We start from the raw sequence: 115,343 nt of genomic DNA, 5'->3' as shown, positions 1-115,343 counted from the left end.
TTCATGCCCGTCTGCCTCGTCGCAACTGCCTCCATCATCTTGATTACCGAGGCGTGCGGTGAATTTCAAATGGTATTGATCACAAACGGGGTGGATGAAGCCGTTGCTTATAATCCATGTCGCTAAAGATTTAATTTAACAGTCGCACAAACGTTATTGTCTTGAACGGTTATGGAAATGATTATATCAGTCGTTATCCTAATCTTACTATTGAATTCAATTGTTTAAGAGGAAGGAGCATGATGTATATATGGAACATTCAGGTTATATGATGGGGATCGATATTGGCACGACGAGTACGAAGGTTGTTCTTTTTTCAAAAAGGGGGGAGGTTGTCCAATCTTGTTCAAGGGGATATCCTCTGCACAGTCCAACTCCTTCCGTGGCGGAACAGGATCCCGAAGAAATCTATAAAGCGGTCATCATTGCTATAGGCGAGGTTATGATTGCAAGCGGAATAGAAAAGCAAGAACTGGGCTTCATATCGTTCAGTTCGGCGATGCATAGCTTGATCGCCATGGGTAAAGACGGCAGCCCGCTGACAAATAGCATTACATGGGCGGATAATCGAAGTGTTGCCTATGCGAAGAAACTGAAGGCTTCGGAACAGGGGATGCAATTGTATCACAGGACCGGAACACCCATTCACCCGATGTCCCCAATCACGAAAGTAATGTGGTTAAAAAATGAGCATCCCGGGATTTTTAACGAAACGGACAAATTTATAGGAATTAAAGAATACATCATCTATAAATTTTTCAATGAGTATGTGATGGATTATTCACTCGCTTCTGCAACGGGCATGTTCAACATGAATGACCTGAAGTGGGATGAAGAGGCACTCACCATTGCTGGAATTGGGGCTGATAAGCTGCCGATGCTTGTCCCTACAACGCATATCCTCTCAGGATTAAGTGAGGAATTAGCTGCAAAAATGAACATTCAGGCTCGTACCCCGTTTGTGATTGGCGCGAGTGATGGTGTGCTTGCCAACTTAGGGCAAAACGCAATCAAGCCAGGCGTTCTGGCAGTGACAATCGGAACGAGCGGTGCGGTAAGAACCGTCAGTGACCGGCCGCTTACCGATCCGAAAGGCAGGACATTCTGCTATGCCCTTACTGAGAATCACTGGGTAATCGGCGGACCGGTCAACAATGGGGGAATCACCTTCCGATGGGCACGCGATCAGTTGGGCCGTGTGGAAATCGAAAAAGCGAAGGCTTCGGGACAGGACTCCTATGAGATCCTGACGGATATGGCTTCAAATATTGCACCTGGTTCTGATGGTTTGATATTCCACCCGTATATGGCAGGGGAACGGGCACCATTATGGAGTGCCGATGCAAGGGGCTCCTTCTTCGGACTGGCGCTTCATCACACTCGTGACCATATGGTCCGGGCAGTGCTGGAGGGCGTGATGTATAACTTGTACAGTGTCCTTCTTGCTGTTAAGGAATTGACGGGTGCTCCCGAGAAGATTCATGCAAGCGGCGGATTTGTCCGCTCAAAGCTCTGGCGCCAGATCATGGCTGATATATTCAATCAAAACGTGACAATTCCTGAAAGCTTCGAGAGTTCAAGCTTAGGTGCGGCCGTTCTTGGATTATACGCTTTAGGCGAAATCCAAAGCCTTGATGAGGTTGAAGGTATGGTTGGTGAAACGAATGAACTTATCCCGATCGAAGAGAACGTTAAAGTATATGAAGAATTAATGTCGATTTATTTATCCGTGAGCAGGCAATTGGAAGGCGACTACAAGAGAATTGCTGATTTCCAAAGACGTCATTTAGAATGATTTTCAGGGAAAGCACAGATGCATTTGGCACTGTGCTTTTCTTTTTGCCTGGTAATTAAAATGGTAAGATGGTAGAAAACGATAAGGGGAATTTTCTATGGGAGCCAGTAAAACGAATGCAATGCGAATTCTTGATAACAAACGTATAGAGTATGGCATGATGAGTTATGATGCCCGCGACGGAAAAATCGATGGGATCACTGTTGCGGACAAAATTGGAAAAGCGCCAGAAACCGTTTTTAAAACGCTTGTTACCCATAACGGACCGCAGCAGCTTTACGTATTTGTCATTCCTGTAGCCACCGAACTGGACTTGAAAAAAGCAGCGAAGGCCGCAGGTGCAAAAAAGATTGAAATGCTTGCGGTTAAAGATCTGCAAAAATACACAGGGTACATTCGGGGAGGCTGTTCCCCGATCGGGATGAAAAAGCAATACCCGACATTTATCGATGAAAGCGCAGCAAACCTGCCTGAAATCATCGTAAGCGGGGGGAAAATCGGGACACAAATCGTGTTAAAACCGTCAGAATTCCTGGAGGTCACACAAGCGGAATCCGCAGCCCTAATAAAATAGCCTGTTAACCACCTTTAGGCATTCACCTATTAGTTCTTTTCTGCATACGCTGTCTTGAAGATCACATCTGTATTGTGAGGGAGAGTGTGAAAGTGACAGGAAAAGTGATGCATTATTTCGCAGGAGGCAATACGGCTAAAGGTTTTTATAGTTTATATGATTCCAATTTGGCAGGTCTGGAAAGATTATTCATATTAAAAGGCGGACCTGGTTCCGGTAAATCGACCATTATGAAAAAAATCGGCCAGGAATGGCTGGATAAAGACTATGACATCGAGTATTTACATTGTTCGTCCGATAATGATTCCATCGATGGAGTGATCATTCCCGCTTTGAAAATCGGACTCGTGGATGGGACCGCGCCGCATGTGATTGAGCCGAAGGCACCTGGGGCCATTGAGGAATATGTCAATCTAGGGGCTGCCTGGAATTCCCAGCAGCTGGCTTCTGAAAGAGCGGCCATCATAAGATTGACGAATGCGAGAAGTAAGAGTTTCGAGAAGGCATATGCCCTATTCGCTGAAGCATTGAAGATACATGATGAATGGGAAGACATCTATAAAGCAAATATTGATTTCGCTAAATTGAATGGGTTGACCAATAAATTGATAGAAGGCTTTTATAGAGACATAACCCTTAATAAGAAGTCTGATGTTCGTCACCGTTTCTTAGGGGCAGCTACACCAAAAGGTGCAGTTGATTTCATCCCAAATATTACTGAAGGAATACAAAAACGGTACTTTTTAAAGGGGCGTCCAGGTTCCGGTAAATCAACGATGCTGAAGAAGATTGCAAAAGCTGCGGAGCAAAGAGGCTTTGATGTGGAAGTATATCATTGCGGATTCGATCCTTATAGCTTGGACATGGTAATCGTCCGGGAGGTAGGGATCGCCATATTTGACAGCACATCACCGCATGAATATTTCCCGAGTTGTGAAGGTGATGAAATCATAGATATATATAAAACGGCGATCCTGCCTGGAACAGATGAAATTTATGCCGATCAGATAAAGGATGTTTCCACCAGGTACCGGACAAAAATGAATGAAGCGACAGCAAGTCTGGCTAAGGCGAAAGAGCTGCATGACGAACTTGAAAAGATTTATGTAAAAGCAATGGACTTTACAGCCATCGATGACATTCAAAGAGACATCCAAGAACAGATCATTGAACGGGCACAAGATGTCGATAGCCAAACGATTTTGCATTAAGAAAATAAACTGCACCTATTTTAATTAGGTGCAGTTTATTTATGTACATAAGACGATTTTTTAATGACGGAAGTCACACAAGAATAGATACGGGTTTGTTAAACGTGTTTATCCACGTCCTTTCGGTTAAAATAGGGATTATATTGAAAAAAAGGAGCCGGTTGAATTGATAAAGACGATTGCGATTGATATGGACGGAACATTGTTAAACAAAATGCAAAAGGTCAGTGAGGAAAATAAACACGCTATCCAAAAGGCGCAAAGCGAGGGAGTGGAAGTGATCATTGCTACTGGAAGATCTTATGTGGAAGCAAGGTTCGCTTTAGATGAAGCAGGCATCGTTTGCCCTGTCATCTGTGTAAATGGTGCTGCCCTCTTCACGGAGGACGGAAATATTGCCGCTTCCAATCCAATGTCAGCTGCCACTGCTAAAATGGTTGCTGGATTCCTCGAAGAACAAGGGATTTATTTCGAAATATATACGAGTCAGGGAATTTATTCTAAAGACTATGAAAACGCAATATCTGTTTTGGTTGATGTATTCGTTACAGCCAATCCGGACATTGACCCTGAGAATATGCGGAAATTTGCGGAGCAGCGTTTACAGCTTGGACAGGTAACTTCCATTTCCGATTATTCCGAGTTATTCAGCCGTTCGAATGAGGAATATTTTAAAATTCTCAGCTTCTCAAAGGATTTAAATTTATTAAATGAAATTGCTTCGAAATTGAAAGGACAGGGAGTTACAGTCACTTCATCGGGACGTGAAAATGTGGAAATCATGAGTGAAACAGCTCAAAAAGGTACGGCACTTGAAACATATGTGATTGGAAAATCCGGCTCGATGCAGGAAACGATGGCTATTGGGGATAATTATAATGATGTATCCATGTTTGAACGGGTAGGTTTGTCTGTCGCTATGGGAAATGCCCCGCTCGAAATTAAAAGACTGTGTGATGAAGTAACAGGCAGAAATGATGAATCCGGTGTCGCGGAGGCCATTTTAAAGGTACTTAAACAGTCAGCCTATTAAACTCATGAATCGAAGGGGGAAAGACTTTTGAAAAAATTGCTCTTATTTTTCCTTATGACTGCATTGATTTTAACTGGCTGTAACATGAATGATGATGACAGTAAAACCGAGCCGAATCCTGACAAGGAAGTGACGGGCACTTTAGGCGAAGATCCGGATGTGCTGGTAACGAACCTGCATGCCCCATGGTCGATTCAGAAGAATGGGGACACCATGTATGTTTCGGAGCGGACGGGAACCATCGTCGAATGGGACAAGGATAAGATGACACGGCAAAAGGTCAATCTAAAAAAGACATTGTCATCTAAAGCGGAAGCGGGGTTGCTTGGATTTTTATTAGCTCCCGATTTTTCTAACAGTGGGCAAGCTTTCGCCTATTATACGTATGAAGAGGGGGGGAATTCCATCAATCGAATCGTCATTTTAGAGAAAAATGATGATGAGTGGCAGGAGATGGAGACCTTAATCGACGGAATACCAAGCGGGGACTTCCACCATGGCGGCAGGATCAAGATTGGTCCGGATGATAAGCTGTATGCAACGACAGGTGATGCAAGAAGGGCTGAGATCGCACAGGACACAGGTTCTTTAGGCGGGAAAATTCTGCGCATGAACCTGGATGGCACCATTCCGAACGATAATCCTTTCGCGAATTCATACATCTATTCATACGGTCACCGCAATCCACAAGGCCTTGCTTGGGATGAAGCAGGACAGTTGTATGAAAGTGAGCACGGAGATTCGGCTCACGATGAAATAAATAAAATGGATCCGGGTAAGAACTATGGATGGCCAGAGATACAGGGCGATGAGCAAAAAGCTGATATGGTAAAACCATTGATTCATTCCGGTGAAAATACATGGGCTCCTTCTGGCATGGCCTATTTTGACGGAAAGCTCTATTTTGCAGCCTTAAGGGGCGAAGCGCTTAAGAGTTATGATGTAAAAAGCGGAAAACTGACTAATATCATTACGGGCTCAGGAAGGATACGCGATGTATTAGTTGATGAAGAATTTCTTTATTTCATAAGCAACAATACGGACGGCCGAGGAAATCCTGATGAAAAGGATGATAAGCTTTATCGTTTGCCGCTATCTCGGTTAAATTTGCCTTGATGTTATCAATGAGAAGAAAAGAAGCATATAATCGGAAACCTCTCTAATAGCGGGGTTTCCTTTTTGGTTTATGCCCGTAAACTCACGAGTAAATGCCCCAAATTCACGAGTAAAAACGTGAAACTCACGAGTAAATATCCCAAATTCACGAGTAAAAGCGTGAAACTCACGAGTAACGCCCAAACTCACGAGTAAAAGCGTGAAAACTCACGAGTAAATGTCCCAAACTCACGAGTAAAAGCGTGAAACTCACGAGTAAATGTCCCAAATTCACGAGTAAAAGTTTGAAATTCACGAGTAAATGCCCCGAATTCACGAGTAAAAGTTTGAAATTCAGGAGTAAATGCCCCGAATTCACGAGTAAAAGCGCGAAACTCACGGAGTATTCGCTCCAATCCACAGTATTTCTTTCGACACCTCGAATAAAAAACATGAACCTCCTGAATTTTGTCCCGGAAGCGATGGAGAAGCTTAGGAAACAGTGTGTCTACGATTATTTTCGTTCATCCGAGGGCTAGACATTTTTATTGAATAGGTGTATAGTTACCTAGGTAACTAATTTTCAGGAGGAATACTTTTGTCCTTTCAAAATGGTTTTTTTCATCATAACTTACAATTTTCAAGGTCATTTACCAAAAAGTTAAATGAACAATTGGCCAAGGTTGATCTTTATCATTCCCAATGGTCGATTGTATATTATCTGAGTCAGTTTGGCTGTTCTACGCTTGTTGAAATAAGCACTTATTTAGATGTGGAGAAACCGACGGTAACCAGGACGGTAAACCGCTTGGAAGAACTTGAGTTGATTGAACAAGTCCCAGGAAAAGATAAACGGGAACGGAGAATACAGTTGACGGAGTCAGGTTTAAGGACTTATCAAGAGGCCAAAAAGGTAGTTGAAGAATTTGAACTTCAATTAATGAGCGGTTTGGCTGAAGAGGATCGGGAGGCAACGTTACGTACGTTGATTTTCCTGAAGGAGAAATTAAAACAATAGTAAGGAAGAAGGATTGAAATGAATCACAAACCGAAATTGTGGACGAAAGACTTTCTGATTGTCTCGTCTGCAAACTTTTTTCTATTTTTAACTTTTTATGTTTTGATGGTGACATTGACCATTTACACGATGGATAACTTTCATGCGTCGCAAGCACAAGCAGGGCTTGCTTCGAGTATTTTTGTACTCGGTGCTGTGCTTGTCAGACCGATTGCAGGGAAAAAAATTGACAAGATCGGCCGCAGAAAGATGTTGCTTGGATCGTTAGTGCTATTCCTGATTGCATCCATTGGCTATTTCCTGGTGAATGGTTTATCCCTTTTATTGATTGATCGGCTTATTCACGGTTTTGCTTTTGGCCTTGCCACTACGGCAACTGGAACGATTGCTGCAGATATCATTCCGAATGAAAGACGCGGGGAAGGCACAGGTTACTTTGCCATGAGTACAAACTTGGCAATGGCTTTCGGTCCGTTTATTGGATTGCTGATAACACAGCATTTCAGTTATTCCATCATTTTCTATGCAGCCTCCTTATTTGCCGCGTTTTCTTTAGTTGCATCGTTATTCATGAATGTGCCTGAAGGGGAAAAGGTTGGAGCTTCACCACAAAAAGGTTTTAAAATCAGTGATTACTTTGAAAAAAGGGCACTGCCCATTTCCATTTTTATCGGATTTGCCGGATTTACCTATTCGAGCATCTTGTCCTATTTAACGTCTTTTGCAAAGGAAATGGATTTAATGGATGCGGCGAGCTTTTTCTTTGTCGTATTTGCTGTATTCCTTTTGGCGTCCCGTCCGTTTACAGGCCGGATGTTTGATGTGAAGGGGGAAAATGCAGTTATTTACCCATCGCTCTTGCTATTTGCTGTCGGTATGGTCATCCTGAGCCAATCCCATCATGGGATCACGCTTCTGATTGCCGGCGCCTTTATCGGAGTGGGGTATGGTACGTTCCAATCAAGCAGTCAAGCGATTTCCATCAAGGAAGCCCCCTCAAATCGGATGGGTTTAGCCACATCCACGTTTTTTACCATGTATGACTTCGGTATTGGTGTGGGCCCATTCCTATTGGGATTCTTAATTCCATATACAGGGTTCAAAGGGTTATTCATAGGAATGTCGATCTTTGCGTTCATACTTATTGGCATTTATTACTTGGCGCATGGAAAAAAAGCCTCGGCAAGAGTGAAAATGCAGCATGATGAACGCTTGTCTGCCTGATTTTTTGAATATGATTGTATAAAATGAAGAATTTTGGGGATGCTTATATAATGATTGATTTTCCAAAGTATCCCCCTTTTCTCCGCCTGTATCCCACAGGCGTTTTTTTATGCCATAAACAAAGAAAACCGCCATATTGGCGGTTTATTAAAATTTATAGGTCCATAATCGTTCTTTGCGGATCCAGTCTAGAAAATCGGCATCCTGATTTTCGAATTTTTCTTTCCAATCGATCACCATTGCCTGAGTTTGCGAACGGTGGGCAGTGAATGTGGCTACCTTTTTTTCTTCGACGGCAGAGATATCATGAATGATGTCAGGTTGCCCTAATTCGTCAATGCAGTTATTCGAGAAGGCGACACAATGGAGTTTAGGCCTCTCTTTCGCTTCCATTCTTTCAACGGCCCGCACCACAGCCCGTGCTGTCGCTTCATGGTCTGGATGGACACTGTATCCTGGGTAAAACGTAATGATCAATGAAGGATTCAATTCATTGATGGCATCGGTAAATAATGAAGTCAGCTTTTCATCATCTTCGAATTCAATGGTCTTATCACGCAATCCAAGCATGCGTAAATCTTGGATGCCAATCGCATTTGCTGCATCGATTAATTCCTTTTTACGAATTTTAGGGAGCGATTCCCTTGTTGCAAATGGAGGGTTTCCTAAATTACGGCCCATTTCTCCTAATGTTAAGCATAAATAGGTGACAGGAGTGCCCGCTTCTCTATGAAGGGCAAGCGTTCCGGAAACCGAGAAGGCTTCATCATCGGGATGTGGGAATATAACTAATACATGGCGTTCTTTTTCCAAAGTATATTTCTCCTTCCGTTCTACTTACAGTGAGTATGGTTATCGGTAAATGGGAGTTTTCATCGGAATTATATGATATATATCATGCAAGTTGTCATCATTCAAAAGGAGTGGGACTGAGCTGCATGGAGACAGCAAGCTTTCCGGAAAAATCAAGGCCTGCCAATAGCAATCTTCCTTGTTCATCCATTTCGAAGTGGTTAACGCCTTCTGCATATACCCAGCCAATATTGAGCTTCAAGCCGATGCGGTAGGGTCCATCCCCAACTATCTTCCCATGTTCATACTGTATAAGAGCATTACGAATATAAGCACCTGCCGAAAAGAAAGCTTCATCTACATGAGTGGCATAGGCACCATTTGTCGTTTCAAGGTGAAGATATACATCTTGTCCTGCGAAAGAATCAATGGCATTTTGCACCTCTGTACGGTCTATAGGTTTCATTCTATAATTTCCTCCTTAACTGGGCGGCTAGATAAGCTTTTCCTTCTTTCTATTTTACTAAATAAAAACAAAAAAAGCGAAAAAGGCCGCTCGATGAATTTGAGCGGCCTTTAAACTTGATGTTTTATTTTTGTGTTTTTTCAGCGATTCCATATTTATGGTATGCACCATGATTGACAGGTCCAACATAGTCATTCATCTTCCAAGAATGGCGAACGGCCTCGGTGATGAAGTCTTTAGCAATGAGGATAGCCTCACGCGGGCTTTTCCCTTCAGCCAATTGAGCCGCAATGGCTGCTGAAGATGAACAGCCGGCACCATGTGTATTGGTCGTTTCGATTTTTTCTGATTCAAGGATTTCAAATTCAGTTCCATCATATAAAAGGTCAATGGCTTTATCATGATCCAGCTTATTACCGCCTTTGATCAAGACAAATTTTGCACCAAGTGCATGAATCTTTTCGGCTGCAGCCCTCATATCGTCAATCGTCTTGATAGGCGCAGTGCCCGCTAACTGAGCGGCCTCGAACAGGTTTGGCGTGACTACAGTTGCACGTGGAACAAGCAGTTCGCGCAGAGCTACAGCCGTTTCAGGGTGCAATACTTCATCTTCACCTTTACATACCATGACTGGATCGATTACGACCTTGTCCAGCTTCAACTCGTCTATTTTACGGGCAACAAGTTCAATGATTTCCACTGATCCAAGCATTCCCGTTTTCATTGCATCAATGCCGATTGATAGAATCGTTTCGATTTGGGCTTCCAAAACCTCGACCGGTGTAGGGAATACATTATGCGACCAGCCATTCTTTGGATCCATCGTCACGATTGTCGTTAATGCGGACATACCGTAAATGCCGAATTCTTGGAATGTCTTTAAATCCGCTTGAAGACCGGCACCGCCGCTCGAATCCGATCCGGCAACTGTCATAGCTCTTTTCATAGTCATTATGTGACCTCCTCAGGAGAATTAGATATCGATATTATCAGCATACCAGTTAATATCCTATTTTTAGAATATACCAAAATTTCTTTTATGTAAAACTTAGTTTTCACCTTAATATGAGTACCTTAAGAAAGGTAATCGAATGGCCACGCATGTGTCATTTTTCGGACCTGGAAATAAGAATATAAAATGGGTGGGTGGCCTGATTTTTAGCTTTTGATCCTACTTTCCATCTTTTGATATACAAAGCAAAGTTTGTGAAAGTGTCATTATTGTCAAAGTTGATTTAAAATATTTAAATATAGTGGATACATACATTTAGTACAGCTTTACCGTTCGATGCTGGATTAAACCCAAAAAAGGGAGGGTGATTTCTATGGAATGGACCATGTTGCTTTTAGCTGGCGGGAAATCAAGCCGTATGGGCGTGAATAAGGCCCTGTTGACCATAGGTGGCGTCGTGAACATTTCAAGAGTGGCATCCGAATTGAAAAAGGTGTCAGAAAACATTATGGTCATTACGAATACTTTTGAAGAATATCGTTTTCTGCAGCTGCCGCTCATTCCGGATTTACATAAAGATCAAGGACCTCTTGGCGGATTGCATGCAGGGTTGACCTCATCGGAAACGGAGCTTCAGTTCCTTGCAGCCTGTGATATGCCGTTTGTGAATGCTGATGCCATAAAGGATATCATTTCCCATTATGAACCTCAATTCGATGCTGTCATTCCAGAAATAAATGGCAGGCTCCAGCCGCTTTTTGCTGTTTACCATAAAAGGTGTCTTCCTGTACTGACGGACTGTTTATTAAAACATGAATTGAAAATGAGTCTATTTTTGGAAAAGATTTCGGTGAAAATCATGAAAGAAACCGACTTTACGTTATATCGCGAGAATCCTGAACATTTTCAATACCTTTTTTTCAATATGAATACGATGGAAGATTATCAAGAGGCAGGTTATATTGATCAAACTGAATTATATATAAAGGATGGTAGACATGAATTATAATATTTCAAAAGAGCCGATTGTCATCCAGGAAGTGATTGATAAAGTAGTCAGTCGAAATGCAGGTGCCGTCACGACCTTTATTGGTACGGTTAGGGAAATGACGAAAGGAAAAAAGACTCTCTTCTTAATATACGAAGCGTATGAACCGATGGCCATCAAGAAATTGGAGCAAATCGGATCGGAGATCAAGGAGCGTTGGCCTGATGCAGAAACGGCGATCACCCATCGTGTAGGAAAACTTGAAATCACGGATATCGCAGTCGTTATTGCCGTTAGTACGCCACACCGAAATGATGCATATGAGGCAAATAGGTATGCGATTGAAAGAATTAAAGAAATTGTCCCGATTTGGAAAAAAGAACACTGGGAAGATGGGGAGACATGGGTAGGAAACCAGTTGGAAACCGTTTCATATCCATCTGGGAAACCGGAAGAGGGGGATATTGATGATTAATGTACTTTTATTTGCCCAATTGAAAGATGAGCTAGGCAAAGAGACTCTTTCTATAGAAGGAAATGGAATGAGTGTGGCGGAGCTAAAAGGAAAAATGAAGGTGGATTTTCAATTGGAAGGTCTAGAAACCGTGATGACGGCGGTCAATGAAGAATTTGCCGATGATGACACGATTCTATCTGATGGGGATACCGTAGCTTTCATTCCGCCAGTAAGTGGAGGCTAAAGCATTGGGAAGGGAGGGTTCACGGTGAAAGAGCGATTTTCAAGGCAGACTTTATTCGCCCCCATTGGTGAAGGGGGCCAATTGAAAATTATGAAGAAGCATGTCTTGCTTCTTGGTGCAGGGGCTTTGGGATCTGCTAATGCCGAGGCCCTTACTCGGGCAGGAGTAGGAAAGCTTACCATTGTCGACAGGGATTATGTCGAGACCAGTAATTTACAGCGCCAACAATTGTATACGGAACGGGATGTCGAGGAGAAACTGCCAAAAGCAGAAGCGGCAAAGCGTCATTTATTTGATATCAATCATGAAGTTGAAGTGAATGCCATCATCATGGACGCAACTGCCCAGAACCTCGAACAGCTGCTTGGTGATGTTGATTTGATATTGGATGCAACCGATAACTTTGAGACACGGATGATCATTAATGATTTATCACAAAAGCTTCATATACCGTGGATTTATGGGGCATGTGTGGGGAGTGTTGGCATGACTTTGACGATCCTTCCCGGACAGACTCCATGTTTGCACTGTTTGCTTAAAGCAATCCCCATTCAAGGTATGACCTGTGACACAGGAGGAATCATATCACCGGCTGTAACGATGGTAGTGGCCCACCAAACTGCCGAAGCTTTGAAAATCCTTGTTGAAGATTGGGAATCGGTACGGCCTGCCCTTGTTTCTTTCGATCTGTGGAGAAATCAATACCAAACCGTTAAATTGACAAAGGCGAAAAAGAAAGATTGTCTCTCATGCGGAGAGCAGAGGACATACCCCTTTTTAACAATGGAAAATGCAACGAAAACGGCTGTTCTTTGCGGGAGGGATACTGTACAGGTAAGACCGCCAAAACCGTTGAAACTGCAACTTGAGAAACTAGCCAAGGATCTGGATGGCAGCGGCTATTTGGTGAAATTCAATCCATTTCTTCTCTCTTGTGAAAAAGCTGGGGAGCGTATCGTCATTTTCAAGGATGGACGGGCGTTGATTCACGGTACGAAGGACATGGTCCATGCAAAGGCCACGTACCAAAGAATTCTGGGATAAGATTATAAAAAAACGAGGCCACAGTTTTGGGGCCTCGTTTTTTTATGAATCCATATAGGGTAATGGTTATAGGGTATTAGTGTGTAACCCCGTCTTTATTATCTTGTTTGGAAGCAACGATGACTACCTTTCCTTCATCAAGCACTTCCTCGTAACGTTCTGCCTCCATATCACTAAGGCCAAGGTTGCTCATTCGGTTACGAAGTTCATCTCCGCGTGATTTAAAGAGATTTCCGACGGTATCAAGGAAACCTTGTTCCTTCATGCCTACACCTTCTGTATTGGTATTCTCGGTAAGGTGTTTTGAACGGGTTTTATCATGGGCAAACAAATATACATCATCTTTCGTATAACCTGATGTAACTAATTCATCGATTTTTTCCTTTGCTTGTAAACCGTTTTCTACTACATGTACTTGATACATATAAACTCCTCCTTGAATTTTAGTGAGATTCTCTTGAATATAGGTAAATGGAATCTTGCTTATTACAGATGCTGTTTGGCTATAGTAGTATATAACCTCATATGGGCACTGATAAACATTTATATGGAAGAAAATTTTAGTAAGTGGTGAAGCGGAACACCTTCTGAATGCGGTAGGTCAAGTATTTAAAGACAGGCAGTTTTTTCTGGTATTCACTGTAATCCACCGTGTATGTTCCATTTTGATTTGTCCAGAGTCTTTGAAAATAGCTATCGACGTCCTTGGAAACATCCGCATCATTTGGAGCATGGATTTCAACATTCGCTTCAAGATTATAGTCATCTAGATTGCGGGAGGTATAATTAGCCGATCCTCCAAGGATAACCGTTTCATTAGCCTTCTGGATCATCATCAACTTTGTATGGAACTGTTCTTTATCTGTTTTGTACCAACGAATCGAGATGTTTTCATCCCCCAGTTTTTCGAATTCGGCCGCAACCGGAAGATTGGGAAGCCCGATTTTCTCACTTCCGAAAGCGTTTTGATTCGGATCCAATATCATTTGAATCTTCACACCCCGTTCAGCTGCATCCGTTAATGCCTCGACAACCTCGCGATCGGCAATGTAGAACATGGCAAGATGGATCTTGTCACCCTTTTTTGCATCCTTAATTGCCTTAAGGACATGTTTATTGATTTTTCCTTCCGTTAGCAGTTGTACCGATATCGGTCCTTTAACTGCCGATGTCCCTTTGAACTGAGGAAATGTTTTTGGTCCTCCCGAGAATTTCGAAGCGGCTTCTTCGGATTTAAGAAGATCGCCGATGATATTCCCATCCATCTGGAACGCGATATTGGAATGGAATCCACTTGCGTCATGAGGATTGGCAGATGAGATGATGGCCGTTTTTTCAGTAGCGACCACTTTTCTGTGATTGGCTTTGATATTCATCAGTCTAAGATAAGAACGCAAGGTGACCTTTGGCGCGCTTTTGGCCATTGGATTCACAATCCAGCCTTTTCCGCTTTCACCGAACCATTGGAAAAAGGTCCGATACACACCTGAATAGAGAGGATTCGGATCCCGGAGGCGGTCTAAGTTGGTAACAATGACATCAATTCCATTTTTCTTCATCGTTTCCAATGCCTCTAATTGGTAGGCATTATAGGAAGTATTCACTTCATCTGTAATGAATATAACCTGGAGATGAGGTTTCCTTTTCTTCTGTTTCACCAGATTATCCTTCAGGGTCTCGGTTAACTTCGGGAAGTTTATCTTTTCATCGTAAAAAGCATTAAACAAAAACATATCGATTACGATATAAGAATCAGCCTCTTCTATCGCTTGATTTATAGTTTGGAAAATTCGCTGCTCATGTTGCAGATTCCCTTGTTCATCGTGGTAGGAGAGGTCATAGATGAAATCGATATCCTCGACATGATGAACTTTTCCTTCATAAGAAATACCATCGGGGAGAGGCTTGTAGCTGTTATAGACGATTACGATTGCAATGACGATCAAAATGCTGACAAGCAGATAAAATCGTTTTCTTTTGTACCATTTTTTCATAGGGAATCCTCCAACATGGTTAAATTGCTTGCTAACTTTCTATTTTCCCACTTTTGGGGTATATAGAAACATAAATCGTAATCTATGGAAAAGGCAAGGCGATTAAGTTTGATATAATATAGTTTCAAAAAGTGGAAAGGGGCTGTGGCAGATGGAAAAGCAGTTATTGACAAATGATTGGTGGCCTCAATTGAAAGAGGAATTCAAAAAAGAATATTACCAGGAGCTAAGGGGATTTATAAAGCAAGAGTACAGCCAGCAAGTCATTCATCCTGATCAGGACGATATTTTTAATGCGCTTCACTATACTCCTTATGAAGGGGTAAAGGTTGTCATCCTTGGACAGGACCCTTACCATGGCCCTGGTCAAGCGCATGGCCTTAGTTTTTCAGTTAAGCCGGAAGTTCGCATCCCACCCTCTTTAAGAAATATTTTTAAAGAGTTACACACCGATTTAGGCTATGAGGTTCCGAATAATGGTTACCTAGTCGAATGGGCAAAACAGGGAGTGCTTCTATTGAATACCGTCATGACTGTTCGTGAGGGAGAGGCCCACTCACACCGCGGAAAAGGATGGGAAATCTTTACGAATCAAGTGATTCGCCTATTGAATGACCGTCCGAAACCGGTTGTATTCATCCTGTGGGGAAAACCTGCTCAAACCAAAATCCCTTTGATTGATGAAACCCGCCATAAAATCATTAAGTCCGTACATCCAAGTCCGCTGTCGGCTTCCCGTGGTTTCTTTGGCACCAAACCTTTTTCCAAAACAAATCAATTGCTGGTGGAAATGGGGGAATCCCCAATTGATTGGAAAATCTCGAACCGATGAAATGGGTAAGAAACCGAAACGGGTGAATTGTATGGCGTGCCGCCATTTCTATATCACTTGGGATCCGAGTTTTCCAAAGGGCTGCCGTGCTTTTCAATTTAAAACATCAAACCAGCCTTCTCTTGATGTCTTTCATTCTTCAGGACAGCCATGCTTAAAATTTCAGGCGAAGCCAATTAAGAGGTAGGAAATATCCAAGGTGTTTTCTTCTCTGATTTTTGCTATGCTAGTTATGATAGTTCTGACCTGTATATAGACGAGGTGGTAAAGTTGGATATTTCATCAAGACAAATGTTGGATAAAATCGAAGAGCTTGTTTTAAAAGCGAAACAAGCAAATTCAGAGGATAAGGTGCAGGGGTATGTAATCGCCATCAAGTCCCTTTGTGAAATAATGGTGGATGAAAAAACAGCGAACATCAGCATACCGAAGCCAATCACATTGACCCAGCCCGTTATGTCGGCTACACCGAATGTAGAACCGGTTAAAATGGATGAGGCTAATGGGGAGTCCTTGTTCGATTTTTAAATGAGGGAAGGGGAGCGAAATAATTGAAACTGTTCATCATTTTAGGTGCATTGAATGGGTTTATTGCTGTGGCACTAGGTGCATTCGGTGCACACGGACTGGAAGGGAAAATTCCCGATAAATATTTAGAAACCTGGCAAACCGCTGTTCAATATCAAATGTTTCATGCGGTAGGTTTATTGGTACTCGGTTTATTGGCTGGGAAAATATCAAGTCCGCTGATCAACTGGTCCGGCTGGCTTATGTTAATAGGAATTATCCTGTTTTCCGGAAGTCTATTCGTTCTAAGCGTTACGCAAATCAAAGTCCTTGGGGCCATCACACCGCTTGGCGGAGTTTCTTTCTTGGTTGCTTGGGTCTTAATGATCGTAGCTGCATATAAATACTTGTAATGGAATTAGCTGAGACTGTAGACAAATTCGAAGTTCGAATATCGAGTTTGGCTACAGTTTTTTTGTGGCTTGTACAATTTTGACGTTGATTTCCGCTCCAGGCACTCGCTTTCCGCGGGCGGTCAGGGAGCCTCCTGGGGTCTCCCTTAGACACGCTTTTCTAAGCAGGAGTCTCGACACCCGCTCCAATCAACTTTGTTATAACATGGAGTTGAAGGTGTTGGGTTTGGGAACATCATTTGATAAAAGAATGTTTTCCGATCCTCTTTTTGGGAAAAAGTCATTCCAATATATAGAAGAGCCTCAGAATCAAATAGATTCTGAGGCTCTTCTATAGGATTTTTTCACCTTGGCGAATAGGTGGCAAGCCCAGCGCCTCCAAATGGATATTCATATTCGATTTCTTCATCAAACGTTATATAATCTAAGTATACCATCGGGATTAAGTATCGTTTTCCCGTTTGAGGGTCGCTTATGATTAAATGATCGCGTCCTGCAGCCTCAATGATTCCTTTGAAGATCTTTGCATTCCATTCCTTGTTGTTTTCAAACGTTGTATAAACAGTGGCTAGTTTCCCTTTATTCAAACGCAAGATGTTCTCGATGTATGATTGTTCGACCGGAAGCATGCCAGGTATCTGTGGTCCGGAAGGGGGTTGACCCATCGTCATCGGCATTTGTTGTGGCGTGCCTGCCATAGTGGGCTGTTGTTGCTGGTATGATGGCTGTTGATAACCTTGCTGCGGGTAGCCTTGTTGCTGGTTAGGATTTTGCTGCCTTAGTTCAGGCTCATTATTCTCATAGGGGTAATAGGGGCTTCCCCCGTACGGGTAGTTACCATAAGGATTATTTTGTGACATTGCATTCCCTCCTAAATTCAAGGTTTAATTGATGCTTTGGAATTTGGACAATCCGAGAGAGTGGACTGGAAGAAACAGTGCGATTTATAGCGACCGGTAGTATTGTAAATGGTTTCTGGACAATCCCCGGGTGGCTTAAAAAACCACAATGAATGTTAAGCGATACATAACGGCTGCCGTTCATGATATAAGCCATATCCTCTTGTCGGCTAATGAATAGAAGTAACTTTCCTTCACCTCGCTGGAGTCAGGAATTGCCTTGATCAATTTTCCTGAAGGCTGAATGGGACTGTGAAAAATAAATTCATCACTATTGAAAATGTATGGGATGTGGATTGGATTTATTCCACAGCCGGGGAAAATAAAAAGGAGGGTGCAAAAAAAGCTTCCGGAAACCGGAAGCCCATTGTCTTAAACGTATAGGAATGAAGGTACGTTTTCTTCCGGCAGGATATTGCCAACGAAGAAAGAACCAAATGCAGCGTAACGTGCACTCACTTCATCAAAACGCATTTCATAGATTAATTTTTTGAATTGAAGGACATCATCCGCGAATAGTGTTACGCCCCATTCATAATCATCAAAACCGACAGAACCCGAAATGATTTGTTTTACTTTACCGGCATAACTGCGGCCAATCAAGCCGTGGGAACGCATTAAGCCTTTGCGTTCTTCCATGGAAAGCATATACCAGTTATCATCGCCATCACGACGCTTGTCCATTGGATAGAAGCATACATGTTTCGCTTTTGGAAGTATCGGATAAAGTCTGGAACGGACATGAGGGTTCTGATATGGGTCCTCACCATCTCCACCAGCTAAGTAATTGCTTAATTCCACGACGGAAACGTATGAATAAGCAGGAATTGTATATTCGGCAAGCTTCGTTTTGTTGAATTCGTTTTCAATTGCATTCAATTCTTCCATTGTTGGGCGGGCAAACATAAGCATGAAGTCCGCTTTCTGACCAACGATGGAATAAAGGGCATGACTGCCTTCATTGTCGCTTTGTGTCATATTCCATTTATCCAGTAAACCTTGGAATTCAGAGATGGCCAATTGGCGTTCGTCACTTGATAACGTTTTCCAAGAAGACCAGTCTATTAGACGGAAATCATGTAAACAATACCAGCCGTCCAGTGTTTGTGCTGCTTCACTCATTACGATCACTCCTAAGTCTTATTATAACTTTAATATAACATAGTTTCAGTATAAGGAAATTTATATCAACCCGCAAACACGACCACTGTTTTTCGGCGTTCAAACAAATTTCAAATTTGCGGATTGGCAGGGGACCAAGTGGCTGGAATTTACCTGGCTGCTAGAGTATTCTTAAAAGAAGACGGCAATGGATTTTCATCGGATGTTAAATATAGAAAAAATGGGGGAAACGTATCTAAAAAGGAGGAAGAGCCAATGAGTGATTTATTTGAAATATTGGAATCGAAAATTATGGGACATAATTTAAAGATCGTTTTTCCGGAAGGGTTGGATGAACGGATTTTGGGAGCGGCAGGCAGGCTTGCCAAAGCTAAACTGGTGACACCGGTATTGATCGGGGATATCGGGTCGATTCAAGAGAAGGCAAAGGATTTAAAAATCTCCCTTGATGCAATCGAAATATATGATCCGAAGAATTATATCATGATGGATGAAATGGTTGAAGCGTTCGTGAAGGTCCGTGATGGAAAAGCGACCGACGTAGAAGCACGTGAAATCTTAATGGATGAGAACTATTTTGGAACCATGCTCGTCCAGATGAAACTGGCACATGGAATGGTGAGCGGCGCAACTCATTCGACTGCCGATACGGTTCGGCCTGCCTTAAGGATCATTAAAACAAAGCCAGGCGTCCAAAAAACATCGGGAGTATTCATCATGGTCCGGGATGAAGAAAAATATGTGTTCGCCGATTGTGCGATCAATATAAACCCCAATTCCCAGGACCTAGCTGAAATTGCAATAGAAAGTGCGAAGACTGCACGAATGTTCGATATCGAACCGCGTGTGGCGATGTTGAGCTTTTCGACGAAGGGATCGGCAACATCCCCCGAGACCTTAAAAGTGGTTGATGCCGTCGATTTGGCAAAAGAAATGGACCCTGAAATCATTCTTGATGGGGAATTTCAGTTTGACGCGGCCTTCGTTCCTTCGGTAGCAAGAAAAAAAGCACCGGATTCCCTTATTCAGGGGGATGCGAATGTTTTTATATTCCCAAGTCTCGAAGCAGGGAACATCAGCTATAAGATGGTACAGCGCTTGGGCGGCTTCGAAGCGGTCGGTCCGATCCTTCAAGGCCTGAATCGTCCGGTGAATGACCTTTCGAGGGGATGCAGTGAAGAGGATGTATATAAACTGGCTGTCATTACAGCGGCACAGGGGTTTGTGGCGCAGTATCAATAGGCAGCTGAAGGATTAAATGTTAGAGGGAGATTCATATGGGTGAAACAGATTCATTATTAATGCAGCAAGAGTGGAGGATTATTGATCAATCTTCCGTAGGACCTCAGTTTCCTGCTCTGGAGTCCTTTGCGATGGATGATACATTTTGCGCTTCCGTAGGGTCAGGTAAATCAGCGGCCGTAGCCAGGGCGTGGGTACACCATCGAACCATCGTCATGGGTATACAGGATACGAAGTTGCCTTTTCTTAAAAAGGGTTTAGATCATTTAGAAGAACATGGCTTTCAGGCCATCGTAAGGAATTCCGGAGGATTGGCAGTCGTGCTGGATGAGGGTGTCCTTAATTTGTCGCTCATTTTTCCTGAAAACGAGCGGAAAATTGAAATCAATCGTGGATATGATGCGATGTGGGAGCTTGTCCAATTGATGTTTTCCGATTTCCCAGTCACGATGGAAGCAAGGGAAATCGTCGGTTCCTATTGTCCTGGAAGTTATGATTTAAGTATAAATGGGCAGAAATTTGCAGGTATTTCCCAGCGCAGGATCCGCAATGGCGTAGCGGTGCAAATCTATTTGTGTGTCAATGGAAGCGGGGCTGAACGTGCCAGTCTCGTGAAGGGTTTTTATGATGCAGCTAAAGGAAATGCAGAAACCAAATTCGTTTATCCTGATATCGTCCCTTCGGTAATGGCGTCCCTAACTGAATTGTTGGGCGTGCAATTGAGCGTTCAGGACGTGATGCTCAGATTCCTGCATGTATTGAAGGAACATAGCGAAAGGATATTCTCTGACACTCTTTCCGTTCAGGAATGGCCGATGTATGAGGCATACTTGGCAAGAGTGGTGGAACGCAATGATAAAGTATTTGATGCATTAAAGGATTGAAAAGAAAGAAGCCGTTCCATTAAGTCAGGAACGGCTTCTTTCAATTAATACGACTTTAGCATTCACTGAAACTGTAAATGGACTGGATGATAGGCAACGGCGTCCGGGGAGATATTATTCCTTCTTTCTTGAAACGATGAAAAAAAAGAGCCTTATTGGCTCCCTTTTTCGGATAAACATGGGTAAAACGGCCTTTATCATGTGGTTGATCTATGTAACTTATCCCCACATTATCTTATTACTCGGCCATTTTTTCCAAATTGCCATTCCGGTCCATCTTGAATTTAGTTGCCGGACGTTCCTCTTCCTCTAACAAAACCAGCTTTCTTGCTCGATTCATGATATTCATCAAAGTTTCATAATCTTCCTGCATCAAGCCGCTGTTTTGTTCTAGGTGGCTGATTTTATTCTCCAATTCTTCGTTTCGCTTTTTCAGCCCTTTAATTTCAAGCTGCAATCTTTCATTTTCGGTTTTTAATACTTCGGCTTGAAGCATACGGCCGTTCATAGATTCCAAATAGGCGATGACGGTATCAAGGCTCATGGCCATTTCCAAAGGTACTGGTGTGTGCTGTGTCTTAGGAGCGAGGGCTTCTGCCACAACGAATTCCTCTGCTGCTTCATAATTGGTAGTATCGACTTCGGAATTCAACTCTAGTTCCTCTTCTTGTACATGGGGAACCAATATATCGGAAATCGTTGGGGACGGCGGTGTATAAAGAAGCCGTTTTTTTCCTCCTTGATCTTTTCCAAGGATCCTTTGCCGTTGCTTACGCTGTTTCTTGGCAAGGGAAAGCGCTTTATCATAATTATGGCGGACAACTGCATTCCAGCGGAATCCGCATGCTGCCGAGGTGCGATTCAACTTATCTCCTACCTCTTCAAAAGCATTGAGCTGAGTGCTGCCTTCCCGCACATGGCGCAATACCGTTTCTGCCAAAAGCAAATCATCTTCTTCTGTCCAGGCGTCTTGACGAACCTTCATTTCTACATACTCCCTTTCTGGTAATTTTTAAAATAAATAACTATATAAAATATCGTGTGGCAGTGATTTATGGAGTGTTCTACTAGCATTTTGGACAAAATATGGTTTTTTTATACAAAAAGGTTAAAAGGATACTAGTTTTTTGATTTTTTACATCCTTTTCATATCATCCAGCCCTCTTGATATTCATAAGTAGAAACGGTAAAATACCCTTTAGTCGTATAAATGGATGAAAAATAGTTTGTCATGGAAAGGATGGTGACCGGAGGATGTCCAATGAATTCAGAGTGTGCGATGACTGCTTGGCGGTAAACATTAAAACATTGATTCCGCGTCTTGAAAAGCTTGATCCCGACGCGAAAATTGAAGTGGGCTGTCAATCCTATTGCGGTCCTGGCAGAAAGAAGTCTTTTGCCTTTGTCAATAACCGTCCAGTTGCTGCACCGACAGAAGACGAGTTACTAGATAAAATCAATAAAAAACTAAAGTAGGATCCATGATATATAGGTAGAGTGGATTGTTTGCTTATGATAAATGAAACAAGTAATCATCACCCAGATTCGACACACTGCGGTGATTTTTTATTTCTTTATTTTCAAGACAAAATCGGACTGAAACTTCCGTTTTCTTACAAAATGACCCCTCTTACTAGCAAGGTGGAAGTTAGGGTTTTTTGTCAAAACACGCTATAATGAGTGCATCGAGATTACGAAAAAAGAGGGTAGTTCATGGAATATTCCGGCGAAAAATTACAAGAAGAAAAAGTATTCAAGGATCCGGTGCACCGATATATACATGTTCGCGACCGGGTTATATGGGATTTAATAGGGACGAAGGAATTTCAGCGTCTTCGAAGGATCAAACAGCTGGGAACGACTTATTTAACCTTTCATGGTGCGGAACATAGTCGGCTTAGCCATTCGCTTGGAGTATACGAGATTGTTCGGAGAATCGTGGATGATGTTTTCGAGGGCAGACCCGAATGGAAACCTGAGGAACGGTTACTATCCTTGTGCGCAGCACTTCTGCATGATTTGGGTCATGGTCCTTTCTCTCATTCTTTTGAAAAAGTGTTTGACCTGGATCATGAGCAATTCACGAGGCAGATAATCCTCGGCGATACGGAAGTGAATAAGATCCTCCTTAAGGTTGGACGTGATTTTCCTAAAAAAGTGGCAGAAGTCATAGCGAAAACCTATAAAGGCAAATTAGTAGTCAGCCTGATTTCAAGTCAGATCGATGCTGATAGAATGGACTATTTACAGCGTGATGCTTACTTCACTGGCGTGAGCTATGGACACTTCGATATGGAAAGGCTTTTGCGTGTAATGAGGCCAAGGGAAGAACACGCCGTCATAAAACAAAGCGGGATGCATGCGGTTGAGGATTATATCATGAGTCGCTACCAAATGTATTGGCAGGTTTATTTCCATCCAGTTACGAGAAGTGCGGAGGTCATACTTACCAAGATTCTACATAGAGCGAAACATTTATATGAATCCGGTTATGAGTTTGCCCAAGAACCACACCATTTTTATTCATTGTTCAGGGGAGAAGTGACTTTAACGGACTACTTGAAAATGGATGAATCGGTGATGCTCTATTATTTCGAAGCATGGGAAGACGAAAACGATGCGATTTTAAAAGATTTATGCACTCGCTTCGTTAACCGTAAACTATTTAAATATGTGGAATTCCATCCATCGAACAGTCAAATGAACAGGCTGATGGAGTTAAGGACGCTATTCAAGAAGGCAGGCATCGATCCGGATTATTATCTTGTCGTCGATTCTTCATCAGATCTGCCGTATGATTTTTACCGGCCAGGTGAGGAAGAGGAGAGGCTTCCGATTCACTTGCTGAAAAATAATGGTGAAATTCGTGAATTATCGCGTGAATCCGAAATTGTCGATGCAATTTCAGGGAAAAGAAGAACGGATCATAAGTTGTATTATCCAGCGGATTTATTGCGTGATGAATCTACGAAGAAAAATATAAAAAAACAGATTCGAAAGCTTTTGGAGCTATCGGATTAAAGTGGTACATTTTTGGTGAGGAGTGACGAGCCTTGTTTAAGGATCATGCAAACATTATCAATGCAATTTCTACTGCCGGTGAAATCTCGGGTCGGAAAAAATTACAGAAGATCGTTTATATCGCGAAGAAGCTGTCCTTCCCATTTCATGAAAAGTTTCAGTTTCACTTTTATGGACCGTATTCGGAGGAGCTGACCTTACGTATCGAAGAGCTCTGCGAAATGGGCTACTTGAATGAAGTAAGGGAAAAAAAAGCAGGCTATTATCAATATTGTTATTCGATAACGGATGCAGGCCGGGATTTCCTATCCATCCAGGAAGTGGAGATGCCGGCACTTGAGGCATGCTTACAGGATATGAACGAACAGAATGCCCGGTTTTTGGAGCTGGTTTCAACGGTATTATACTTCGACACGCTTGAAAAAGAGGAAGTCACCGAGAAAATTTTCACGTTGAAAAGCAAACAAAAATATACGCTTGAAGAAATTGATGAGGCATATGAATATATTGAGCAGCTAAAAACAAAAGCTAAGCCGAATTGATGGCTTAGCTTTTCCCCATTATGTAAATCTTATAAATCGCTTTTACGGACACCGGCTACCGCTAAATGACTTTTTGACATTTCTTCAATGAAAATCGTCACGGCTTCAGCTGGTGCTCCAGTTGTTTCCGTTACGGCTGCAGTCACCTTTTCGACTAAAGCCTTTTTTTGTTCGTCTGTACGGCCTTCAAGCATTTTGACTGTTACATATGGCATCTCTTTCCCCCCCCCCTTCCTCTCTTATCTTGTAGTGTTTCACAATGGAAAAAGAAATGCAAGACTAGGAAGTCAGAGTTTTTTCACTTCTTGATCTTTTGATGTATACTAACGGTAATAAACATAGGGGGAGAAGCTAGCGATGCAATTCTTTGAGCAAATAGGAGGGTTTTTGGCTTATCCTTTGGAACAGCTTCCATATGTCATTGTGTCCCTGTTGATCGCCTTTACGGTTCATGAATTTTCCCATGCTTATGTGGCCTATAAGTTCGGTGATCCGACAGCAAAGAATGAAGGAAGAGTCACATTGAATCCGATCTCCCATTTGGATCCGATCGGGACATTGCTGATATTAATAGCTGGATTTGGTTGGGCGAGACCTGTACCGGTTAATCGTTTTCATTTCAAGAATCCAAAATTGGCAGGAGTTCTCGTCTCTTTTGCCGGTCCGTTCAGTAATTTGATTGTTGCAATGCTAGGGTTTTTAATTTTTTACGGGTTGATTGCCGCAGGCGTTGGACCTGATTTACCGTTTTTCGTCGAGCCCTTCTTAAATATACTCATAAATTTAAATGTCCTTTTATTTGTATTCAATCTGTTGCCGCTGCCGCCGCTCGATGGCTATAGGATCATTCAGGATCTTGTTTCAGCAGACTTGCGGGCAAAAATGACCCAGTATGAACAATATGGTTCCCTTATTTTTTTGATTCTGATCATCACACCGCTGAGTCAATTTACAATAAGCCCGATTTTGAAAACTGGTCGAGACTTTGTTGGAGGCATCTTGAGTCAATTTTTTTCATTTTTGTTTTTTTAACCAATAATAAGGAATGACAAATCATAAAGGGGGATAAAACATGGAAGAACAACCAAAGAAAAAGGTAGGCTTTAATATTATAAAAAACGACCCGACAGAAGGTCATGGCGGATATGGAGCAGGGGTTTTAACGCTCGATAATATTTCCCCGGTCATCATCGATGTGGATGCAGGTGAGGCAGAGGTCGATATCGGCGCGATGCATGCAAGAAGTGCAGTGGAAAAAGGGATCAAGTTTTTAAAGACTAAAGAGGAGGTCCCGAATGCCAAACCTTACTGGCTTGTTTGGGTGACCATTGAAGCCACTCAAAATGGTCCGCACTATGCAGGTGTGACAGCATGTGAAATGATGGTCGACAGGTCAATTAGACGCGGTTACAAATCGCTCCCGGAGCATGTTAACCGGATGGATAAATCGCTAAAACGAAAAATCATCGTCGAGGACATGGACGATAAATCAAAACGTGTGCTTGCAGACTTCCTGAAAAATCATGATGCAGGAATGTGGGAGCGTTCTTCAGATCTGCTGAAGGAGTCATTGACGGTTTGAAACTCGATTAATGGGTAAATGTTAAGTTTAGTGAAAAATGCACTTGTAGGAAAGCGATAAAATCAGTAAACTTAAAGACAGCAGTTTAGTCACTGTGGAACTAGGACAGAAAAACCCCCGAAGCCGCTGCCGGCTTCGGGGGTTTTTCGTTATCCCCAAGGTTTTAAGATTTTTTTGTACCATGGGGCCTTTTTATGTTCTTCTTCTTTTGGGGCATGTTTCGGACTCTCACCCTTAAAGTGCTCGGCACAGTATTCGACAGGTTCGGTTCCTTTAACATAATAAGTCAATCTTGAGGCAGGGCAGTCCTTTGTGGCCAATTTTCCGCTAACGGGGTTCACGTCTACCCCGATTACGTTTTCGGTTTCCTTAAATGATTTTGCCGGTTTCCCTTGCAGGCCCTTTTCCATATAGGAAGCCCAGATTTTCTTTGCATAGCCTTTTTCAGCAGGGATTTCGATCTTTTTGCCTTGATCATATCCAGTCCATACTCCTGCTACAAGCTCCGGTGTGTAACCGATCATCCAGCTATCAGTCGGGGTGGAGCCTGATTTGCCCGCATATGGGCGGGACAGCTGGGAACTAATGGTGCTGCCGGTCACTTTCGTATAGCCATTTAAGGTTTCATCGAAAACCCCTGTAAGCATCTGGGTCATGACAAATGCCTTATCCTCATCCAAAATCTGTTCCGGTTTCTCATTTTCATCAAAAATCACTTCACCTTTTTGATTTTCAACCTTTTTGATAAACACGGGTTCAACCTTCTTGCCGCCATTAGCCAGAATGCTGTATGCGTTCACCATTTCAATCGCCCTTACACCTGATGTACCGAGTGCCAGGGAGGGAACCGCATCCATCTTTGCCGTGATGCCGAAACGATGCGCCGTATCGACCAATGTCTGTTCTCCAAGGAACAAGTGCGTTTTTACGGCGAAGATATTATCGGAAAGAGCAATGGCCTGAGCCATCGTGATTTCGCCTTCCGCATATTGATGGTTGTAATTATGCGGTGAGTAAGATGAGTGACCGTCATCGAAAGAAAATGTAGTTGTCTCGCTTTTTAAAGTGGTGGACGGTGTGAAACCATTCTCCAATGCTGAATAGTATAGCAAGGGCTTAATGGTTGAACCAGGCTGGCGAACGGCCTGTGTGGCCCGATTGAATGGCGACTCGGAGTAATCTTTCCCTCCGACCAGCGCACGGACCTCCCCGGTATCCGGATCCATTGCCACTATCGAGGCTTGAATGCCTGAAGACTTGGGTATGGTATTGGAAAGAACTTCTTCGGCAGCATCCTGCTGGGTTTCGTCCAGTGTGGTATAGACCTTAAGCCCGCCAAGCTCGATTGTCCGGTCATCTAAATGAAGCTGAGTTTTTAAAGCCTGCTTGACGGCATCCTGGAAATAGGGAGCGGTCTTCTTGGTGACCGTTCCGTGTTCTCCCTTTAATGTAAGGGATGTTCGCAGCGCTTCCGCGATATCCTTTCCGGAAACGTAGTTTTTGCTTTTCATGGATTGCAGGACGACTCTCTGCCTTGATTTCGCTTTTTCAAAGTTATCCAATGGAGAATAGTTTGACGGCCCTTTTGGTATTCCAGCCAGCATGCTCGCTTCAGGAAGGGTCAAATCCTTGGCATCCTTGCCAAAGTAATATTGACTCGCTGCTTGGGCTCCATAGGCGCCATGGCCATAGTAAATCGTATTTAAATAGCCTTCTAGAATTTCCTTTTTAGAGTAGTTCATTTCTAAACGTATCGTATAAAAGGCCTCATTAAATTTACGCGACCACGTTTTGTCATGCCCAAGAAACAGGTTCCTGGCATACTGCTGGGTAATGGTGCTTGCACCCTGGACTTTGGACATTGCCTTAATATCAGCAAGGATGGCTCCGCCGATCCGCTTTATATCAAATCCATTATGAGTGTAAAATTGACGGTCTTCAACGGCGACAGTCGCTTTGACGAGCTCTGGTGAAATCGACTCCATTCCGGCCCAGTAACGTTTCTGGCCATTATCGGTCTCACCGATCACATTTCCATTATCGCTATAATAGAGAGTGGACTGCGGCACGACCAAAGGAGGCGGACCTAATATTTTTGCATAAATCAGTAAAGAGAGAAGCAATACAAAGAGTATTGTGAGCCCGATCGTGGCAAGGATAATGAAGGCCCGTACATATTTAGTTGTCCTTTTAAATCGTTCGCTTGGAATCAATTCCATTGCTTTCACCTCTCTTATCAGGTAAGAATCTAGTATCTATTACTATTATGGAAAAAAAAGAAAATTTTAAACGTAAGAACTGCATTTAAGAAATTTATCTTGCAATTCTGCTAGATTCGTCTATAATTTTTCTAGCTAATGACTATACCGATTTTGGGGAACCTATAAGGTGACTGACAATATGAAATGGAAAAGGAGCGTTAATAAATGAGCATTTGGTTTACTGAAAAACAAACAGAGAATTTTGGTATTACGATGAAAGTGAATCGTACTTTACATACGGAGCAAACTGAGTTTCAAAAGCTGGATATGATTGAAACGGAAGAGTGGGGCAATATGCTGTTGCTGGATGACATGGTAATGACTTCACAGCGTGATGAATTCGTGTACCATGAAATGGTAGCCCATGTTCCTTTATTTACCCATCCTAATCCAGAAAACGTTTTGGTTGTAGGAGGAGGGGACGGAGGAGTTATCCGTGAAATCCTAAAACACCCAAGCGTAAAAAAAGCTACATTGGTGGATATCGATGGGAAAGTTATCGAATACTCAAAGAAATTCCTGCCTGAAATTGCAGGCATGCTTGAAGATCCGCGTGTAGACGTACAAGTTGGGGATGGCTTCATGCACATCGCCAAAAGTGAAAATGAGTATGACGTGATCATGGTTGACTCGACTGAACCAGTCGGACCTGCCGTCAATTTATTCACTAAAGGTTTTTATGCCGGGATTTCCAAGGCTTTGAAAGAAGACGGGATTTTTGTGGCACAATCCGACAATCCTTGGTTTAAAGCGGACTTGATTCGTGATGTACAACGTGATGTAAAAGAAATTTTCCCAATCACCAGCTTGTATTTAGCGAATATCCCGACGTACCCAAGCGGCCTTTGGGCGTTCACGATCGGGTCGAAAAAATATAATCCATTAGAAGTGACTGAAGATCGTTTCCATGAATTAGAAACGAAATATTATACAAAAGAACTTCATAAAGCAGCTTTCGTTCTGCCTAAATTCGTTCAAGATTTAGTGAAATAAAGGAGGCATGGACCATGAAATTCGATGAAGCCTATTCAGGCAATGTATTCATTAAAAGCCATCCTGTTTTTGAGGAATCGGAAGCTGTGCTATACGGCATGCCAATGGACTGGACGGTAAGCTTCCGTCCGGGTTCCCGCTTCGGCCCTACCCGAATTCGTGAAGTTTCGATTGGTTTGGAAGAGTACAGCCCGTATTTAGATCGTGAATTAGAGGAAGTTAAATTCTTTGATGCCGGGGATATTCCATTACCATTCGGCAATCCTCAGCGCAGTATCGATATGATTGAAAAATATGTCGACAGCTTGTTGGATGCAGGTAAGTTCCCAATGGGTATGGGAGGGGAACATCTTGTAACATGGCCTGTCATCAAAGCCATGTTCAAAAAGTATCCCGATATGGCCATCATCCATATGGATGCCCATACAGATCTACGTGAGGATTATGAAGGAGAGCCGCTTTCCCATGCGTCCATCATCCGTAAATCCGCAGAACTTATCGGCCCGAAAAATGTATACTCTTTCGGCATTCGTTCCGGTTTGAAGGAAGAATTCCAATGGGCAAAAGAAAATGGCATGCACATCTCTAAATTTGAAGTTCTTGAACCTCTGAAAGAAGTACTGCCGCAGTTAGCTGGCCGTCCTGTATATGTGACGATCGACATCGATGTTCTTGATCCTGCGCACGCACCGGGAACAGGCACCGTAGATTGTGGAGGCATCACCTCCAAAGAGCTTTTAGCTTCGATTCATGAGATAGCACGATCTGAAATTAATGTAGTCGGCTGCGATTTGGTAGAAGTGGCACCGATTTATGATCCATCCGAGCAAACTGCGAACACTGCGAGCAAGCTGATTCGCGAAATGATTTTAGGTTGGGTTCAAAAAGGTTAATGGGCGTAAGGCTTGACTTGACTGTTCCTGTTTTTTAGCGGGAATGGTCTTTTTTTATCCATTCCGGGAAGGGATTTTGCGTCTGATGGACTCTATTCGAATAATTCCGCCCCGATGAGTCATTATTGTGTTAAATTCAAATGAATTGCAACAACTTGAATTCGACAGTTTATCCTCACTTTTTTTGATTTACACTTTATTTTCCGCTCCAAGTTGAAACTTGCTTGAAGAATATTTATACTTATAAAGTTAAGAACGACATGATGAAGGAAGTGTAGCTTTGACTCTTCATGATATTGATAAGCAAGCGATTAAAGTGACTTTACAGACAAAAATCAAGCACGGTTCAGAAACGGAAACGTATGAGCTGGTCACATTTGGTACAAAAATGTATAAAGGTGCAGATTTATATTTGCAATATAAAGAGGAAAATGAAGCCGGGCAAACACAAACGACCATCAAGCACAAACCGGATGAAACGATCCTGCTTAGAAATGGTGCCATTAAAATGAGGCAGCTTTTCCGCCTGAAGGAAGCGACAAATGGACATTACGAAAGTATATATGGCAGGTTAGGATTACGGACGACCGCGAAGAAGATACATCATCAATGGGATGAGCAGACCAAACAAGGGAAACTTGTCCTTAAATATACGTTACATATGCAGGGAAGCGAACCCGGTCAATATGAGATGACGATTTCCTACAAGGAGGAAGTATAGCGCATGAATATAGTAAAAGAGGTACAGGAAAAACTGAAAGAAGAGATTAAAGCGGCAGTCATTAAAGCTGGTTTAGCAACGGAAGTGCAGATTCCAAATGTTGTATTGGAGCTGCCAAGAGATAAGACACATGGAGATTATTCCACGAACATGGCCATGCAATTAACGAAGATTGCAAAGAAAGCACCAAAGATGATAGCAGAGGCAATCATCGAAAACTTTGACAACTCAAAAGCATCCATCGAAAAAATCGAAATTGCAGGACCAGGTTTCATCAACTTCTACATGAATAATGCCTATTTGACAGAATTGGTTCCTGTTATTTTGAAAGTGGATGAAGCATATGGGGAAAGTGACTTTGGCAAAGGAGAGAAAATCCAAGTGGAGTTCGTTTCCGCGAACCCGACCGGTGATCTCCATCTTGGTCATGCACGTGGTGCGGCAGTAGGTGATACTCTATGTAATATCCTCTCTAAAGCAGGTTACGATGTTTCACGTGAATACTATATTAATGATGCAGGAAACCAAATCAATAATTTGGCCATATCCATAGAAGCTCGCTATTTCCAGGCACTTGGCCTCGAAAAGGATATGCCGGAGGGCGGTTATCATGGTGAAGATATCATTGGCATCGGTAAGACGCTTGCAAGTGAATATGGGGATAAATATGTAAATGCCGATGAGAAGGAACGTTTTGAATTTTTCCGTGAGTACGGCTTGAAATATGAAATGGAAAAACTGAAAACGGACTTAGGTAACTTCCGTGTCGGATTTGATGTATGGTACTCCGAAACATCCCTCTATCAAAACGGTAAAATTGATGAAGCACTTAAAGTGTTGAGGGAAAGGGGCCATGTTTACGAGGAAGATGGTGCTACATGGTTCCGCTCTACGGAATTAGGCGATGATAAAGACCGGGTGCTTATTAAGCAGGATGGATCTTACACATATCTGACACCGGATATTGCCTATCACCGTAATAAATTGGAACGGGGCTTTCAAACACTGATCAATATCTGGGGTGCAGATCACCACGGCTATATCCCGCGTATGAAAGCGGCGATCGAAGCATTAGGGTACAATCGCGAGCAGCTTGAAGTCGAAATCATCCAGCTTGTTCACCTGTACAAGGATGGCGAGAAAATGAAAATGAGCAAGCGCACAGGTAAAGCGGTTACGATGCGTGACCTTATTGATGAAGTAGGTTTGGATGCAACACGTTATTTCTTTGCGATGAGAAGTGCGGATACTCATATGGACTTCGATTTGGATCTTGCGGTCTCACAATCCAATGAAAACCCGGTTTATTATGCACAGTATGCCCACGCCCGGATTTCCAGCATTTTGCGCCAAGGTGTGGAACAAGGGATCAGCTATGAAGGAGTCACTGATTTCTCTGCCCTATCTACTGAAAAAGAAGTGGAGCTTTTGAAGAAATTAGGGGAATTCCCGCAGGCAATAGCGGAAGCGGCCGAAAAACGGATGCCTCACCGCATGACGAATTATATATATGACCTGGCTTCTACATTCCACAGCTTCTACAATGCAGATAAGGTTCTGGATGTTGAAGAGATGGAAAGAAGTAAGGCGCGTCTAGGACTGGTCAAATCCGTCCAAATTACTTTAAAGAATGCATTAGCCATCATCGGGGTTTCGGCACCGGAAAAAATGTAATGAAAAAAGCGGCTGTTTCTAACGAAACAGCCGCTTTTTTCAGGCTTAATTAGCACTCGACGGCACCGCCGCTCACCCTTTTTACACCACGAAGCTTAGCTATATCCTCAATCAGCTGCAACATTGCCCGATCCTTCATCTTGGCCTCGATCATGAAATCCACGTCCTGTCCAAGATCCTTAAGCACTTTAAAAAGGGGCATGATGAACTCCAAATCGATATAATCTGCATGCGAGCGAAATTCACCTGCCGATTTTGGGGATGAAATATGAATCTTTGGTACCACCCCTGCCTGGCCCCAAGTGGTGAACACCTCGGTGAGCAGCTCGTTAAGCGGCATATCTGAAAGGTTTGCGAGATGATGATGGTAATCGAATACAAGCGGTATGCCTTCCCTCTTACATACGCTCAGGGTTTCAGATGCTGTATAGGTTTTATCATCATTTTCCAAAGTCATTCTTTCCTTGACGTGCATAGGCAGCGATTTAAGATTGTCATGAACCCTTATAAGGGCGGACTCTTTATCACCATAGGCTCCACCGACATGGATATTGATGAAAGAGGTGTCCGCTATGCCCATTGCATCAAGCATTTTATAATGGAACTCCATATCTTTTACGGCATTTTGTGTAATCTCAGGCTTAGGGCTTGTAAATAGCGTAAACTGATTCGGATGAAAGCTGAGCCTCATTTTGTGTGCAGTGGCCCAGTCGCCAAGCTGTTTCCACTCTCTTTTAAAAGGAGTAACGAAATCCCATTCTATTTCGGGATGTGTGGCTAAAGGTACAATGGAACTGGACATCCGGTATACTTCTATTTGGTGTGCCGTGTTATATTGAAGGACCCTTAAGGTGTTTTCAATGTTCTGCCTTGTCACATCCAGGAGTTTTTCCATTCCTTTTTCTGGGCCAAGTGTGCTATATCGCTTGAAAGTAAGTGTCTTGGCCGGAGAAGCTTCCCATAAACAGGTGGCATTGGATACGAATCCAAATCTTATTTTCATTTTATTTTTCTCCTTGAGCAACAGGATATCAGAGAAAAGGAGAAAGGATGGAAGCCAGAGATTCTTTTGCTGTACGGATTACATTCTTGCTGGAAAGCGCGTCCCCGTCTAGCGGCTTGGACTCGGCTAGGTCCACTGCCAATTCCTTTTCTACATCTTCTATAAATGTCCGGTCAAATACGATGCAGTTCATTTCACCATTTAAAAAACAACTGCGTTTATCAAAATTAGCCGTACCGATATCACACATTATATCATCAATCAGAATCACTTTAGAATGGTAGAACCCCCTTTGAAATTGCATGATTTCAGCCCCTTCTTTTATTAGTACCCGAAAATAGGGAAAAGAAGCTTCCTTGACAAGGGCATGGTCTGAAATTTCAGGTACGATGATCGTAAGGGAAACATTGCGTGCAAGTGCTTCCCTTAATTCTTGAAATAATGTTTCGCTGGGAATGAAATATGGAGTCCCGATTATGATTTTTTTAGTGGCTTGCCGAATCATGTGTGTAAGTGACTGTTCAAGATCACTGCCATTCGTGACGACAAACTGCTGTGCCTGCTTCCCGGGAGTCAATGTCGGGAAATAGGCTGGCGTTCCTCTGTAATCCTCGTTTGTATCATAGTACCAATCCGAGAGGAAGACTTCCTGAAGGTCCTTTACACCTTCCCCGGTCATTTTTAAATGGTAATCTCTCCACGGGTTCAGCTTCTCCCCTTGGTTTATATACTCCTTACCGATATTAAAGCCGCCAAGATAGCCGATTTTTCCATCTATCACCGTGATCTTACGGTGATTTCTTTTTTGTATGGTATAGAAAAGGAAGGGGAGTTTCGGTTTAAAGCTGAAAGAAAAATGAACGCCGCTTTTAGTTAGCTCCTGAATGATTTGGCGGGACATCTCTTTACTTCCTACCCAATCGGCCAATAGCCGCACTTCCACGCCCTCTTCCGCTTTTGACTGCAGTAACTTCAAAAAATCCTTGCTGAATTTATCATTTTTTACAATATAAAAAAGGATATGGATGGAATCCTGAGCTTGCCTTACTTCCTTCATGTAATCATCAAACAGGCTTTTACCTGATGTGAATACAGTCATGTCGCTGTTCCGAGGCGGATATTTTATGTTGGTTGCGTGCTTCAAATAACGCTTATGCCCTACCTTAAGATCAACCCAGCACCAAGAGAAGATCAATAAAAATATAGAGGCAATCGTAGTGATTATCTTCAAAAAAATCCCCCCTAAATGATTATATTTAGTTTGGCTCTAATTCCCTGTCAATAACCATTAAAAAGCGGGGAAAGGATCCTCATTTTTTTTGAATAAAGAAGGGTAATACACAGAATTGTCGAATTATATAATGAAGATGGCGAAAAATTATCTAGTTTTTAGAAAGAAAAAAGTTGACTGAATGCTCATTCATTATATAATGGAGTTAACTAAATTTCAGAAAAATGCCAAATTTCCCATAATGATACCTGGCATTTGGCAATTTACTAAAGAGGGGGAAAGACTGCATGGAAATGAATGGCTTACTGTGGATCAACTTAGTTGCATTCCTGATTGTAACCGCTTACGCCGCCGGTTTATTTGTCTATTTGATAAAGACTCGTATAGCTTATATAAAACTTGGCAAAAAAGTGGAATTCGATAACCGTGTGAAAGATCGTCTTGTTAAAATAGGTGTTTATGTATTTGGACAGAAGAAGCTCTTTAAAGATAAAAAGAGCGGGATCATTCATGCCTTGTTATTTTATGGTTTCATCTTAGTGCAATTTGGCGCACTTGACTTTTTCGTTAAAGGCTTAAGACCGGGGTGGCATTTACCGTTTGGCCCTGTTTATCCGGCCTTTACTTTCTTCCAGGAAATTGTGACGCTTACTGTTCTTGTTGCAATCCTATGGGCGGCATACCGCCGTTATGTCGAAAAGCTCGTTCGCTTGAAAAGGGATTTCAAAGCAGGCCTGGTTGTCATCTTCATTACCGGTATCATGATTACCGTATTGCTGGGGAATGGAATGGGAATGATCTGGCATGGACACGATGCAACTTGGTCAGAGCCAGTCGCATCAAGCATCGCTTTCCTATTCGGCTGGATGGGGACAACAGCGGCAACCGTCGTTTTTTATGTAGCTTGGTGGCTGCATTTACTGATCATATTATCTTTCCTTGTTTATATCCCGCAATCTAAGCACGCTCACCTGATTGCCGGTCCGATAAATGTATTCCTGAATCGCCTGGACAATCCCGGGAAATTGAAACCGGTAGATTTGGAAGAAGAGATTCTCGACAAAGAAGGAAACCAATATTATGGTGCCAAATATATCGAGGACTTGACGCAATATCAAATGGTGGACCTCTATGCCTGTGTGGAGTGCGGGCGCTGTACCAATATGTGCCCGGCTACAGGTACCGGTAAAATGCTGTCACCGATGGATATCATAATCAAGATGCGTGACCATTTAACAAATACAGGCGCTGCCGTTACTACGAAGCAGCCATGGGTGCCATCTTTTGTTTTTGGGAATACGAAAGGAAATAAAATCGCTTTGGCTGGTGCCGCGCAGGGGGCGCAGGAATCGGCTGCAGCAACAGAAGCTTACAGTCCGAGCCTGATTGGCGAAGTCATTACGGAAGAAGAACTTTGGGCTTGTACCACATGCCGGAACTGTGAAGATCAATGCCCGGTAATGAATGAACATGTTGACAAAATCATCGATATGCGCCGTTATCTAGTGTTGACCGAAGGCAGACTGGATCCTGATGCGCAACGTGCCATGACGAATATTGAGCGTCAAGGGAACCCGTGGGGACTGAACCGAAAAGAGAGAGAAGATTGGCGAAGCCTTCGGGAAGATGTCAGCGTCCCAACCGTGAAGGAATTAAAAAAGGCAGACGAAGAATTCGAGTATTTATTTTGGGTGGGGTCAATGGGGTCGTACGATAACCGAAGCCAGAAGATTGCCCTTTCCTTTGCTAAATTATTGAATGAAGCAGGCGTTAAATTTGCAATTCTTGGAAATAAGGAGAAAAACTCAGGGGATACTCCGCGTCGATTGGGTAATGAATTTGTTTTCCAGGAGCTAGCAATGAAAAATATAGAAGAATTCCAGAAGAATGAAATAAAGAAAATCGTTACGATCGATCCGCATGCATACAATATCTTTAAGAACGAGTATCCGGATTTTGGCCTGGAAGCGGAAGTGTATCACCATACTGAATTGTTAGCCAAACTTGTCAGTGAAGGCAGGTTGGTACCTCAGTATCCGGTGAATGAGACGATTACATTCCACGATTCCTGTTACTTGGGAAGGTACAATGAAGTTTACAGCCCGCCGCGTGAAATCTTGCAAGCCATTGCTGGTGTGAAACTTATTGAAATGGAGCGTAACCGTGAAAAGGGTATGTGCTGTGGAGCTGGAGGCGGTTTGATGTGGATGGAAGAGGAAACGGGAAACCGTATTAATGTGGCCCGTACCGAACAAGCTCTGGCCGTCAGTCCAACAGTGATCAGTTCCGGATGCCCTTACTGCCTGACCATGCTATCAGATGGGACGAAAGCAAAAGAAGTTGAGGAAAATGTTAAAACGTATGATGTAGCAGAACTACTAGAAAAAGCGGTCATTGGTGAAAATAAATCGATTGCATCTTAATTTAAATGTTTAAATGGAATTGCCTGTTTCTTTTATAACGGATGAAATAAAGGGAGCAGGCAATTTATTCAATATTTACAAACTGAATATTTTCATTTTTGGGAAAAATGTGTAATATAATATTAAGCGCTTACAACACTATTTTTTTAACTCCAAATTGAGCGAGCGTTCAATCAATGTTACTTATAGGGGGAAATAATGATGGCGAAAACAGTGATTATTAGCGGTGTGAGAACACCTTTTGGTAAATTTGGCGGTGGCCTTAGCAGTATGACGGCATCACAACTTGGTGGAATAGCAATCAAAGAGGCACTTGTCCGGGCAGGGATTGAAGGCAGCCAAGTAGATGAGGTCATCATGGGGAATGTGCTTCAGGCGGGCCAAGGCCAAATACCTTCCCGCCAGGCAGCCCGTCATGCTGGATTACCATGGGAAGTGAAAACGGAAACCATTAATAAAGTATGTGCATCAGGACTTCGCAGTGTGACATTGGCTGATCAGATCATTCGCTTAGGTGAAGAGGAAATCATTGTTGCCGGCGGAATGGAATCGATGAGCAATGCTCCTTATATCCTTCCGAAAGCAAGGTGGGGCCTAAGGATGGGTGATGGAGAGCTCAAGGATACGATGATTTCGGATGGCCTTAGCTGCAGCTTTACGGGTGTGCATATGGGGACTTACGGAAACAGTACTGCCGAGGATCTTGAAATCACCCGTGAGGAACAAGATAGCTGGGCTTATGAGAGTCATCAAAAAGCGATAAAAGCAATCGATGGCGGTATCCTAGCAGAAGAAATCATTTCCGTACAGGTGCCGGTGCGGAAAGGCGAACCAATGACCGTTGAACATGATGAAGCCCCAAGAAAAGATACATCTGCCGGGAAGTTAGCTAAATTAGGTCCAGCTTTCAATAATAATGGGACCATTACGGCAGGTAATGCACCAGGAGTCAATGATGGGGCAGGTGCACTCGTATTGATGAGTGAGGAACGTGCGGAAAAGGAAGGGAAAACGCCTTTTGCCTATATTTTAGCTCATGCAGAAGTGGCAGTGGAAGCAAAGGACTTCCCTAAAACGCCAGGTTTGGTCATAAATGAACTCCTGAAGAAGACAGGTAAATCGATAGAGGAAATTGATTTGTTTGAAGTGAACGAAGCATTTGCTGCGGTTGCGCTGGCCAGTGGGAAAATTGCCAACATCGAGCCGGGAAAAGTGAATGTAAACGGAGGGGCTGTAGCATTAGGTCACCCGATCGGGGCGAGTGGTGCCCGCATCATCATTACGCTGATGCATGAACTGAAACGCCGCGGAGGGGGATTGGGCATCGCAGCGATCTGCAGTGGCGGCGGTCAGGGAGATGCCATTTTAATTGAAGTCCCTAAGCAAGGATAATAGTTTCGTAGATAGATACATGAGGAGGGATTTTTCATGGGCATTGAAAAAGTGATGGTCATTGGTGCTGGACAGATGGGTTCTGGCATTGCCCAGGTCTGTGCAATGAGCGGTTATGAAGTTCTTTTACATGATTTAAAAGATGAATATGTAGAAAAGGGGTTAGGGACAATTACCAAGAACCTTTCCCGGCAGGTTGAAAAAGGAAAAATGGAATCAGAGGAGAAGGATATAATCCTTTCCCGGCTGACTTCATCGACGGATTTGAATAATGCGGCCGCGGTAGATTTGGTGATTGAAGCGGCAGTGGAAAATATGGACATAAAAACAAAAATATTTGCCGAATTGGATGAAATCACGCCAAAGCACGTCATCCTTGCATCCAATACTTCTTCGCTTCCGATTACCGAGATAGCCGCTGCCACGAAAAGGCCGGAAAAGGTAATAGGCATGCACTTTATGAACCCCGTTCCAGTCATGAAGCTGGTTGAGATCATTCGCGGACTTGCTACAGCGGATGAGGTTTATAAAGAAGTTGAAGAGATGGCAGAATCGTTGAACAAGGTACCGGTGGAAGTCAATGATTTCCCAGGTTTTGTAGCGAATCGGATTTTGATGCCGATGATCAATGAGGCCATTTATACCCTTTATGAGGGCGTCGCCACCAAAGAGGCGATTGACGACGTGATGAAGCTGGGAATGAACCATCCGATGGGCCCGCTTACGCTAGCTGACTTCATTGGACTGGACACATGCCTGTATATAATGGAAACCCTTCATCAAGGGCTCGGGGACGATAAATACCGGCCGTGTCCGCTGTTAAGGAAATATGTAAAAGCTGGATGGTTAGGAAAAAAATCAGGACGGGGCTTTTATGAATATAACTAATCTTAGAAAGACGTGCAGCTAGGGAGGGATGAAGGATGGATTTCAAATTTACAGAAGAACAGGAAATGATGCGGAAAATGGTAAGCACTTTTGCGGAGAATGAGATTACCCCTCATATCGAGGCAATGGAAACAGGCGTGTTTCCAAAAACGATTCTGCAAAAAATGGGTGAGCTTGGCTTGATGGGAATCCCGATTTCAGAAGAATACGGTGGCGCGGGTATGGACTTCATGTCTTATATCATCGCCATCAATGAGATTTCCAAAGTTAGTCCAACTCTCGGTGTTATATTGTCCGTTCATACTTCTGTTGGAACAAATCCAATCGTTTATTTTGGAACGGAAGAGCAGAAGCGAAAGTATGTGCCTAAGTTAGCCGCTGGTAAATATTTAGGCGCCTTTTGCTTGACTGAGCAAAGCTCAGGTTCCGATGCTGCGAGTTTGAAATCGAAGGCAGTGGCAGTAAAGGAAGACGGGAAATATCGGATAAATGGGTCCAAGGTTTTTATCACTAATGGCGGGGAAGCGGATGTATTCATTGTTTTTGCTTCAACAGACCCTCAGAAGGGAAGCAAGGGAATCTCTGCTTTTATTGTAGAAAAAGGGACGCCAGGCTTAATCATCGGTAAAGATGAACGGAAAATGGGCCTTCATGGCTCGAGCACCGTACAGGTTACGTTCGAGGATATGAAAGTGCCTGCAGCCAATCTCCTTGGCAAAGAAGGGGAAGGCTTTAAGATCGCAATGGCCAACTTGGATGCTGGAAGGATAGGCATTGCTGCTCAAGCGCTGGGAATTGCAGAAGGCGCCATGGAACATGCTGTCCAATATGCAAAGGACAGAGTTCAATTCGGCAAAGCTATTGCAGCACAACAGGGGATTGGTTTCAAGCTTGCTGAAATGGCAACGAGTATAGAAGCTTCAAGGTTACTCGTCTATCGCGCGGCGTTTTTACGCTCACAGGGATTGAAGTGCGGTAAAGAGGCTGCAATGGCTAAGCTATTCGCTTCGAGGACGGCTGTTGATGTGGCGATAGAAGCAGTCCAGGTGTTTGGAGGCTATGGATACACGACGGAGTATCCTGTCGAACGCTATTTCAGGGATGCAAAAGTAACTGAAATTTATGAGGGTACCAGCGAAATACAGAGAATGGTCATCAGTAAGAATCTATAATTTGCAAAATATTTAGGAGGCATAGACATGCAATTTAAGCTAACGGAAGAGCATGAAATGATCAGGAAAATGGTGCGCGATTTTGCTCAGAATGAAGTGGCTCCGACAGCAGCCGAGAGGGATGAAGAAGAACGATTTGATCGTGAAATCTTCGATAAAATGGCTGAACTTGGTTTGACTGGGATTCCGTGGCCAGAGGAATACGGCGGAATTGGAAGTGATTATTTAGCGTATTGCATAGCGATTGAGGAACTTTCCCGCGTTTGCGCTTCCACTGGGGTGACTTTATCAGCCCATACTTCCCTTGCAGGATGGCCAATCTATAAATTTGGGTCTGAAGAACAAAAACAAAAATACCTTCGCCCGATGGCACAGGGTGAAAAAATCGGTGCCTATGGGCTGACCGAGCCTAGCTCAGGCTCTGACGCAGGCGGTATGAGAACGACTGCAAAGCTTGTAGGTGATGAATATATTATCAACGGTTCAAAAATCTTCATTACGAACGGCGGGATTGCGGATACATATGTCGTCTTTGCATTGACGGATCCAGAATCCAAACAAAAAGGAACGAGTGCTTTTATCGTTGAAAAGGACTTCCCGGGTTTTAGTGTCGGCAAAAAAGAGAAGAAGCTTGGAATCCGTTCATCACCGACCACGGAAATCATTTTTGATGAATGCCGAGTACCAAAAGAAAATCTCCTTGGAAAAGAAGGAGAGGGCTTTAAAATAGCGATGATGACGCTTGATGGCGGCCGTAATGGGATTGCAGCCCAGGCAGTGGGCATAGCCCAAGGTGCATTGGATGCCGCAGTTGATTATGCAAAAGAGCGGGTCCAATTCGGGAAGCCTATTTCTGCACAGCAAGGAATCGGTTTTAAATTGGCGGATATGGCAACGGGTGTTGAAGCTTCAAGGCTATTAACCTATCAGGCTGCCTGGTTGGAATCAGCGGGCCTTCCTTATGGAAAAGAGTCGGCCATGTCCAAACTTTTTGCTGGAGATACAGCCATGAAAGTGACGACAGAAGCCGTGCAGGTCTTTGGAGGTTATGGATATACGAAGGATTATCCTGTAGAACGGTATATGCGTGATGCGAAAATCACCCAAATCTATGAAGGTACACAGGAAATTCAAAAGCTGGTCATCTCACGGATGATTACTAAATAGGATTGAAATTGAGGTTTTCCGATGAGGCATTGCCTTTACCGGAATACCCTTTTCAATTTCTTCAGAATGTCTTTGGCAATTAAATGATGGGCTTATTAAAAGGAGTTTGAAAATGGAAAAAAGAGAGGTTCTTGCATCTGTAAAGGATGAACGGCTGGTTGAAAAAAGACGTACACAAATGATTAAAGGAGCGGTGACCCTTTTTAAGGAAAAGGGATTTCATCGTACGACTACCAGGGAAATTGCCAAAGCGGCCGGCTTTAGTATTGGCACGTTATACGAGTATATCCGAACAAAGGAAGATATATTATATCTCGTTTGTGACTTTATCTACGATGAAGTCCAGGAAAAGCTTCAGAAAGAAATAGATCAGAGCGATGGGACACTTGAAAGCTTGAAGCTTACGATCGCCTATTTTTATAAAGTGATGGATGATATGCAGGACGAAGTGCTGGTGATGTATCAAGAAGTGAAAGCACTGACGAAAGATGCTTTACCTTATGTATTGAATAAAGAACTTCGGATGGTCGGCATGTTTGAAAAGGTGATAACGAAATGTGTTGAGAATGGGGAGCTATCGTTAACAGCAAAACAAATAAGCCTTGTTTCTCATAATATTTTCGTTCAGGGACAGATGTGGAGTTTTAGAAGGTGGGCATTGCATAAAGAGTATACGCTTCCAGAATATGTTGAACTGCAGACGCAATTATTGATTCAAAATATATCGCTTCAGAAAAATACTGAGTTAAATTCGTTTCAATAAGGAGGAGCTCAATGGGTACAGTTGAGGTGTATAAACCGAAGAACCATATTAGATTCGTTACTGCTTCGAGTTTATTCGATGGACATGATGCATCCATCAATATTATGAGGAGAATCCTTCAGTCCAGCGGTGCAGAAGTCATTCATCTAGGTCATAATCGTTCGGTGGAAGAGATCGTGAATGCGGCCATCCAGGAAGATGTTCAAGGCATAGCGATGTCATCTTACCAAGGCGGACATGTCGAATATTTTAAATATATGTATGACCTGCTGAAGGAAAAGGGAGCCGGGCACATTCGTATTTTTGCCGGCGGCGGCGGGGTCATCATCCCAAGGGAAATTAAAGAACTCCATGATTATGGGATTGCCCGGATCTTTTCTCCTGATGAAGGGCGGGAATATGGGCTTCAAGGAATGATAAACGTATTGATGGAGGAGTGTGATTTCTCGACAGTCAAACCATCTTTACAGGAACGTTTTGATGAATTGATTACTGGGGGAACAAATGCCATTGCCCAATTCATTACCTTTGCCGAAAACAGACTCGATGCTTCACAGGAGTCAGCGGCAGCGGTGGAGAGTCTGTTCGAGCAGATCAAGACTTCCGAAAAGAAGGTTCCTGTTCTAGGGATTACAGGGACTGGCGGTGCTGGGAAAAGTTCATTGACTGATGAATTGATACGAAGGTTCATTAATGAAATTCCAGACGAGAGAGTCGCCATCCTATCTGTAGACCCGACCAAACAGAAAACGGGCGGTGCCCTGCTTGGTGACAGGATTAGGATGAACTCGATTTTTTCAGAGCGTGTTTATATGCGGAGCCTAGCCACGCGCCATTCAAAAAGTGAGTTGTCTTTGGCAATAAAAGATGCCATTTCAGTCGTGAAGGCAGCTGGCTTCGATTTAATCATCGTTGAAACGAGCGGAATTGGTCAGGGAGATGCAGAAATCGCCGAGATATGCGATGTATCCATGTATGTAATGACGAGTGAATTCGGTGCACCTTCGCAACTTGAAAAAATCGATATGATTGATTATGCAGACTTGATAGTCATTAACAAATACGAGCGCAAAGGCTCAGAGGATGCAAAAAACCAAGTTCAAAAGCAATACCAAAGAAGCCGGACACTTTTTGATCAAGATCCATCTGAAATGCCAGTATACGGTACCATCGCTTCCCAATTCAATGACCCAGGCACCAATGCATTGTTCGCAGCACTGATTGAAAAGCTTAATGAAAAATCAGGGACGGGTTGGAGTACCGCCTTTTCGAAAGAAGCGGATGTTTACAAGCAAAATGTGATCATCCCTACTGACCGTCGGTATTATTTACGTGAAATCAGTGATACGGTCAGATCTTATCATAAGCGTGCGGCTGAACAAGTACGCATTGCCCGCAGGCTTTTCCAGCTGGAAGGTGCAATTGATGCAGTTAAGGAAAATGATAACAACGAAGATATGGTGGCTTCTTTAGAAAAAATGAAAAAGGAAACCGCTTCGAATTTATCACCTGAATCTAAAAAAATACTTTCTGGATGGATGGAATTAAAAGAAAAGTATGCAGGAGAGCAGTTTATAACGAAAGTCCGGGATAAAGAAATCGTCACGAAGCTGAAAACTAAAAGTTTATCAGGTTTAATGATTCCGAGAGTGTCATTGCCTAAATATGTGGATTATGGAGAGATCTTAGGATGGGTTTTCCGAGAGAACGTTCCGGGCTTCTTTCCTTACACAGCGGGAGTCTTTCCATTCAAGCGTGAAGGGGAGGACCCGAAGCGGCAATTTGCCGGTGAAGGATCACCCGACCGAACCAACAGGCGTTTTCATTATTTGTCAAAGGATGATAATGCTAAACGGCTAAGTACGGCTTTCGATTCGGTAACTTTATATGGCGAGGATCCCGATCACCGCCCTGATATTTATGGAAAGGTAGGGGAAAGCGGAGTCAGCATCTGTACGTTGGATGATATGAAAAAGCTGTATGCAGGCTTTGACCTTTGCCACCCGTCAACCTCTGTATCGATGACCATCAATGGACCGGCACCGATCATTTTGGCCATGTATATGAATACGGCAGTCGATCAGCAGATTCAACGGAAAGAAGAAGAGTTAGGCCGTCCCCTTACGGATGCAGAAGCTCAAGAAGTGCAGGCATATACCCTTCAAACGGTACGCGGAACTGTTCAAGCGGATATTCTGAAAGAGGACCAAGGTCAGAATACATGCATCTTCTCTACGGAATTTGCTTTAAGGTTAATGGGGGACATTCAAGCATATTTCATCGATCGAAAAGTCAGGAACTACTACTCTGTATCCATTTCCGGCTATCACATTGCAGAAGCGGGCGCCAATCCCATTTCACAGCTTGCTTTTACATTAGCGAATGGCTTTACTTACATCGAATATTATTTAAGTCGGGGAATGAATATTGATGACTTTGCCCCGAATTTGTCGTTCTTCTTCTCAAATGGGCTCGACCCGGAATATACGGTTATCGGGAGGGTGGCAAGAAGGATTTGGGCTACGGTCATGCGGGATAAATATGGTGCGAACGACCGCAGCCAGAAGCTGAAATACCATATACAGACTTCCGGGCGCTCCCTTCATGCGCAAGAAATAGACTTCAATGATATCAGAACGACACTTCAGGCTTTAATGGCACTGCAGGACAACTGTAATTCCCTGCATACTAATGCGTACGATGAAGCCATCACGACGCCTACTGAAGAATCCGTGCGCCGGGCAATGGCCATACAAATGATCATTACAAAGGAGCATGGGCTCTCAAAAAATGAAAACCCGATGCAAGGAGCCTTCATCGTAGAGGAATTGACGGATCTGGTTGAAGAGGCCGTACTGCAAGAGTTCGATCGCATCAATGATCGAGGCGGTGTGCTGGGTGCAATGGAGACGCAGTATCAGCGCGGGAAAATCCAGGATGAATCGATGCATTATGAGATGAAAAAGCATACGGGAGAATTGCCGATCATTGGTGTCAATACGTATTTGAATCCCAACCCTCCTTCCGAAGAAGCGGTGAACAGCATGGAAATTGCCCGTGCAACAAAGGAAGAAAAGGAAGGGCAAATCATAAATCTCCGGGCATTCCAGGAAAGAAATAAGGAGTTCACGGAAGAGGCGCTAACTAAACTGAAATTGGCAGCCATGAATGGGGAAAATATCTTTGCTGAACTCATGAACTGCGTCAGAGTGGCCAGTCTTGGTCAGATAACGAGGGCGCTATATGATGTAGGCGGTCAATATCGAAGGAATATGTAAACTTTGAAGGGGGCTCCGAACGTTTAGGGGCCTCTTTTTTAAATAATTCCCCTCTTTTTTAACAAAATGAAGATTTTACCTTATAATTATTGGGAAAAGGGGCAAAAATGAAGAATCAGCCCTATTGGAGTTGAGAAAATGAACCTGAAAATGATTGGATTGATCATAGGGTACATTCTTGCCATCATTATTTTATTTGAGCTGTATGAGCATCAATTGGGTGCCATCTCTTTTTTTATCCTGACTATTGTCTTTTTTACGGCAGCCTATCGACAGAAGTCTAAAAAGGAAAGTGAATGAATTTAGCTTTTGGTTTCCTGAATGATAGACAATAAGGTAAATCTGTGAAAGTATCAGATAGAACTAGCATAAACCCATTTAGATTGTTTATAATGGAGTATATGTCTAGCAGGAATTGTCGTTATTTTATCGAACTACTGTTTTAGATTATTTTTTTATGTGAAAAAACACGGAATTCAGTGTTTGAATAGAGAAGGGAAGTGCGGAATTTGAGTTTAAAACAATACTCAAAAGAGCAGTTATTGGAAATGTCCTTAATAGAGATGGCATATGATTTGTTAGTGGAAAGAAATGAACCGATTCCATTTAAAGACTTAATAAGTGAATTAGCTTCGCTGCACCATTTATCTAAAGCGGAAGTGGAAAAGAAAATTGCACAATTCTATACGGATTTAAATGTGGATGGCCGCTTCACTTCACTTGGGGACAACCGCTGGGGATTGAAAACATGGTACCCGGTTGACCAAATCGAGGAAGAAGTCGTACATGTTGTAAAACCTAAAAAGAAAAAGAAAGCCAAAAAGGCTGCTGCCGTTATCGACGATTTCGATGAACTTGAAGACGAAGATCTTGATTTTGAAGAAGATATCGATGATCTGGACGAGGATGAAGATGATGACGATGATGATATCCTAGGTTCTCCAGTCATCGACGAAGTGCTTTTGGATGACGACGTGGATGATGACGACGATCTGGAAGAAGAAATAATCGAAGATGATGCATTTGTCCTGGAAGATGATGAGGACGAAGACGAAGATGAAGATGACTTGGAAGACTTGGATGAAGAGGATGAGAAATAAATAATCGCCCTTGACTTTTTGAGGCGAAATTTGTAGAATCATTTTTGGGCTCCTTAAAAAAGGACACAATGATTAAATTATATCGCTCCCTTACTTTTATTGTAAGCGGAGCGTTTTTGTTTTTAATGATGGAATGAATAAATGACATCATTTTTTTATTTTTAAAAATGATTTCTCGTAGAATTGTAAAAACTATAGAGAACATATTTATGTTTACTGTCATTTAAGGAAATTTATTCTTGTTCATGTATCCTGCATGACTCTCACTAAAGACCTTTAAGTGATTAATGGTTTGTACTGGTTTACGTTTTTAGCTTTTAACCGCTCATGTGGCGGAAGATTTGATTCAGTTCCGATTTAATGATGTGAAGAACAGAATTGGAAGAAAACATTCTATAGGAGGATATAAAATGACAAAATATATTTTTGTGACAGGTGGAGTAGTTTCTTCCTTGGGAAAAGGGATAACGGCCGCTTCTTTAGGTAGATTATTAAAAAATAGGGGTTTGAATGTTACGATCCAGAAGTTTGACCCTTATATCAACTTGGATCCAGGTACGATGAGTCCATACCAACACGGTGAAGTGTTTGTAACGGATGATGGTGCTGAAACGGATTTGGATTTGGGGCACTATGAGCGTTTCATTGATATCAACCTTGGCAAACACAGCAATGTGACTACAGGCAGAATTTATTCAACGGTCCTGAGAAAAGAACGCCGTGGCGATTATCTAGGTGGAACAGTTCAAGTCATTCCGCATATCACGAATGAAATTAAAGAACGGGTTTTCCGTTCAGGCAATGAAACGAATGCCGATATAGTCATCACTGAAATCGGCGGTACTGTAGGGGATATTGAGTCTCTTCCATTCCTTGAGGCGATTCGCCAAATCAAGAGCGATATCGGCATCAATAATGTTATGTATATCCACTGTACACTGGTTCCTTACATCAAAGCTGCTGGTGAAATGAAAACAAAACCGACACAGCATAGTGTAAAAGAATTACGCAGTCTAGGCATTCAGCCGAATATCATCGTTGCACGTACAGAAAGCCCAATTTCACAAGATATGAAGGATAAAATCGCTTTATTCTGCGATATCGATAAAAATTCCGTTATCGAATGTCTTGATGCGGATACTCTTTACTCCATCCCTCTTGCGCTTCAAGCACAAAATATGGACCAAATCGTTTGTGATCACTTGCAATTGGACTGCGGCGAAGCGGATATGGAAGATTGGAAGGAACTAGTCAAAAAGGTTACTTCTTTATCAAAGAAAACAAAAATCGCTTTAGTCGGAAAATATGTAGAATTGCAAGATGCTTATCTATCTGTAGTGGAAGCACTTAAGCATGCAGGATACGCATTTGATGCAGATGTTGAAATCGACTGGGTGAATTCCGAAGACGTAACAAAAGAAAATGTTGCTGAACTTCTGCAAGATGCAGATGGAATCCTTGTCCCAGGCGGTTTTGGAGATCGTGGAATCGAAGGGAAAATTGCAGCGACCGAATTTGCCCGCACGACGAAAAAACCATTCTTCGGAATTTGCTTGGGCATGCAGCTGGCGTCCATTGAGTATGCTCGTAACGTCCTGGGATTGCCAGAAGCTCATTCAGCTGAAATTAATGAAGATACTCCTGATCCAATCATCGATCTTCTTCCTGAACAGAAGGATGTAGAAGATTTGGGCGGTACACTGCGTCTTGGTCTGTATCCATGTAAGCTTATCGAAGGAACTAAAGCATATGAAGCCTATAATGACGAGGTTGTTTATGAGCGTCACCGTCACCGTTATGAATTCAATAACCACTATCGTCAGGCAATGGAAGAGGCTGGATTCGTATTTTCCGGTACTAGTCCGGATGGCCGTTTAGTTGAAATCGTTGAATTGAAGGATCACCCTTGGTTTGTGGCTTCTCAATTCCATCCGGAATTCACGTCACGTCCTAACCGTCCGCAGCCGCTTTTCCGTGACTTTGTCGGTATGTCTTTAAAGCGCAGCGAAAAACTTTAATAAACAAAAAAACAGCCCATGTGGCTGTTTTTTTTTAGATGAATAATCATTCTTCTTCATACTCTTTTATGATTTCTTCAAGAGTGAATTTAATCCCATAATAAGCGAAAAGAGCGGCAATGAGAGTAGGATACCCATAGCGATTTCCGGTTTCATCAGGAATCAATCCCCGTTGGATACGTAAATCAATATGAACGTCTGCCAACTCCAAAAGAGAGTCATCTTCAGAAGGGACGGATGTAGAAACAGCAACAAATGGGATATCTTTTTCCTTGAGTTGTTTTGCCAGTAACAATGCCTCTATATCATCCGAATGACGGCTGAATATGAGAAATCGATCTTCCCTGGAAATAGTTTCTCCGGATTCATATCTTTTTACCTTCGGAAAGGGCTCTGCCCCATCCAAAGCCTCGGCAGTGACACCCTGCATTTCACCAAAACCGTGAATGTACACAGCACCGTCCCCAACCGCAGCCTGAGCCAGCAAGCGTCCGGCATCCTCCATTTCAAAGGCTTCATTTTCAATCATTTTCTTAAATAAACCGCTTATCTGTGTCGAAAAAATTTTTAACATGGTCAGGGACTCCTTTTAAAAATAATATACCCATTATAAAGGACTTTCCTTTGCAATGACAGGTTTCAGGGATTTTGATCCGGAAGGGCGGAATTTACTAAATCGGTCGAAAAAACAAAAAAATTAAAATTCCTCTTAGCTATACAGCAGGAATTTTGTTACAATTATCGAATATGAACAATAAATGGGTTGGACCTAAAAGTCATATGACGCAATCTATGTAACTACCCTTTTTCGGGTAATATGGCAGTCTAGGCCAATATATTAAATGGATGAATCGGGAAGGGGAGAGGTGATAAAATGCCAGGGAAAATATTGATTGTTGATGATCAATTCGGGATACGTATTTTATTGAACGAGGTTTTACATAAAGAAGGGTATGAAACATTTCAAGCCGCTAATGGCATTCAAGCCTTGGAAGTGCTAAATAATCATTCACCTGATCTTGTATTGCTGGATATGAAGATTCCGGGAATGGATGGCATTGAGATCTTGAAAAGGATGAAAGTCGTCGATCCGGACATCCGGGTCATCATCATGACGGCATATGGTGAACTTGATATGATTCAAGAAGCAAAGGATTTAGGTGCAATGACACACTTTGCCAAGCCGTTTGATATTGATGATATAAGAAAAGCCGTTCGTGAATATTTACCGATTCAATCAAGTTAACGGTCTTGAAAATTTAATATTACTGTTGGAGTAATTGCTGCGGCTGTCTTTTTGTAGATGGGCCGTGTTTTTTTGGAATAAAATTTGAGGCTCGGTATAGTGTATTTGTTGCTGTTTTTTTGATGTATTGATATGCTAAAAGAGGAGAGATATTCTGATTTATAAGCGTATGCTACTTTCGTTTTAGGGAATATCTAGAAAGAATTAACTTTAAAAATCATAACACCCACTAGTAGGAGGAAATCAAATGCCTTTAGTTTCTATGAAAGATATGCTGAATAAAGCCCTTGATGAAAAATATGCAGTAGGTCAATTCAATATCAACAACCTTGAATGGACACAAGCTATTCTAGCTGCTGCAGAACAAGAAAAATCTCCAGTCATCCTTGGTGTTTCCGAAGGTGCTGCCCGCCATATGGGTGGTTTTAAAACGACTGTGATGATGGTTCAAGGATTGTTGGAAGACATGAAAATCACTGTTCCTGTGGCCATTCACCTTGACCATGGTTCAAGTTATGATAAATGTAAGGAAGCTATCGAAGCGGGATTCACTTCAGTAATGATCGATGCTTCACATCATCCAATCGAAGAAAATATCGAAACAACCAAGAAGGTTGTCGAATTCGCTCACGCACGTAATGTTTCTGTTGAAGCGGAAGTGGGCACGGTTGGCGGACAAGAAGATGATGTAATTGCTGATGGAGTCGTATATGCAGACCCTCAAGAATGTGAACAGTTGGTTAAAGAAACAAATGTCGACTGCTTTGCTCCAGCTTTGGGATCCGTTCACGGACCTTACAAAGGTGAACCTAACCTTGGGTATAAAGAAATGGAAGAAGTGCGGGATTTAACGAATAAACCTCTTGTTCTTCATGGTGGTACAGGCATCCCTACGAAAGATATCCAAAAAGCGATATCGCTTGGAACATCAAAAATCAATGTGAATACGGAAAATCAAATCGTATTTACACAAGCGGTTCGTGAAATTCTGAATAACGATTCTGAAGTGTACGATCCTCGTAAATACATCGTTCCTGGCCGTGAAGCGATCAAAGAAACTGTCATCGGCAAAATACGTGAATTCGGTTCAAACGGCAAAGCATAAATTCAAACATAACATAAGGGTTCCATCCCTTTAAATGTAAGATGATAAAGGCAATATTCCCATTGGGGGGGCTCCCCCCTAATGGTTTCTTTTAGATGCAGGGCTGAATCCGGGCTCTATTTTTAGAACAATTAGAATTCAGATGCATATAGGGAAATAAAAAATCGATTACATACGGAGGATATTTTATGAAATTCTTTATAGATACAGCAAACATGGAAGAAATCAAACAAGCGCATGAACTTGGCGTTTTAGCAGGTGTTACGACTAACCCGTCCCTTGTTGCTAGGGAAAAGGGAGTTTCTTTCCATGACCGGCTAAAAGAAATCACAAGCCTTGTTAAGGAATCCGTTTCTGCTGAAGTCATTGCTCTGGATTTTGAAGGAATGATGGCTGAAGCCAAGGAACTAGTTGCGATTGCACCGAATATCACGATTAAAGTGCCAATGACTCCGGACGGCTTGAAGGCTGTTTCAGCACTTACAAAACAAGGTGTCAAAACAAATGTCACCCTTATTTTCAGTGCAAACCAAGCCTTGTTGGCAGCTAGGGCAGGAGCAACTTATGTATCGCCATTTTTAGGTCGCTTGGATGACATCGGCCAAAACGGTTTGGATTTAATTTCGGATATTGCTGACATTTTTGCGATTCATGATATCAATGCCGAGATCATTGCAGCTTCCATCCGCCATCCGATGCATATTACTGAAGCGGCTCTTAAAGGGGCACATATTGCAACGATCCCTTATAAAGTTTTAATGCAATTATTCCACCATCCATTAACGGATAAAGGAATTGAAGCTTTTTTGAACGATTGGAATTCACGTACTGAAGCATAATTCCTTGCCGCTAAGTCGCTATAGATTGCACCGTTTAAATAAAATTAACATAAATTAGAAATTTTTCTCTTTTTTTTACATGAATTTTCTACTTTTGTGTAAACTAAAGAACTAGATAGTAAATGTTGTCGGATTATGCAATTTTCTTGTGGTAAAATATTACTTTTTGGAAGTAGCTTCTAAGTGCTTAGCGTGGAAGGGAGTTTATTATGGAAAAACTTAAAATTGCCGGTGGCTACCCTCTAAAGGGAAGCATTCGTGTCAGTGGAGCAAAAAATAGTGCAGTCGCCCTTATTCCTGCAACAATTTTAGCGGACTCTCCCGTAACGATTGAAGGCCTGCCTGATATCTCGGATGTACAGATGCTGAAAGCGTTAATGGAGGAGATTGGCGGTGAGGTATCCTTCGATGAAGGAGAAATGACAGTCAACCCCAGCAGGATGATTTCAATGCCTCTTCCCAATGGAAGGGTCAAGAAGTTACGTGCCTCTTATTATTTAATGGGGGCAATGCTTGGTAAATTCAAAAAGGCAGTGATCGGCTTGCCTGGCGGCTGCCATTTGGGACCTCGCCCGATAGATCAGCATATTAAGGGGTTTGAAGCACTGGGCGCACAAGTGACGAATGAACAAGGAGCCATTTACCTTAGGGCGGACGAGCTAAGGGGAGCACGCATATATTTGGATGTCGTTAGTGTAGGGGCAACGATCAATATCATGCTTGCCGCCGTTTTGGCCAAAGGCCGCACTGTGATAGAAAATGCTGCTAAAGAACCTGAAATCATCGATGTTGCCACATTGTTGACCAATATGGGAGCGAAAATAAAGGGTGCAGGAACGGATATCATTCGTATTGATGGTGTGGAAAGTTTGCATGGATGTAAGCATACAATCATACCGGATCGGATTGAAGCCGGCACTTTCATGATTTTAGCGGCTGCTGTCGGGGAAGGAATTCTGATTGATAATGTCATTCCCCAGCATTTGGAGTCATTGACTTCCAAATTAAGGGAAATGGGGATTAATATTGAAGCGGGTGATGACCAGATATTCGTCTCACCGGGAGAACAATATAAATCCGTTGATATCAAGACATTGGTTTACCCTGGATTCCCAACGGATCTTCAGCAACCATTCACTTCCCTCTTAACAAAAGCAACCGGTTCTAGCATGGTCACCGATACGATATACGGGGCACGATTTAAGCATATTGATGAATTGCGACGCATGAATGCGAAGATAAAGGTCGAGGGCAGAGCGGGCATCGTCGATGGTCCTGTCCAACTTCATGGGGCAAAAGTGAAGGCAAGCGATTTACGTGCCGGAGCGGCTCTTGTAATTGCCGGTTTAATGGCTGAAGGGATTACAGAAGTGACCGGGCTTGAACATATAGATCGCGGTTATAGCCATCTTGTTGAAAAACTTTCAGGTTTGGGAGCAACGATTTGGCGTGAAGAAATGACGCAAGAAGAAGTGGAGCAGCTTAAAAGCTGATCCCTTTTCTTGTTACCTCATTGTGTTACTATATATGATATAATGTGTTATACTAATATATAAATAAATCATGCTAGTGTACATGAGGGGGAACCGGAAATGGAAAGAAGTTTATCGATGGAGCTTGTCCGCGTAACAGAGGCGGCGGCACTGAATTCAGCTCGTTGGATGGGAAGAGGAAAGAAAGACGAAGCAGATGATGCAGCAACAACTGCAATGCGGGATGTTTTCAATACTATTCCCATGCAAGGAACGGTTGTAATCGGTGAAGGGGAAATGGATGAAGCGCCAATGCTTTATATTGGCGAAAAACTTGGTACCGGTCTTGGGCCACTAGTGGATGTTGCGGTTGATCCATTAGAAGGAACGAACATCGTTGCATCCGGCGGCTGGAATGCATTGGCTGTATTGGCGATAGCCGATAAGGGGAACTTGCTTCATGCCCCGGATATGTATATGGATAAAATAGCTGTCGGACCAGAGGCTGTTGGTCAGATTGATATCAATGCCTCCGTGTTGGACAACCTGAAAGCGGTAGCCAAGGCAAAAAATAAAGATATTCAAGACGTGGTTGCAACAGTATTGAACCGCGATCGTCATTCGAAGATCATTCATGAACTTCGTGAGGCAGGGGCACGTATCAAGTTGATCAACGATGGAGATGTAGCGGGAGCCATAAATACTGCCTTCGACCTTACCGGTGTTGACATCTTATTCGGATCTGGCGGAGCTCCAGAAGGAGTTATTGCAGCCGTTGCCTTGAAATGCCTTGGAGGGGAAATTCAAGGCAAGCTCGTTCCTCAAAGTGATGAAGAAGTGGAACGTTGTGGAAAAATGGGCCTTGATTTAGGAAGAGTCCTCAGAATGGAAGACCTTGTTCGCGGAGATGACGCAATTTTTGCAGCAACAGGTGTGACTGATGGAGAACTTTTACGCGGTGTACAATTTAAAGGGCATTACGGCGAAACACAATCCGTAGTCATGCGTGCTAAATCTGGTACCGTTCGTTTCATTGATGGTCGTCACAGTCTTAAGATTAAACCGAATGGTTTGATTGACTGATAGCGTTTTTTAGAAAAATCACCTTTAAAAAGCGAGCGGTTTCATCGCTCGCTTTCTCTTTTAAAAAATTTAAGTTGAATAATTAAAATAAAAAAAGTAAAATAAAGCTTGGTCTACTATTAATAATTTAAAATCTGCCCTTTCACTCCAAACTTCAAGAAGCCTTCAATTAATTTTCTTCTTTACATGTAAAAATGTATCATCCTTTCTAAGAAAACTCTGGTCGGGTACATGGATTGCGGTTTTTCTTCCATCTAACAAACCATTTCTTTTTCAGTATGGGTGAAAACGTTTAATTAATAAAAGTGTGGTGTCATAATGAATTTAACTATTTCTAATTTAGAAAACATGAAACTAAAGGATCTCTATGAGCACGCGCGTGAATATAAAGTTTCCTATTACAGCAAACTTTCAAAAAAGGAACTTATTTTCGCTATCCTGAAAGCACAAGCTGAGCAGGATGGTCTCCTATTCATGGAGGGCGTTTTAGAAATCATCCCTTCAGAGGGCTTCGGTTTCCTGCGTCCAATTAATTATTCTCCAAGCTCGGAGGATATTTATATTTCTGCTTCACAGATCCGCAGATTCGATTTGCGAAATGGAGATAAAGTGTCCGGTAAGGTAAGGCCTCCAAAAGAAAACGAGCGCTATTATGGATTGCTGCATGTTGAAGCAGTCAATGGTGATAATCCGGAATCAGCAAAAGAGCGTGTCCACTTTCCAGGTTTAACACCGCTGTATCCAAATAGGCAAATTAAACTGGAAACGACACCGAAGAACTTATCAACCAGGATTATGGATGTCCTGGCACCGGTCGGTTTTGGACAGCGTGGGCTGATCGTCGCACCGCCAAAAGCCGGTAAAACGATGCTCATCAAGGAAATTGCCAATGCGATAACCACAAACCATCCTGAATCGGAATTGATTGTTCTGTTGATTGATGAACGTCCGGAAGAAGTGACTGACATTGAACGTTCCGTTGCTGGGGACGTGGTAAGCTCAACGTTCGATGAAGTGCCGGAAAACCATATCAAGGTAGCTGAGCTAGTGTTAGAACGAGCCATGCGCCTTGTGGAGCATAAACGTGATGTCATCATTTTAATGGACAGCATCACTCGACTTGCCCGTGCTTACAACCTTGTCATTCCGCCGAGCGGACGTACATTATCAGGGGGGATTGACCCTGCTGCATTCCACCGTCCAAAACGCTTTTTCGGAGCGGCGAGGAATATCGAGGAAGGCGGCAGCCTGACGATCCTTGCTACAGCCTTGGTAGATACGGGTTCAAGAATGGACGATGTCATTTATGAAGAATTTAAAGGTACGGGTAATATGGAGCTGCATTTAGATCGTGCCCTTGCCGAAAGACGCATCTTCCCGGCAATTGATATTCGCCGCTCAGGCACTCGTAAAGAAGAATTGTTAATTCCGAAAGATCGCCTGGATAAACTATGGGCCATCAGGAAAACGATGTCGGATTCGCCTGATTTCTCGGAGAAGTTCCTTCGCCGTCTAAAACAGACAAAGGGTAATGAAGAATTTTTCAGTAAGCTGGATGAAGAGATGACAGAAATGAAAAAGGGGCCGGCGAGCGTAAAACGTTCTTAAACCCTGTAAGAAACAAACAGTTGCACAACTAGTCTTAAGTTGTTATAATGAGTTCATGTGTTTTTACAATAAATGTGAGGGTGTTTTTCCCTCAACTTGAAGTATATAACTCTGTTTCGAATGATTCAGGGCATAAGGAGCTGAAAAGAATGAAAACTGGAATTCATCCAAATTATAAGCTTTCAAAAGTAATTTGCTCTTGCGGAAACACTTTTGAAACTGGTTCAGTTAAAGAAGAGATCAAAGTTGAGACTTGTTCAGAATGCCATCCATTCTACACTGGTCGTCAAAAATTCGCTGAAGCTGGCGGACGTGTTGATCGTTTCAACAAAAAATACGGTATTAAATAAGCCGGACTTTTTAAAAAACAGGCAAGTATTTTTCTTGCCTGTTTTTTCTTTTCCATAAACGAGTAAGAATTTATATAAAGCCGGGTCGACTTCAATTATGGCCAAGGGATCGACAGGTGGAAGGGAGTAGCTGTTTCCATGTATGTAATGAAACAAACAGGCTGGATCGAGCTTATTTGCGGAAGCATGTTTTCGGGTAAATCTGAGGAATTGATTAAACGAGTCAGCCGTGCTCAATTTGCTAAAGAGCAAATAGCTGTATTTAAACCAGCTATTGATAATCGCTATGCGGAAGAGGCTGTCGTATCACACAATGGCTCTTCTGTGATGGCAAAACCGATTGCCCATTCAACGGATATCTTTAAGTATTTGGACAAGCCCCTGGATATCATTGCAATAGATGAAGTGCAATTTTTTGATCATGAAATTATCGGGGTTGCCCAGCATCTTGCGGACAGCGGTTATCGAGTGATTATGGCTGGACTCGATCAAGATTTCCGAGGTGAACCATTCGGTCCTATGCCTGTTCTATTATCGCTTGCAGAATCGGTGACTAAGCTGCAGGCTGTGTGTGAAGTGTGCGGCTCACCTGCGAGCAGGACGCAGCGCTTGATAGATGGGGAGCCAGCCTCCTATGATGAGCCGATCATCCTTGTGGGTGCATCGGAATCATACGAGCCTCGCTGCCGTCATCATCACGAAGTTCCGGGTAAGCAGCCTGTGGGGATTAAAGAACGTATTTGAATGATGGTGCCCTATGATCCAATGAGGTCGTAGGGTGCCTTTTTTTTGTTGGGAATAATAATAAAGGGAAAACTGCTGGACTTATTCAGGTGGGATGTCCAATACATGGAAGCGGAATAAAAGATAAATATCGCCCTGTTTTGGGAAGGCTAACGAGGAAATGTTCTTCTTAACCAATCAAAATGGAGGGTAAAAATATGAAATCAAAACTGCTTATCATGACAGCCTTTATACTTGCTTCACTGACGGCATGCGGTCAAAATGACAATGCAATAAATAATGATTCGGAATATGGTGATCAATCCCGGGATGGCAGGGATTTTGTTGGCAATGGTTTAAATCAAGTATCCAATAATGATTGGGACAATGAAGCGGAACGGTCATCAGATCAAATCCTCAATACACCGCATCATACATCCAATAATTCACCATCCATGGGGCAGCAAATTGATGATATCCGCGGAGCCATTGAATCGGAAACCAATTATGAGGCAGGCTCCGTTTGGTTTAATGGAAATACCATACATGTTACGGTCCATGATAAAGGCAAAATTAAGACGGAAAAAGAAAGAAATAAGGAAATGAAGCGAATACAAAGCATTATAAACAGGGCTGTGCCTCAATATAATATAGATGTAAAATTAAAGAAATAACGACATTTTTGAATCTCTTTGACGTTGATTATTCACCTATACTATAATTAACCTAGAAGTGAACTGAGCTGGGGCACTGAGCTACTTATTTATAGTTAGAAAAGATGGATTACTTCCAATTCGTTTCAGATGTTTTGGAAAATTTATGAGGTGAATAATTTGTTTGATCGATTGCAAGCAGTAGAAGATAGATATGAAAGATTGAATGAACTATTAAGTGACCCGGAGATCATTAACGACTCTAAGAAGCTAAGGGAATATTCTAAGGAGCAATCCAGCATACAAGAGACCGCATCGACTTATAAAGAATATAAGGCGGTTCGTGAGCAACTCCAGGAAGCGAAGGCGATGCTGGAGGAGAAACTTGATGCGGATATGCGTGAAATGGTAAAAGAAGAGATCAATGAACTTGAAGATACCATACAAGGCCTTGAGGATAAACTGAGAATATTGCTTATTCCGAAGGACCCTAACGATGATAAAAACGTAATCATGGAGATCCGCGGAGCGGCAGGCGGAGATGAGGCGGCCTTATTTGCAGGTAGTCTATACCGGATGTATAGCCGTTTTGCCGAGGTGCAGGGTTGGCGGACTGAAGTCATTGAAGCAAGTCCTACAGGGCTTGGCGGCTATAAGGAAATCATATTCATGATTAATGGCAATGGCGCTTATTCAAAATTGAAGTTCGAAAATGGGGCACATCGCGTTCAGCGAGTACCTGAAACTGAATCAGGCGGACGGATTCATACATCTACAGCCACGGTTGCCGTTTTACCCGAAGCTGAGGAAGTGGAAGTTGAAATTCATGATAAGGATATTCGTGTCGATACCTTTGCATCGAGCGGTCCTGGAGGGCAAAGTGTCAATACGACAATGTCAGCGGTGCGCTTGACTCATATTCCGACGAATACGGTTGTATCCTGTCAAGATGAAAAATCACAAATCAAGAACAAAGAAAAAGCAATGAAGGTTTTGCGTGCCAGGGTGTACGATAAAATCCAACGCGAAGTACAGGCGGAATATGATCAAAATAGGAAGCTTGCTGTTGGAACGGGCGATCGATCTGAAAGGATCCGCACTTATAACTTCCCTCAAAACCGCGTTACCGACCACCGTATTGGTTTAACGATTCAAAAGCTGGATCAAATCATGGAAGGTAAGCTCGATGAAGTGGTTGATGCATTAATCATGGAAGACCAATCTTCAAGGCTGGAAAATGCAGATGAGTAATTCTGCCGTGAAAGTGTTTGAAGCCCTTAAATGGGCTTCTTCTTTTTTAAAGGAAAATGATCGTGATGCCAATGCAGGGGAGATCCTCTTACAGCACTTTTTAAAACAAACTCGCTCCCAAATGCTGGCCAACCTTCATGATGAGCTTAGTGAAGCGGATTTTGGGCAATTTAAGGCCGCTATTGAGCAGCATGCTGAGGGAACGCCCATTCAATATATAATCGGCAGTGAAGAATTTTATGGACGGACCTTCTTTGTTAATGAAGAAGTGCTCATACCGAGACCTGAAACAGAAGAATTGATTTATTATACATTACGTAAACTCCCGGCCGTTTTTATGGAGGGGCAGAAGCTTCATTTAGCTGATATTGGGACCGGCAGCGGCGCAATCGCCATAACGATGAAACTTGAAAAATCAGACCTGTTGGTGACGGCAACGGACATAGCGGAACCATCGCTTGAGGTGGCGAGGAAAAATGCGGAATCGCTTGGTGCCGAAGTGCAGTTCATGCAAGGTGATTTGCTTTTGCCTTTCATGAACATGAACCAGAAGGTGGACATCCTTTTATCGAATCCGCCATATATACCAGATGATGATCAAAAATCCATGTCAGTAGTCGTGACAGGGCATGAACCACATCGTGCATTATTTGCCGGTATCGATGGGCTGGATTTTTACCGCCGCTTTATGGAGCAGTTACCTTTGATCATGAAGGTGCCTGGGCTGATCGGTTTTGAAGTGGGCACTGGACAGGGTAAGGCGGTTGCCGATTTATTGGCGCGAACCTTTCCTGCCGCCGAAGTGTCCATTGTAAATGACATAAATGAAAAAGATCGAATGGTCTTTGCTGCATTAAAGTGATCCGTCTCCCTTTTGTGAGACGGATTTTTTTATGGGCACCATCCTCATTATCCTTTGGAATCTATATTTCCAGCTATCAACTTTTTTTATTTTTACTAGTTTAAGATAGCTGGAAAATGGTGAGACTAATTCATGTGAGGGGGCGAAGGCGATGAAAACAAAACATTTAGCCATTATCTATCTATTAATCTTGACTATTGGAACGATCGTAAGTATATATATGCCTAAAGCGGAGATGGTCGGTGCAGAAGATACGAAGGTGATCCCAGATGAGGCGATTCGTCTGCGGATACTAGCTAATAGTGATGCAGAAAAGGATCAAGCGGTTAAACGGCTTATTAGGGATGAGGTAAATAAAGATATCACAAAGTGGGTCGAGGAGCTTACTTCTTTGGATGAAGCGAGGGATGTGATCACCTCGCATCTGCCGGATATCCAAGCGACGGCTGAGGCAGTTATAAAGGAACAGGGTTTGGAGCAGTCCGTTAAAGTCGATTTTGGACAAGCGGAATTTCCGACAAAACTATACGGGCAGTATTTATATCCGGCAGGGGATTATGAAGCAGTGATTATCACACTTGGTGATGGGGAAGGCGCTAATTGGTGGTGTGTTCTATTTCCGCCATTATGTTTCTTGGATTTTTCAAATGGGACGGCTGTAAGTCAAAGTCCGATTGTCGAGGAAGAGGATGAAGGATCCCTGGCTTCGGATGGGAAAGCGTATGCTGCAACGAATGAAGAGAGTGAACCTGTTGCAGAGGGAGAAATTGAAGAAGAAGTGTTGGCTGAAAAGGAAAAAGGGCCCGGGGAAGAAGTTGAAGAAGAGGTAATGGACGAGAGCGTAAAAGGGGAAGTAACGGAAGAAACGGTAAAAGAAGAGGTTGTAGAGCAAGAGGTAAAAGAAGAAGTGAAAGTAGTAAAAGATAAAGAACAAGTGGCAGAGGAAGTCAGTGCTGGGAATGTTGAAGAAAACAAGGTGGAGCTTGCGGCATCCAATGAACAAGGTCAACAATTATATGAAGGGGAAAAGGAGCCTGAGGTGGAAGTGAAGTCATTGTTTGCAGAAATCTTCAATGATCTATTTTAAAAAGGGGGCAGTGCCCTTTTTTTTACTTTCAGATAATTATAAAAACATATCCACAGGGTTATTAACAAAAAATCAAAAAAATCTGTCATTAATCATTAATATCCACAAACTTATCCACGGATTCGATATGGTTATCCCCAATTTGTGGATAACACTTGAATTATGTGTATACTTCTTTTATACTTTCAAAGTATCTTTTAAGTGAAATTAGTACGTTAAATTGAAAATATCGTTCATATTAAAGCGATTATATAAAATAAGAAATGTTAAAAGGCGATGATGTTCAAGATGAAAACGAAAATTTGGTCAGTGGATAAAAATGTGGATAATTTACAAAGTTATCCCCAGATTACACAATCAGCTGAATTATTAAAGGCTAACCAAGTGGTTGCTTTTCCTACAGAGACGGTTTATGGACTAGGTGCGAATGCCAAAAATGACGAGGCGGTCAAAAAAGTGTTCGAAGCAAAGGGGCGTCCGAGTGATAATCCTTTAATCGTTCATATAGCCTCAGAAGAGCAGTTGTCAGGTATTGTAGAAGAGATTCCGGAACAGGCCCGGAAGCTAATGGCAGAATTTTGGCCGGGTCCTTTGACTTTGATCATGAAACGAAAACCGGGCCAGCTATCAAATCTTGTGACAGCTGGATTGGACACGGTGGCTGTCAGGATGCCGGATCACCAGGTTGCCCTCGGCCTTATTCGTGCGAGTGATTTGCCCATTGCGGCTCCAAGTGCAAATACTTCCGGGAAACCAAGTCCCACTTCTGCTAAACATGTTGAAGATGACTTGATGGGCCGGATTGCAGGCATAGTCGATGGAGGGACTACGGGTGTCGGCGTAGAATCCACAGTACTTGATTGCACTGTTGAAGTCCCTGTTATATTAAGGCCCGGCGGAGTGACCCTGGAACAGCTGGAAGCTGTAATAGGGGAAGTCCGGCAAGATGTTGCTTTGAAGAATCAGGAAGCGGCGCCAAAAGCCCCGGGCATGAAATATACCCACTATGCTCCGAAGGCCCCTCTATATTTAGTCAAGGGTAATCATTCTTTCCTTCAGAAGCTTGTGGATGAAAAAAGAAGTGACGGGTTAAAGGTGGGCATCATAACGGCTTATGAACATCAACAGGATTATAAGGCGGATTATGTGGTTGTCCCAGGTTCATTAGCTGATTTACATACTGTTGCGACAGGCTTATATGATGCTTTAAGACAGTTTGATGAGCTGGAGGTCGATGTCATTTTTAGTGAGATGTTTCCTGACCATGGAATAGGAGCTGCGATCATGAACCGGCTTGAGAAGGCTGCAGGTCATCAAATCATCAAGGAACATGTGTAATAAGGACTGATTTATTCTTCTATTTCTTTTCGGACATGCATAACATGTATTAGGCACGTCCGAGGGAGGATTGGAATGAATACATTTGCTGGAGAAATCATCACCTTATTGCTAATGGCATTCGCGTTGGGAATGGATGCCTTTTCAGTCGGCCTTGGAATGGGAATGTTTAAGCTAAGGTTGAGGCAAATTCTTTTTATAGGGCTGACAGTTGGCTTTTTTCATATTTGGATGCCCTTGCTTGGAATGGGGGCAGGCCGTTTCATTTCTGAAAAATTCGGGACCTTCGCTACTTACGCCGGCGGTCTATTGTTGATCATTCTTGGTATACAGATGTTTATCCCTGGTAAAAAGGATGGAGCTGGTGTCAGGGAAAATAAGATGCTGGCTCCTGTCGGGAAAGGTCTATTCATTTTTGCTTTAGGGGTAAGTCTGGACAGCTTCTCGGTAGGATTAACCCTGGGGATTTACGGTGCAAAAACGATTTTAACCATACTTTGCTTTGGGTTTGCTGCCACCCTATTAACGTGGGTTGGGCTTTTGCTGGGTAGAAAAATGCAGGGTTTGCTTGGCGTGTATAGTGAGATTCTTGGCGGAAGCATCCTATGTGCGTTTGGATTAAAATTATTGTTCTCTTTTTGAGCCGCTTGACCTCATATCTATCCTTCCTCAACTGTTCCGATTACCGGGGCGGTTTTATTTTTTCCTAAGAAATGATGAGAGTGATTTTTTTTTGACTATAATAAACGGCCGATAGCTTATAATGAATAAAAAAGGAGGCGTCATACATGATCCGAGTATTATTTGTATGTACAGGCAACACATGCAGAAGCCCGATGGCAGAAGCGATATTGAAAAATAAGAATATTGCCGGCGTTGAAGTGAAGTCCGCTGGCGTGTATGCTTCATCAGGCCAGGATGCTTCGACGCATGCTAAAAATGTATTGATTGAAAATGGCATAGTTCATAATCATCATTCAACGCCTTTATCCGAGAAGGAAATGGAATGGGCGACTCATATTTTCACCATGACGGAAGGACATAAATCGGTCATTACCCGTGCATATCCCCAGCTGGCCGATAAGACTTTTACTTTAAAAGAATTCATTATTGACGATAAATATGATAAAGACATAATAGATCCGTTTGGCGGTTCTGAAGGCATTTATCGGGAAACGTTCAGGGAGCTGCAGGAATTAATTGAAGAGTTGGTCTTGAGGCTTAAACAGTAATCAGGGTACATAATGTGGTCTCTGCAGTAAAAGATAGTACTAAGCTTGTTGACTGTCAATTGGAAAGTGTGTGATCGAGGCAGCATAAGAAGTGGCTGCTATTGCAGAAGAAACATCTGCTGGAGCGGAAGAAGTGACAGCTGACAAGCGAACAAGCGCTAATCATGGGCAATGTCGAAAAGTCGGCAATGGAACCTAAAGTGCAAGCGGAAAAGTTAAGCAGGACCCTTACCCGCTTCACTCTTGACATTTTACAGCAGGAAACCCAAGGCGGTTTCCTGCTTCTTTGAGGGGGATAAAGGATGGACATCCTTTATCTTTTCTTAATTTTGTGACACAATAATATCAATTGAAAAAGCTAGAGGAGGATTATGATGAAAGTTGCGATTGCTTCGGATCATGGTGGTATACATATCCGTGAAGAAATAAAGAATTTAATGAATGAGTTACAGATTCCATTTGAGGACTTTGGCTGTGAATGCACTACTTCGGTGGATTATCCTGATTATGCCTTGCCGGTTGCTGAAAAAGTGGCACGCGGTGAGTTCGATCGGGGCATTTTAATCTGTGGAACTGGAATCGGAATGAGCATTGCCGCTAATAAGGTCAAAGGAATCCGATGTGCTTTGGTTCATGATGTCTATAGTGCGAAGTTGACCCGCCAGCATAATGATACCAATATGTTAGCGATGGGCGAACGTGTCATTGGCCCGGGTCTGGCCAGGGAAATTGCACAAACATGGCTGACTTCGGAATTTGAAGGCGGACGTCATCAAAACAGGATCAGTAAGATCGCGGAGTATGAAGGTAAACACAGCTAATACTTATTTTTTTAGAGAGACCCCTTTTCTTTTGATAGCAATTTTTCTTATTGAAAGGATGCGATTTCATGACAAGTGATGCTACATTTTCAAATGAGCTTGAGATATGGGAAAACCAGTTTCGGGAGCTTTTACATGAGTTTCAAGAACAGACGGCCTTAAAAGAGAAACAGCTACTGGTAATCGGCTGCAGTACAAGTGAAGTGATCGGGAAAAGAATCGGTACTGAAGGGACGCTCGATGTTGCAGGGATGATTTTTTCCGTAATGAGGGATTTTCAAGAAAAAACGGGTGTTCAGGTTGCATATCAATGTTGTGAGCATCTAAACAGGGCGTTGGTTTTGCAAAGGGAAACCGCGGTTCGGCATGATTATGAAGAAGTTTCGGTTGTACCTGTAAGAACAGCTGGGGGATCGATGGCGACGTATGCCTATCAGCAATGGAAAGATGCTGTCGTTGTTGAACATATTAAAGCGGATGCGGGGATAGACATTGGGGACACCTTCATTGGCATGCACCTGAAGCATGTGGCAGTTCCCATTCGCTCTGCCATTAAAGAAATAGGGCATGCTCATGTGACCATGGCAAAAACCCGCCCCAAACTGATTGGCGGGGAACGGGCCGTTTATCAGGACATCTTTGAAAACAAGAGTTGTACTTAAGGTAAGTGAGACAGCATTTCTCGGATGGGGAATGCTGTTTTTTAATAGAATCTGAGCAAAATCGTATAACTCAAGATAAGGTTCACAAGAAAAATATTTATTTTGTAGTGCTAATAGAATGGAGATTTCGCTCATTAAATATAGGGTGAAAGGGCCATTTACCATGATTTCGGTGTCAAATACGAACGTTTTTAAATATAAAAACATTTAATGTTCGATAAAATTAGACTATCACTTCTAAATTAGACATGTTAAAATGGAGTAGAATTTTCTAATAATTATTGGTAAGGCTTTTTCATGCTTTTTTGAAGGCATGTTGCACATAAATACTAAAAAGCGAATCACGCACAATTTGAGGAGGAATTACGGAATGAATCGTTTAGCAAAGCAAGATGAGCAAGTGTTTAACGCAATTCAACTGGAATTAGGGCGTCAAAGAAGTAAAATTGAGCTTATTGCTTCTGAAAACTTCGTGAGTGAAGCTGTCATGGAAGCGCAAGGGTCGGTCTTAACTAATAAGTATGCAGAAGGATACCCTGGAAAACGTTACTATGGCGGATGTGAGTATGTAGACATCGTTGAAGATCTAGCGCGTGAGCGTGCGAAAGAAATTTTCGGCGGGGAGTATGTGAACGTACAGCCGCACTCTGGAGCTCAAGCCAATATGGCCGTTTACTTTACAGTGCTTCAAACCGGCGACACAGTGCTTGGAATGAACCTTTCGCATGGAGGTCATTTAACACATGGAAGTCCAGTTAACTTCAGTGGTGTTAACTACAATTTCGTTGAATATGGTGTAGACGAAAAAGATCACCGTATCGATTACAATGATGTATTGGAAAAAGCGCGTCAACACAAACCTAAATTGATCGTAGCGGGTGCAAGTGCATATCCACGGGAAATTGATTTCAAGCGATTCCGTGAAATTGCAGATGAAGTCGGTGCTTATTTAATGGTCGATATGGCGCATATCGCAGGTTTGGTTGCGGCTGGATTACACCAAAGTCCAATACCTTATGCTGACTTTGTAACGACAACTACTCATAAAACACTTCGCGGACCACGCGGCGGAATGATCATCTGTAAAGAAGAATTCGGTAAGAAGATCGATAAATCCATCTTCCCTGGAATTCAAGGCGGTCCATTGATGCATGTAATATCCGCTAAGGCTGTTGCATTCGGAGAAGCGCTTCAAGCTGATTTTAAAGTGTATGCACAACAAATCATCGACAATGCTAAACGTTTGGGCGAAGGTTTGAAGAAAGAAGGGTTCACCCTTGTTTCTGATGGAACGGACAATCACTTGATTCTTCTTGATGTGCGCTCTACTGGATTAACGGGAAAAATCGCAGAGCATGTTTTGGATGAAATCGGTATTACCGTTAACAAAAATGCGATTCCTTATGACCCGGAAAAACCATTCGTTACAAGTGGTATTCGTATTGGGACTGCGGCAGTGACATCACGTGGCTTCGGATTGGAAGACATGGATGAAATAGCGGCAATCATCGGACTTGTCCTGAAAAATAATGAGGATGCAGCTAAACTTGAAGAAGCAAAACAGCGTGTTGAAACATTAGCGAATAAATTTGAATTATATCCTTCATTGTAATATTCTTTAGCCGCTCCCTTCTATAGGGAGCGGTTTTTTTTAACCTTATGGAAGTCTGAATGTGAGAAGAATCCGAATTGTGAAAATAGGTCTGACATCTAAACCTTTATTGAAGATTGAAACATTTTTCTGTAAAATAGGTTGAAGTGAATTTAAAAAGACACGAAAATTTTTCTATTCAATTAGGGAAATCATAAAAAAGCGCAAAACTAAGCAATGGAATTGGAGAGATGCTAAATGGGAAAAGTTTATGTTTTCGATCACCCGTTAATTCAACACAAATTAGCCTATATACGTGATATAAATACAGGAACAAAAGAATTCCGTGAACTAGTGGATGAAGTTGCTTCATTGATGGCATTTGAAATTACGAGGGATATGCCGCTGGAAGAGGTGGAAATCCAAACGCCTGTAAGCACGGCGAAAGTGAAAATGCTTTCTGGTAAAAAAGTCGGAATCGTCCCGATTTTACGTGCAGGAATAGGGATGGTAGATGGAATCATTAAGCTGATTCCTGCTGCAAAGGTCGGACATGTTGGTCTTTACCGTGATCCTGAAACATTGAAACCTGTTGAATATTATGCGAAAATGCCAAGTGATTTGGCTGAAAGGGAATGCATTGTCGTTGACCCGATGTTAGCCACCGGCGGATCAGCCATCGAAGCGATCCATTCCATTAAAAAGCGCGGTGCAGTGAATATTAAATTCATGTGTTTGATTGCAGCTCCAGAGGGTGTGGACGCATTAAAAGAAGCCCATCCTGATGTTGATATTTATATTGCTGGCCTTGACGAAAAACTGAATGAACATGGTTATATCGTTCCAGGTCTTGGAGACGCAGGAGATCGTTTATTCGGCACAAAATAAAGAAAGAAGCTGAGGTGTCACGAATGAACAAACCGATAAAAGTCATGACCATTTTCGGGACGAGACCAGAAGCTGTCAAAATGGCTCCCTTAGTACTCGAATTTCAAAAACACCCAGAACATTTCAAGCCGATCGTTGCTGTTACGGCTCAGCATCGCCAAATGTTAGATCAAGTTCTCGAACTATTTTCCATTCAGCCGGATTATGACTTGGACATAATGAAGGAAAGGCAAACGCTTGCTGACATTACAACAAGAGCATTAAATGGTCTAGATTCCGTAATGAAGGAAGCTAAGCCTGATATCGTTCTTGTACATGGAGATACAACCACAACGTTCGTCGCAAGTCTGGCTGCTTTTTATAATCAGATTGTCATTGGGCATGTAGAAGCAGGGCTGCGCACTTGGAATAAGTATTCCCCCTATCCGGAAGAGATGAATCGACAGCTTACCGGCACGATGGCGGATTTGCATTTTGCGCCGACTTCGAAAGCGGAGGAGAATCTGCTTAACGAAAACAAGAAGGATAATATTTTCGTAACGGGAAATACGGCAACCGATGCTTTAAAAACGACTGTAAGGTCTACCTATTCCCATCCGGTTTTAGATGGACTTGGAGAAGGCAGGCTCATTTTGCTTACCGCCCATCGCAGGGAGAATCTAGGTGAACCCATGAGAAACATCTTCAGGGCCGTGAAAAGAATCATTGCTGAGCATGATGATGTTCAAGTGGTATATCCTGTTCATTTAAATCCTCTTGTTCAGGAATTGGCGAATGAAATTCTCGGCGACGATCCGCGGGTTCATTTGATCGAGCCGCTGGATGTTTTGGATTTCCATAACTTCGCTTCAAGGGCCTATCTGATTTTGACTGATTCTGGAGGAATCCAGGAAGAGGCACCGTCACTTGGTGTACCTGTCCTAGTTTTAAGGGATACGACTGAACGTCCTGAGGGAATAGCGGCTGGAACCTTAAGATTGGCGGGTACTGATGAACAAACCATTTATAATTTGGCGCATGAATTGCTCACGGATCAAGAGGTTCACGAAAAAATGTCCAAAGCTTCAAATCCATATGGGGACGGAAACGCTTCGGTCCGCATAGCAGAAGCCATCCGTTACTATTTTAAGCAAATAAATATGCCACCAACTAAATTTGACTCATAAAAAAGGAAAAGCCATGCGCTTTTCCTTTTTTATTTGCATACTCCAAGGTTGTTGAGAAAAGATAACTGCTAAGGGGATGATTATGTTGGGAAAGAAAACGTTTCTAGTGTTTGTTTTCCTTTTTGTATTTATTTATCAAAATGAAAAGGGATTGGCATCCGTCATTCTGCCGCCTTTACCAAAACTATCGGAATCAAAGGAAGTAACGGTTGTTGTCACGATGGATAAGGCGTTTCAACGAAAAAAGATCGAAAAACTGCTTGAAAAATATCCATCCCTTCAATTGCGGAATGTTTATTCGGTTGCCCTGAATGGATTTTCCCTTCATGGGAAAATGAATGAGATTGAACAACTTAAAAAGGAGGACGAAATTCAGGCTGTAACGGAAGTATCCGTTTATCAAGCTGTGTTGGATGAAAGTGTCCCATACATAGGAGGAGGCAGGGTCAGGGGTTTCTTTGATAAGGAGAATCACCGGATAACCGGGAAAGGGGTAAAAGTAGGAATAATCGATACTGGCATCGATTATACACATCCAGATTTGCAACGAGCTTATAAAGGCGGGAAGGATCTGGTTGATGGTGATGAAGACCCGATGGAAACCAAAAATCAAGGCGACCTGGATACATTACACGGTACTCATGTGGCAGGCATCATTGCAGCCAATGGAAAAATGAAAGGTGTAGCACCAGAGGCGGAGATATATGCATATCGTGCTTTGGGACCAGGTGGAGCAGGAGATACGGATCAAGTCTTGACGGCCATTGAGTCAGCCATGAAGGATAAGGTGGATGTATTGAACCTCTCCCTTGGCAATAACGTCAATGGCCCTGATTTGCCTATCTCCCTTGCATTGAATAAGGCTGTGGAAAGCGGAATAGTTGCCGTGACATCAAACGGGAATTCCGGTCCGGCTGTATGGACCGTCGGTTCACCCGGTACAGCGGAAAAAGCGATTTCCGTTGGGGCATCGACCCCTCCCTTAAGGGTTCCTTATATGATTTACGGACTTGGATCGAAAAAGCAACAATCGCATTTAACCTTGTTTCAAGGATCTAAAAAATGGAACCTGACGTTTTCCGAGGATGTCATATATGGGGGACTGGGTAATGAAAATGACCTGAAACATGTTAGGGATAAGATTGTTTTGATGGAACGTGGCACTCTTACCTTCCAGCAGAAAGTATCCAATGCAGAAAAGGCAGGTGCAAAGGGGGTAATCGTTTTTAATAATACGAGCGGGACCTTTACTGGAAGCTTGGAAAAGGAAATGAACATCCCAGCTGCTTCTATTAATAGAAGAGATGGATTGCAGCTTAAGCAAATCATGGAGCAAGGGCAGAGCAAAACCGTTCAATTTGTTTATAAGAACGAGCAGGATAGGCTCGCGGATTTTAGCTCAAGGGGCCCGGTAACCGTATCATGGGGAATAAAGCCTGATGTATTGGCACCTGGAGTGGAAATTAAAAGCACCATTCCTAAAGGATATATGTCCCTGGATGGAACAAGTATGTCCGCACCGCATGTTGCAGGAGCAGTCGCATTAATTCTGCAAAAACACCCGGAATGGACTCCTGATCAAGTGAAATCTGCATTGATGAGCACCTCCAAGCCATTGAGGAAAACTGCAAATCAATTGTATCACACATATGAACAGGGGGCTGGACGCATTCAGGTCGACGAAGCGTTAAAAGCGGACACGCTCTTGAATCCTAGCTCATTGTCCTTTGGAATGTATACAAAGAAAGAAGGAATTGAAGAGCATCATGAAACGATAGTCATAGAAAATACCGGAACGAAAATGAGGAAGTACTCTTTTATGGTCCCAGTAAAAGAAACGGGACTCACTTGGGAATTGCCGAAATCCCTTACTTTGAATCCGAAGGAAAAGAAAGAGATTAAAGTGGGACTACAGGTCAACCCAGCCGAGCTTAAAAAGGGAGTCTTTGATGGGTACCTCACTATAATGGAAGGAACCAAAAGAATATCACTTCCTTATTTATATGTAAAAGAAGAACCTGATTATCCAAGGATAATGGGATTTGATTTTGGTCAAGGGGACCAGGAAGGCACATATCGATACGAAATGTATCTTCCGCGTGGGGCTGAAGAATTCGGTATTGCCCTTTATGACGAAGATAGCTTGAAATTCGCTGGATATTTGGATTGGTCGAGATCGGCACCTTCCGGTTTGATCAAAAAAAATGTATTGAAAAAGGACTTGCCTCCTAAAGGAGTGTATAAAGCAATTATATTTGCGAGAAGGGGCGGAAGGGAAGATCGGATAGAAAAGACGTTACTTATTGAGTGAACAGATGACAATAAGTAAAATAAAACGGATGTCAATAGAAGAAAAAAGATAATTTGTGAACAATTCGTTAATAATTACAAACCTGTGACAAATTTCACTAACCACTCATTGACAATGATTCTAGCCTATTGTATGCTAACAAAGGATGTAAAATGAGAGGGTTTTCAGTAGCCCGGCATGCAGATTTTTACAGCATGAAATGTTTTCTATCCTCCACCAAATTCAACCGCGAGGATGCAACTTGCGTCAAATGATCGCCGTCTAAAATGGCTATGACTTTGATGTCAGCGATTCTTTCTCAAATAGTCGGATCAGTTTTGTTCGGTATCTTCTTTTACTTGTCAGAACCTTAGATTCGAACCGCTGCTATTAGTAATTGGCCTTCTTTGTGGACTTGCTAGGTTTACAAGCAATGCTTCATTCAGTACGAAAATATTTCTCAGGAGATTAAATGAAAAATGCCAGAAATGAAAATCATGTTCAACAGGCAGAGTAAATATATAATTTTTCTTCTGGCGGTTTATGTTGTTGGATGGGGACTTACGAGTTATCAAGCCGTTTTTGCTGGGCTTATACTGGGTACGAGTTTGAGTTTATACAATTTATGGCTGATCAATCAGAAAATGAAAAAGTTCAGTCAGGCGCTCGATGAAGGAAAGAAAACGAAATCTCTTGGGACGATGACACGAATGGCATCCGCGGGACTAGCGGTACTCATTGCATTGGAATTTCCGGAGCATTTTCATCTGATAAGTGTTGTATGGGGATTAATGACAGCTTATATTGTCATTTTTATAGATTTTTTCATCCAATTAATACGTCGATAGCGGGGAAGAGAGGTGAATATAGTTGAATCATGGAGCACCCTTACACGATTTTATGGGTCTTACCTTTAACTTGAGTAACGTCCTAATGATTACGGTTGCCAGCCTAGTTGTGTTCATACTTGCTGTGCTTGGTACGCGTAAGCTTGCCATGAAGCCAACCGGCATGCAGAATTTCATGGAATGGATTATGGATTTCGTTAAAGGTATTATTAATAGTAACATGGACTGGAGAACAGGTGGTCAGTTTCAACTGCTTGGTATGACTTTGCTAATGTACATTTTTGTGTCCAATATGCTAGGTCTTCCGTTTGCAATTAGTTACGATGGAGTGCTTTGGTGGAAATCACCAACAGCCGACCCAGTTATCACATTGACTCTTGCAGTCATGGTTTTAGGTTTAACGCATTATTATGCTATAAAAATGAAAGGCGCCAAGGGTTACTTTAAAGCTTATAAAAACCCAATGACACTTGTAGAGGAATTTACAAACTCCTTGACACTTGGTCTGCGTCTATATGGTAACATTTATGCTGGTGAAGTTTTGCTGAGTCTATTAGCGGGATCCCTAGCATTTAGTGGAGCTGCCGGATTTATTGGTGCAATTGTGCCTACATTAGTATGGCAAGGCTATAGTATTTTCGTCGGCAGTATCCAAGCGTTTATCTTTGTCACGTTAACAATGGTTTATCTGTCTCATAAAGTCAGTGACGACCATTAATTATAAGTTCATTTAGAACTAAAAAAATAATAAATTTTGATACAATCTAAGGAGGATATTTATAATGACAGGTTCAGTAGGTCTTCTTGCAGCAGCAATTGCAATTGGTTTAGCAGCACTAGGTGCAGGTATTGGTAATGGTCTTATCGTTTCAAGAACAGTAGAAGGTATCGCTCGTCAACCAGAAGCTCGCGGTATGCTTCAAACAACAATGTTCATCGGGGTAGGTTTAGTTGAGGCGATGCCTATCATCGCTGTAGTAATTGCGTTTATGGTATATGGTGGTTAATAGAACCTTCAAAAAGTTCAAAAATGGCGAAGTTCGTTCCATGTGAACCTTCGCCTTTCCTTTATGTCCACAATCCTGTTTTTATACAGTTTAAGAGCATAGTTTTCTAAAGTTCATATATAATGAACGCTTTAAGAAGTGAAACTCGTGAAGGGAGTGAACCAAGCGTGTTAACAAGCAGCTTAGTACTTGGGTCAACGTCTCATGGCTTTAATGGCGGAGACATGTTATACCAATTAGTAATGTTTATCATTTTGTTAGCGTTGCTGAAGAAATTTGCATGGGGTCCTCTAATGGGCATCATGACTCAACGTGAAGAACATGTTGCAAATGAAATTCAAGCAGCTGAAGCTAGCAGACAAGAAGCACTTAAATATTTAGAAGAACAACGTGAAATCGTAAAACAATCTCGCACTGAAGCGGGACAACTTATAGAAAACGCGAAACTTCAAGGTGAAGCACAGCGTGAAGAGATCGTGAATCAAGCACGTCTTGAAGCTGAACGCGTCAAAGAAACAGCTAAGCGTGAAATCGTACAGGAAAAAGAAAAAGCCATTACGGCATTACGCGAGCAAGTGGCATCTTTATCCGTACTTATTGCTTCTAAAGTAATAGAAAAAGAATTATCCGAAGCAGATCAAGAGCAATTGATTAATGACTACATTCAAGAGGCAGGAGAAGGGAAATGAGCGATATAACAGTAGCAAAGCGTTATGCCGTTGCCCTTTTCCAAATTGCGAAAGAGCAAAATCTCATTAACCAACTTGAAGAAGAGCTTCGCATAGTGAATGAAGTTTTTACAAATGATAATGAGCTATTAAGCTTTCTGGCTCATCCTAAAATGACTAAAGATGCAAAAGCCGCTTTGATTGCAAATGCATTTGCAAGCCTTTCTTCTTCCGTTCAAAACACTGTGATGTTGATGGTGGAGCGTCATCGTACAGATGAAGTGACAGCAATGGCACAGGAGTTCATTGAACTTGCGAATGAAGAAAACTCAGTAGCTGATGCAACGGTCTATACAGTACGTCCATTGACTGAAACGGAAGTGGAAGCTGTGTCTTCATCTTTTGCAGCGAAAATCGGCAAAAGAAATTTACGCATTACTAATATTACGGATAGCAATATCCTTGGCGGCATCAAATTACAAATCGGTAACCGCATTTATGACGGGACGATTAGCGGTAAGTTAGATCGCCTTAGCAAACAACTATTAGGTTAATATTCACAGATAGGGGTGAAATTCATGAGCATCAAAGCTGAAGAAATCAGTGCGCTGATTAAAAAGCAGATTGAAAACTATCAGTCGGAAATTAAAGTAAGCGATGTTGGTACGGTTATCACTGTTGGTGATGGTATCGCACGCGTTCATGGTTTAGATAATGCAATGTCTGGGGAGCTCTTAGAATTTTCCAATGGGTCAATGGGATTAGCACAAAACCTTGAGCAAAATAACGTGGGTGTTGTTATTCTTGGACCATTCAGAGACATTAAAGAAGGCAGTGAAGTACGCCGTACTGGCCGCATCATGGAAGTGCCAGTTGGAGAAGAATTAATCGGACGTGTCGTGAACCCGCTTGGACAGCCATTAGATGGTCTTGGCCCGATCGCTACGACAAAAACTCGTCCAATCGAAAGCCCTGCAACAGGTGTAATGGACCGTAAATCAGTACATGAACCTTTACAAACAGGTATTAAAGCAATCGATGCATTAGTTCCAATCGGTCGTGGACAACGTGAGTTGATCATTGGTGACCGTCAAACTGGTAAAACATCAGTTGCGATCGATACAATTCTTAACCAAGCTGACCAAGATATGATCTGTATCTATGTCGCTATCGGTCAAAAAGAATCAACGGTTCGTGGAACTGTTGAAACACTACGTAAAAATGGTGCTTTGGATTACACAATCGTTGTATCTGCATCAGCTTCTCAACCAGCACCACTTTTATACCTAGCTCCATATGCTGGTGTGACTATGGGTGAAGAGTTCATGTTCGCTGGCAAGCACGTTCTTGTGGTTTATGATGATCTTTCTAAACAAGCATCTGCATACCGTGAACTTTCCTTGCTACTTCGCCGTCCTCCAGGTCGTGAAGCATTCCCAGGGGATGTATTCTACTTGCACTCCCGTTTACTTGAGCGTGCAGCTAAATTGAATGACACTTTAGGTGCCGGTTCAATCACTGCTCTTCCGTTTGTTGAAACACAAGCAGGCGACATCTCTGCTTACATTCCAACAAACGTTATTTCCATCACTGATGGACAAATCTTCTTGCAATCCGATTTGTTCTTCTCAGGTGTACGTCCTGCGATTAACGCTGGTCTATCCGTATCCCGTGTTGGTGGATCTGCACAAATTAAAGCGATGAAAAAAGTTGCCGGTACATTACGTCTTGACTTGGCTTCATACCGTGAATTGGAAGCATTCTCTCAATTCGGTTCTGATTTGGATGCTGCAACACAAGCAAAACTTAACCGTGGTGCTCGTACAGTTGAAGTTCTAAAACAAGACCTAAACAAACCGATCAAAGTTGAAAAACAAGTCATGATTTTCTATGCATTGACTAAAGGTCATTTAGATGATATTCCTGTATCGGATATCCTTCGTTTTGAAGAAGAATACTATGTGTTCCTAGATCGTTCTCATCCGGAATTATTAGATCACATTCGCACAACTAAAGGTCTTCCTGAAGACGCTGCTATCGTTGCTGCAATTAACGAATTCAAAAAGAACTTCGTTATTTCTGAATAATAAAGGTCTAACTAATTTATAAAAGGGTGGTGAGAATGAATGGCCTCTTTACGCGATATTAAGTCTCGGATTACTTCAACGAAAAAGACGAGTCAAATTACAAAAGCGATGCAGATGGTATCTGCTTCTAAAATGAACCGTGCAGAAGCTAATGCTAAAGCATACGTTCCATATATGGAAAAAATTCAAGAAGTGGTATCCAGCATTGCGAACGGAAGCACGGATGCATCACATCCAATGCTTACTTCACGTCCAGTTAAGAAAACCGGTTACTTGGTAATCACATCGGACCGTGGATTGGCTGGGGCATACAATAGTAGTATACTTCGCCAAGTTCATAAAACCATTCTTGAACGCCATAAATCCAATGATGAGTTCGTCATTATCGCAATCGGAAGGGTTGGCCGTGATTTCTTTGTCAGCCGTAATATGCACGTAGAGCTTGAAGTAATCGGGGTTCCTGATCAGCCGTCTTTTGCTGACATTAGCTCCCTTGCAAAATCAACAGTGAATTTGTATCTGAATGAGCTGTGTGATGAGCTTTATATGTACTATAACCATTATGTCAGCCCAATCCAGCAGGAGGTAACGGAAAAGCAAGTCCTTCCGTTAGCTGACTTCAATACTTCCAATGCAACATTGACTTCTTATGAATTTGAACCGAATGCAGAAGAAATCCTTGAGGTATTACTGCCTCAATACGCAGAAAGTTTAATTTATGGTGCTTTGTTAGATGGTAAAGCAAGTGAGCACTCTGCACGTATGACTGCAATGAAAAGTGCAACCGATAATGCAAAAGAATTGATCGACTCACTTTCATTACAATATAACCGTGCACGCCAGGCAGCTATTACTCAAGAAATTACAGAGATCGTCGGCGGTGCAGCAGCTTTAGAATAAAATCATTTAAGGGGACGGTCGGCCCGGACGAAGCTTGGCCGTTCCATAAACTCGATAGTCGTTATAAGCAACGTTAGGAGGGAAAACGATGAATATAGGACGCGTTACTCAAGTTATGGGTCCGGTTGTTGACGTGAAATTCGAAGACGGACAACTTCCTAAGATCTATAACGCGTTAAGAATCGAAAATACAGCGTCTGGTACAGGACTAACTCTTGAAGTAGCCCTTCAACTAGGTGATAATACAGTTCGTACTGTAGCAATGTCTTCCACTGATGGTTTAACCCGTGGTGCAGAGACTGTTGATACAGGAGCTCCAATTTCCGTTCCTGTAGGTGAAGTTACTCTAGGTCGTGTTTTCAACGTATTAGGGGAAAACATTGACCTATTCGAACCACTTACAGCAGAGGTGCGTCGTGATCCAATTCACAGACAAGCACCGTCTTTCGAAGAATTATCAACATCTGTTGAAATCCTTGAAACGGGTATTAAAGTAGTAGATTTACTTGCTCCTTACATCAAAGGTGGTAAAATCGGTCTCTTCGGTGGAGCCGGTGTTGGTAAAACTGTACTTATCCAAGAACTTATCAATAACATCGCACAAGAGCACGGCGGTATCTCGGTATTCGCTGGTGTAGGTGAGCGTACTCGTGAAGGTAATGACCTTTTCTACGAGATGACTGATTCTGGCGTTATCAAGAAAACAGCGATGGTATTCGGACAAATGAACGAGCCGCCAGGTGCACGTATGCGTGTCGCTCTAAGCGGTTTGACAATGGCTGAATATTTCCGTGACGAACAAGGACAAGACGTTCTTTTCTTCATCGATAACATTTTCCGTTTCACACAAGCAGGTTCTGAGGTTTCCGCCCTACTAGGACGTATGCCTTCAGCGGTAGGTTACCAACCAACTCTTGCTACTGAAATGGGCCAATTGCAAGAACGTATCACTTCAACAAATAAAGGTTCAGTTACATCCATTCAAGCGATCTATGTACCTGCCGATGACTATACGGATCCGGCTCCAGCTACAACTTTTGCTCACTTGGATGCAACAACAAACCTTGAGCGTAAGCTTTCTGAAATGGGTATCTACCCTGCAGTTGATCCATTGGCGTCTTCTTCTCGTGCCCTTAGCCCGGAAATCGTTGGCGCTGAGCACTATAAAGTGGCTCGTCAAGTGCAATCGACTTTACAGAAATATAAAGAACTACAAGATATTATTGCCATCTTGGGTATGGACGAATTAAGCGAAGACGAAAAAGTAATCGTTGCCCGTGCTCGTAGAATTCAAAACTTCTTGTCACAAAACTTCCACGTGGCTGAACAATTCACTGGTCAAAAAGGATCTTATGTACCAGTTAAAGAAACAGTCCAAGGATTCAAAGATATCCTAGCTGGAAAATATGACGAACTTCCTGAAGATGCTTTCCGTCTAGTTGGCCGCATCGAAGAAGTTATTGCTAAAGCAAAAGAAATGGCTTAATTAAAGGGACCTAGGAGGGAATGAAATGAAGACCATTAAAGTCAATGTTGTTACTCCCGATGGCCCAGTATATGATGCAGAAGTTGAAATGGTAAGCACTAAAGCTAAAAGCGGTGAGCTGGGAATCATGGCTGGACACGTTCCAACTGTAGCCCCGCTTACCATTGGTGCTGTCCGTCTTAAAAATGGAAGCAACACAGACTATGTAGCTGTAAATGGTGGCTTCTTAGAAGTTCGCCCTGATGTGGTAACCATTTTGGCTCAATCTGCTGAAAGAGCTGAAACTATCGATCTTGCACGTGCTCAAGCAGCAAAAGCCCGTGCTGAACAAAGATTGCAGAACAATGATGGATCAAATGATGCCAAAAGAGCTAATTTAGCGCTTAAACGTGCCATCAACCGAATCCAAATTGCAGAAATGCGATAACTTTAATTGATGAAAACACCTGATCGAGCCATTCGTGGTAAGATTAGGTGTTTTTTTTATCCAAAAGGTTTTTGAGGATAGTAATAGGTAATATCGAAATTAGGAAAAAAGGTTGTAGTATGAAAAAAAAGTCGAATTATGGATTAAAGTATTTTCCATATTAATCCTTAACTCGTCGACATGCTTTTATCCTGATGTTATAATGTATACGCTTACATTTATTGCTTCATAACCCCTCCTTTCACGTTGCTTCTAAAAGAATGTCACCCTGCATAATATTTAAAAGGTATCCAAAAAGAAGACAAGCAAATCTAAATTGCACCCATTTAACATGATTTATCCATAAAGGGAGATGAACATGGGACAGCTGCATATTTACCAAAATAATTATTTAATTGTATTTGTTTTCCTTTGTCTCGGCATTTTATTGCCTGTGATCGCTTTATTTCTTGGTAGACTGCTAAGGCCTTATAAACCGACAGATATGAAATATACGACTTATGAAAGTGGAATCGAGCCTTTTCAGGATTCAAGGGTTCAATTCAATGTCAGGTATTATCTATTCGGATTGATGTTCGTCATATTTGATGTAGAAACCGTTTTTCTTTACCCATGGGCGGTCGCTTATGATGAACTCGGACTGTTTGCATTGATTGAAATGCTGTTTTTTGTCCTGATCCTTATGCTAGGACTAATTTATGCTTGGAAAAAGAAGGTGTTAAAGTGGAATTGAAATTGGATGAACTTACCCCTGCAGAAATGGAAGAAATGCGACACAGTATTTTTTTATCCACACTTGAACAAATAAAAGGCTGGGCTAGAAGTAACTCACTTTGGCCAATGACTTTCGGGTTGGCATGCTGTGCAATTGAAATGATGGGTGTCGGCTCATCACATTATGATTTGGATAGATTTGGTTCGTTTTTCCGGACATCACCCAGACAATCGGATGTCATGATTGTTTCAGGAACTGTAACGAAAAAAATGGCTCCAATAATAAGTAGATTATATGAACAAATGCCAGAACCTAAATGGGTAATTGCAATGGGATCCTGTGCAACTGCTGGTGGGCCTTATGTTCACTCATACTCAGTGGTCAAAGGGGTAGACCAAATTGTACCTGTCGATGTATATATACCGGGTTGTCCCCCAAACCCAGCTGCACTTATTTATGGAATCAATAAGTTAAAAGAAAAAATCCGTTACGAGGCGAAAACCGGAAAGCGGGTGATATAGATGAGTGAAAAGGAAGACTTAGCGAAGCAAAAGGCAGCGGCAGCGGCCAAGGCGAAGGCTGTAGCACTGGCCCGAAAACAGGCGAAAGCAGAAAGTGCGGATGCGGAAGATGAAACGGATATAGCGAAGCAAAAGGCAGCGGCAGCGGCCAAGGCGAAGGCGGCAGCATTGGCCCGAAAACGGGCGAAAGCTGAAGGTGCGGATGCGGAAGATGAAACGGATATAGCGAAGCAAAAGGCGGCAGCGGCGGCCAAGGCGAAGGCGGCAGCATTGGCCCGAAAACAGGTGAAAGCAGAAAGTGCGGATGCGGAAGATGAAACGGATATAGCGAAGCAAAAGGCGGCGGCAGCAGCCAAGGCGAAGGCGGCAGCATTGGCCCGAAAACAGGCGAAAGCTGAAGGTGCGGATGCGGAAGATGAAACGGATATAGCGAAGCAAAAGGCGGCAGCGGCGGCCAAGGCGAAGGCGGCAGCCCTGGCCCGAAAACAGGCGAAAGCAGAAAGTGCGGATGCGGAAGATGAAACGGATATAGCGAAGCAAAAGGCGGCAGCGGCGGCCAAGGCGAAGGCGGCAGCCCTGGCCCGAAAACGGGCGAAAGCTGAAGGTGCGGATGCGGAAGATGAAACGGATGTAGCGAAGCAAAAGGCGGCAGCGGCGGCCAAGGCGAAGGCGGCAGCCCTGGCCCGAAAACGGGCGAAAGCTGAAGGTGCGGATGCGGAAGATGAAACGGATATAGCGAAGCAAAAGGCGGCAGCGGCGGCCAAGGCAAAAGCTGCAGCTGTTGCGAAGAACAGGACCGCTGTAAAGGAAAGCGAGGAAGAAATCGTCCCTAGCGAGCTTTCCCCAAATCAGTCGAAACTCGATCAAATTGTTTCTGCTATTGAAAGCCATTTAGGACAAGGGGCATTATTAGAGCACTATATTAATAGATTATCAAAAGATGTACCCACTTTAGTGGCTAATCCTGATACATATTTCTCAATAGCAAAATTTCTGCGATACGATGAACGGCTTGACTTTTCGTATTTATCGGAACTTCATGGTACGGATTTTGAATCCCATATGGAAATCTATGTACATTTACATTCATTCAAAATGAACCAATCAGTTGCCTTGAAGGTGAAGCTTGATAGGGAATCTCCCGTTATTCCATCATTGGTCTCATTATGGTCAGGAGCAAATTGGCCAGAATGTGAGGCGTATGATTTATTAGGTATTAACTTTTATGAACACCCTGATCTAAAACGGATTTTACTGGGTGATGATTGGAAAGGGTATCCCCTTAGAAAAGATTATCAGCCTTATGATGTGGAGGTGTAAGCCCAATGTTAAGGACGGAAGAAATGCTTCTCAATGTCGGGCCGCAGCATCCTAGTACACATGGTGTTTTTCGGCTTGTCATCAAAATTGACGGTGAAATTATAAAAGAGGCTACACCTGTTATTGGGTATCTGCATCGCGGTACGGAAAAATTAGCGGAAAATCTGCAATATACGCAAATAATTCCATATACAGATCGGCTCGATTATCTAGCGGCAATGACAAATAATTATGTGCTTTGCCATGCTGTTGAGACAATGATGGGGGTGGAGATTCCCGAGAGGGCAGAATATTTGCGGGTTATCGCAATGGAATTGGGCAGAGTTGCAAGCCACCTTGTCTGGTGGGGTACATACCTGCTGGATATAGGTGCGACGAGCCCTTTCCTATACGCCTTTCGAGAACGTGAAATGATCGTTAATTTATTGACTGAATTGTCAGGGGCACGCCTTACATTCAATTATATGCGTGTCGGAGGTGTGAAATGGGATGCTCCTGAAGACTGGATTGCGAAGGTAGCCGAGTTTGTCCCCTATATGAGGGAGCAGCTTGCCGGTTACCATGAGCTTGTGACTGGGAATGAAATCTTTGTTAATCGGGTTAAAGGGGTGGGCATCTATACGAAGGAAGAAGCCTTGCAGTATTCGCTTAGCGGTGCCAACCTAAGATGTACAGGTGTAAAATGGGATTTACGAAAAAATGAACCATATTCCATTTACGACAGGTTTACATTTGATGTTCCTACAAGGGAAGAGGGTGATGCCTTTTCACGCTATCACTGCAGAATGGAAGAAATCGAGGAGTCACTGAAAATCATCGAGCAGGCTGTTGAGCAGTTCCCAGAAGGTCCAGTCCTTGCTAAGGTTCCTAAAATAATAAAGGTTCCTAAGGGTGAAGCATTTGTCCGAATTGAATCACCAAGAGGGGAAATCGGCTGTTATATCGCGAGTGAAGGGAAAAAGGAGCCATACCGTCTGAAATTTCGCAGACCTTCTTTTTATAATCTGCAAATTCTTCCGAAATTATTGGAAGGGGAAAATATGGCGAATTTGATAACGATATTAGGTGCAATCGATATCGTTTTAGGGGAGGTGGATGGATAAATGATCAAGGACCTTCTCCACTCCGCTCCAAGCTTGCTGAATTTTGGCATTTTTTTTGGTTTGGCAGTCCTGCTCCTGTTCGTCGTATTAGGGTTTGTAACCTATGGTATCCTTTCAGAGCGAAAAATCATGGGATTCATGCAGATGCGTGTCGGTCCAAACCAAATTGGGGGGAAATGGGGTCTCTTGCAGACCGTTGCCGATGTTTTGAAACTTCTGATCAAGGAAGATACGATACCGAAAAAAGCTGATAAGCCGTTATATATTTTAGCTCCGGTGATTGCTTTTGCTCCTGCTTTCATGGTCCTTGCCACCTTGCCGTTCACCGATGCCTTCCAATTCGCTGATATAGGTGTCGGATTGCTTTATTATATAGCGATTTCCGGCATATCGACCATCGGCGTCGTCACAGCGGGTTGGGCATCCAATAATAAATATTCTTTGATTGGCGGAATGAGGGCAGCCGCGCAAATGATATCTTATGAGATCCCTTTGGTGATGTCGCTAGTGGGAATCGTCCTCATAACAGGCAGTTTAAACTTGAATGATATAGTTGCAGCCCAGGAAAAGGTTTGGTTCATTTTTCTGCAGCCGATTGCGTTCATCGTGTTTTTTATTGCATCGGTTGCCGAGTTGAACAGGGTTCCTTTTGACCTTCCGGAAGCGGAATCCGAACTTGTTGCAGGCTATCATGTTGAATATTCTGGATTTCGCTGGGCCTTCTTCATGTTATCCGAATATGTGTATATGTTTGCAATGGCAACGCTAACCACTGTATTATTTTTAGGGGGATGGAATTCTATTCCGTTTTTGGATTTTATTCCGGCAGCCATCTGGTTCGGGCTGAAGTTCAGTGCCGTATTCTATGTATTGGTCTGGATTCGTGTAACCTTTCCTCGTATAAGGGCCGATCAATTGATGGAATTCGGATGGAAGGTGCTGCTTCCGGTTGCATTGGCTAATATATTTTTGACGGCACTTATAAAAGAATTGATTAACCTTTTTTAGAAACTTAAGCTGGTCGGAAAGCGAGGGATTTATATGCTTGGTTTAGCAAAAGGTTTAACCTATACATTAAAGAACTTGACGAGGAAAAAAGTGACCTATGACTACCCGAATGAGCCGCTTCCACTTCCTGACCGATTCCGCGGAATCCAGAAATTCTATCCTGAAAAGTGTATTGTATGCAATCAGTGCGTGACGATTTGCCCAACGGATTGTATTCAATTAACTGGTAAAAAACATCCGGACCCGTCGAAAAAAGGGAAAATCATTGATACGTATGACATCAATTTCGAGATTTGCATTTTATGTGATTTATGTACGGAGGTCTGCCCTACAGAAGCAATCGTGATGACGAATCAATTCGAGCTGGCCGAGTATAGCCGTGATCATCTATTTAAAAATCTGGAGTGGTTGGATGAAAATGATGAAAATATCCGGAAGGTGAATAAAGTATGAGTTTGTCGGGTGAATTAATTGCCTTCATTGGTTTGGCACTCGTCGCGATAGTAGGCGGGGTGCTGCTGATTACCTTAACAAAAGTGGTGCACATGGTCATTGCACTTGTTTTTACTTTCTTGGGCATTGCAGGTATTTATATGTTGCTTTCGGCCGAGTTTGTCGCCATTGTCCAAATCCTTATTTATTCAGGGGCAATTACGATCGTGATGCTATTCGGGATTATGCTGACAAAACACCAAGAAAATGATGCACCCGCTAAAGGGGGGTGGGGGAATTTCTCCTTGTTGGCAGCGATTGCTGGATTTGCCGTGGCGGTTTATCTGGGGATTTATAATCTGGATATACCTGTACAGCCAACGGCCTTACATGAGGAAAATACGAAGCAAATAGGAATCGAGCTTTTTTCAAAATATGTGATTCCATTTGAAGTGATGTCGGTACTCCTGCTTGTTGCTTTAGTCGGTGCCATCGTATTGGCTAAAAAAGATGATGAGGAGGGAGATCAATCATGACGGGAGTTCCCTTGTCGGCTTACCTTGTATTGGCACTCGTTTTATTTTGTATAGGGCTGTATGGGGCCTTGACGAAAAGAAATGCGGTCATTGTTTTGATTTCAATCGAGCTGATGCTGAACGCTGCGAATATCAATTTAGTTGCCTTCAGTAAATTCGGGGTAACGCCATCCATTACAGGTCAAGTTTTTTCCTTATTCACGATTACGATCGCTGCGGCCGAGGCAGCTGTAGGGCTTGCTATACTAATGTCCCTTTATCGCAATCGGAAGACGGTCAATGTCGATGAAATGGAAATTATGAAGCATTGAAGGCTTATATAAATGAAGAAGGGGATTTGATACGATGATGGAGCACGCATGGCTCATACCGGTCTTTCCACTCGTCACGTTTCTGGTTCTGCTTCTATCAGGCGGGCGGTTGCGGGAACGAGGGGCTTTTATAGGAATAATATGTACATTGGCTTCGTTTGTTTTATCGTTACTCGTCCTGATGGAACGATTTAAAGAACCTACTTATAATATATCGATAGATTGGCTTTCATTCGGAGGGACGCAACTTACAGCGGGATTCGAAATCAATCAGCTTAATGCCTTGATGCTTGTGGTCGTTTCCCTTGTCAGTCTGCTTGTCCAGATATATTCGAAGGGGTATATGAAGGGTGAAGTGCGATTCTCCATTTTTTATGCTTATCTGGGCTTCTTCACCTTTGCCATGCTTGGACTTGTCATGGCACCCAATTTATTACAGCTTTATATCTTCTGGGAATTGGTCGGGGTGGGTTCTTTCCTGCTCATTGGGTTTTACTTTTATAAACTGGAAGCTAAGGCTGCAGCGAAGAAGGCATTCATCATGACCAGGATTGGGGATGTAGGGCTCTTAATCGGCATCATTCTTCTATTCTGGGAAACAGGCAGCTTTGAATATGGAGAGATCTTTCAAGCCGTTCAATCGGGCATGATATCAAGTGAAAAACTGACTTTAATCGCTATTTTGATTTTTATCGGTGCGGTTGGGAAGTCTGGGCAATTTCCGCTTCACACATGGCTTCCGGATGCAATGGAAGGCCCGACTCCGGTTTCCGCATTGATACACGCAGCAACCATGGTTGCTGCAGGGGTTTACCTGGTGGCGGCGATGTTTCCGCTATTCATGGCAAGTTTTGCTGCGATGCAGGTCGTCGCGATAACAGGTGGAATTACAGCCATATTTGCCGCAAGCATTGCCATCGTGCAAAAGGATGTTAAGCGTGTATTGGCCTATTCGACAATCTCTCAGCTTGGTTTTATGATGCTTGCTTTGGGTACTTCGGGATATGTGGCCGGGGTGTTTCATTTAATGACCCATGCCTTTTTTAAAGCATTGCTGTTTTTGGCAGCAGGCAGTGTTATTCACGCTATACATACACAGGATATGGAAAAGATGGGCGGCCTATGGGGTAAGTTGAATTGGACTGGGCCGCTGTTCTTGACTGGCACTTTGGCGATATCGGGGTTTCCGTTGCTCTCGGGTTTTTTCAGTAAAGATGAAATTCTAATGGCAGCCTGGGAGAATGGTAGTTATATATTGTTTGGTCTAGCGGTGGTTACCTCCTTTTTAACTGCGTTTTATATGTTCAGGCTGTTTTTCATGATCTTTGCAGGCGATTCGCGCAGTCAAGTAAAACAGGTCAAGGAATCACCTTTCATCATGCTGATTCCCATGCTCGCATTGGCTTTGCTTGCTGTAATCGGCGGGTATATCCAAACACCGTGGTTTGGAACTTTCCTCGGGGAGTGGCTTGTGGAGGGAAATGAAGCTGTTCTAGGCGCCAGCCATAGTGAGGGACCTGTTTGGATCATGTTGCTGGCCGTGCTTGTATCGCTGGCCGGGATATACCTTGCTTATATGATATACGCTAAAAAGAAGTTACCTCGGGACTGGCTTGTCAAAGAAAACTCCGAGGTCTATCGGATTTTGGAAAATAAGTATTATATTGATGAAATTTACCATTACACCGCAGGCTATGCAGTCAGAAGCTTTAGTATATTCCTATCTTATATAGAAAGGTTCATTGTCGGCGGCCTGGTATCCACTGTAACAAGTTCGATAGAAGGATTGGGGAAAATAGGGTCTAAACTGCAAACAGGACATGTACAGCAATATGGCATGATAGCCTTTCTGGGACTTGCGGTACTGTTGGTGATTTTTGCAGTAACTGGGGGGTATCTAAGATGAATGTCTATTTGCTCTCGCTTTTAGTGTTTTCACCGCTGCTGGGCATAGTGATGGTTGCCCTCATGCCGAAAAAAGAGGAAAGGACGATTAAACAATTTGGCTTTTTCGGAACACTGCCTCCTCTTTTCCTATCATTCTTTCTATGCAGCCAATATTATTCGGGTGTGGCCCTATCCTTATTTGACATTAAGTTGAATTGGATCAGGTTTGGGAATTTGGAGATGTATGATCCCAAGCTCTTCACGGTTGACTTTGAGTTGGGTCTGGATGGATTAAGCCTCATCTTCATATTACTGACAACAATCATTTCATCACTGGCCGCAATCGCATCCATTTATATAAAAAAGGAATGGAAAGGGTATTATTTGTTATTTTTAATCCTGGAGATTGGGATGCTCGGTGTCTTCACCGCAGAAAATTTGATTCTTTTTTTCATCTTTTTTGAAATGACTTTGATTCCTGCCTTCTTTTTAATTGGCAGATGGGGCTTTCTGGAGAGGGAGAAAGCTTCTTATAGTTTTCTGATTTATAATGGCATTGGTTCGGCTGTTTTATTAGTGGCCATTTTGATTTTGTTCGCCAGGACTGGTACGACCAACATTGCAGCATTGACACAGATGATGACAATGGGCGGTGTTTCACTTTTTGCACCAATATCCGGTTCGATGAAATATGGTTTATGTCTCGCCTTTCTCATAGCATTTGCGATAAAGCTGCCCGTCTTTCCCTTTCACAGCTGGATGGTGCGGGTCCATGCAGAAGCACCTCCATCCATAGTCATGATACATGCAGGTGTCCTATTGAAAATAGGGGCGTACGGAATCATCCGGTTTGGAATGGGGATATTTCCTGAACAATATAAAAGCTTGGCCTTTACCATTGTCCTATTTGGAGTCCTCAGTTTTTTATATGGTGCATTTCTAGCTTTGCTACAAACGGATTTCAAGCTCGTTTTAGCCTACTCATCGATCTCACATATGGGTATCGTCATGATGGGGCTGGGAGCCTTGAATGAAGCGGGCATTCAGGGAGCCATTTTTCAAGTCATCTCACACGGGCTAATTGCTGCTTTATTGTTTTTCTTGGTGGGTGTTTTGTATGAGCGGACGGGAACCACCATGCTTCCTAAGCTAGGGGGATTGGCCAAGTCGATGCCGATTTTTTCAGGGTTTATGTTAGCCTGCGGGATGGCTTCACTCGGTTTGCCTGGCATGTCCGGCTTCATCAGTGAATTCATGGTATTTCTTGGCTTATTCAAAAGTCAGCCGTCGCTTGCGGCAATAGGCGTGATCGGGCTTGTATTAACCGCTGTTTATGTACTGAGGTCCGTCATGCTGATGACGTTCGGGAAAAATGCTAGCTTGATAGAAAAAGAGAAGCGGGATCTTGGAAGCTGGGAGTTTGCCCCTGCGTTGGTTCTTCTTGGTTTGATAATATCTATTGGGGTATACCCAAATTTGTTAGGCGGGCCTCTTCAAGGAACGATTGAAGCCATGATGCTAGCTCTAGGGGGGCGATGAAGGATGGATTGGAACACGATGCTTTCTTATGATTGGGGAGCGATGATGCCGGAATTCATCATCCTTGGAACGACCATGATTCTTTCGATATTGGATTTATTCTGGCCGAAGCACTTTAATCGGAGAAAACTGGCATGGCTGGCGCTAACCGGAATCATTTTGGCATGTTTGTCACTGATTAGCCTGCTATCCTTTGAGACAGTCAGTATCTTATCCGATACGTTTCGTTTGGATTCATTTGCAAAAGCTTTTAAGCTGCTACTGTTATTCGGAGCTGCCCTAATCATCCTTCTGGCTGAAGGATATGAGCCGCAAGAGGGGCTGCGGGAGCACCGGGGGGAATTTTATTATCTGTTCCTGACCGCTTTACTTGGAGCGATGGTCATGTCCTCAAGCGGTGATTTGATCACGCTGTTCGTTGGACTGGAACTTCTTTCACTTTCATCTTATATATTGGTCGGAATACGCAAGCATGATCGGAAGTCCAACGAAGCGTCCATGAAGTATGTGATAAACGGAGGCATTTCCACAGCAATCACTTTATTCGGGATGAGCTATTTATATGGAGTGACCGGTTCCGTCAATCTAGGCGAAATGAGCCGGACGATGGCTGCGATGTCGGACGGCCAGCTGCAATACATCATGGGCCTCGCTTTCTTCATGGTGTTTGTCGGTGTAGCCTTCAAGATAGCTGCCGCTCCATTTCATATGTGGGCGCCGGATGTGTATGAGGGGGCACCGACACCGGTCGCAGCCTTCTTGAGTGTCATTTCAAAAATCGCGGGTTTCGTCATCATCCTGCGTATTTTTCTCTCGTTGTTCCTAACAGCTTCCGGTGATACGTTCGGAGCGCTCGACTTTTTGGAAAAAAATAATATCTATATAGCTTCGTTAGCGGGTCTGACGATCATCATTGGAAACGTGGTTGCGTTAAGACAGCAAAATTTAAAAAGATTGTTCGCTTATTCAAGCATCGCCCATGCGGGTTACCTGCTTGTAGCGGTGGCTACATTGGGCGGGGGATATTTTCTCCTGGATACTGTCTGGTTTTACTTAATGGCTTATGTATTAATGAATATCGGTGTATTCGCAGTCATTCAGCTGCTATCCAGCCAAAGTGGGTCAGAAGATATTAGCATTCTTGCAGGACTGGGGAGGAAATCACCTTATCTTGCCATGGCATTCACCGTATTTATCCTGTCGCTTGCTGGAATCCCCGGAACGACAGGTTTCATTGGCAAACTTAATATTTTTCTTGGAACATTCATAACGGAGCCTGGACATTTTGTCCTTGCAGGAATCATGATTGCAGGTACCATTGTATCCTATGTGTATTATTTCGGATTATTGGTTCAGGTCTTTTTCCGACCCATTCATTCAGAGAAGGTCATTAAAATCCGCCCGGGTCTTTACATTGTGTTGATCATTTGCGTAATAGGCACCATACTTTTCGGGGTGGCGCCAAATATTGCCTTTGATTTTATTCATGATCAATTTGGCGAATTTACAGACTTTATTTCAAGTAAATGATATAATGCCTGTATCAGAGGCTTGTTCCATTGGATCAAGCCTCTATTTACAGTTTTAAAAAGATATTTTGCAATTCTTCCTTTTAAATTCCAAATATGCAGGGGTTTTGTGTTAGAATAGAATTCGGGTGTCTGTTAGGAGGTATGTACATGTTTTCAGCAATGGGACAGCAGGCTTTAACAGGAATAATTGCACACTTGTTTTTCATCGCAGTTACCTGGTGGGCTCTCCAGGCATTACATTTTGATAAAATATTAAGATCCAATTCTGTCATCAAGGCCAGGGTTTTATATATTTTATTAACGGTTGCCATCGGTTCAGTTGTAAGTAATTTCTTCCTCGACTACCTGGGATTTGCAAATCAACTTCCGTATATGTTTAGTAATGACTGATATGCTGTAAGAATTTTCTTATAGCAAAATATGATTCTACTCTTGTATTCGCTTTTGCTTCCTGCCAGTTTAAGGGGAAGTTGTCACCAATTGTCGGAAAACTTGAAGTATGATCTCTCTCCTTCTGGAAAGAATGTGTAAAAGGGGAGGGATTTAACATGTTTAATTTAAACAAAAAAATGTTAACATACATAGTATTTCTTGGTTTGATGGTGATTTTAATTGGGAATAGTACGATTGTGGCAGAAAGTAAACCAGATATAGTTAAATTGGTGGGACTGTTACAAAAAGATAAAGATTTAGACATAGAGGATTGGTCTGTACTCACTAGAGAAATAAATAAAGAGATTACAACTAAACAAGAGTTTGAAAGCGAAGTTACAGCTTTAAAACGAAAATACCCTCAATTTCAATGGCACCGGAAAGATGATGCTTCCGGCTGGAAGGCAGAGGCGTTAACTTACAATGTCGATTCAGGTCTGACCGAGTCTATCAAAATAATGACAACGGAAGAGAAATTTGATAAAGTTACCTATGTTATTTACGAAGTGAAGGGGAAAAAGTGGAAGAAAGCCAATGCGGCATTTTTTACTGCTTCGTTCCGAAACAGGGTGAATGACCTATTTATAGGAACTCCTTCAATTTTTTCTTGTATTAAAGGGTCTATCAATGATAATATGGATTCGGTTTTAAACTCTAAAACTGAAGACCTGTTAGATATGTTCCAAGCAAGGGAAATTGAGAGTGTGCATGAAACAAACTTTACATCTATATCTGCACATTCAACATTGTTTAAACAACCTTTGACAAAAGAAAAATTAAATTTGCAGTTTGGGCTACGGACAGAAGGATTGGGTGACCGAACGAACTTTGTAGTTGGCACACCAATCATAACGTTTGAATATTAATATAGAGAAAATGGACGCGGAGGGGAATACTTTTGGAAAAAATCATCGTCCGCGGCGGAAAAAGGCTTAGCGGGACAGTTAAAGTAGAAGGTGCTAAAAACGCCGTTTTGCCAGTTATCGCTGCAACATTATTAGCAAGTGATGGGAAAAGTATCATTAAAGATGTTCCTACGCTCTCCGATGTATATACAATCAATGAAGTATTGCGCAACTTAAATGCAGATGTTGCCTTTCATGACAATCAAGTAACTGTAGATGCATCAAGAGAGTTATTAGAAGAAGCACCATTTGAATATGTACGTAAAATGAGAGCTTCCGTTTTAGTGATGGGCTCATTACTAGCAAGGAATGGCCGGGCCCGAGTTGCTCTTCCTGGTGGCTGTGCCATCGGATCACGTCCTATCGACCAGCATTTAAAGGGCTTTGAAGCGATGGGTGCAAAAGTGAAGGTCGGCAATGGTTTCATTGATGCCGAGGTTGAAGGCAGACTTAAGGGTGCAAGAGTGTACCTTGACTTCCCGAGTGTGGGTGCCACTGAAAACATCATGATGGCAGCAACACTTGCTGAAGGTATAACTATTCTTGAAAATGTGGCCAAAGAGCCTGAAATTGTAGATCTTGCGAATCTCCTTAATAAAATGGGTGCCAAAGTCAGAGGTGCCGGTACTGGTACGATGAGAATCGAAGGTGTCGATAAATTATATGGCACTGAACATACGATTATACCTGACCGCATCGAAGCCGGTACATTCATGACTGCGGCCGCTCTTACTGGCGGCAATGTTCTTGTTCAAGGAGCTGTACCTGAACACCTTACTTCCCTTATTGCCAAAATGGAGGAAATGGGTGTTGAAATTCTTGAAGAAGAAGATGGATTACGCGTTATCGGTCCAAAAACCTTGAAGGCCATTGATATCAAAACAATGCCGCATCCTGGTTTCCCGACTGATATGCAATCGCAAATGATGGCATTACTACTTCGTGCTGAAGGAACAAGCATGATTACGGAGACCGTTTTCGAAAACCGTTTCATGCATGTTGAAGAATTCCGTCGCATGAATGCCAATATTAAAATAGAAGGTCGTTCCGTTATCGTTAATGGACCAACTAACATTCAAGGTGCTGAAGTAGCTGCAACAGATTTACGTGCCGCAGCAGCGCTCATCCTGACTGGATTGGTTGCAGATGGCATTACACGTGTTACAGAATTGAAGCATCTTGACAGAGGGTACGTGAATTTCCATGGTAAATTGGCAGCTCTAGGTGCTGATGTGGAACGTATTAACGAAGATGTGCCAGCTGAAACAAAAAAAATCGCAGATTTAAACGCATAAGTTAGCTTATAAACCATTCACGTTCGAGTCATTGAACCGTGAATGGTTTTTTTGTCTTGTCATCGCCTACAGATAAATAGTTGTCGTTTTTCTATTCATAAAAGCTTGTCCTTCGACATACATTTGTTATGTAAAGAAACCTGCTGAGTGGGATTTATGGCAGAGAAAACAAGTGTAGGGAGGCTCAGGAATTTGAAAGCAATCAAACCGATGATCGTACTATTCATAGCAGTAGCATTCGTAATTATCATGATTCCAGCAGTGCTTGTGCTTCCATTTTCAAATGAAAAGACAAGTGGGCAATTGACCGAACAATTGGAAAAGAAAGCGAAGAATGAGGGTAAAGAGGTAGCTGCAAATGAAATGAGTTCCGTAGAAGTTGCCGTTTACCGCACATCTGCAAAAAAGATTGAAAAACTGCCGATTGAATCGTACTTAACTGGTGTGGTTGCAGCTGAAATGCCAGCAGATTTTGAAGAAGAAGCGCTGAAGGCACAAGCATTGACAGCGAGAACCTACATTGTCAATCAGCTCATAAGCGAAAGTCGATTAGGCTTGCCTGATGGTGCCGATGTAAGCGATACAGTCATGCACCAAGTTTATAAGAATAATGATGAGCTGAAAAAACAGTGGGGCTCTGATTATAAATCTAAGATGCAAAAAATCAACAAGGCTATAAAGGAAACGGCGGGTCAAATCTTAACCTATGAAGGAAAACCGATTACTGCCACATTTTTTTCGACCAGCAATGGTTATACGGAGAATTCAGAGGACTATTGGCAAGCTGAATTTCCCTATTTAAAAAGTGTATCCAGTCCGTGGGATAAAGAAGAATCACCAAAATTTTATAATAAAGTAGTTGTCGATACTGCAGATTTTGAAAAGAAACTTGGTGTAAGTCTTTCCTCGGGAACATCAATAGGGACTGTTATTGAAAGAACATCGGGTAATCGCGTAGGTGTAGTGGAAATCGGAGGAAAGAAAATGACAGGAAAACAGATTCGTGAGAAGCTCGGGCTGACATCATCCGATTTTGACTGGGAGCGTCAAGGCAACCAGATTGTCATCACGACAAAAGGGTCCGGACACGGAGTTGGAATGAGCCAGTACGGTGCTAATGGCATGGCAAGGGAAGGAAAAACCTATGAAGACATCGTTAAATATTATTATAAAGGCGTCAAAGTTCAGTCTTCAAGTAAGTGGCTGAATACGATGACGGCAAAAAAATGAGAGATGGGGGGATCCATCTCTCATTTTTTTTCGTTTAATTTTTCTATAATCGTCAAAAAGCCCCGTTTACGCTTGAAATAATGATATTGGACATGAAAATAGACTGCAGCTACTCCAATGATATCTTTAATGACATCTATTAAGGTAGAGGAGCGGTATGGGACGAAAGATTGGTGGTATTCATCAATAACTCCGTAAAGGCAAGCTACAAGGGCAGCCAACAGGCTTAAACCCGGTTTCATTTTTTTGTTTGCGGCGAGGGCCGAAACTAATAGTATATACAAAAGGGCAAATTCGACCAGATGAAGTGCCTCTTTGATAAATCGGTCAATTGACGATGATGGAAGATCAAGAATCATATCATCGGGGTTGCTCGACATTATCCAAATGGCAATCATATATAGGAAAGGCAATAACGTTAACACAAGTTTAAAAGCTTTTTTCATGATTTAAACATCCTTCAACAGTAAGATATCAAACATTTTACCATTCCGCGAATAAAATCGGTTTCATTTCCACAAAATAAATCTAAAAAATTTTTTTCCTGAATGTATATAATCTTAACAAAATGTTCAGAATGATTGCTGAGGTGATTAATATGAGAGAGGAAGAAAAGAAACCAACTTCCACAATCCGACGTATACTAAAGCAACGTTGGGCATTATCAGCAATCTATATCGCAAGTGCAGCCATAATCTTAGCCGCGGCCTTCTTATTACAAAATAGTTTTAATGATTCAGCTAAAGATGGCAAAGAGGAATCAGCTGAAACAGGAAAAAACTATGGTGAGCCTTCTGTAGAGGTAAATAGTAATCTTGAGACAATCAAGATGCCTGTAGCCAATGCAGACAAAACGGTTATCAAGAAACAGTTTTATGATGTGAATGCGGATGAAAAGGCACAAGAAGAAGCATTGGTTTTCTACAACAATAGATATGAGCAAAATAAAGGGATAGACATTGCAATGGAAGATGGAAAGTCTTTCGATGTAAAAGCTTCCTTAAGTGGAAATGTAACGAAAGTTCAAGACGATGCGTTACTTGGAAATTTAGTTGAAGTTGAGCATGAAGATGGTGTCGTTACCCGTTATCAATCTGTTAAAGACATTAAGGTTGCAGTCGGTGACAAAGTGAAACAAGGACAAGCAATTGCTACAGCTGGAAAAAGCCAAATCAATGAAGAGGCTGGCGTACATGTCCACTTCGAAATCAGAAAAGATAACATTGCGTTAAACCCACTTGATTTTGTTGATAAACAAGCTTCTGCGATCCAATCGGCAACTGAAGCTGAAGGCAGCGAACTTGAAAATTCAGCTGATAAAGAAGAAGCACCTGCAGTCGAAGGATCTGAAGCTGATAAAGAAGAAACACCTGCAGTTGAAGGATCTGAAGCTGATAAAGAAGAAACGCCTGCAGTCGAAGAGTCTGAAACTGGCACAGAAGAAGCGCCTGCAGTTGACGAATCTGAAGAGGGCACTGATTTAGAGAATGGCACTGATGAGGAAGGCTCTGCCCCTGGTGAAGGTACAACTGAAGAAAGCGATTCCTTAAAAGATTCGTTAAATCAATCTAATTAAAATTAAGATTTTTAATAAAATCAAAACAAAAACCTAGAGCGTTACGAATGACAACAACTGAAAATTTGGTAAAAGGGAAGCCGTTCACTTTGAACGGCTTCCCTTTTTTCTTTCGAGGAAATATTGGACAATATGCTGAAACCTTTGAATTTCTGACAAATTTCTCGGGAAATAATTTGCTCTTAAGAAAAAGAAAGAGATGAAAATCAGAAATAAATCCAAACCTCCTGTCCCATTAGGCATATATTCTTAACCAAGCTAATAAGATGTTATAAACCATGCAAAGAGAGTGTTTGAGGTGAGGAATCGTTTATTACAAATTATCTAATAGGTGAATAATTCTATCTTTCATTGTTTATAGGGCAGCGGTATTCGATTCGAAAAATACGAATCTCATTTCACACTTCTCACATCCAATCTGGGGAGGTCGAGTGGTGTGCACGATTACATCAAAGAAAGAACTATCAAGATAGGAAAGTATATCGTGGAAACTAGAAAAACAGTCCGCGTCATTGCAAAAGAGTTCGGGGTCTCTAAAAGCACAGTGCATAAAGACTTAACTGAGAGGCTGCCAGAAATTAATCCTGATTTGGCTAACGAAGTGAAGGATATATTGGATTATCATAAATCCATTCGTCACCTTAGAGGTGGAGAAGCGACAAAATTAAAATATAAACGTTCTGAAAGAGAAGAAGAAATCGTTAAATGATACTTGAATCATTCCGGCAATTGGAAGTGAATCGGGCAATCGGGGAATGAATGAGGGGACATGAAAGTGAGTGTCAGCTCTTATCTCAACCTTGACTGCGGTTCCATGCCGGTTTTTTTTATGGGAAAATGCGGAAATGTAGTACATAAGGCATCGGTTTTTTTTACATATTGGGAAATTAGGAAATAATAGTCTATATTAGTGTTTATTTATAATTCATACTTACTTGTGTCAATGCAATATGGTAAAATAAACAATTAGGACAGAAGTAGGTTATATGTGAGGATATTCAAGGAGGATTTAAGAAATGTTTGCTAGAGATATTGGGATAGACCTTGGAACAGCCAATGTTCTTATACATGTCAAAGGTAAAGGAATTGTGTTAAATGAGCCTTCGGTAGTTGCGATTGATAAGAATACGAACCGTGTTCTTGCCGTCGGGGAGGAAGCTCGTAAAATGGTAGGCCGTACTCCAGGAAACATCATCGCAATCCGACCTTTAAAAGACGGTGTCATTGCGGATTTTGATGTAACAGAATCGATGCTTAAGCATTTTATCAATACATTGAATGTGAAAGGCTTCCTTTCAAAGCCTAGAATTTTAATCTGCTGCCCGACCAACATAACAAGTGTCGAACAAAAGGCGATTAAAGAAGCTGCCGAAAAAAGCGGCGGAAAGAAAGTTTTCCTTGAAGAAGAACCAAAAGTGGCTGCAATCGGTGCCGGTATGGATATTTTTCAACCAAGCGGCAATATGGTCGTGGACATTGGCGGGGGTACAACGGATATTGCCGTTCTTTCAATGGGGGATATCGTTACATCTTCTTCTATCAAAATGGCCGGTGACAAATTCGATAATGAAATTTTAAATTATATCAAACGGAAGTATAAGCTCCTCATTGGTGAACGTACAGCGGAAAACATTAAAATCCAGGTTGCAACCGTATTCCCTGGTTCTCGTAATGAAGTCATCGATATCCGTGGGCGCGATATGGTATCGGGATTGCCTAGAACCATTTCGGTCAATTCAGAAGAAATTGAGGAGGCTCTCCGCGAGCAGGTTTCCATCATTGTACAAGCTGCAAAGAGCGTACTTGAGCGGACGCCGCCAGAACTTTCTGCTGATATCATCGACCGCGGCGTCATCTTAACAGGCGGTGGAGCATTGCTTCACGGGATTGATTTACTTCTTGCCGAAGAGCTTAAGGTCCCAGTACTCGTTGCCGAGCAGCCAATGGATTGTGTAGCAATCGGAACCGGTATCATGCTTGATAATATGGATAAATTGCCACGGCACAAATTCAACTAAAAAGCGGGTGGAAATCCGCATCATAAGATAGGGGTCTAAGGTTCAGACAAACGTGAGGCATAGTGAAAGTGCGTGCAGTTCTAGTACTGATGAGCAATAGGCCCTCTTCTTTTAGTCGAAAATTTAACACCATTCCTTTAAATCTGACCTAGCCTACGATATAGACAAATTCTTCTGCCTAATGCTTTTCCTTTTCCTTAAGATCCTGATGTTCATGTCCGATAAGATAGATATGAGAAATTGAACGGGATAAGTTATGTAGATTGAGGAGTGAAGAAGATGTTAAGAGGTTTTTATACGGCTGCTTCCGGGATGCTTACACAGCAAAGGCGCACAGAATTGCTCACAAACAATATGTCCAATGCGAATACAACAGGGTATAAGGCGGATCAAATGAGCGTAAGATCTTTTCCGGAAATGCTCTTAAGCAATATAGGTGGTAAAACGGTTCCTACGGAGAACAAATTGAGCATGACTAACTTATCCCAGGTTGGAGGGCTCAGTACGGGTGTATACGTACAGGAGGCGAATCCTTTATTTACCCAGGGTACATTGGAGGAAACTCAGCTTAATACGGATATTTCCTTAGTTGATGAAAATCTGCCGATCAATGAAGAAACGGGTCGGCAAGGATCGGTGTTTTTTACTGTCCAGGATGGTGATGGTGCCATCCGTTATACGCGTAACGGCAGTTTCACCCTGGATGGGCAAGGTTATCTGACCACGCCTTCGGGTCATTATGTATTGAACGAAAATAATGAAAAGATCAAGCTTGATAGCGATCAGTTCACAGTAGCGGAAAACGGTGTTATTTTAGATGGGAATGTTCAAACCGCACTTATTGGCATCGGTTATTCGGATGATCCGTCATTACAGCTCATGAAGGATGGGGAAGGCCTATATAAGGCTGTGAATGATCGGGATTTACCTAGCGCATACGCGGCTGCAGATGTCGGTTTTTCTACTAAGCAAGGCTTTCTTGAAGGCTCCAATGTTGACCAATCGAGAACGATGACAGAAATGATGTCGGCATATCGCTCTTTTGAGACGAATCAGAAGGTTCTTCAAGCCTATGATAAAAGTTTGGATAAAGCAGTCAATGAGGTTGGCAGGCTTTAATTGAACTGTAGGAAAAGATGATTTGGAAATTTGAACATGTAAGGGGAAAAACCATGAATCGGACGATGATGACGGCGGCGAATACGCTGAACCAACTTCAAAGTAAAATCGATCATATAAGTAATAATATCGCAAATGTGGACACGACTGCCTACAAAAAGTCCCAAACGAGCTTCAATGACTTATTGACACAGAGTTTCAATAATCAACCGAGTGAGACCAAGGAAAAAGGAAGGTTGACCACACCTGGCATCCGGCAGGGAACAGGTGCCATGATAAGCCAATCTCAATTGGTCCTTTCACAGGGAGCTTTAAAGACGACGGATCGCAACCTTGATGTTGCATTCACCCGGGAGGACCAATTCTTCACCGTAAGCGTTCAGGACGATAATGGGGTCAATACAAGGCTTACAAGGGACGGGGCTTTTTATTTAACTCCTAATGCTAGCGGCCAAATGATGCTTGTTACCTCTGCAGGACATAAAATCCTTGATGAAAATGGTGAACCGATCCTCATTGAGGGAAATATTAAAGACATTAAGATTTCGGAAAATGGCTTATTGATAGTGGATACGGAAGAATATGGCGAAAAGAGTTTCGGACTCGGGATCGTCTCGGTAAGAAAACCCCAATTTCTTGACCGCTTAGGCGGAAATTTACTTGGCCTGCCCAAAAACTTCAATGCCTTGGGTGTTACTGAAGACGATATCATGACCGCATTAACAGGGGATTACCGCAACCAGGCAGCGGTCCAACAAGGCACTCTGGAGTCCTCAAATGTCGATCTTTCCAAAGAAATGACGGATCTAATCAATGTGCAGCGGTCTTACCAATTTCAATCCCGAGCGGTAACGATGGCCGATCAAATGAGCGGATTAGTCAATGGAATCCGTTAAGGAATCTGGTAAAAAAAATGTCTCCCTGCGGAATTAGAGCAAATCGGTTATAATGAATTCATAACAAAGGGAATCATTCGTGCCGAACATTTTGCATAGCTGCTGAATTTCTGGTTTATCGGGAAAATCAGTCGGCGAGTTTTCTTAAAAGGAGCTTTCACATTCTATATGGAACAAAATCGTGTAATGAGACAACAAATTGAAGAAGAGATAAAGGAAGTTGAGGCGAAACCGAACCGTAGAATCAGGGTCCGTCTTTTACCGATTTGGCTTCGTTTACTCATTGTTATCGGATTGATTTTCATTGCTGTATTATCCGGGGCACTATTAGGATACAGTGTGATTGGTGGGGGACATGCAATGGATGTTTTCCAAAAATCCACATGGACCCATATTATTGATATAGTGAACAAGGGCGCATAGTTCCATGTTTTTTTGAAGTAGTTGCTTTGTTAGCGGATTTATATTACATGGCAACTGCGCCTCTGTCATCATGACAGGGGCGAGTTTACGTTATGTTTGAAATATTTAACTCATAGGAGGAACAAGTATGCTTGATATCACACAAATAAAGGAAATTATTCCGCATCGTTACCCATTCTTATTAGTCGACCGGATCATTGAAATAGATGAAGGGAAAAGGGCGGTAGGATTGAAGAATGTCTCAGCAAATGAAGAATTCTTTAATGGCCATTTCCCCGATTATCCAGTTATGCCTGGAGTTTTAATTGTAGAGGCATTAGCGCAAGTTGGCGCTGTAGCCGTTTTGAAACAGGAAGAATACAAAGGACGGCTTGCATTTTTCGCTGGGATTGATAATTGCCGCTTTAAGAAGCAAGTAAAACCTGGTGATCAGCTGCGTCTGGAAGTGGAAATAGTGCGTATGAGAGGGTCAATGGGTAAAGGGAAAGCAGTGGCAACGGTAGATGGAGAAACAGCATGTGAAGCCGATATCATGTTTGCTTTTGGTGACAAATAAGAAATTCATTTATTTTCAGTTAAGGAAATAGTCATAAATTAACTATATTATTCAAAAATGGTTTAAGAAAACGTGAAGCGGTGTATATAAATAGCACTGCATGCTTTTTTAAAGCAAGCGCGGTTTTAAGAACTATCTATTCTCCCTTTGAATGCCGGACATTTTTATGTCCGGCATTTTTTAATTTTCAATTTTAAATAGCAGATTTTCTTTTTAAATTTAAAATAGGACGCAAGTTATTTTCACATTCGGGCAAAATAGCTAATGATAAAGAAAGAAGGGAGGTTGCCAAAAATGATGAAGAAAATTTTTGCACTACTTGGGGGATCTTTATTATCTATTATGTTCCTTGCTGGATGTGGAACGGATAATGATGACAACAACAATCCCGCACCAGAAGAAGATAACAACATCATGGAAAATGATAACAATGGTACAGATGATAACAACAACGATAACGATGATGGCGTGCTTGATAACGACAACGATAACGATGATGGAATGCTTGACAACGACAAGAATGATGTCGATGATAACGTCGATAATGATGCGGATGACTTGATTGAAGATGCTGAGAAAAAAGGCGACGACAATAAGTAATTAGCAGAATGACAAAGACTGGCTTAGGTAAGAAGAGGATTTGTATCCTTATTCGTCTAAGTCAGTCTTTTTTTTGTGTGCATTCGATTAGGGATGGGAATTAAGGGAAGGGTTTTTATTTATTGGTTGCTAATTTAGGCTTTGAGCGGATTTTTTGCTTGAACTCTTTTATTAATTCATCGCCGACGAGACCTTTTTGGACCAAATCTTCAAGAAGGAGTTCTGCATATTTGCTCCGTGTTTTTTGAATGTGACCAACGAATAGAAGGCTGTAATGGCTGCCAACTTTTCTTATGGTGCGTAGTACAGTGTGAAACAAAGCCGGTTCATTATCCTTGTTGGTAATGACGGCCTGGATATACACCTCTCCGTTTATATCGGGAAGTGAAGGTTCAAGCTCTTTGAAATGATTTTCTTCTACAAAGGCTTCCAGTAACCATGATCTAGCGTCGTTTTCTTTATTTATAATCAATCCATCTGTTAATGCAATATCAATCAAGTTAAAATTTTCAGTTACAATTTGCAACGAGATCAATTTAAATGATTTCATCTAATTCCTCCGTTTCTTGCAAGAAAGAGCGGTAATTACCTCTCTTAAACGTAAATTTTGAAATGGTACTTATCGATTAATCCTTTTAAAGGTAATTATATCATACTAAAAAAAAGTCCCTTAATGAAATGAAAACCCAACATTTGTCTAAATTATGAAGGATAGAATAAAAATTTGCAAAATATTTAATTTTGTTAACTATTTGTTTCTTTACCTGATTTTAATCAATAAAAAATGATTTTGCATCAGTTAAACGGTTTTTTATAAAGAAAAATGGTGTAATAAGACCATTTCCTCCATTTTTTAATCAATGGAAGAAGGAGTATGATTAAAGCATATTAAAGAGGAAGGAGTGAAAAAATGATTAACCAGGTTACCCTCGTTGGCAGGCTTACGAAGGATCCCGAATTAAGATACACACCGGATGGCAAGGCTGTTTCCAATATCACTTTAGCAGTCAACCGGAACTTCCGTAATACTGTCGGTAACTATGAGGCCGACTTTGTACAGTGTATCATATGGAAAAAGTCTGCTGAAAATACTGCTCAATATTGTAAAAAAGGTGCCATAATCGGCATAACTGGCAGAATACAAACCAGGAGATACGAAAATCAGGAGGGTAAATATGTATATGTAACTGAAGTGGTCGCAGAGAGGGTTCAATTCATTGGGTCTAAACAAAATGATGTTAAGCCCAAGGATTTTGAACATATTGGTTTATAGTTTTAGGCATGGCGGCCCGAATCCGGACAGAAGCAAAAAAATTGTTTTCAATAAAATGAGTAGTGGAAAAACCATTAGTGATTTATTCCGTCAATAATAGGATCAATCAATTTTACGCTTATAACATAGGAAACAAAAAAAGTATTTATATGACCATAATGAAAAATAAATGGACAGAATTTCAGCACTATTTACTAAAAACTTTACTGTAGTATATAGAATTCATTTTCATCCAATCGTTCCCCAAAGCTAATATAGCTTCTTCCTCGGCTGGAAACCCCGATTTACCCTCGAAAAATCGATTTATCTGTTTCCCCTCTTGTAAAGACTGCAAATCTGCAGTCTTTTTTTGTGTGCCAAAAAGTGTGGAAATAGAAAAAAATAAAAAATAATTCTGTTAAATTAGAATTTTTAGAAAATATATTGTAATATCTTAATTTTGATGCAATAATAAACCCAATAATATAATTGGAAAAAAAGTTATATATAGGAAGTGATTTGATGGACGAGCCAATTATTAAGGTGAATGGACTGCAAACCAGTTTTCGTACTGACGATGGGGTGATTCCTGTCGTGAATTCAATCGATTTTCATGTCAATCCTGGTGAGGTTTTAGGGATCGTGGGAGAATCGGGATGCGGAAAAAGCGTAACATCTTTGTCCATCATGGGTCTGGTTTCTTCACCGGCTGGTAAGGTGGAGGGAGAAATCCTTTTCAAAGGGGAGAACATCGCAAATGCCTCGGAAGCGAAAATGAGAAAAATTCGCGGGAATGATATAGCGATGATATTTCAGGAACCGATGACAAGCTTGAATCCCGTGTTCACTATTGGCGAGCAGTTGGTGGAGACGCTTCGAATACATAAAAAATGGAACAAAAAGCAGGCTCGCCAAAGAGCGGTGGAAATGTTGAAGCTGGTTGGGCTTGGCCGTGCCGAGGAATTGCTCGATGAATATCCGCATCAGCTTTCAGGCGGAATGAGACAAAGGGTCATGATAGCCATGGCCATGATTTGTGAGCCGAAACTTCTTATAGCCGATGAACCTACAACGGCTTTGGATGTGACGATTCAGGCACAAATCCTAGAATTAATGAAGAATTTAAATAAAGAAACAGACACGGCAATCATGATGATTACCCATGATCTTGGCGTAGTTGCGCAAATGTGTGAACGTGTCATTGTCATGTATGCCGGCAAGGTAATAGAGGAAGGAAATGTGCAAACGATTTTCCAAAATCCTAAACATCCTTATACGGTCGGTTTACTTCAATCGATTCCGGATATGCGAATAAAGAAAGAGCGCCTTTACTCAATACCTGGTAATGTGCCAAAACCTGGGACAAGCAACCTCGGGTGCCAGTTTGCCCCTCGGTGCTCCCATGCCATGGAGCAATGTATAAATGAGACCCCGTCTCTATTGAAATTCGATGAGGGTCAGCATGTTCGCTGCTGGCTGTATGAAGATGGGAAAGGAGCTGCCTTGCATGAGTCAAACATTGGTTAAGGTAGAAAACCTAAAGAAGCATTTTCCGATTAAAGGAGGGGTTCTGGGAAAGACCATTGGAGAGGTCAAGGCAGTTGATGGTTTGTCCTTTTCCATTTATAAAGGGGAAACTTTAGGACTTGTCGGTGAAAGCGGTTGCGGAAAGTCGACGACGGGAAGATTACTGCTTCGATTGCTTGAGCCGAGTGAGGGTAATGTTTATTTTGAAGGAAAGGACCTGACGGCTTTATCTGCCGGTGAAATGAGAAAGATGCGCCGTGAAATGCAGATGGTCTTCCAGGACCCATTCGCTTCCCTCAATCCAAGGCATACTATTGAGAAAATATTGGAAGAACCGCTCATCGTTCATGGGGTTAAAGATAAAAAGGCACGAAAAGCCCGTGTACAGGAACTTCTTAAGGTTGTGGGCTTAAGCAGTTACCATGCTAAAAGGTATCCGCATCAATTCAGTGGGGGGCAGCGGCAGCGTATTGGCATCGCGAGGGCACTTGCAGTCAACCCAAAACTGATCATTGCAGATGAACCGGTTTCTGCACTGGATGTGTCGATTCAGGCACAGGTCTTGAATCTGTTGCAGGATTTGCAGGAAGATTTTGATTTGACCTACTTGTTCATTGCCCATGATCTTGGGGTGGTAAGACATATCTCCGACCGTGTAGGCGTCATGTACCTGGGACATATAGTTGAATTGACGGAAAGTGAAGGACTTTATGAAGATCCGCTTCACCCATATACGCAGGCTTTATTATCAGCCGTGCCGATCCCGGATGTGGAATACAAGGGGGATAGGGTAATCCTGCAGGGAGATGTTCCAAGCCCATCAAACCCGCCCGGCGGCTGTCCATTCCATACGAGATGTCCGAAGGCGATGGCAGAATGCAAAACGGAAAAGCCAATCCTGAATGAACATAAACCTGGTCACTACGTTGCTTGTCATTTATACAATTGACACGACGTATACATAAATTCGCAAATAATAAGGGGGAAGAATATGAAGAAAACTTTGGCATTATTGCTGACTGGTATCCTGGCTCTTTCGCTAGCGCTTGCGGGATGCTCCTCATCTACATCAAAAGAGAAAGATGATGATAAAGGGGGATCGAGTGAAGCGAAGGGCGGCGTATTGATATACGGTAAAGGGGGAGACGCTGTCGGTCTTGACCCAGCTATCGTAACCGATGGGGAATCATTCATCGTCACTCAACAGATCTTTGAAACGCTTGTGAAATATGGGGAAGATGATACGGAAATCAAACCGGGTCTTGCAGAGACATGGGAAGTGTCCGATGACGCAAAAACATATACATTCAAATTGAAGACCGGAATCAAGTTCCATGATGGTACGGATTTCAATGCAGATGCGGTCGTAAAAAACTTTCAACGTTGGGCACAAAGTAAGGATGAGGGGAAATTTGCGTACTATGCCTCCATGTTCGGAGGATTTGAAGGGGATGAAGGCCATGTTATCAAAGAAGTAAAAGCGATTGATGCCAGCACGGTGGAATTCACTTTGAATCGTCCGCAGGCTCCGTTCCTGAAAAACCTTGCCATGCCTACATTTGCAATAGCCAGTCCTGATGGAATTGAAAAAGAGGGTGACGACTTCACTAAAAATCCATCTGGTACAGGTCCTTTCAAATTCAAATCATGGAAACCTGGCGATACGATTGAAGTGGTGAAAAACGATGACTATTGGCAAGATGGACTGCCGAAACTTGATGGAATCACGTTTAAGGTCATTAAAGATAACTCTGCGCGTTTAAATGCTGCAATCAAGGGTGAAATCGACCTGATGGACGGGTTGAATCCAAGTGATATCAGTAAGGTTACAGGAGATGAAAACCTGCAAATATTCGAACGTGCATCCATGAACGTCGGGTACTTTGCTTTCAATGTTGAGAAAGCGCCATTCGACAAGAAAGAAGTGCGTCAAGCCATTTCGCATTTGATCAACAAAAAGGAAATCATTGATAATTTTTATGAAGGCACAGCAGAGCCTGCCAAGAACCCTATGCCGCCATCCGTTTCCGGCTACAATGACAAAGTCGAAGACTATGATTACGATGTAGAAAAAGCGAAAGAACTGTTGAAAAAAGCTGGACTTGAAGACGGATTTAAAATGGACCTATGGGCTATGCCGGTACCGCGCCCATATATGCCTGATGGTCAAAAAGTGGCTGAAGCCATTCAAGCAAGTCTAAAACAAGTCGGCATCGAAGCGAATATCGTTTCATACGAATGGGCTGCATATTTAGAGAAAGTGCAGGCTGGTGAAGCCCAATCCTTCATGATGGGCTGGACAGGCGATAATGGAGATGCGGATAACTTCCTCTATACATTATTGGATAAAGATAATATCGGCTCCAATAACTATGCCCGATACGCAAACGACGAAGTCCATAAACTGCTGATCGAAGCTCAGTCCACGGCAGATGAAGCCAAACGTAATGAATTGTATGGAAAAGCACAGGAAATCATCCATGATGAAGCTCCATGGGTTCCGCTTGTACACTCTTTACCGCAGTTAGCCGGATCTAAGACGGTCAAAGGGTTTGTTCCACATCCGACTGGTTCACAATCCCTTGTTAATGTATCTCTAGAAAATTAACCGTACGAACCGGGTAGTATGGAGTCTTGCATGCTTCCCGGTTTTGTTATGGAATGCACTTCAAAATGATCGAGGGCACTTCGAAGGACCCTTATTTAAAAGGCGGGTGATTGTTTTGTTTTCCTATACCGTACGACGTTTAGGATCTCTCATTCCAGTGTTACTAGGAATGGCGTTTATTGTATTCATGATGATTCGGGCGATTCCTGGAAATCCAGCACAGGTGATTTTAGGGCAGCAAGCAACGGAAGAGGCAGTCGCTGCAATGACAAAGGAACTTGGTCTGGATAAACCTTGGTTCATTCAATTTTGGGATTACTTATCAGGCCTGTTAAAGGGTGATCTGGGTGTATCGTTAAAAACGAATAGTCCAGTTTCGGAAGAAATTGGGCCATACTTAATGGCAACGATAGAGCTGGCTTTGATCGCCATGATCATCGCCGTGGTCATAGGTGTGAATGCAGGGATAATATCAGCTTGGTTCCAAAACTCATGGTTTGATTATGTTGCAATGGTGATTGCGTTGATTGGTTTGTCCATGCCTATTTTCTGGCTGGGATTAATGGAGCAATACATCATTTCAATTCAATGGGATTTACTTCCGACGACAGGGCGGGACAATATCAGGGATCCCGTTGAGGCCATAACCGGCCTGTATTTGATAGATACACTCATGGCTGGCAGGGTTGATCAGTTTTTCGAGGTGATCAAACATCTCATTTTGCCGGGGATAGCGCTTGCGACGATTCCGATGGCGATTATTGCAAGGATGACACGTTCGTCCATGCTGGAAGTTATGAGATCGGACTTCATTCGTACGGCTCGTGCTAAAGGAATGAAAATGTTTTGGGTTGTTTACAAGCATTCCTTTAAGAATGCCTTGATTCCAGTTGTGACGGTTATCGGTTTGCAGACAGGATTACTTTTAGGCGGCGCCATATTGACGGAAAATATTTTTGGATGGCCAGGTATCGGTACATATATTTATGATGCAATCCTATCTCGGGATTATCCGGTGATACAGTCCGGAATTCTCGTCATCGCCTTTTTGTTTGTCATGATTAATCTAGTTGTGGACTTGTTGTACGCAGCGATCGATCCTAGGATTAAGTATAAATAGGGAGGGAAACTCATGCCTGAAATAGCAACGAATACTTCGCCAATCCTTCCTCCGAAAGAGGCAGAGGAAAAAGTCATCTCTCCCTGGAAGGAAGGCTGGAAAAGCTTTAGGAAAAATAAGGTAGCCATTGTGGGTCTGGGGATTGTTTCATTTTTCATCTTAATCGCCATCTTCGCGCCCCTTATAGCACCTTATTCATTTGAAGGGCAAAAGCTAAGTGATAAACATTTGGCCCCGTCTGCGGAGCATTGGTTCGGAACCGATGAATTTGGCAGGGATATTTTGAGCAGGGTCATTTATGGCTCGCGCATATCAATAGGGGTCGGCTTCTTATCCGTTGCCGGATCTGTCGTGGTTGGTTCTTTTTTGGGGATCATTGCCGGTTATTACGGCAGGTGGATAGATACGATCATATCGAGGATCTTTGACATTATTCTGGCCTTTCCAAGTATCTTGCTTGCCATTGCTGTCGTTGCCGTTTTGGGGCCCTCCCTTCGCAACGCACTTATTGCCATAGCCATCGTCAATGTTCCGATATTCGGACGGCTTTTACGTTCACGGGTCTTAACGGTGAAAGAAGAGGAATATGTAACGGCTGCAAAGGCAATTGGAATGGGGGATGGCCGCATTCTCCTTCATCACGTCCTTCCGAATAGCCTTGCTCCGATTATCGTTCAAGGTACCTTGGCGATTGCAACTGCCATCATTGAGTGTGCAGCACTCGGCTTTCTCGGTCTCGGTGCACAGCCGCCAGCACCAGAGTGGGGAAAAATGCTCGCCGATTCCAGGGCGTTCATCATTCAAGCACCATGGACGGTTCTTTTCCCTGGGCTTGCGATCATGCTTACGGTACTCGGATTTAACCTAATGGGGGATGGGCTGCGCGATGCCTTGGATCCGAGAATGAAAAACTAGAAGTAAAAGGGTGATGTTAGTTTAACATCACCATCTTTTTGTCGTTTATCTTGTAAATCTATAAAAATATGAAAAATAATAAAAAAATCCTAGTACCAAATAGGAAAATAGTGACTATTACCCCTTAAAATCACCCCAAAAGTTGTGATACTTTTATACTCAGTAAGAATATTCCAAAAATTACTTATTTTAGAGGAGGAAAGTTCATTGATTAAACGCAGCTTGTCCATTCTAGCAATCTTTCTATTAGTATTTACTGCAAGCGTTTCCGCAGCCAAGCTCCCAGATCCCCCAACAGGCTCGGGCGGTGCAGGTAAGAAGAATCAGGAAAGTATTATAAAGCTGAAGAAAAATGATTTGGGGAAGAAATACAAAAGCAATGAGAAGGTCAGGGTCATCGTAGAGATGAAGGATGCCCCGGCAATAGAAACAGCTTCGAAAGAAGGGAAACTTTTTAAACAGTTATCAAAAATTAAGAAACAACAATTAAAATCCGAAAAACTAGCTAATCAGAAAAAATTAAAGAAAAAGGTAAAAGAGAAAAAAATAGCTTTCAAGGAACTTGAAAGTTTTACGACAGTCGTCAATGGGTTCAGTGGTGAACTTCAGTATGGTGAAATCAAAAAGGTGGAAGCCATGCCTGAAGTTGCTGAAGTACATATTGCGAATGAATATGAACGTCCTGTAGAAAAACCCGAAATGCTTTATAGTAAAGAACTTGTCCAAGCCCAGGAAGCTTGGCGGGAATATGGATATAAAGGGGAAGGGATGGTTGTCGGGATTATCGATACTGGAATCGACCCATCTCACCGTGATATGGTCCTGAATAATGAGAATAAGGCAGAACTGACTGAAAGTGAAATAAGCGGGATGAAGGAGTCTAGCCATCTATTAGGCAATTATTATACGGCGAAGGTACCTTATGGATACAATTACATGGATGAAAACGAAGAAATCCTCGACCTTGGTGAAGGGGCTTCCATGCATGGAATGCATGTAGCAGGTACGGCTGGTGCCAATGGAGATGAAGAGAACGGCGGCATTAAAGGGGTTGCTCCTGAAGCCCAGCTGCTTGCATTAAAGGTCTTCGGGAATGATCCTGACATGCAGTCAACATGGGGCGATATATACATTAAGGCGATTGACGATGCCATCATCCTTGGGGCGGATGTGCTGAATATGAGCCTTGGCTCCACTGCAGGTTTTGTATCGGCAGAAGATCCGGAGCAGCAGGCGGTATCCAGGGCTGTTGATAATGGGATCCTCATGTCGATTTCAGCAGGAAACTCGGCGCACTTTGGAAATGGATTTGCAAACCCATCAGCCTCGAACCCGGATATTGGCGTTTCAGGTTCACCTGGGCTTGCTTATGATTCTGTACAAGTGGCATCGGTAGAGAATAACTATATGGATTTGGATGCAGCGACTTATGATATAAACGGACAAGCAGGTAAAGCTCCGTTCATGTCGGCTTCAAGCGTACATCCCAATGCTTTGAAGGTTAAAACATATGACTTGGTGGCTGCAGGGCTTGGGACGCCGGAGGAGCTTTCCAAAGTGGATGTTAAAGGCAAGTTCGCCCTCATCGAGCGCGGTACGCTTTCTTTTATTGAAAAGGCGCAAAATGCCCGGGCAGCAGGAGCGGCAGGTGTCATCATTTATAATAATGCTGACGGATATATTTCCATGGCCACTGATCCAAGCATCACCATTCCCCAGCTGTTCATGTTGAAATCGGATGGTGCAAAGCTGAAAGCAGCCTTAACGGATGGTGAAAAGGTGAAGGTTACCTTTAATGGTGATAAAACAAAAGCTGTAAATCCAGAAGCAGGGAAAATGAGCTCATTCAGTTCATGGGGAGTCGCACCGAACCTGGATTTCAAACCGGAAATCACTGCTCCGGGCGGACAAATTTATTCAACGCTGAACAACGATGAATATGGTATGATGAGCGGAACTTCGATGGCGGCACCACATGTTTCCGGCGGCTCGGCACTGGTTCTTGAACGAGTGGATAAAGAATTTAAATTAAACGGATCTGCCCGGGCGAATTTAGCGAAAAACCTGATGATGAATACTTCAAAACCATTGACGGATCAGGGTGTCGTCAATAAGGCCTTTGACTGGGAAAACCCTTACTCGCCTCGCAGGCAGGGAGCCGGGGTCATGCAGCTGAATTCCGCATTGTCCACACCTGCTGTCGTGACCGAGGCATTCACGAAAGAAGCGAAGGTTGCAATGAAGGAGATCGGCAATAAGTTCGCCTTTACTTTAAAGGTTGAAAACTTCAGCAACAAAGCGGTCAAGTATGATGTAAAAGGAAATATCCAAACAGACTATGCAATCCAGGGACAACTCGGTTATACCGCTAACGAGCTGGAAGCACAGGAAATTAAGAATGCTTCGATTAAAATCAATAATAAAAGCACAAATAAGATTACCGTTCCTGCAAAAAAATCGGTTACATTCGAAGTGAAAGTTGACATATCCGATGCAAAGGTACTCAGTGATGACCTGCAGACTCTTGTAGACATTGACGAGGTCTTTCCAAACGGATATTTCGTTGAAGGGTTCATTTCGTTGAAGGATCCAGCCGATACGAATCCGGAACTGAATGTACCGTATGTAGGATTTAAAGGGGAGTGGGACAAAGCCCCGATCCTGGATGGCACTAAATATGACAAAGAGTCCTTCTATGGCATGGCAGGAGGAGTTTCTACAGCAGGTGAAGATTTCACTTATCTTGGCTATGACCCTGCGGGGAAAACATTCAATGGCAAAAATATTGCGATTTCCCCAAATGGTGATGGTGCACAGGATGACTTCGTGCCTGTCCTATCATTCTTAAGGAATGCGAAAAAGGTAGAATACAATATATTGAATGGTGAAAACAAATCAATCCGGAAACTTCGCACAGAGAATAATGTACGTAAGGACTATTATGATGGCGGACAAGGGACCGCATACACCCTGGATCCAGCCCGTAAATGGGACGGTAAGATCAATAATGCACTCGCCAAGGATGGGGTCTATTATTTTGAAATCAAAGCGATGATAGATTACGAGGGTGCGAAATGGCAGACGTTTAAAATGCCTATCAAAGTCGATACGGTAAAGCCGACAGTCAAGATTTCGAAAAAAGGCAATGTATTGACCATCCAAGGTAAGGATAATTTGAATGGTTCAGGGCTTGCTTATTACGATGTACAAGTCGATGGAGCATCCATCATGGAAGAACCGCTCCCGGCGAATGCGAAACAATTCACCCTGCCTGATGTAAAAGGGGAAAAGGTTCAGGTTGTGGCTATTGACTATGCAGGTAATGAAAAAACGGCTGAAGCCGAATTAGCAAGCGATTCGGCTCCGATCGATAACCATGCACCAGCTGTAAAGATCAAGAGCCCTGAAGCCTTGAGCGTGAACAATAAAACTAAAATCAAAATAACTGGAGAAATTGAAGAAGCGTCGGAAATAACGGAATTTAAAATCGACAATAAAACGGTACCTGTAACGTATAACAAGACGAATAATAAATATCAATTCTCATATGAAAAGAAATTTGCAGATGGTGTCCAAAGCTTCACGGTTAAAGCAACCGATAAATGGGATAACACGGTTTCCTTTAAACGGACGATAATGGTCGATACAACAAAGCCAGGGTTAAAAGTGAAGGGTGTGCCGGAAACAGTGGGAGCCAAAGGAAAGAATCCAAAAGTGGACGTGACGGTAGAGGATAATTTCGATGAAATCCGCCTTTATCTGAACGGAAGCGAAGTATTCTATCATGAATTCAAGGAACCATACAAAATGCGTGCCTACAAGAAGAAGATAGAGGATTTGGAGCTGCCGCTTAAAACAGGCAACAACAAGATTGAATTTAAGGTGACCGATCTTGCAGGAAATGAATCGAAGAAATCCTTTAACATCAATAAAGCTAAAAAATAATGAAAAACAGCCCTCTTATCCAAGAGGGCTGTTTTTGCGTAATAAGATTTCCGGATTATGGATTTGAAGTATGAATTCTTTAGTAGTTTATGGAGTAGTTTACTGTGTTTTCACCGTGCTAATATGGAAATCTATTAGTGAGGAAGTTTTTTCATTATTCGGCAGGTATATCGAATAGGATAAAAGAATTAGGTATAAAGAATCTGTAAAAAGGAGGGTATGTATGAATTTTAAGAAGAAATCTAGCAATACAGTAGGTAGTCTTGGAATTACAGTGAAATTCGAAAGGAAAGGAAGCGAAAGGTCATATCTTACAAAAACGAGTTTCTTTGATGCGCTTCAGCATGTCCATTCTCCCTTTGAAAAGAATCCCCGTTCAGATTCACCTTATCAGGATTTTCCTCTATGTCAGGAGGTAACCCTTTCTTTTTTTGAAGAAGGTGCAAAAACATCTATTAATTATGACCCCCACCAAGAAAAAATCATCATTGAGGAAAGTTCAGAGACATATCAGCCGAATAAGGGTGAAGCGCTTACTGCAATCCTCGACCATATCATGATCAATCATGGCTATCACCATTCTTTTTTCATCATCCAGCAAAAAGAGCGGAACGTAAAAGTGAAAGCTGCTACGCCATGAAATCCCTAACATTATTCGGCAGGACGTTGAAGGTATGAGATTTCCGAATAATTCATACGAAAAGTTACTTTACTCAATAAGGATGGAGCTGCCACAGCAGCTCCATTAATGCGTCTCCAATCCTTCAAGGCGTCAAACTAACCGCCTAATGATCTTTGAAAGGGTTTGGATGCCATAAGCTAATTGTTCCTTTGAGGCGTATGAATATGAAAGCCGTATATGTGTATGGTTATTTGGTTCGTATATGTATCCCGGATTAAGAAGTATGTTCTCCTTTATCGCTTGCTTGAAAAGGTTTGGATTCACGATCGGTTTACATAATTTTAACCATATGTAAAATCCGCCTTTAGGTATTTGCCATTCAGCCAGTTCCTTAAAATATTGATTGAGAAGAGTTAATGTAAAATCTCTGCGTCCTATCAACTCATGCCTTAGCCACTCTAAATGCTTTGAATATTGCCCATTTGCTAACCATTCTGCCACAAGGTGCTGGGATAGTGCACTTGAACCGTAATCCATTTGCATTTTAATGTCCGCTAAACGTTCAATCACAGTTACTGGGCCAGCAATCCATCCGATACGCAATCCAGGGCTTAATGTTTTGGACATGCTGCCAATATGCAATACAAGGCCATTCTCATCAAGGGATTTTAATGGAGGCGGTGGTTCATTATCAAACCACAAATCACTATATACGTCATCTTCAATAATCGGGATCTGTTCCTTTTTGCATAGTGATAGGAGGTTAAGCCTTTCTTCTTTTGACCATGTAGTATTCGTTGGATTATTAAATGTTGGAACAGTATAAAACAGTGACGCTTTCTTCCTTCCGTTGATGTGCTTTATTTGTGTCGGGATACTTTCCCGGCCTTGTATGGTTAAACCTACTAAGTGCATGCCCGCAGATTGAAAAGGGTGAACGGAATTTAAATAGGAAGGGGATTCATGTAAAATCATCGATCCCTTTTGAAGTAAACCAACTGATATCAACTGGAGTGCCTGAAGCCCGCCAGAAACGACCATGAGGGAGCCGGGACTCGCGTTGATCCCTTTTGTTTCTAAATAAGCACTTATACATTGACGAAGTCTCTTATCACCCTTGGGTTCGGAATAGCCTAAAGAGTGGGCATCAAAAGAAGTGGATCGCAACGTCTTTTCGATTTGTTTTGCAGGCAATAGAGTTGGGGATAGTTCGCCCGTGCCTAATCTGATGATGGCAGTGTCCGTTTCATGCTGGTTAATGTCCTGAATCGTTTTTAAATTAGGTTCATGAAGACCATTCCGGACATAGTTTTTCCAGTCGGGCTGTTTGCCGGAGACGAGCACATTCCATGTATTATTGGAAACGAATGTGCCGGACCCAACCTTGGTTTCCAATAACCCGTCTGCAATCAACTCATCTATGGCTGTGATGATGGTACTTCGGTTTACGCCAAATGAGTCGGCCAATGAGCGTTGTGATGGAAGCTTGGTACTAACTGGCCATTCCCCTCGTGTAATTTGTTGTTTGATCCAATCTACTATTTGCAGGTGAAGTGATTGGTCGGAAGTCCGGTTTGGTCTCCATTCGATGAACATACGAAAACTACTCCTTTCATGTTCTATATTCTTTAAAAATTGGTTGGTTTGAATACCAACCAATTGGATGGTCAATTCCTTTGTTTTTTTTATTATACTGAATTTGAAGGAAGGGGGTATTCGTATGGGGCCATTCTTTCATGGATTATTATTGGCATTAGGGTTGATACTTCCGTTGGGAGTGCAAAATGTATTCATTTTTAATCAAGGAGCAATCCAGCCTACAATAAAAAAAGCATTGCCAGCAACGATAACAGCTGCAATTTGTGATACAGTGCTCATTTTGTTAGCCATTTTAGGTGTATCGTTGGTTGTCATGCAATATGATTGGTTGCGCCTTACATTAATCATAATCGGAGTTATATTTTTATTGTATATGGGATTTCAGATTTGGTTTGCCAAATCAAACTCACAGTCAGGTGCCCAATCCATGCAGATGTCGACCAAAAAACAAATTGTATTTGCGTTATCCGTATCATTACTGAATCCGCATGCAATCTTGGATACGATAGGTGTAATCGGTTCGAGCTCACTTGTTTATTCAGGAAAAGATAAAATGATTTTCACCGCAACATGCATCTTTGTGTCATGGTGCTGGTTCCATGGATTATGTCTTGCGGGACGATTGCTGAAAAAGGTTGATACATCCGGGAAATTCCTTAGAATATTAAATAAAATTTCTGCAATCATCATTTGGATCACAGCTCTTTATATGGTTAAATCGATTTTTTGATAAAAGACATGTATTTGAACCTGGCTATACCAGGTGTTCAATACAGTTACAGGACGCTTATGTATAAAAGGAAAGGGGAATGCATATCGAATTGCATCCCCCTTTTTTACCTTATAAGTTAACAACCTGCCCTCATTCATCTTCAGATCGTGAGAGTGGGTTTATTGAAGAGCAACCAGGTCCTTGATTTCCTCTGTGGAAAGTTCGGTGATCCAGTTGTCACTGCTGATGATCTCATCGTTCAGGGCTTGCTTTTTATCAAGCATCTGGTCGATTTTTTCCTCCAAGGTTCCTGTGCAGATTAGTTTATGAACGTGAACGAAACGTTGCTGCCCAATTCGGTAAGCACGGTCGGTGGCTTGATTTTCAACAGCTGGGTTCCACCAGCGGTCATAGTGAATCACGTGGTTTGCTTCTGTAAGATTAAGCCCAGTGCCGCCTGCTTTCAACGAGAGTATGAAAATAGGGAAATC

General features: G+C 42.5%; 116 protein-coding genes (2 of these 116 only partly in view). 98 read left to right on the top strand and 18 right to left on the bottom strand.

Annotated features, from left to right (window positions below):
- The 6 genes from MPH60_RS20365 to MPH60_RS20340 form a co-directional block, all read left to right on the top strand.
- Nucleotides 1–126 carry the end of a GntP family permease gene (locus tag MPH60_RS20365; protein ID WP_241589573.1) on the top strand. It extends 186 nt beyond the left edge of the window, so the window shows 126 of its 312 coding nt (coding positions 187–312); its start codon lies beyond the left edge, outside the window; the stop codon is at nucleotides 124–126.
- 124 nt (nucleotides 127–250) lie between these two features.
- Nucleotides 251–1,795 (top strand): gluconokinase, encoded by a 1,545-nt coding sequence (gene gntK / locus MPH60_RS20360; protein WP_241589574.1) that lies wholly within the window; start codon nucleotides 251–253, stop codon nucleotides 1,793–1,795.
- Nucleotides 1,796–1,892: 97 nt separating this feature from the next.
- Nucleotides 1,893–2,369, top strand: a complete 477-nt coding sequence (ybaK, locus tag MPH60_RS20355; protein WP_101223884.1) for a Cys-tRNA(Pro) deacylase — start codon at nucleotides 1,893–1,895, stop codon at nucleotides 2,367–2,369.
- A 92-nt stretch (nucleotides 2,370–2,461) separates the two neighbouring features.
- Nucleotides 2,462–3,580: a PRK06851 family protein gene (locus MPH60_RS20350; RefSeq protein ID WP_241589575.1), complete on the top strand. Its 1,119-nt coding sequence runs from the start codon at nucleotides 2,462–2,464 to the stop codon at nucleotides 3,578–3,580.
- Between the two features lie 166 nt (nucleotides 3,581–3,746).
- Nucleotides 3,747–4,613, top strand: coding sequence for a Cof-type HAD-IIB family hydrolase (locus tag MPH60_RS20345; protein ID WP_241589576.1), 867 nt, complete (start codon nucleotides 3,747–3,749; stop codon nucleotides 4,611–4,613).
- Nucleotides 4,614–4,640: 27 nt separating this feature from the next.
- Entirely contained in the window at nucleotides 4,641–5,729 is a 1,089-nt protein-coding gene (locus tag MPH60_RS20340; RefSeq protein ID WP_241589577.1) for a PQQ-dependent sugar dehydrogenase, read from the top strand.
- A 166-nt stretch (nucleotides 5,730–5,895) separates the two neighbouring features.
- On the opposite strand, the gene MPH60_RS20335 is transcribed toward MPH60_RS20340, so the two are convergent.
- Nucleotides 5,896–6,162 carry a hypothetical protein gene (locus MPH60_RS20335; RefSeq protein WP_241589578.1) on the bottom strand — a complete coding sequence of 89 codons (267 nt, stop codon included), beginning with the start codon at nucleotides 6,160–6,162 and terminating at the stop codon, nucleotides 5,896–5,898.
- 144 nt (nucleotides 6,163–6,306) lie between these two features.
- Here MPH60_RS20335 and MPH60_RS20330 point away from each other — a divergent pair, with 144 nt between their 5' ends.
- Together MPH60_RS20330 and MPH60_RS20325 are read left to right on the top strand one after the other, a co-directional pair.
- A complete protein-coding gene (locus tag MPH60_RS20330) occupies nucleotides 6,307–6,726 on the top strand; it encodes a MarR family winged helix-turn-helix transcriptional regulator (RefSeq protein WP_053536927.1) in 420 nt (139 codons plus the stop codon).
- An 18-nt stretch (nucleotides 6,727–6,744) separates the two neighbouring features.
- On the top strand, nucleotides 6,745–7,950 hold the full coding sequence (locus MPH60_RS20325) for an MFS transporter (RefSeq protein WP_241589579.1): 1,206 nt from the start codon (nucleotides 6,745–6,747) through the stop codon (nucleotides 7,948–7,950).
- Between the two features lie 147 nt (nucleotides 7,951–8,097).
- Here MPH60_RS20325 and bshB2 read toward each other — a convergent pair whose 3' ends face one another.
- The 3 genes from bshB2 to pdxK all read right to left on the bottom strand — a co-directional run bounded on the left by bshB2 (nucleotide 8,098) and on the right by pdxK (nucleotide 10,160).
- Nucleotides 8,098–8,763 carry a bacillithiol biosynthesis deacetylase BshB2 gene (bshB2, locus tag MPH60_RS20320; RefSeq protein WP_101223880.1) on the bottom strand — a complete coding sequence of 222 codons (666 nt, stop codon included), beginning with the start codon at nucleotides 8,761–8,763 and terminating at the stop codon, nucleotides 8,098–8,100.
- 97 nt (nucleotides 8,764–8,860) lie between these two features.
- Nucleotides 8,861–9,208, bottom strand: coding sequence for a YojF family protein (locus MPH60_RS20315; protein ID WP_096339115.1), 348 nt, complete (start codon nucleotides 9,206–9,208; stop codon nucleotides 8,861–8,863).
- 124 nt (nucleotides 9,209–9,332) lie between these two features.
- On the bottom strand, nucleotides 9,333–10,160 hold the full coding sequence (gene pdxK / locus MPH60_RS20310) for a pyridoxine/pyridoxal/pyridoxamine kinase (protein WP_241589580.1): 828 nt from the start codon (nucleotides 10,158–10,160) through the stop codon (nucleotides 9,333–9,335).
- A gap of 373 nt (nucleotides 10,161–10,533) precedes the next feature.
- On the opposite strand from pdxK, the gene mobA reads away from it, so the two are divergent.
- The 4 genes from mobA to MPH60_RS20290 are packed head-to-tail and all read left to right on the top strand — an operon-like array spanning nucleotide 10,534 to nucleotide 12,893.
- Complete coding sequence (mobA, locus tag MPH60_RS20305; RefSeq protein WP_241589581.1) at nucleotides 10,534–11,169, top strand: molybdenum cofactor guanylyltransferase; 636 nt, start codon at nucleotides 10,534–10,536, stop codon at nucleotides 11,167–11,169.
- On the top strand, nucleotides 11,159–11,623 hold the full coding sequence (locus MPH60_RS20300) for a molybdenum cofactor biosynthesis protein MoaE (RefSeq protein WP_241589582.1): 465 nt from the start codon (nucleotides 11,159–11,161) through the stop codon (nucleotides 11,621–11,623). The genes mobA and MPH60_RS20300 overlap by 11 nt, the downstream gene beginning before the upstream one ends.
- Entirely contained in the window at nucleotides 11,616–11,849 is a 234-nt protein-coding gene (gene moaD, locus MPH60_RS20295; protein ID WP_241589583.1) for a molybdopterin converting factor subunit 1, read from the top strand. The genes MPH60_RS20300 and moaD overlap by 8 nt, the downstream gene beginning before the upstream one ends.
- A 24-nt stretch (nucleotides 11,850–11,873) precedes the next feature.
- Nucleotides 11,874–12,893, top strand: a complete 1,020-nt coding sequence (locus MPH60_RS20290; protein ID WP_241589584.1) for a MoeB/ThiF family adenylyltransferase — start codon at nucleotides 11,874–11,876, stop codon at nucleotides 12,891–12,893.
- A 76-nt stretch (nucleotides 12,894–12,969) separates the two neighbouring features.
- Here MPH60_RS20290 and MPH60_RS20285 read toward each other — a convergent pair whose 3' ends face one another.
- Complete coding sequence (locus MPH60_RS20285) at nucleotides 12,970–13,317, bottom strand: general stress protein (RefSeq protein WP_053536921.1); 348 nt, start codon at nucleotides 13,315–13,317, stop codon at nucleotides 12,970–12,972.
- Nucleotides 13,318–13,453: 136 nt separating this feature from the next.
- Nucleotides 13,454–14,887 (bottom strand): phospholipase D family protein, encoded by a 1,434-nt coding sequence (locus MPH60_RS20280; RefSeq protein WP_241589585.1) that lies wholly within the window; start codon nucleotides 14,885–14,887, stop codon nucleotides 13,454–13,456.
- A gap of 151 nt (nucleotides 14,888–15,038) precedes the next feature.
- On the opposite strand from MPH60_RS20280, the gene MPH60_RS20275 reads away from it, so the two are divergent.
- The 3 genes from MPH60_RS20275 (at nucleotide 15,039) to MPH60_RS20260 (ending at nucleotide 16,639) form a co-directional block, all read left to right on the top strand.
- Nucleotides 15,039–15,719: a uracil-DNA glycosylase gene (locus MPH60_RS20275; protein ID WP_241589586.1), complete on the top strand. Its 681-nt coding sequence runs from the start codon at nucleotides 15,039–15,041 to the stop codon at nucleotides 15,717–15,719.
- A 270-nt stretch (nucleotides 15,720–15,989) separates the two neighbouring features.
- The gene (locus MPH60_RS20265) at nucleotides 15,990–16,247 is read left to right on the top strand and encodes a YwdI family protein (protein ID WP_241589587.1); all 258 of its coding nucleotides are present in this window, start codon (nucleotides 15,990–15,992) and stop codon (nucleotides 16,245–16,247) included.
- A 23-nt stretch (nucleotides 16,248–16,270) separates the two neighbouring features.
- Nucleotides 16,271–16,639, top strand: coding sequence for a DUF423 domain-containing protein (locus tag MPH60_RS20260; RefSeq protein ID WP_137017372.1), 369 nt, complete (start codon nucleotides 16,271–16,273; stop codon nucleotides 16,637–16,639).
- Between the two features lie 344 nt (nucleotides 16,640–16,983).
- Here the strand turns inward: MPH60_RS20260 and gerQ are convergent, their stop codons facing one another.
- Nucleotides 16,984–17,499: a spore coat protein GerQ gene (gene gerQ / locus MPH60_RS20255; RefSeq protein WP_241589588.1), complete on the bottom strand. Its 516-nt coding sequence runs from the start codon at nucleotides 17,497–17,499 to the stop codon at nucleotides 16,984–16,986.
- A gap of 411 nt (nucleotides 17,500–17,910) precedes the next feature.
- Nucleotides 17,911–18,660 (bottom strand): hydrogen peroxide-dependent heme synthase, encoded by a 750-nt coding sequence (gene hemQ / locus MPH60_RS20250; RefSeq protein ID WP_214744282.1) that lies wholly within the window; start codon nucleotides 18,658–18,660, stop codon nucleotides 17,911–17,913.
- A 255-nt stretch (nucleotides 18,661–18,915) separates the two neighbouring features.
- On the opposite strand from hemQ, the gene pta reads away from it, so the two are divergent.
- Complete coding sequence (gene pta, locus MPH60_RS20245; protein WP_241589589.1) at nucleotides 18,916–19,902, top strand: phosphate acetyltransferase; 987 nt, start codon at nucleotides 18,916–18,918, stop codon at nucleotides 19,900–19,902.
- A 35-nt stretch (nucleotides 19,903–19,937) separates the two neighbouring features.
- On the top strand, nucleotides 19,938–20,786 hold the full coding sequence (locus MPH60_RS20240) for a lipoate--protein ligase family protein (RefSeq protein WP_241589590.1): 849 nt from the start codon (nucleotides 19,938–19,940) through the stop codon (nucleotides 20,784–20,786).
- A 238-nt stretch (nucleotides 20,787–21,024) separates the two neighbouring features.
- Here MPH60_RS20240 and MPH60_RS20235 read toward each other — a convergent pair whose 3' ends face one another.
- Complete coding sequence (locus tag MPH60_RS20235; protein WP_241589592.1) at nucleotides 21,025–21,771, bottom strand: RsfA family transcriptional regulator; 747 nt, start codon at nucleotides 21,769–21,771, stop codon at nucleotides 21,025–21,027.
- Between the two features lie 269 nt (nucleotides 21,772–22,040).
- On the opposite strand from MPH60_RS20235, the gene MPH60_RS20230 reads away from it, so the two are divergent.
- The 3 genes from MPH60_RS20230 (at nucleotide 22,041) to MPH60_RS20220 (ending at nucleotide 24,349) form a co-directional block, all read left to right on the top strand.
- The gene (locus MPH60_RS20230) at nucleotides 22,041–22,262 is read left to right on the top strand and encodes a DUF1450 domain-containing protein (RefSeq protein ID WP_048683566.1); all 222 of its coding nucleotides are present in this window, start codon (nucleotides 22,041–22,043) and stop codon (nucleotides 22,260–22,262) included.
- Between the two features lie 237 nt (nucleotides 22,263–22,499).
- The gene (locus MPH60_RS20225) at nucleotides 22,500–23,807 is read left to right on the top strand and encodes an HD domain-containing protein (protein ID WP_241589593.1); all 1,308 of its coding nucleotides are present in this window, start codon (nucleotides 22,500–22,502) and stop codon (nucleotides 23,805–23,807) included.
- A 32-nt stretch (nucleotides 23,808–23,839) separates the two neighbouring features.
- Nucleotides 23,840–24,349: a YwgA family protein gene (locus MPH60_RS20220; protein WP_098185024.1), complete on the top strand. Its 510-nt coding sequence runs from the start codon at nucleotides 23,840–23,842 to the stop codon at nucleotides 24,347–24,349.
- 29 nt (nucleotides 24,350–24,378) lie between these two features.
- Here the strand turns inward: MPH60_RS20220 and MPH60_RS20215 are convergent, their stop codons facing one another.
- Nucleotides 24,379–24,564 carry a 2-hydroxymuconate tautomerase gene (locus MPH60_RS20215; protein WP_241589594.1) on the bottom strand — a complete coding sequence of 62 codons (186 nt, stop codon included), beginning with the start codon at nucleotides 24,562–24,564 and terminating at the stop codon, nucleotides 24,379–24,381.
- A gap of 142 nt (nucleotides 24,565–24,706) precedes the next feature.
- Between MPH60_RS20215 and MPH60_RS20210 the strand changes: the two genes are divergently transcribed.
- Together MPH60_RS20210 and MPH60_RS20205 are read left to right on the top strand one after the other, a co-directional pair.
- On the top strand, nucleotides 24,707–25,381 hold the full coding sequence (locus MPH60_RS20210; protein WP_241589595.1) for a site-2 protease family protein: 675 nt from the start codon (nucleotides 24,707–24,709) through the stop codon (nucleotides 25,379–25,381).
- 40 nt (nucleotides 25,382–25,421) lie between these two features.
- Nucleotides 25,422–25,931 carry a YwhD family protein gene (locus MPH60_RS20205; RefSeq protein WP_137023606.1) on the top strand — a complete coding sequence of 170 codons (510 nt, stop codon included), beginning with the start codon at nucleotides 25,422–25,424 and terminating at the stop codon, nucleotides 25,929–25,931.
- A 149-nt stretch (nucleotides 25,932–26,080) separates the two neighbouring features.
- Here the strand turns inward: MPH60_RS20205 and MPH60_RS20200 are convergent, their stop codons facing one another.
- Nucleotides 26,081–28,150 carry a transglycosylase domain-containing protein gene (locus MPH60_RS20200; protein WP_241589596.1) on the bottom strand — a complete coding sequence of 690 codons (2,070 nt, stop codon included), beginning with the start codon at nucleotides 28,148–28,150 and terminating at the stop codon, nucleotides 26,081–26,083.
- A gap of 207 nt (nucleotides 28,151–28,357) precedes the next feature.
- Between MPH60_RS20200 and speE the strand changes: the two genes are divergently transcribed.
- The 4 genes from speE (at nucleotide 28,358) to argS (ending at nucleotide 32,473) form a co-directional block, all read left to right on the top strand.
- The gene (gene speE / locus MPH60_RS20195; RefSeq protein WP_101223866.1) at nucleotides 28,358–29,185 is read left to right on the top strand and encodes a spermidine synthase; all 828 of its coding nucleotides are present in this window, start codon (nucleotides 28,358–28,360) and stop codon (nucleotides 29,183–29,185) included.
- 14 nt (nucleotides 29,186–29,199) lie between these two features.
- On the top strand, nucleotides 29,200–30,078 hold the full coding sequence (speB, locus tag MPH60_RS20190) for an agmatinase (protein WP_144527427.1): 879 nt from the start codon (nucleotides 29,200–29,202) through the stop codon (nucleotides 30,076–30,078).
- A gap of 280 nt (nucleotides 30,079–30,358) precedes the next feature.
- Nucleotides 30,359–30,799 carry a DUF1934 domain-containing protein gene (locus MPH60_RS20185; RefSeq protein ID WP_241589598.1) on the top strand — a complete coding sequence of 147 codons (441 nt, stop codon included), beginning with the start codon at nucleotides 30,359–30,361 and terminating at the stop codon, nucleotides 30,797–30,799.
- A 3-nt stretch (nucleotides 30,800–30,802) separates the two neighbouring features.
- A complete protein-coding gene (argS, locus tag MPH60_RS20180) occupies nucleotides 30,803–32,473 on the top strand; it encodes an arginine--tRNA ligase (RefSeq protein WP_241589599.1) in 1,671 nt (556 codons plus the stop codon).
- Nucleotides 32,474–32,522: 49 nt separating this feature from the next.
- Here the strand turns inward: argS and uvsE are convergent, their stop codons facing one another.
- Both uvsE and cls read right to left on the bottom strand, forming a co-directional pair.
- The gene (uvsE, locus tag MPH60_RS20175) at nucleotides 32,523–33,476 is read right to left on the bottom strand and encodes a UV DNA damage repair endonuclease UvsE (RefSeq protein WP_241589600.1); all 954 of its coding nucleotides are present in this window, start codon (nucleotides 33,474–33,476) and stop codon (nucleotides 32,523–32,525) included.
- A 28-nt stretch (nucleotides 33,477–33,504) separates the two neighbouring features.
- Nucleotides 33,505–34,707 (bottom strand): cardiolipin synthase, encoded by a 1,203-nt coding sequence (gene cls, locus MPH60_RS20170; protein WP_241589601.1) that lies wholly within the window; start codon nucleotides 34,705–34,707, stop codon nucleotides 33,505–33,507.
- 293 nt (nucleotides 34,708–35,000) lie between these two features.
- Here cls and MPH60_RS20165 point away from each other — a divergent pair, with 293 nt between their 5' ends.
- The 10 genes from MPH60_RS20165 (at nucleotide 35,001) to MPH60_RS20120 (ending at nucleotide 48,908) form a co-directional block, all read left to right on the top strand.
- Nucleotides 35,001–37,130 carry a heterodisulfide reductase-related iron-sulfur binding cluster gene (locus tag MPH60_RS20165; RefSeq protein ID WP_241589675.1) on the top strand — a complete coding sequence of 710 codons (2,130 nt, stop codon included), beginning with the start codon at nucleotides 35,001–35,003 and terminating at the stop codon, nucleotides 37,128–37,130.
- Between the two features lie 201 nt (nucleotides 37,131–37,331).
- Complete coding sequence (locus MPH60_RS20160; protein ID WP_241589602.1) at nucleotides 37,332–38,522, top strand: acetyl-CoA C-acetyltransferase; 1,191 nt, start codon at nucleotides 37,332–37,334, stop codon at nucleotides 38,520–38,522.
- Nucleotides 38,523–38,558: 36 nt separating this feature from the next.
- Complete coding sequence (locus tag MPH60_RS20155; RefSeq protein ID WP_241589603.1) at nucleotides 38,559–39,410, top strand: 3-hydroxybutyryl-CoA dehydrogenase; 852 nt, start codon at nucleotides 38,559–38,561, stop codon at nucleotides 39,408–39,410.
- Between the two features lie 35 nt (nucleotides 39,411–39,445).
- The gene (locus tag MPH60_RS20150; RefSeq protein WP_241589604.1) at nucleotides 39,446–40,582 is read left to right on the top strand and encodes an acyl-CoA dehydrogenase; all 1,137 of its coding nucleotides are present in this window, start codon (nucleotides 39,446–39,448) and stop codon (nucleotides 40,580–40,582) included.
- 27 nt (nucleotides 40,583–40,609) lie between these two features.
- Nucleotides 40,610–41,749, top strand: coding sequence for an acyl-CoA dehydrogenase (locus MPH60_RS20145; RefSeq protein ID WP_241589606.1), 1,140 nt, complete (start codon nucleotides 40,610–40,612; stop codon nucleotides 41,747–41,749).
- 112 nt (nucleotides 41,750–41,861) lie between these two features.
- Nucleotides 41,862–42,512: a TetR/AcrR family transcriptional regulator gene (locus tag MPH60_RS20140; protein WP_241589607.1), complete on the top strand. Its 651-nt coding sequence runs from the start codon at nucleotides 41,862–41,864 to the stop codon at nucleotides 42,510–42,512.
- Nucleotides 42,513–42,523: 11 nt separating this feature from the next.
- Entirely contained in the window at nucleotides 42,524–45,790 is a 3,267-nt protein-coding gene (icmF, locus tag MPH60_RS20135) for a fused isobutyryl-CoA mutase/GTPase IcmF (RefSeq protein ID WP_241589608.1), read from the top strand.
- 138 nt (nucleotides 45,791–45,928) lie between these two features.
- Nucleotides 45,929–46,090, top strand: coding sequence for a hypothetical protein (locus tag MPH60_RS20130; RefSeq protein WP_241589609.1), 162 nt, complete (start codon nucleotides 45,929–45,931; stop codon nucleotides 46,088–46,090).
- Between the two features lie 209 nt (nucleotides 46,091–46,299).
- Nucleotides 46,300–46,890: a DNA-directed RNA polymerase subunit delta gene (gene rpoE / locus MPH60_RS20125; protein WP_241589611.1), complete on the top strand. Its 591-nt coding sequence runs from the start codon at nucleotides 46,300–46,302 to the stop codon at nucleotides 46,888–46,890.
- A gap of 410 nt (nucleotides 46,891–47,300) precedes the next feature.
- The gene (locus MPH60_RS20120) at nucleotides 47,301–48,908 is read left to right on the top strand and encodes a CTP synthase (RefSeq protein ID WP_241589612.1); all 1,608 of its coding nucleotides are present in this window, start codon (nucleotides 47,301–47,303) and stop codon (nucleotides 48,906–48,908) included.
- A gap of 46 nt (nucleotides 48,909–48,954) precedes the next feature.
- On the opposite strand, the gene MPH60_RS20115 is transcribed toward MPH60_RS20120, so the two are convergent.
- On the bottom strand, nucleotides 48,955–49,482 hold the full coding sequence (locus MPH60_RS20115) for a DUF2529 domain-containing protein (protein ID WP_241589613.1): 528 nt from the start codon (nucleotides 49,480–49,482) through the stop codon (nucleotides 48,955–48,957).
- A gap of 300 nt (nucleotides 49,483–49,782) precedes the next feature.
- Between MPH60_RS20115 and MPH60_RS20110 the strand changes: the two genes are divergently transcribed.
- The 45 genes from MPH60_RS20110 (at nucleotide 49,783) to spoIID (ending at nucleotide 93,364) form a co-directional block, all read left to right on the top strand.
- Nucleotides 49,783–50,154 (top strand): response regulator, encoded by a 372-nt coding sequence (locus MPH60_RS20110; protein WP_034315860.1) that lies wholly within the window; start codon nucleotides 49,783–49,785, stop codon nucleotides 50,152–50,154.
- A 247-nt stretch (nucleotides 50,155–50,401) separates the two neighbouring features.
- Nucleotides 50,402–51,259, top strand: a complete 858-nt coding sequence (locus MPH60_RS20105; protein ID WP_137017352.1) for a class II fructose-bisphosphate aldolase — start codon at nucleotides 50,402–50,404, stop codon at nucleotides 51,257–51,259.
- A gap of 188 nt (nucleotides 51,260–51,447) precedes the next feature.
- On the top strand, nucleotides 51,448–52,098 hold the full coding sequence (gene fsa, locus MPH60_RS20100; RefSeq protein WP_034315855.1) for a fructose-6-phosphate aldolase: 651 nt from the start codon (nucleotides 51,448–51,450) through the stop codon (nucleotides 52,096–52,098).
- 209 nt (nucleotides 52,099–52,307) lie between these two features.
- Complete coding sequence (locus tag MPH60_RS20095; protein WP_101223850.1) at nucleotides 52,308–53,591, top strand: UDP-N-acetylglucosamine 1-carboxyvinyltransferase; 1,284 nt, start codon at nucleotides 52,308–52,310, stop codon at nucleotides 53,589–53,591.
- Between the two features lie 99 nt (nucleotides 53,592–53,690).
- Entirely contained in the window at nucleotides 53,691–54,653 is a 963-nt protein-coding gene (gene glpX / locus MPH60_RS20090; protein WP_214744235.1) for a class II fructose-bisphosphatase, read from the top strand.
- A gap of 318 nt (nucleotides 54,654–54,971) precedes the next feature.
- On the top strand, nucleotides 54,972–56,261 hold the full coding sequence (rho, locus tag MPH60_RS20085) for a transcription termination factor Rho (protein WP_228467574.1): 1,290 nt from the start codon (nucleotides 54,972–54,974) through the stop codon (nucleotides 56,259–56,261).
- 149 nt (nucleotides 56,262–56,410) lie between these two features.
- On the top strand, nucleotides 56,411–56,611 hold the full coding sequence (gene rpmE, locus MPH60_RS20080; RefSeq protein ID WP_034315847.1) for a 50S ribosomal protein L31: 201 nt from the start codon (nucleotides 56,411–56,413) through the stop codon (nucleotides 56,609–56,611).
- 138 nt (nucleotides 56,612–56,749) lie between these two features.
- A complete protein-coding gene (locus MPH60_RS20075; protein ID WP_101223848.1) occupies nucleotides 56,750–57,355 on the top strand; it encodes a thymidine kinase in 606 nt (201 codons plus the stop codon).
- Between the two features lie 197 nt (nucleotides 57,356–57,552).
- Nucleotides 57,553–58,008 carry a hypothetical protein gene (locus MPH60_RS20070; RefSeq protein ID WP_241589614.1) on the top strand — a complete coding sequence of 152 codons (456 nt, stop codon included), beginning with the start codon at nucleotides 57,553–57,555 and terminating at the stop codon, nucleotides 58,006–58,008.
- Nucleotides 58,009–58,167: 159 nt separating this feature from the next.
- Nucleotides 58,168–59,238: a peptide chain release factor 1 gene (prfA, locus tag MPH60_RS20065; protein ID WP_241589615.1), complete on the top strand. Its 1,071-nt coding sequence runs from the start codon at nucleotides 58,168–58,170 to the stop codon at nucleotides 59,236–59,238.
- Nucleotides 59,231–60,100 carry a peptide chain release factor N(5)-glutamine methyltransferase gene (prmC, locus tag MPH60_RS20060; protein ID WP_245406233.1) on the top strand — a complete coding sequence of 290 codons (870 nt, stop codon included), beginning with the start codon at nucleotides 59,231–59,233 and terminating at the stop codon, nucleotides 60,098–60,100. The genes prfA and prmC overlap by 8 nt, the downstream gene beginning before the upstream one ends.
- Before the next feature lie 151 nt (nucleotides 60,101–60,251).
- Nucleotides 60,252–61,187, top strand: coding sequence for a stage II sporulation protein R (gene spoIIR / locus MPH60_RS20055; protein ID WP_241589616.1), 936 nt, complete (start codon nucleotides 60,252–60,254; stop codon nucleotides 61,185–61,187).
- A 288-nt stretch (nucleotides 61,188–61,475) separates the two neighbouring features.
- Nucleotides 61,476–62,525: an L-threonylcarbamoyladenylate synthase gene (locus MPH60_RS20050; protein WP_241589617.1), complete on the top strand. Its 1,050-nt coding sequence runs from the start codon at nucleotides 61,476–61,478 to the stop codon at nucleotides 62,523–62,525.
- A 75-nt stretch (nucleotides 62,526–62,600) separates the two neighbouring features.
- On the top strand, nucleotides 62,601–63,167 hold the full coding sequence (locus MPH60_RS20045) for a manganese efflux pump MntP (RefSeq protein WP_241589618.1): 567 nt from the start codon (nucleotides 62,601–62,603) through the stop codon (nucleotides 63,165–63,167).
- A gap of 146 nt (nucleotides 63,168–63,313) precedes the next feature.
- Nucleotides 63,314–63,757, top strand: coding sequence for a low molecular weight protein arginine phosphatase (locus tag MPH60_RS20040; RefSeq protein ID WP_241589620.1), 444 nt, complete (start codon nucleotides 63,314–63,316; stop codon nucleotides 63,755–63,757).
- A 374-nt stretch (nucleotides 63,758–64,131) separates the two neighbouring features.
- Nucleotides 64,132–64,578, top strand: a complete 447-nt coding sequence (rpiB, locus tag MPH60_RS20035) for a ribose 5-phosphate isomerase B (protein ID WP_272492793.1) — start codon at nucleotides 64,132–64,134, stop codon at nucleotides 64,576–64,578.
- A gap of 68 nt (nucleotides 64,579–64,646) precedes the next feature.
- Nucleotides 64,647–65,240, top strand: coding sequence for a TIGR01440 family protein (locus MPH60_RS20030; protein WP_241589623.1), 594 nt, complete (start codon nucleotides 64,647–64,649; stop codon nucleotides 65,238–65,240).
- Nucleotides 65,241–65,610: 370 nt separating this feature from the next.
- Complete coding sequence (gene glyA / locus MPH60_RS20025) at nucleotides 65,611–66,852, top strand: serine hydroxymethyltransferase (RefSeq protein ID WP_241589625.1); 1,242 nt, start codon at nucleotides 65,611–65,613, stop codon at nucleotides 66,850–66,852.
- A 237-nt stretch (nucleotides 66,853–67,089) separates the two neighbouring features.
- A complete protein-coding gene (gene upp / locus MPH60_RS20020) occupies nucleotides 67,090–67,719 on the top strand; it encodes a uracil phosphoribosyltransferase (RefSeq protein WP_101223839.1) in 630 nt (209 codons plus the stop codon).
- 23 nt (nucleotides 67,720–67,742) lie between these two features.
- Nucleotides 67,743–68,885: a non-hydrolyzing UDP-N-acetylglucosamine 2-epimerase gene (wecB, locus tag MPH60_RS20015; RefSeq protein WP_241589627.1), complete on the top strand. Its 1,143-nt coding sequence runs from the start codon at nucleotides 67,743–67,745 to the stop codon at nucleotides 68,883–68,885.
- An 82-nt stretch (nucleotides 68,886–68,967) separates the two neighbouring features.
- Nucleotides 68,968–71,196: a S8 family serine peptidase gene (locus MPH60_RS20010; RefSeq protein ID WP_272492879.1), complete on the top strand. Its 2,229-nt coding sequence runs from the start codon at nucleotides 68,968–68,970 to the stop codon at nucleotides 71,194–71,196.
- Between the two features lie 458 nt (nucleotides 71,197–71,654).
- The gene (locus MPH60_RS20005; protein WP_048685860.1) at nucleotides 71,655–72,023 is read left to right on the top strand and encodes an ATP synthase subunit I; all 369 of its coding nucleotides are present in this window, start codon (nucleotides 71,655–71,657) and stop codon (nucleotides 72,021–72,023) included.
- 22 nt (nucleotides 72,024–72,045) lie between these two features.
- Nucleotides 72,046–72,741: a F0F1 ATP synthase subunit A gene (gene atpB / locus MPH60_RS20000; RefSeq protein WP_241589629.1), complete on the top strand. Its 696-nt coding sequence runs from the start codon at nucleotides 72,046–72,048 to the stop codon at nucleotides 72,739–72,741.
- Nucleotides 72,742–72,805: 64 nt separating this feature from the next.
- On the top strand, nucleotides 72,806–73,030 hold the full coding sequence (gene atpE, locus MPH60_RS19995; protein ID WP_048685857.1) for a F0F1 ATP synthase subunit C: 225 nt from the start codon (nucleotides 72,806–72,808) through the stop codon (nucleotides 73,028–73,030).
- Nucleotides 73,031–73,197: 167 nt separating this feature from the next.
- Nucleotides 73,198–73,719 (top strand): F0F1 ATP synthase subunit B, encoded by a 522-nt coding sequence (atpF, locus tag MPH60_RS19990; RefSeq protein WP_241589632.1) that lies wholly within the window; start codon nucleotides 73,198–73,200, stop codon nucleotides 73,717–73,719.
- Complete coding sequence (locus MPH60_RS19985) at nucleotides 73,716–74,252, top strand: F0F1 ATP synthase subunit delta (RefSeq protein WP_101223834.1); 537 nt, start codon at nucleotides 73,716–73,718, stop codon at nucleotides 74,250–74,252. Before atpF ends, MPH60_RS19985 begins: the two co-directional genes overlap by 4 nt.
- Nucleotides 74,253–74,276: 24 nt before the next feature.
- Nucleotides 74,277–75,785: a F0F1 ATP synthase subunit alpha gene (gene atpA / locus MPH60_RS19980; protein WP_048685849.1), complete on the top strand. Its 1,509-nt coding sequence runs from the start codon at nucleotides 74,277–74,279 to the stop codon at nucleotides 75,783–75,785.
- Nucleotides 75,786–75,824: 39 nt separating this feature from the next.
- Nucleotides 75,825–76,685: a F0F1 ATP synthase subunit gamma gene (locus tag MPH60_RS19975; protein ID WP_241589634.1), complete on the top strand. Its 861-nt coding sequence runs from the start codon at nucleotides 75,825–75,827 to the stop codon at nucleotides 76,683–76,685.
- Nucleotides 76,686–76,773: 88 nt separating this feature from the next.
- Nucleotides 76,774–78,171: a F0F1 ATP synthase subunit beta gene (gene atpD, locus MPH60_RS19970; protein ID WP_214744208.1), complete on the top strand. Its 1,398-nt coding sequence runs from the start codon at nucleotides 76,774–76,776 to the stop codon at nucleotides 78,169–78,171.
- Between the two features lie 25 nt (nucleotides 78,172–78,196).
- Nucleotides 78,197–78,598 carry a F0F1 ATP synthase subunit epsilon gene (locus MPH60_RS19965; RefSeq protein ID WP_048685840.1) on the top strand — a complete coding sequence of 134 codons (402 nt, stop codon included), beginning with the start codon at nucleotides 78,197–78,199 and terminating at the stop codon, nucleotides 78,596–78,598.
- 358 nt (nucleotides 78,599–78,956) lie between these two features.
- Nucleotides 78,957–79,331, top strand: coding sequence for an NADH-quinone oxidoreductase subunit A (locus MPH60_RS19960; protein ID WP_076368347.1), 375 nt, complete (start codon nucleotides 78,957–78,959; stop codon nucleotides 79,329–79,331).
- 26 nt (nucleotides 79,332–79,357) lie between these two features.
- Nucleotides 79,358–79,834 carry a NuoB/complex I 20 kDa subunit family protein gene (locus tag MPH60_RS19955; protein ID WP_170946902.1) on the top strand — a complete coding sequence of 159 codons (477 nt, stop codon included), beginning with the start codon at nucleotides 79,358–79,360 and terminating at the stop codon, nucleotides 79,832–79,834.
- A complete protein-coding gene (locus MPH60_RS19950; RefSeq protein WP_241589635.1) occupies nucleotides 79,835–81,154 on the top strand; it encodes an NADH-quinone oxidoreductase subunit C in 1,320 nt (439 codons plus the stop codon). It abuts the gene before it with no gap.
- Between the two features lie 5 nt (nucleotides 81,155–81,159).
- Nucleotides 81,160–82,257 (top strand): NADH-quinone oxidoreductase subunit D, encoded by a 1,098-nt coding sequence (locus MPH60_RS19945; protein WP_048685832.1) that lies wholly within the window; start codon nucleotides 81,160–81,162, stop codon nucleotides 82,255–82,257.
- Complete coding sequence (nuoH, locus tag MPH60_RS19940) at nucleotides 82,258–83,265, top strand: NADH-quinone oxidoreductase subunit NuoH (protein WP_241589636.1); 1,008 nt, start codon at nucleotides 82,258–82,260, stop codon at nucleotides 83,263–83,265.
- Nucleotides 83,266–83,298: 33 nt separating this feature from the next.
- A complete protein-coding gene (gene nuoI / locus MPH60_RS19935) occupies nucleotides 83,299–83,718 on the top strand; it encodes an NADH-quinone oxidoreductase subunit NuoI (protein WP_048685828.1) in 420 nt (139 codons plus the stop codon).
- Complete coding sequence (locus MPH60_RS19930) at nucleotides 83,715–84,233, top strand: NADH-quinone oxidoreductase subunit J (protein WP_241589637.1); 519 nt, start codon at nucleotides 83,715–83,717, stop codon at nucleotides 84,231–84,233. The genes nuoI and MPH60_RS19930 overlap by 4 nt, the downstream gene beginning before the upstream one ends.
- Nucleotides 84,230–84,544, top strand: a complete 315-nt coding sequence (gene nuoK, locus MPH60_RS19925; protein WP_063236468.1) for an NADH-quinone oxidoreductase subunit NuoK — start codon at nucleotides 84,230–84,232, stop codon at nucleotides 84,542–84,544. Before MPH60_RS19930 ends, nuoK begins: the two co-directional genes overlap by 4 nt.
- A gap of 34 nt (nucleotides 84,545–84,578) precedes the next feature.
- Complete coding sequence (gene nuoL, locus MPH60_RS19920; protein ID WP_241589638.1) at nucleotides 84,579–86,450, top strand: NADH-quinone oxidoreductase subunit L; 1,872 nt, start codon at nucleotides 84,579–84,581, stop codon at nucleotides 86,448–86,450.
- Entirely contained in the window at nucleotides 86,447–87,970 is a 1,524-nt protein-coding gene (locus MPH60_RS19915; RefSeq protein WP_241589639.1) for a complex I subunit 4 family protein, read from the top strand. Before nuoL ends, MPH60_RS19915 begins: the two co-directional genes overlap by 4 nt.
- 3 nt (nucleotides 87,971–87,973) lie before the next feature.
- On the top strand, nucleotides 87,974–89,500 hold the full coding sequence (gene nuoN / locus MPH60_RS19910; RefSeq protein ID WP_241589640.1) for an NADH-quinone oxidoreductase subunit NuoN: 1,527 nt from the start codon (nucleotides 87,974–87,976) through the stop codon (nucleotides 89,498–89,500).
- Nucleotides 89,501–89,649: 149 nt separating this feature from the next.
- Nucleotides 89,650–89,892 (top strand): DUF1146 family protein, encoded by a 243-nt coding sequence (locus MPH60_RS19905; protein ID WP_101223821.1) that lies wholly within the window; start codon nucleotides 89,650–89,652, stop codon nucleotides 89,890–89,892.
- Nucleotides 89,893–90,050: 158 nt separating this feature from the next.
- Nucleotides 90,051–90,800, top strand: coding sequence for a YwmB family TATA-box binding protein (locus MPH60_RS19900; RefSeq protein WP_241589641.1), 750 nt, complete (start codon nucleotides 90,051–90,053; stop codon nucleotides 90,798–90,800).
- A 32-nt stretch (nucleotides 90,801–90,832) separates the two neighbouring features.
- Nucleotides 90,833–92,134, top strand: a complete 1,302-nt coding sequence (gene murA / locus MPH60_RS19895; protein WP_241589642.1) for a UDP-N-acetylglucosamine 1-carboxyvinyltransferase — start codon at nucleotides 90,833–90,835, stop codon at nucleotides 92,132–92,134.
- A 192-nt stretch (nucleotides 92,135–92,326) separates the two neighbouring features.
- Complete coding sequence (spoIID, locus tag MPH60_RS19890; RefSeq protein ID WP_241589643.1) at nucleotides 92,327–93,364, top strand: stage II sporulation protein D; 1,038 nt, start codon at nucleotides 92,327–92,329, stop codon at nucleotides 93,362–93,364.
- Nucleotides 93,365–93,384: 20 nt separating this feature from the next.
- Here the strand turns inward: spoIID and MPH60_RS19885 are convergent, their stop codons facing one another.
- Nucleotides 93,385–93,810, bottom strand: coding sequence for a VanZ family protein (locus MPH60_RS19885; protein WP_241589644.1), 426 nt, complete (start codon nucleotides 93,808–93,810; stop codon nucleotides 93,385–93,387).
- Between the two features lie 152 nt (nucleotides 93,811–93,962).
- On the opposite strand from MPH60_RS19885, the gene MPH60_RS19880 reads away from it, so the two are divergent.
- The 8 genes from MPH60_RS19880 to MPH60_RS19845 all read left to right on the top strand — a co-directional run bounded on the left by MPH60_RS19880 (nucleotide 93,963) and on the right by MPH60_RS19845 (nucleotide 100,552).
- Nucleotides 93,963–94,940 carry a M23 family metallopeptidase gene (locus MPH60_RS19880; RefSeq protein WP_241589645.1) on the top strand — a complete coding sequence of 326 codons (978 nt, stop codon included), beginning with the start codon at nucleotides 93,963–93,965 and terminating at the stop codon, nucleotides 94,938–94,940.
- A 436-nt stretch (nucleotides 94,941–95,376) separates the two neighbouring features.
- Nucleotides 95,377–95,649: a sporulation transcriptional regulator SpoIIID gene (gene spoIIID, locus MPH60_RS19875; protein ID WP_034315767.1), complete on the top strand. Its 273-nt coding sequence runs from the start codon at nucleotides 95,377–95,379 to the stop codon at nucleotides 95,647–95,649.
- 307 nt (nucleotides 95,650–95,956) lie between these two features.
- A complete protein-coding gene (locus tag MPH60_RS19870) occupies nucleotides 95,957–96,958 on the top strand; it encodes a rod shape-determining protein (protein WP_076368333.1) in 1,002 nt (333 codons plus the stop codon).
- 279 nt (nucleotides 96,959–97,237) lie between these two features.
- Nucleotides 97,238–98,077, top strand: coding sequence for a flagellar hook-basal body protein (locus tag MPH60_RS19865; protein WP_241589646.1), 840 nt, complete (start codon nucleotides 97,238–97,240; stop codon nucleotides 98,075–98,077).
- A 53-nt stretch (nucleotides 98,078–98,130) separates the two neighbouring features.
- Nucleotides 98,131–98,973 (top strand): flagellar hook-basal body protein, encoded by an 843-nt coding sequence (locus MPH60_RS19860; RefSeq protein WP_241589647.1) that lies wholly within the window; start codon nucleotides 98,131–98,133, stop codon nucleotides 98,971–98,973.
- Between the two features lie 168 nt (nucleotides 98,974–99,141).
- Nucleotides 99,142–99,396 carry a DNA-directed RNA polymerase subunit beta gene (locus MPH60_RS19855; protein WP_241589648.1) on the top strand — a complete coding sequence of 85 codons (255 nt, stop codon included), beginning with the start codon at nucleotides 99,142–99,144 and terminating at the stop codon, nucleotides 99,394–99,396.
- A gap of 127 nt (nucleotides 99,397–99,523) precedes the next feature.
- Nucleotides 99,524–99,952: a 3-hydroxyacyl-ACP dehydratase FabZ gene (gene fabZ / locus MPH60_RS19850; protein ID WP_034315755.1), complete on the top strand. Its 429-nt coding sequence runs from the start codon at nucleotides 99,524–99,526 to the stop codon at nucleotides 99,950–99,952.
- A gap of 294 nt (nucleotides 99,953–100,246) precedes the next feature.
- Nucleotides 100,247–100,552, top strand: coding sequence for a hypothetical protein (locus tag MPH60_RS19845; protein WP_241589649.1), 306 nt, complete (start codon nucleotides 100,247–100,249; stop codon nucleotides 100,550–100,552).
- Nucleotides 100,553–100,667: 115 nt separating this feature from the next.
- Here the strand turns inward: MPH60_RS19845 and MPH60_RS19840 are convergent, their stop codons facing one another.
- Nucleotides 100,668–101,102: a YwpF-like family protein gene (locus MPH60_RS19840; protein WP_241589650.1), complete on the bottom strand. Its 435-nt coding sequence runs from the start codon at nucleotides 101,100–101,102 to the stop codon at nucleotides 100,668–100,670.
- Between the two features lie 360 nt (nucleotides 101,103–101,462).
- Between MPH60_RS19840 and ssb the strand changes: the two genes are divergently transcribed.
- The 8 genes from ssb (at nucleotide 101,463) to MPH60_RS19800 (ending at nucleotide 112,559) form a co-directional block, all read left to right on the top strand.
- Complete coding sequence (ssb, locus tag MPH60_RS19835) at nucleotides 101,463–101,825, top strand: single-stranded DNA-binding protein (RefSeq protein ID WP_214744175.1); 363 nt, start codon at nucleotides 101,463–101,465, stop codon at nucleotides 101,823–101,825.
- A 501-nt stretch (nucleotides 101,826–102,326) separates the two neighbouring features.
- Nucleotides 102,327–103,331 (top strand): ABC transporter ATP-binding protein, encoded by a 1,005-nt coding sequence (locus MPH60_RS19830; RefSeq protein WP_157831068.1) that lies wholly within the window; start codon nucleotides 102,327–102,329, stop codon nucleotides 103,329–103,331.
- The gene (locus tag MPH60_RS19825) at nucleotides 103,312–104,280 is read left to right on the top strand and encodes an ABC transporter ATP-binding protein (RefSeq protein WP_241589651.1); all 969 of its coding nucleotides are present in this window, start codon (nucleotides 103,312–103,314) and stop codon (nucleotides 104,278–104,280) included. The genes MPH60_RS19830 and MPH60_RS19825 overlap by 20 nt, the downstream gene beginning before the upstream one ends.
- Before the next feature lie 42 nt (nucleotides 104,281–104,322).
- On the top strand, nucleotides 104,323–105,939 hold the full coding sequence (locus tag MPH60_RS19820) for an ABC transporter substrate-binding protein (RefSeq protein ID WP_241589652.1): 1,617 nt from the start codon (nucleotides 104,323–104,325) through the stop codon (nucleotides 105,937–105,939).
- Nucleotides 105,940–106,054: 115 nt separating this feature from the next.
- Nucleotides 106,055–107,059, top strand: a complete 1,005-nt coding sequence (locus tag MPH60_RS19815) for an ABC transporter permease (protein WP_241589653.1) — start codon at nucleotides 106,055–106,057, stop codon at nucleotides 107,057–107,059.
- A gap of 12 nt (nucleotides 107,060–107,071) precedes the next feature.
- On the top strand, nucleotides 107,072–107,974 hold the full coding sequence (locus MPH60_RS19810; protein WP_241589654.1) for an ABC transporter permease: 903 nt from the start codon (nucleotides 107,072–107,074) through the stop codon (nucleotides 107,972–107,974).
- Between the two features lie 207 nt (nucleotides 107,975–108,181).
- Nucleotides 108,182–111,919 (top strand): S8 family serine peptidase, encoded by a 3,738-nt coding sequence (locus MPH60_RS19805; RefSeq protein ID WP_241589655.1) that lies wholly within the window; start codon nucleotides 108,182–108,184, stop codon nucleotides 111,917–111,919.
- A gap of 223 nt (nucleotides 111,920–112,142) precedes the next feature.
- The gene (locus tag MPH60_RS19800; RefSeq protein ID WP_241589656.1) at nucleotides 112,143–112,559 is read left to right on the top strand and encodes a hypothetical protein; all 417 of its coding nucleotides are present in this window, start codon (nucleotides 112,143–112,145) and stop codon (nucleotides 112,557–112,559) included.
- Nucleotides 112,560–112,691: 132 nt separating this feature from the next.
- Here the strand turns inward: MPH60_RS19800 and MPH60_RS19795 are convergent, their stop codons facing one another.
- The gene (locus tag MPH60_RS19795; protein ID WP_241589657.1) at nucleotides 112,692–114,137 is read right to left on the bottom strand and encodes an aminotransferase-like domain-containing protein; all 1,446 of its coding nucleotides are present in this window, start codon (nucleotides 114,135–114,137) and stop codon (nucleotides 112,692–112,694) included.
- A 124-nt stretch (nucleotides 114,138–114,261) separates the two neighbouring features.
- Here MPH60_RS19795 and MPH60_RS19790 point away from each other — a divergent pair, with 124 nt between their 5' ends.
- Nucleotides 114,262–114,870, top strand: a complete 609-nt coding sequence (locus tag MPH60_RS19790) for a LysE/ArgO family amino acid transporter (RefSeq protein ID WP_241589658.1) — start codon at nucleotides 114,262–114,264, stop codon at nucleotides 114,868–114,870.
- Between the two features lie 161 nt (nucleotides 114,871–115,031).
- On the opposite strand, the gene MPH60_RS19785 is transcribed toward MPH60_RS19790, so the two are convergent.
- Nucleotides 115,032–115,343, bottom strand: the 3' portion of a protein-coding gene (locus MPH60_RS19785; RefSeq protein ID WP_241589659.1) for a DEAD/DEAH box helicase. The gene runs 2,661 nt beyond the window's last position; 312 of the gene's 2,973 nt are visible here — the last part of the coding sequence; the start codon falls outside the window, past its right edge; the stop codon is at nucleotides 115,032–115,034.

Origin of the sequence: Peribacillus sp. Aquil_B1 (assembly GCF_022603275.1) — a bacterium.
Lineage (GTDB): Bacteria > Bacillota > Bacilli > Bacillales > DSM-1321 > Peribacillus.
Note: the sequence above shows the minus strand (reverse complement) of the source record. Positions and strands in the feature narration are given on the sequence as shown.

Excerpts from the sequence above, each read along its gene's own strand:
- gntK (WP_241589574.1), top strand. The coding sequence starts at position 251 with ATGGAACATTCAGGTTATATGATGGGGATCGATATTGGCACGACGAGT.
- ybaK (WP_101223884.1), top strand. The coding sequence starts at position 1,893 with ATGGGAGCCAGTAAAACGAATGCAATGCGAATTCTTGATAACAAACGT.
- MPH60_RS20335 (WP_241589578.1), bottom strand. The coding sequence starts at position 6,162 with ATGTTTTTTATTCGAGGTGTCGAAAGAAATACTGTGGATTGGAGCGAA.
- MPH60_RS20325 (WP_241589579.1), top strand. The coding sequence starts at position 6,745 with ATGAATCACAAACCGAAATTGTGGACGAAAGACTTTCTGATTGTCTCG.
- MPH60_RS20315 (WP_096339115.1), bottom strand. The coding sequence starts at position 9,208 with ATGAAACCTATAGACCGTACAGAGGTGCAAAATGCCATTGATTCTTTC.
- pdxK (WP_241589580.1), bottom strand. The coding sequence starts at position 10,160 with ATGACTATGAAAAGAGCTATGACAGTTGCCGGATCGGATTCGAGCGGC.
- mobA (WP_241589581.1), top strand. The coding sequence starts at position 10,534 with ATGGAATGGACCATGTTGCTTTTAGCTGGCGGGAAATCAAGCCGTATG.
- MPH60_RS20300 (WP_241589582.1), top strand. The coding sequence starts at position 11,159 with ATGAATTATAATATTTCAAAAGAGCCGATTGTCATCCAGGAAGTGATT.
- moaD (WP_241589583.1), top strand. The coding sequence starts at position 11,616 with ATGATTAATGTACTTTTATTTGCCCAATTGAAAGATGAGCTAGGCAAA.
- MPH60_RS20285 (WP_053536921.1), bottom strand. The coding sequence starts at position 13,317 with ATGTATCAAGTACATGTAGTAGAAAACGGTTTACAAGCAAAGGAAAAA.
- MPH60_RS20280 (WP_241589585.1), bottom strand. The coding sequence starts at position 14,887 with ATGAAAAAATGGTACAAAAGAAAACGATTTTATCTGCTTGTCAGCATT.
- MPH60_RS20275 (WP_241589586.1), top strand. The coding sequence starts at position 15,039 with ATGGAAAAGCAGTTATTGACAAATGATTGGTGGCCTCAATTGAAAGAG.
- gerQ (WP_241589588.1), bottom strand. The coding sequence starts at position 17,499 with ATGTCACAAAATAATCCTTATGGTAACTACCCGTACGGGGGAAGCCCC.
- hemQ (WP_214744282.1), bottom strand. The coding sequence starts at position 18,660 with ATGAGTGAAGCAGCACAAACACTGGACGGCTGGTATTGTTTACATGAT.
- pta (WP_241589589.1), top strand. The coding sequence starts at position 18,916 with ATGAGTGATTTATTTGAAATATTGGAATCGAAAATTATGGGACATAAT.
- MPH60_RS20240 (WP_241589590.1), top strand. The coding sequence starts at position 19,938 with ATGGGTGAAACAGATTCATTATTAATGCAGCAAGAGTGGAGGATTATT.
- MPH60_RS20235 (WP_241589592.1), bottom strand. The coding sequence starts at position 21,771 with ATGAAGGTTCGTCAAGACGCCTGGACAGAAGAAGATGATTTGCTTTTG.
- MPH60_RS20230 (WP_048683566.1), top strand. The coding sequence starts at position 22,041 with ATGTCCAATGAATTCAGAGTGTGCGATGACTGCTTGGCGGTAAACATT.
- MPH60_RS20225 (WP_241589593.1), top strand. The coding sequence starts at position 22,500 with ATGGAATATTCCGGCGAAAAATTACAAGAAGAAAAAGTATTCAAGGAT.
- MPH60_RS20215 (WP_241589594.1), bottom strand. The coding sequence starts at position 24,564 with ATGCCATATGTAACAGTCAAAATGCTTGAAGGCCGTACAGACGAACAA.
- MPH60_RS20210 (WP_241589595.1), top strand. The coding sequence starts at position 24,707 with ATGCAATTCTTTGAGCAAATAGGAGGGTTTTTGGCTTATCCTTTGGAA.
- MPH60_RS20205 (WP_137023606.1), top strand. The coding sequence starts at position 25,422 with ATGGAAGAACAACCAAAGAAAAAGGTAGGCTTTAATATTATAAAAAAC.
- MPH60_RS20200 (WP_241589596.1), bottom strand. The coding sequence starts at position 28,150 with ATGGAATTGATTCCAAGCGAACGATTTAAAAGGACAACTAAATATGTA.
- speE (WP_101223866.1), top strand. The coding sequence starts at position 28,358 with ATGAGCATTTGGTTTACTGAAAAACAAACAGAGAATTTTGGTATTACG.
- speB (WP_144527427.1), top strand. The coding sequence starts at position 29,200 with ATGAAATTCGATGAAGCCTATTCAGGCAATGTATTCATTAAAAGCCAT.
- argS (WP_241589599.1), top strand. The coding sequence starts at position 30,803 with ATGAATATAGTAAAAGAGGTACAGGAAAAACTGAAAGAAGAGATTAAA.
- uvsE (WP_241589600.1), bottom strand. The coding sequence starts at position 33,476 with ATGAAAATAAGATTTGGATTCGTATCCAATGCCACCTGTTTATGGGAA.
- MPH60_RS20165 (WP_241589675.1), top strand. The coding sequence starts at position 35,001 with ATGAATGGCTTACTGTGGATCAACTTAGTTGCATTCCTGATTGTAACC.
- MPH60_RS20160 (WP_241589602.1), top strand. The coding sequence starts at position 37,332 with ATGGCGAAAACAGTGATTATTAGCGGTGTGAGAACACCTTTTGGTAAA.
- MPH60_RS20155 (WP_241589603.1), top strand. The coding sequence starts at position 38,559 with ATGGGCATTGAAAAAGTGATGGTCATTGGTGCTGGACAGATGGGTTCT.
- MPH60_RS20150 (WP_241589604.1), top strand. The coding sequence starts at position 39,446 with ATGGATTTCAAATTTACAGAAGAACAGGAAATGATGCGGAAAATGGTA.
- MPH60_RS20145 (WP_241589606.1), top strand. The coding sequence starts at position 40,610 with ATGCAATTTAAGCTAACGGAAGAGCATGAAATGATCAGGAAAATGGTG.
- MPH60_RS20140 (WP_241589607.1), top strand. The coding sequence starts at position 41,862 with ATGGAAAAAAGAGAGGTTCTTGCATCTGTAAAGGATGAACGGCTGGTT.
- icmF (WP_241589608.1), top strand. The coding sequence starts at position 42,524 with ATGGGTACAGTTGAGGTGTATAAACCGAAGAACCATATTAGATTCGTT.
- MPH60_RS20130 (WP_241589609.1), top strand. The coding sequence starts at position 45,929 with ATGAACCTGAAAATGATTGGATTGATCATAGGGTACATTCTTGCCATC.
- MPH60_RS20120 (WP_241589612.1), top strand. The coding sequence starts at position 47,301 with ATGACAAAATATATTTTTGTGACAGGTGGAGTAGTTTCTTCCTTGGGA.
- MPH60_RS20115 (WP_241589613.1), bottom strand. The coding sequence starts at position 49,482 with ATGTTAAAAATTTTTTCGACACAGATAAGCGGTTTATTTAAGAAAATG.
- MPH60_RS20110 (WP_034315860.1), top strand. The coding sequence starts at position 49,783 with ATGCCAGGGAAAATATTGATTGTTGATGATCAATTCGGGATACGTATT.
- MPH60_RS20105 (WP_137017352.1), top strand. The coding sequence starts at position 50,402 with ATGCCTTTAGTTTCTATGAAAGATATGCTGAATAAAGCCCTTGATGAA.
- fsa (WP_034315855.1), top strand. The coding sequence starts at position 51,448 with ATGAAATTCTTTATAGATACAGCAAACATGGAAGAAATCAAACAAGCG.
- MPH60_RS20095 (WP_101223850.1), top strand. The coding sequence starts at position 52,308 with ATGGAAAAACTTAAAATTGCCGGTGGCTACCCTCTAAAGGGAAGCATT.
- glpX (WP_214744235.1), top strand. The coding sequence starts at position 53,691 with ATGGAAAGAAGTTTATCGATGGAGCTTGTCCGCGTAACAGAGGCGGCG.
- rho (WP_228467574.1), top strand. The coding sequence starts at position 54,972 with ATGAATTTAACTATTTCTAATTTAGAAAACATGAAACTAAAGGATCTC.
- rpmE (WP_034315847.1), top strand. The coding sequence starts at position 56,411 with ATGAAAACTGGAATTCATCCAAATTATAAGCTTTCAAAAGTAATTTGC.
- MPH60_RS20075 (WP_101223848.1), top strand. The coding sequence starts at position 56,750 with ATGTATGTAATGAAACAAACAGGCTGGATCGAGCTTATTTGCGGAAGC.
- MPH60_RS20070 (WP_241589614.1), top strand. The coding sequence starts at position 57,553 with ATGAAATCAAAACTGCTTATCATGACAGCCTTTATACTTGCTTCACTG.
- prmC (WP_245406233.1), top strand. The coding sequence starts at position 59,231 with ATGAGTAATTCTGCCGTGAAAGTGTTTGAAGCCCTTAAATGGGCTTCT.
- spoIIR (WP_241589616.1), top strand. The coding sequence starts at position 60,252 with ATGAAAACAAAACATTTAGCCATTATCTATCTATTAATCTTGACTATT.
- MPH60_RS20050 (WP_241589617.1), top strand. The coding sequence starts at position 61,476 with ATGAAAACGAAAATTTGGTCAGTGGATAAAAATGTGGATAATTTACAA.
- MPH60_RS20045 (WP_241589618.1), top strand. The coding sequence starts at position 62,601 with ATGAATACATTTGCTGGAGAAATCATCACCTTATTGCTAATGGCATTC.
- MPH60_RS20040 (WP_241589620.1), top strand. The coding sequence starts at position 63,314 with ATGATCCGAGTATTATTTGTATGTACAGGCAACACATGCAGAAGCCCG.
- rpiB (WP_272492793.1), top strand. The coding sequence starts at position 64,132 with ATGAAAGTTGCGATTGCTTCGGATCATGGTGGTATACATATCCGTGAA.
- MPH60_RS20030 (WP_241589623.1), top strand. The coding sequence starts at position 64,647 with ATGACAAGTGATGCTACATTTTCAAATGAGCTTGAGATATGGGAAAAC.
- glyA (WP_241589625.1), top strand. The coding sequence starts at position 65,611 with ATGAATCGTTTAGCAAAGCAAGATGAGCAAGTGTTTAACGCAATTCAA.
- upp (WP_101223839.1), top strand. The coding sequence starts at position 67,090 with ATGGGAAAAGTTTATGTTTTCGATCACCCGTTAATTCAACACAAATTA.
- wecB (WP_241589627.1), top strand. The coding sequence starts at position 67,743 with ATGAACAAACCGATAAAAGTCATGACCATTTTCGGGACGAGACCAGAA.
- MPH60_RS20010 (WP_272492879.1), top strand. The coding sequence starts at position 68,968 with ATGTTGGGAAAGAAAACGTTTCTAGTGTTTGTTTTCCTTTTTGTATTT.
- MPH60_RS20005 (WP_048685860.1), top strand. The coding sequence starts at position 71,655 with ATGCCAGAAATGAAAATCATGTTCAACAGGCAGAGTAAATATATAATT.
- atpE (WP_048685857.1), top strand. The coding sequence starts at position 72,806 with ATGACAGGTTCAGTAGGTCTTCTTGCAGCAGCAATTGCAATTGGTTTA.
- MPH60_RS19985 (WP_101223834.1), top strand. The coding sequence starts at position 73,716 with ATGAGCGATATAACAGTAGCAAAGCGTTATGCCGTTGCCCTTTTCCAA.
- atpA (WP_048685849.1), top strand. The coding sequence starts at position 74,277 with ATGAGCATCAAAGCTGAAGAAATCAGTGCGCTGATTAAAAAGCAGATT.
- MPH60_RS19975 (WP_241589634.1), top strand. The coding sequence starts at position 75,825 with ATGGCCTCTTTACGCGATATTAAGTCTCGGATTACTTCAACGAAAAAG.
- atpD (WP_214744208.1), top strand. The coding sequence starts at position 76,774 with ATGAATATAGGACGCGTTACTCAAGTTATGGGTCCGGTTGTTGACGTG.
- MPH60_RS19965 (WP_048685840.1), top strand. The coding sequence starts at position 78,197 with ATGAAGACCATTAAAGTCAATGTTGTTACTCCCGATGGCCCAGTATAT.
- MPH60_RS19960 (WP_076368347.1), top strand. The coding sequence starts at position 78,957 with ATGGGACAGCTGCATATTTACCAAAATAATTATTTAATTGTATTTGTT.
- MPH60_RS19955 (WP_170946902.1), top strand. The coding sequence starts at position 79,358 with ATGGAAGAAATGCGACACAGTATTTTTTTATCCACACTTGAACAAATA.
- MPH60_RS19950 (WP_241589635.1), top strand. The coding sequence starts at position 79,835 with ATGAGTGAAAAGGAAGACTTAGCGAAGCAAAAGGCAGCGGCAGCGGCC.
- MPH60_RS19945 (WP_048685832.1), top strand. The coding sequence starts at position 81,160 with ATGTTAAGGACGGAAGAAATGCTTCTCAATGTCGGGCCGCAGCATCCT.
- nuoH (WP_241589636.1), top strand. The coding sequence starts at position 82,258 with ATGATCAAGGACCTTCTCCACTCCGCTCCAAGCTTGCTGAATTTTGGC.
- nuoI (WP_048685828.1), top strand. The coding sequence starts at position 83,299 with ATGCTTGGTTTAGCAAAAGGTTTAACCTATACATTAAAGAACTTGACG.
- MPH60_RS19930 (WP_241589637.1), top strand. The coding sequence starts at position 83,715 with ATGAGTTTGTCGGGTGAATTAATTGCCTTCATTGGTTTGGCACTCGTC.
- nuoK (WP_063236468.1), top strand. The coding sequence starts at position 84,230 with ATGACGGGAGTTCCCTTGTCGGCTTACCTTGTATTGGCACTCGTTTTA.
- nuoL (WP_241589638.1), top strand. The coding sequence starts at position 84,579 with ATGATGGAGCACGCATGGCTCATACCGGTCTTTCCACTCGTCACGTTT.
- MPH60_RS19915 (WP_241589639.1), top strand. The coding sequence starts at position 86,447 with ATGAATGTCTATTTGCTCTCGCTTTTAGTGTTTTCACCGCTGCTGGGC.
- nuoN (WP_241589640.1), top strand. The coding sequence starts at position 87,974 with ATGGATTGGAACACGATGCTTTCTTATGATTGGGGAGCGATGATGCCG.
- MPH60_RS19905 (WP_101223821.1), top strand. The coding sequence starts at position 89,650 with ATGTTTTCAGCAATGGGACAGCAGGCTTTAACAGGAATAATTGCACAC.
- MPH60_RS19900 (WP_241589641.1), top strand. The coding sequence starts at position 90,051 with ATGTTTAATTTAAACAAAAAAATGTTAACATACATAGTATTTCTTGGT.
- MPH60_RS19885 (WP_241589644.1), bottom strand. The coding sequence starts at position 93,810 with ATGAAAAAAGCTTTTAAACTTGTGTTAACGTTATTGCCTTTCCTATAT.
- MPH60_RS19880 (WP_241589645.1), top strand. The coding sequence starts at position 93,963 with ATGAGAGAGGAAGAAAAGAAACCAACTTCCACAATCCGACGTATACTA.
- MPH60_RS19870 (WP_076368333.1), top strand. The coding sequence starts at position 95,957 with ATGTTTGCTAGAGATATTGGGATAGACCTTGGAACAGCCAATGTTCTT.
- MPH60_RS19865 (WP_241589646.1), top strand. The coding sequence starts at position 97,238 with ATGTTAAGAGGTTTTTATACGGCTGCTTCCGGGATGCTTACACAGCAA.
- MPH60_RS19860 (WP_241589647.1), top strand. The coding sequence starts at position 98,131 with ATGAATCGGACGATGATGACGGCGGCGAATACGCTGAACCAACTTCAA.
- MPH60_RS19855 (WP_241589648.1), top strand. The coding sequence starts at position 99,142 with ATGGAACAAAATCGTGTAATGAGACAACAAATTGAAGAAGAGATAAAG.
- fabZ (WP_034315755.1), top strand. The coding sequence starts at position 99,524 with ATGCTTGATATCACACAAATAAAGGAAATTATTCCGCATCGTTACCCA.
- MPH60_RS19845 (WP_241589649.1), top strand. The coding sequence starts at position 100,247 with ATGATGAAGAAAATTTTTGCACTACTTGGGGGATCTTTATTATCTATT.
- MPH60_RS19840 (WP_241589650.1), bottom strand. The coding sequence starts at position 101,102 with ATGAAATCATTTAAATTGATCTCGTTGCAAATTGTAACTGAAAATTTT.
- ssb (WP_214744175.1), top strand. The coding sequence starts at position 101,463 with ATGATTAACCAGGTTACCCTCGTTGGCAGGCTTACGAAGGATCCCGAA.
- MPH60_RS19830 (WP_157831068.1), top strand. The coding sequence starts at position 102,327 with ATGGACGAGCCAATTATTAAGGTGAATGGACTGCAAACCAGTTTTCGT.
- MPH60_RS19825 (WP_241589651.1), top strand. The coding sequence starts at position 103,312 with ATGAGTCAAACATTGGTTAAGGTAGAAAACCTAAAGAAGCATTTTCCG.
- MPH60_RS19820 (WP_241589652.1), top strand. The coding sequence starts at position 104,323 with ATGAAGAAAACTTTGGCATTATTGCTGACTGGTATCCTGGCTCTTTCG.
- MPH60_RS19810 (WP_241589654.1), top strand. The coding sequence starts at position 107,072 with ATGCCTGAAATAGCAACGAATACTTCGCCAATCCTTCCTCCGAAAGAG.
- MPH60_RS19800 (WP_241589656.1), top strand. The coding sequence starts at position 112,143 with ATGAATTTTAAGAAGAAATCTAGCAATACAGTAGGTAGTCTTGGAATT.
- MPH60_RS19795 (WP_241589657.1), bottom strand. The coding sequence starts at position 114,137 with ATGTTCATCGAATGGAGACCAAACCGGACTTCCGACCAATCACTTCAC.
- MPH60_RS19790 (WP_241589658.1), top strand. The coding sequence starts at position 114,262 with ATGGGGCCATTCTTTCATGGATTATTATTGGCATTAGGGTTGATACTT.